General features: G+C 66.5%; 77 protein-coding genes and 1 pseudogene (1 of these 78 cut by a window edge). 25 read left to right on the plus strand and 53 right to left on the minus strand.

What is annotated here, in order from left to right:
• On the plus strand, positions 1 to 817 hold the 3' end of the coding sequence (locus tag AC1DN0_RS20430; protein ID WP_441627018.1) for a dynamin family protein. 1,127 nt of this gene lie to the left of the window's left edge; the window shows 817 of its 1,944 coding nt (coding positions 1,128-1,944); its start codon lies beyond the left edge, outside the window; the stop codon is at positions 815 to 817.
• Between the two features lie 91 nt (positions 818 to 908).
• Complete coding sequence (mutY, locus tag AC1DN0_RS20435; RefSeq protein ID WP_441627020.1) at positions 909 to 2,099, plus strand: A/G-specific adenine glycosylase; 1,191 nt, start codon at positions 909 to 911, stop codon at positions 2,097 to 2,099.
• A 28-nt stretch (positions 2,100 to 2,127) separates the two neighbouring features.
• Here mutY and AC1DN0_RS20440 read toward each other — a convergent pair whose 3' ends face one another.
• The 11 genes from AC1DN0_RS20440 to AC1DN0_RS20490 form a co-directional block, all read right to left on the minus strand.
• Positions 2,128 to 2,808 carry an LON peptidase substrate-binding domain-containing protein gene (locus AC1DN0_RS20440; RefSeq protein WP_477145952.1) on the minus strand — a complete coding sequence of 227 codons (681 nt, stop codon included), beginning with the start codon at positions 2,806 to 2,808 and terminating at the stop codon, positions 2,128 to 2,130.
• Positions 2,809 to 2,873: 65 nt separating this feature from the next.
• The gene (gene rapZ, locus AC1DN0_RS20445) at positions 2,874 to 3,791 is read right to left on the minus strand and encodes an RNase adapter RapZ (protein WP_477102597.1); all 918 of its coding nucleotides are present in this window, start codon (positions 3,789 to 3,791) and stop codon (positions 2,874 to 2,876) included.
• Between the two features lie 117 nt (positions 3,792 to 3,908).
• Complete coding sequence (locus tag AC1DN0_RS20450; RefSeq protein WP_477145953.1) at positions 3,909 to 4,286, minus strand: PsiF family protein; 378 nt, start codon at positions 4,284 to 4,286, stop codon at positions 3,909 to 3,911.
• Between the two features lie 173 nt (positions 4,287 to 4,459).
• A complete protein-coding gene (gene hprK, locus AC1DN0_RS20455; RefSeq protein ID WP_006159437.1) occupies positions 4,460 to 5,431 on the minus strand; it encodes an HPr(Ser) kinase/phosphatase in 972 nt (323 codons plus the stop codon).
• A 78-nt stretch (positions 5,432 to 5,509) separates the two neighbouring features.
• Positions 5,510 to 5,965, minus strand: coding sequence for a PTS IIA-like nitrogen regulatory protein PtsN (ptsN, locus tag AC1DN0_RS20460; RefSeq protein ID WP_006159436.1), 456 nt, complete (start codon positions 5,963 to 5,965; stop codon positions 5,510 to 5,512).
• A gap of 381 nt (positions 5,966 to 6,346) precedes the next feature.
• Positions 6,347 to 6,697: a ribosome hibernation-promoting factor, HPF/YfiA family gene (gene hpf / locus AC1DN0_RS20465; protein WP_006159435.1), complete on the minus strand. Its 351-nt coding sequence runs from the start codon at positions 6,695 to 6,697 to the stop codon at positions 6,347 to 6,349.
• A 49-nt stretch (positions 6,698 to 6,746) separates the two neighbouring features.
• Positions 6,747 to 8,222 carry an RNA polymerase factor sigma-54 gene (locus AC1DN0_RS20470; RefSeq protein ID WP_441627029.1) on the minus strand — a complete coding sequence of 492 codons (1,476 nt, stop codon included), beginning with the start codon at positions 8,220 to 8,222 and terminating at the stop codon, positions 6,747 to 6,749.
• Positions 8,223 to 8,369: 147 nt separating this feature from the next.
• A complete protein-coding gene (locus AC1DN0_RS20475; protein WP_477145954.1) occupies positions 8,370 to 9,014 on the minus strand; it encodes an LPS export ABC transporter ATP-binding protein in 645 nt (214 codons plus the stop codon).
• 36 nt (positions 9,015 to 9,050) lie between these two features.
• Positions 9,051 to 9,695: a lipopolysaccharide transport periplasmic protein LptA gene (gene lptA / locus AC1DN0_RS20480; RefSeq protein ID WP_035868341.1), complete on the minus strand. Its 645-nt coding sequence runs from the start codon at positions 9,693 to 9,695 to the stop codon at positions 9,051 to 9,053.
• A 189-nt stretch (positions 9,696 to 9,884) separates the two neighbouring features.
• A complete protein-coding gene (lptC, locus tag AC1DN0_RS20485) occupies positions 9,885 to 10,508 on the minus strand; it encodes an LPS export ABC transporter periplasmic protein LptC (RefSeq protein WP_441627032.1) in 624 nt (207 codons plus the stop codon).
• 15 nt (positions 10,509 to 10,523) lie between these two features.
• Positions 10,524 to 11,507, minus strand: coding sequence for a KpsF/GutQ family sugar-phosphate isomerase (locus tag AC1DN0_RS20490; RefSeq protein ID WP_035868380.1), 984 nt, complete (start codon positions 11,505 to 11,507; stop codon positions 10,524 to 10,526).
• Between the two features lie 150 nt (positions 11,508 to 11,657).
• On the opposite strand from AC1DN0_RS20490, the gene AC1DN0_RS20495 reads away from it, so the two are divergent.
• Complete coding sequence (locus AC1DN0_RS20495; protein ID WP_428180116.1) at positions 11,658 to 13,637, plus strand: monovalent cation:proton antiporter family protein; 1,980 nt, start codon at positions 11,658 to 11,660, stop codon at positions 13,635 to 13,637.
• A 27-nt stretch (positions 13,638 to 13,664) separates the two neighbouring features.
• Here AC1DN0_RS20495 and AC1DN0_RS20500 read toward each other — a convergent pair whose 3' ends face one another.
• Positions 13,665 to 14,048, minus strand: a complete 384-nt coding sequence (locus AC1DN0_RS20500) for a ribbon-helix-helix domain-containing protein (protein WP_035868349.1) — start codon at positions 14,046 to 14,048, stop codon at positions 13,665 to 13,667.
• A 61-nt stretch (positions 14,049 to 14,109) separates the two neighbouring features.
• Positions 14,110 to 14,688 carry a DJ-1/PfpI family protein gene (locus tag AC1DN0_RS20505; protein ID WP_428180117.1) on the minus strand — a complete coding sequence of 193 codons (579 nt, stop codon included), beginning with the start codon at positions 14,686 to 14,688 and terminating at the stop codon, positions 14,110 to 14,112.
• Positions 14,689 to 14,854: 166 nt separating this feature from the next.
• Between AC1DN0_RS20505 and AC1DN0_RS20510 the strand changes: the two genes are divergently transcribed.
• The gene (locus AC1DN0_RS20510) at positions 14,855 to 15,427 is read left to right on the plus strand and encodes an adenine phosphoribosyltransferase (RefSeq protein WP_441627035.1); all 573 of its coding nucleotides are present in this window, start codon (positions 14,855 to 14,857) and stop codon (positions 15,425 to 15,427) included.
• A 220-nt stretch (positions 15,428 to 15,647) separates the two neighbouring features.
• Positions 15,648 to 17,333 carry a Na/Pi cotransporter family protein gene (locus AC1DN0_RS20515; protein ID WP_441627037.1) on the plus strand — a complete coding sequence of 562 codons (1,686 nt, stop codon included), beginning with the start codon at positions 15,648 to 15,650 and terminating at the stop codon, positions 17,331 to 17,333.
• Positions 17,334 to 17,354: 21 nt separating this feature from the next.
• Here AC1DN0_RS20515 and AC1DN0_RS20520 read toward each other — a convergent pair whose 3' ends face one another.
• From AC1DN0_RS20520 to uvrA (AC1DN0_RS20530), 3 genes are all read right to left on the minus strand, one after another.
• Positions 17,355 to 17,840: an adenosine-specific kinase gene (locus AC1DN0_RS20520; RefSeq protein WP_035868363.1), complete on the minus strand. Its 486-nt coding sequence runs from the start codon at positions 17,838 to 17,840 to the stop codon at positions 17,355 to 17,357.
• A gap of 106 nt (positions 17,841 to 17,946) precedes the next feature.
• On the minus strand, positions 17,947 to 18,303 hold the full coding sequence (locus AC1DN0_RS20525; protein ID WP_441627039.1) for a hypothetical protein: 357 nt from the start codon (positions 18,301 to 18,303) through the stop codon (positions 17,947 to 17,949).
• Positions 18,304 to 18,312: 9 nt separating this feature from the next.
• The gene (gene uvrA / locus AC1DN0_RS20530) at positions 18,313 to 21,177 is read right to left on the minus strand and encodes an excinuclease ABC subunit UvrA (RefSeq protein WP_477145955.1); all 2,865 of its coding nucleotides are present in this window, start codon (positions 21,175 to 21,177) and stop codon (positions 18,313 to 18,315) included.
• Between the two features lie 466 nt (positions 21,178 to 21,643).
• Here uvrA (AC1DN0_RS20530) and AC1DN0_RS20535 point away from each other — a divergent pair, with 466 nt between their 5' ends.
• The gene (locus tag AC1DN0_RS20535; RefSeq protein WP_441627043.1) at positions 21,644 to 22,900 is read left to right on the plus strand and encodes an MFS transporter; all 1,257 of its coding nucleotides are present in this window, start codon (positions 21,644 to 21,646) and stop codon (positions 22,898 to 22,900) included.
• A 192-nt stretch (positions 22,901 to 23,092) separates the two neighbouring features.
• Positions 23,093 to 23,644, plus strand: coding sequence for a single-stranded DNA-binding protein (locus tag AC1DN0_RS20540; RefSeq protein ID WP_441627045.1), 552 nt, complete (start codon positions 23,093 to 23,095; stop codon positions 23,642 to 23,644).
• Positions 23,645 to 23,719: 75 nt separating this feature from the next.
• Here the strand turns inward: AC1DN0_RS20540 and AC1DN0_RS20545 are convergent.
• The 7 genes and pseudogenes from AC1DN0_RS20545 to AC1DN0_RS20575 form a co-directional block, all read right to left on the minus strand.
• Positions 23,720 to 23,845 (minus strand): annotated as a pseudogene (locus AC1DN0_RS20545) (MFS transporter); the annotation flags it as partial.
• A gap of 18 nt (positions 23,846 to 23,863) precedes the next feature.
• Positions 23,864 to 24,628: an arsenical resistance protein ArsH gene (gene arsH, locus AC1DN0_RS20550; protein ID WP_441627047.1), complete on the minus strand. Its 765-nt coding sequence runs from the start codon at positions 24,626 to 24,628 to the stop codon at positions 23,864 to 23,866.
• On the minus strand, positions 24,625 to 25,047 hold the full coding sequence (arsC, locus tag AC1DN0_RS20555) for an arsenate reductase (glutaredoxin) (protein ID WP_441627049.1): 423 nt from the start codon (positions 25,045 to 25,047) through the stop codon (positions 24,625 to 24,627). Before arsC ends, arsH begins: the two co-directional genes overlap by 4 nt.
• Positions 25,048 to 25,056: 9 nt before the next feature.
• A complete protein-coding gene (arsB, locus tag AC1DN0_RS20560) occupies positions 25,057 to 26,121 on the minus strand; it encodes an ACR3 family arsenite efflux transporter (protein ID WP_477102598.1) in 1,065 nt (354 codons plus the stop codon).
• The gene (locus tag AC1DN0_RS20565; protein ID WP_441627053.1) at positions 26,118 to 26,630 is read right to left on the minus strand and encodes an arsenate reductase ArsC; all 513 of its coding nucleotides are present in this window, start codon (positions 26,628 to 26,630) and stop codon (positions 26,118 to 26,120) included. Before AC1DN0_RS20565 ends, arsB begins: the two co-directional genes overlap by 4 nt.
• A 69-nt stretch (positions 26,631 to 26,699) precedes the next feature.
• The gene (locus tag AC1DN0_RS20570) at positions 26,700 to 27,188 is read right to left on the minus strand and encodes an ArsI/CadI family heavy metal resistance metalloenzyme (RefSeq protein WP_441627055.1); all 489 of its coding nucleotides are present in this window, start codon (positions 27,186 to 27,188) and stop codon (positions 26,700 to 26,702) included.
• Positions 27,189 to 27,190: 2 nt separating this feature from the next.
• The gene (locus AC1DN0_RS20575) at positions 27,191 to 27,520 is read right to left on the minus strand and encodes an ArsR/SmtB family transcription factor (protein WP_441627057.1); all 330 of its coding nucleotides are present in this window, start codon (positions 27,518 to 27,520) and stop codon (positions 27,191 to 27,193) included.
• A 245-nt stretch (positions 27,521 to 27,765) separates the two neighbouring features.
• On the opposite strand from AC1DN0_RS20575, the gene AC1DN0_RS20580 reads away from it, so the two are divergent.
• Positions 27,766 to 28,536 carry a sulfite exporter TauE/SafE family protein gene (locus tag AC1DN0_RS20580; RefSeq protein ID WP_441627059.1) on the plus strand — a complete coding sequence of 257 codons (771 nt, stop codon included), beginning with the start codon at positions 27,766 to 27,768 and terminating at the stop codon, positions 28,534 to 28,536.
• 21 nt (positions 28,537 to 28,557) lie between these two features.
• Here the strand turns inward: AC1DN0_RS20580 and AC1DN0_RS20585 are convergent, their stop codons facing one another.
• From AC1DN0_RS20585 to AC1DN0_RS20625, 9 genes are all read right to left on the minus strand, one after another.
• The gene (locus AC1DN0_RS20585) at positions 28,558 to 30,183 is read right to left on the minus strand and encodes a thiamine pyrophosphate-binding protein (RefSeq protein WP_441627061.1); all 1,626 of its coding nucleotides are present in this window, start codon (positions 30,181 to 30,183) and stop codon (positions 28,558 to 28,560) included.
• 8 nt (positions 30,184 to 30,191) lie between these two features.
• Positions 30,192 to 31,178, minus strand: a complete 987-nt coding sequence (locus tag AC1DN0_RS20590; protein WP_441627063.1) for a Bug family tripartite tricarboxylate transporter substrate binding protein — start codon at positions 31,176 to 31,178, stop codon at positions 30,192 to 30,194.
• Positions 31,179 to 31,204: 26 nt separating this feature from the next.
• Positions 31,205 to 32,932 carry an L-aspartate oxidase gene (locus AC1DN0_RS20595; protein WP_477145956.1) on the minus strand — a complete coding sequence of 576 codons (1,728 nt, stop codon included), beginning with the start codon at positions 32,930 to 32,932 and terminating at the stop codon, positions 31,205 to 31,207.
• Positions 32,929 to 33,543 carry a fumarate hydratase C-terminal domain-containing protein gene (locus tag AC1DN0_RS20600; RefSeq protein WP_428180691.1) on the minus strand — a complete coding sequence of 205 codons (615 nt, stop codon included), beginning with the start codon at positions 33,541 to 33,543 and terminating at the stop codon, positions 32,929 to 32,931. The genes AC1DN0_RS20595 and AC1DN0_RS20600 overlap by 4 nt, the downstream gene beginning before the upstream one ends.
• 2 nt (positions 33,544 to 33,545) lie before the next feature.
• The gene (locus AC1DN0_RS20605) at positions 33,546 to 34,421 is read right to left on the minus strand and encodes a fumarate hydratase (protein ID WP_441627067.1); all 876 of its coding nucleotides are present in this window, start codon (positions 34,419 to 34,421) and stop codon (positions 33,546 to 33,548) included.
• A gap of 55 nt (positions 34,422 to 34,476) precedes the next feature.
• A complete protein-coding gene (locus AC1DN0_RS20610) occupies positions 34,477 to 35,472 on the minus strand; it encodes a Bug family tripartite tricarboxylate transporter substrate binding protein (RefSeq protein WP_441627069.1) in 996 nt (331 codons plus the stop codon).
• Positions 35,473 to 35,536: 64 nt separating this feature from the next.
• Positions 35,537 to 35,890, minus strand: coding sequence for a succinate dehydrogenase, cytochrome b556 subunit (gene sdhC / locus AC1DN0_RS20615; protein ID WP_156177325.1), 354 nt, complete (start codon positions 35,888 to 35,890; stop codon positions 35,537 to 35,539).
• Entirely contained in the window at positions 35,887 to 36,240 is a 354-nt protein-coding gene (locus AC1DN0_RS20620) for a succinate dehydrogenase (RefSeq protein WP_441627071.1), read from the minus strand. Before AC1DN0_RS20620 ends, sdhC begins: the two co-directional genes overlap by 4 nt.
• Positions 36,237 to 36,779 carry a succinate dehydrogenase/fumarate reductase iron-sulfur subunit gene (locus tag AC1DN0_RS20625; protein ID WP_477145957.1) on the minus strand — a complete coding sequence of 181 codons (543 nt, stop codon included), beginning with the start codon at positions 36,777 to 36,779 and terminating at the stop codon, positions 36,237 to 36,239. The genes AC1DN0_RS20620 and AC1DN0_RS20625 overlap by 4 nt, the downstream gene beginning before the upstream one ends.
• A 217-nt stretch (positions 36,780 to 36,996) precedes the next feature.
• Here AC1DN0_RS20625 and AC1DN0_RS20630 point away from each other — a divergent pair, with 217 nt between their 5' ends.
• Positions 36,997 to 37,929, plus strand: coding sequence for a LysR family transcriptional regulator (locus AC1DN0_RS20630; RefSeq protein ID WP_441627075.1), 933 nt, complete (start codon positions 36,997 to 36,999; stop codon positions 37,927 to 37,929).
• Positions 37,930 to 37,963: 34 nt separating this feature from the next.
• On the opposite strand, the gene AC1DN0_RS20635 is transcribed toward AC1DN0_RS20630, so the two are convergent.
• The 5 genes from AC1DN0_RS20635 to AC1DN0_RS20655 are packed head-to-tail and all read right to left on the minus strand — an operon-like array spanning position 37,964 to position 42,443.
• Entirely contained in the window at positions 37,964 to 38,947 is a 984-nt protein-coding gene (locus tag AC1DN0_RS20635; protein ID WP_441627077.1) for a Bug family tripartite tricarboxylate transporter substrate binding protein, read from the minus strand.
• 56 nt (positions 38,948 to 39,003) lie between these two features.
• Positions 39,004 to 40,008: an Ldh family oxidoreductase gene (locus AC1DN0_RS20640; RefSeq protein ID WP_441627079.1), complete on the minus strand. Its 1,005-nt coding sequence runs from the start codon at positions 40,006 to 40,008 to the stop codon at positions 39,004 to 39,006.
• Positions 40,005 to 40,940, minus strand: coding sequence for a hydroxyacid dehydrogenase (locus AC1DN0_RS20645; RefSeq protein ID WP_477145958.1), 936 nt, complete (start codon positions 40,938 to 40,940; stop codon positions 40,005 to 40,007). The genes AC1DN0_RS20640 and AC1DN0_RS20645 overlap by 4 nt, the downstream gene beginning before the upstream one ends.
• The gene (locus tag AC1DN0_RS20650; RefSeq protein ID WP_428180698.1) at positions 40,940 to 42,115 is read right to left on the minus strand and encodes a UxaA family hydrolase; all 1,176 of its coding nucleotides are present in this window, start codon (positions 42,113 to 42,115) and stop codon (positions 40,940 to 40,942) included. The genes AC1DN0_RS20645 and AC1DN0_RS20650 overlap by 1 nt, the downstream gene beginning before the upstream one ends.
• Before the next feature lie 46 nt (positions 42,116 to 42,161).
• Positions 42,162 to 42,443 carry a UxaA family hydrolase gene (locus tag AC1DN0_RS20655; protein ID WP_276286527.1) on the minus strand — a complete coding sequence of 94 codons (282 nt, stop codon included), beginning with the start codon at positions 42,441 to 42,443 and terminating at the stop codon, positions 42,162 to 42,164.
• 163 nt (positions 42,444 to 42,606) lie between these two features.
• Here AC1DN0_RS20655 and AC1DN0_RS20660 point away from each other — a divergent pair, with 163 nt between their 5' ends.
• The gene (locus tag AC1DN0_RS20660; protein WP_276286526.1) at positions 42,607 to 43,359 is read left to right on the plus strand and encodes a GntR family transcriptional regulator; all 753 of its coding nucleotides are present in this window, start codon (positions 42,607 to 42,609) and stop codon (positions 43,357 to 43,359) included.
• Positions 43,360 to 43,532: 173 nt separating this feature from the next.
• On the opposite strand, the gene acpA is transcribed toward AC1DN0_RS20660, so the two are convergent.
• On the minus strand, positions 43,533 to 45,479 hold the full coding sequence (gene acpA, locus AC1DN0_RS20665; RefSeq protein ID WP_477145959.1) for an acid phosphatase: 1,947 nt from the start codon (positions 45,477 to 45,479) through the stop codon (positions 43,533 to 43,535).
• A gap of 245 nt (positions 45,480 to 45,724) precedes the next feature.
• On the opposite strand from acpA, the gene AC1DN0_RS20670 reads away from it, so the two are divergent.
• From AC1DN0_RS20670 to AC1DN0_RS20685, 4 genes are all read left to right on the plus strand, one after another.
• Positions 45,725 to 47,059 carry a cytochrome-c peroxidase gene (locus tag AC1DN0_RS20670; protein ID WP_477145960.1) on the plus strand — a complete coding sequence of 445 codons (1,335 nt, stop codon included), beginning with the start codon at positions 45,725 to 45,727 and terminating at the stop codon, positions 47,057 to 47,059.
• A gap of 436 nt (positions 47,060 to 47,495) precedes the next feature.
• Complete coding sequence (gene uvrA, locus AC1DN0_RS20675) at positions 47,496 to 53,354, plus strand: excinuclease ABC subunit UvrA (protein ID WP_477145961.1); 5,859 nt, start codon at positions 47,496 to 47,498, stop codon at positions 53,352 to 53,354.
• 195 nt (positions 53,355 to 53,549) lie between these two features.
• Positions 53,550 to 53,846 carry a hypothetical protein gene (locus tag AC1DN0_RS20680; protein ID WP_477102601.1) on the plus strand — a complete coding sequence of 99 codons (297 nt, stop codon included), beginning with the start codon at positions 53,550 to 53,552 and terminating at the stop codon, positions 53,844 to 53,846.
• 287 nt (positions 53,847 to 54,133) lie between these two features.
• On the plus strand, positions 54,134 to 55,327 hold the full coding sequence (locus AC1DN0_RS20685) for a pyridoxal phosphate-dependent aminotransferase (RefSeq protein WP_441636256.1): 1,194 nt from the start codon (positions 54,134 to 54,136) through the stop codon (positions 55,325 to 55,327).
• A 99-nt stretch (positions 55,328 to 55,426) separates the two neighbouring features.
• Here AC1DN0_RS20685 and AC1DN0_RS20690 read toward each other — a convergent pair whose 3' ends face one another.
• Genes AC1DN0_RS20690 through AC1DN0_RS20710 form a run of 5 tightly spaced genes read right to left on the minus strand, consistent with a single transcriptional unit; the run spans position 55,427 to position 60,850 of the window.
• A complete protein-coding gene (locus AC1DN0_RS20690) occupies positions 55,427 to 56,923 on the minus strand; it encodes an efflux transporter outer membrane subunit (protein WP_441636254.1) in 1,497 nt (498 codons plus the stop codon).
• 11 nt (positions 56,924 to 56,934) lie between these two features.
• On the minus strand, positions 56,935 to 58,113 hold the full coding sequence (locus tag AC1DN0_RS20695) for an ABC transporter permease (RefSeq protein ID WP_477145962.1): 1,179 nt from the start codon (positions 58,111 to 58,113) through the stop codon (positions 56,935 to 56,937).
• Positions 58,110 to 59,117, minus strand: coding sequence for an ABC transporter ATP-binding protein (locus AC1DN0_RS20700; RefSeq protein ID WP_441636250.1), 1,008 nt, complete (start codon positions 59,115 to 59,117; stop codon positions 58,110 to 58,112). The genes AC1DN0_RS20695 and AC1DN0_RS20700 overlap by 4 nt, the downstream gene beginning before the upstream one ends.
• On the minus strand, positions 59,114 to 60,124 hold the full coding sequence (locus AC1DN0_RS20705; RefSeq protein ID WP_441636248.1) for an HlyD family secretion protein: 1,011 nt from the start codon (positions 60,122 to 60,124) through the stop codon (positions 59,114 to 59,116). The genes AC1DN0_RS20700 and AC1DN0_RS20705 overlap by 4 nt, the downstream gene beginning before the upstream one ends.
• Positions 60,125 to 60,151: 27 nt before the next feature.
• Positions 60,152 to 60,850, minus strand: a complete 699-nt coding sequence (locus AC1DN0_RS20710) for a TetR/AcrR family transcriptional regulator (RefSeq protein ID WP_441636246.1) — start codon at positions 60,848 to 60,850, stop codon at positions 60,152 to 60,154.
• Positions 60,851 to 61,060: 210 nt separating this feature from the next.
• On the opposite strand from AC1DN0_RS20710, the gene AC1DN0_RS20715 reads away from it, so the two are divergent.
• Positions 61,061 to 62,470, plus strand: coding sequence for a carbohydrate porin (locus AC1DN0_RS20715; protein WP_441636244.1), 1,410 nt, complete (start codon positions 61,061 to 61,063; stop codon positions 62,468 to 62,470).
• Positions 62,471 to 62,565: 95 nt separating this feature from the next.
• On the opposite strand, the gene queF is transcribed toward AC1DN0_RS20715, so the two are convergent.
• Both queF and ilvA read right to left on the minus strand, forming a co-directional pair.
• Entirely contained in the window at positions 62,566 to 63,399 is an 834-nt protein-coding gene (gene queF / locus AC1DN0_RS20720) for an NADPH-dependent 7-cyano-7-deazaguanine reductase QueF (RefSeq protein ID WP_045240848.1), read from the minus strand.
• Between the two features lie 64 nt (positions 63,400 to 63,463).
• On the minus strand, positions 63,464 to 64,990 hold the full coding sequence (gene ilvA / locus AC1DN0_RS20725) for a threonine ammonia-lyase, biosynthetic (protein ID WP_441636242.1): 1,527 nt from the start codon (positions 64,988 to 64,990) through the stop codon (positions 63,464 to 63,466).
• Between the two features lie 241 nt (positions 64,991 to 65,231).
• Between ilvA and otsB the strand changes: the two genes are divergently transcribed.
• Genes otsB through otsA form a run of 3 tightly spaced genes read left to right on the plus strand, consistent with a single transcriptional unit; the run spans position 65,232 to position 69,306 of the window.
• Positions 65,232 to 66,017, plus strand: a complete 786-nt coding sequence (otsB, locus tag AC1DN0_RS20730; protein WP_441636240.1) for a trehalose-phosphatase — start codon at positions 65,232 to 65,234, stop codon at positions 66,015 to 66,017.
• A gap of 12 nt (positions 66,018 to 66,029) precedes the next feature.
• Positions 66,030 to 67,868 carry a glycoside hydrolase family 15 protein gene (locus AC1DN0_RS20735; protein ID WP_477102602.1) on the plus strand — a complete coding sequence of 613 codons (1,839 nt, stop codon included), beginning with the start codon at positions 66,030 to 66,032 and terminating at the stop codon, positions 67,866 to 67,868.
• Positions 67,869 to 67,914: 46 nt separating this feature from the next.
• A complete protein-coding gene (gene otsA / locus AC1DN0_RS20740; RefSeq protein ID WP_276288714.1) occupies positions 67,915 to 69,306 on the plus strand; it encodes an alpha,alpha-trehalose-phosphate synthase (UDP-forming) in 1,392 nt (463 codons plus the stop codon).
• A 56-nt stretch (positions 69,307 to 69,362) separates the two neighbouring features.
• On the opposite strand, the gene AC1DN0_RS20745 is transcribed toward otsA, so the two are convergent.
• The 8 genes from AC1DN0_RS20745 to AC1DN0_RS20780 form a co-directional block, all read right to left on the minus strand.
• Entirely contained in the window at positions 69,363 to 69,944 is a 582-nt protein-coding gene (locus tag AC1DN0_RS20745; RefSeq protein ID WP_477102604.1) for a nucleotidyltransferase family protein, read from the minus strand.
• 44 nt (positions 69,945 to 69,988) lie between these two features.
• Positions 69,989 to 71,017, minus strand: a complete 1,029-nt coding sequence (locus AC1DN0_RS20750; protein ID WP_441637669.1) for an XdhC family protein — start codon at positions 71,015 to 71,017, stop codon at positions 69,989 to 69,991.
• Positions 70,990 to 71,571 (minus strand): SRPBCC family protein, encoded by a 582-nt coding sequence (locus AC1DN0_RS20755; RefSeq protein ID WP_441637671.1) that lies wholly within the window; start codon positions 71,569 to 71,571, stop codon positions 70,990 to 70,992. The genes AC1DN0_RS20750 and AC1DN0_RS20755 overlap by 28 nt, the downstream gene beginning before the upstream one ends.
• Positions 71,562 to 72,857, minus strand: coding sequence for a vWA domain-containing protein (locus tag AC1DN0_RS20760; RefSeq protein WP_477102603.1), 1,296 nt, complete (start codon positions 72,855 to 72,857; stop codon positions 71,562 to 71,564). The genes AC1DN0_RS20755 and AC1DN0_RS20760 overlap by 10 nt, the downstream gene beginning before the upstream one ends.
• A 3-nt stretch (positions 72,858 to 72,860) precedes the next feature.
• Positions 72,861 to 73,757, minus strand: coding sequence for an AAA family ATPase (locus AC1DN0_RS20765; RefSeq protein ID WP_441636274.1), 897 nt, complete (start codon positions 73,755 to 73,757; stop codon positions 72,861 to 72,863).
• A gap of 154 nt (positions 73,758 to 73,911) precedes the next feature.
• Positions 73,912 to 74,712, minus strand: coding sequence for an FAD binding domain-containing protein (locus tag AC1DN0_RS20770; RefSeq protein WP_045240836.1), 801 nt, complete (start codon positions 74,710 to 74,712; stop codon positions 73,912 to 73,914).
• Positions 74,713 to 74,727: 15 nt separating this feature from the next.
• Positions 74,728 to 77,109: a xanthine dehydrogenase family protein molybdopterin-binding subunit gene (locus tag AC1DN0_RS20775; protein ID WP_441636271.1), complete on the minus strand. Its 2,382-nt coding sequence runs from the start codon at positions 77,107 to 77,109 to the stop codon at positions 74,728 to 74,730.
• A 10-nt stretch (positions 77,110 to 77,119) separates the two neighbouring features.
• Positions 77,120 to 77,602: a (2Fe-2S)-binding protein gene (locus AC1DN0_RS20780; RefSeq protein WP_441636269.1), complete on the minus strand. Its 483-nt coding sequence runs from the start codon at positions 77,600 to 77,602 to the stop codon at positions 77,120 to 77,122.
• A 364-nt stretch (positions 77,603 to 77,966) separates the two neighbouring features.
• Between AC1DN0_RS20780 and AC1DN0_RS20785 the strand changes: the two genes are divergently transcribed.
• The 7 genes from AC1DN0_RS20785 to AC1DN0_RS20815 all read left to right on the plus strand — a co-directional run bounded on the left by AC1DN0_RS20785 (position 77,967) and on the right by AC1DN0_RS20815 (position 87,616).
• Positions 77,967 to 78,545: a YqaA family protein gene (locus AC1DN0_RS20785; protein WP_441636267.1), complete on the plus strand. Its 579-nt coding sequence runs from the start codon at positions 77,967 to 77,969 to the stop codon at positions 78,543 to 78,545.
• A 157-nt stretch (positions 78,546 to 78,702) separates the two neighbouring features.
• A complete protein-coding gene (locus AC1DN0_RS20790; RefSeq protein ID WP_441636266.1) occupies positions 78,703 to 82,677 on the plus strand; it encodes a DUF3683 domain-containing protein in 3,975 nt (1,324 codons plus the stop codon).
• A 196-nt stretch (positions 82,678 to 82,873) separates the two neighbouring features.
• A complete protein-coding gene (locus AC1DN0_RS20795) occupies positions 82,874 to 83,308 on the plus strand; it encodes an HIT family protein (RefSeq protein WP_441636264.1) in 435 nt (144 codons plus the stop codon).
• 138 nt (positions 83,309 to 83,446) lie between these two features.
• Positions 83,447 to 85,312, plus strand: a complete 1,866-nt coding sequence (locus AC1DN0_RS20800; RefSeq protein ID WP_441636262.1) for an ABC transporter ATP-binding protein/permease — start codon at positions 83,447 to 83,449, stop codon at positions 85,310 to 85,312.
• Between the two features lie 52 nt (positions 85,313 to 85,364).
• The gene (locus AC1DN0_RS20805) at positions 85,365 to 85,778 is read left to right on the plus strand and encodes a gamma-butyrobetaine hydroxylase family protein (protein ID WP_276291551.1); all 414 of its coding nucleotides are present in this window, start codon (positions 85,365 to 85,367) and stop codon (positions 85,776 to 85,778) included.
• A gap of 37 nt (positions 85,779 to 85,815) precedes the next feature.
• Positions 85,816 to 86,547 carry a bifunctional demethylmenaquinone methyltransferase/2-methoxy-6-polyprenyl-1,4-benzoquinol methylase UbiE gene (gene ubiE / locus AC1DN0_RS20810; RefSeq protein WP_045240829.1) on the plus strand — a complete coding sequence of 244 codons (732 nt, stop codon included), beginning with the start codon at positions 85,816 to 85,818 and terminating at the stop codon, positions 86,545 to 86,547.
• 52 nt (positions 86,548 to 86,599) lie between these two features.
• Positions 86,600 to 87,616, plus strand: a complete 1,017-nt coding sequence (locus AC1DN0_RS20815) for a Tim44 domain-containing protein (protein ID WP_441636260.1) — start codon at positions 86,600 to 86,602, stop codon at positions 87,614 to 87,616.
• The last annotated feature ends 683 nt before the right edge of the window (positions 87,617 to 88,299 follow it).

The raw sequence follows: 88,299 nt of genomic DNA on the forward strand, positions 1-88,299 counted from the left end.
CATCGTCGAGCAGTTGTTCGAGTTGCGCGGCCTGCGCGGCAAGAACCACGCGATGGTCAAGCACATGCTGATGCGTGTGCAGTCCGAAAAGGAAGAGTTCGAGCAGAGCATCGCCAAGTTCCAGGCGCTGCGTCTTGTGTTCGGACGTCACAGCGCCGATATCATCAAGAGCCTGCAACTGCGCGACGTGCGCCGCACCATGCGCGAGCGCCGCGAGCAGATGAAGGAGCGCTTCTTCTCGCGCGGCATGCGCGAGGACATGGACGGGCTGTTCGCCCGGCTAGGCGAACTGGTCAGCGAGGCTGACCAGAAGATCGTCCAGCTACACCAGCTCACCGACAGCATGTACCGCCGCTTCAATGCCGAGCACGGCTTCACGTTGCCGGCGCCGATCCAGTTTGTCACCGCGCGCTACGTGAGCGAACTGCAGCAGACGCTGGCACTGGCCCAGACGCACTTCGGCGCCATGAGCATGCTGACCCGCTCGCGTCCGCAACTGGTGCAAAGCGCGTTCTCCACTGTTGCAAGCCGCGTGCTGGAAACCTTTCGCGATCTCAACCGCGATATCGAGATCTGGCTCAAGTCAGTGATGACGCCGCTGGAGGCGCAGGTACGCGAGCATCAGAAGCAACTGCGTCGCCGGGTCGACTCGATCGAGCGCATCCACGAGGCGACCGACACGCTGGAAAGCCGCATCGCGCAGCTGGAGGAAGTGCTGAACGGGCTGGACGAGCGCAGCGGACGCATCGAATCCTTCTCCCGGCAGATCCTGCGGCCTGACGCCGAAGACGGCCAGCTCAGGGCCGTCGCCGCCTGAAGCACGGCTGGCGCGCGGTGCCGGAGGCGGCAAGGCGGTATCATGACGCGCCGCCGCTTCCGGCGCTGCCGCCTTTTCCGTCACGTTCCCGATGCCCCGCAAGCCAGCCGCTACTCCCGCCGTTTCTTCCACCGATCTTTCCCTGGCCGCCGTTCCCGCCGTTCCCGCCGTTCCCGCCGATTTCGCCACGCGCGTGGTGGATTGGCAGCGCCTGCACGGGCGCCATGACTTGCCGTGGCAGAACACCCGCGACCCTTACCGGATCTGGTTGTCGGAGATCATGCTGCAGCAGACCCAGGTCAGCGCGGTGATCGAGTATTTCCAGCGTTTCGTCGGCCGCCTGCCTACCGTTGCCGCTCTGGCGGAGGCTAGCGCGGACGAGGTGATGGCGCTCTGGGCAGGGCTTGGCTATTACTCGCGCGCGCGCAACCTGCACCGCTGCGCCAAGAGCGTGATGAGCGAGCACGGCGGCGTGTTTCCTACCGATCCCGAGGTGCTGGTGACGCTGCCCGGCATCGGCCGCTCGACCGCGGCGGCCGTGGCCGCCTTCAGTGTTGGCGTGCGATCCCCCATCCTGGACGGCAATGTCAAGCGCGTCTTCGCTAGGTTCTTCGGCATCCACGGCCATCCGGGCGTCAAGGCGGTGGAGAACCGCATGTGGCAAATCGCGGAGGAGGTGTTGCCCCCGAAGGGGCCTGGACAGGCCGAGGACATGGTGTCCTATACCCAGGGCGTAATGGATCTCGGCGCCACCGTCTGTTCGCGCGGCAAGCCGGCCTGCCTTGCTGCCGCGGCGTCGTGCCCGCTGGCCAGCGACTGCGTGGCGCGCCGGGACGGCCTGACCGCCGCGCTGCCCACGCCGAAACCGCGTGCCGCCATTCCCGAGCGCAGCACCGTCATGCTGCTGGTCCGGCGCGGCCGTGAAGTCCTGCTGGCGTTGCGACCCGACAGCGGCATCTGGGGCGGCCTCTGGAGCCTGCCTGAAATGCCGGTGGATACCGTGCCCTTCGATGCCGAACTGGCCGAAGACGCCGCCCGCGAACGCGCCCGCGATTTCGGCACGCCCGGCACCGCCAGCATGGTCGGCGAACTCACCCACGTCTTCACCCACTTCCGCCTGCTGATCCGCGCCATCCGCGTGGACGTCACCGGCCTGAGCGCCCACGACGCAGCCGATGGCACTCCGCTACGCTGGCTCTCGCTGGACGATCTCGATGCGGTGGGCACACCGGCACCGGTGCGCAAGCTGCTCGAAGCACAGGCGCTGGGGGGATTGTTCTAAAGCTAAAGCCCTTTGCCGCGTGGGAGGCTCAGAGAATATGGTGTTGACGCATGTACTTGTGCACGATCTCGATCCGCATCCCCGCGTCCGGCAGCGCCATCAGCATCTGCTTGGCCTTGAGCGGCACGGGCAGCAACTCGCATAGCCGATTGGCCACCCAGCTCGGGTCATCCCACAGGAACGGCTCTGCAAACGGAAGCTTGCCCGGATGCTCCGCGTGGAGCGAGGCGACGATACGGCGCAGCACAGCAAGGCATTCGCCCAGCAGTTCAAGCTTGCAGTCGWTGATGTCGGGCGGCAGCAATTCCGCCTGACCCACCAGCAAACCATCGGCGCGCACACTGTGGCCTATCAGCCGGAAGCGCTGGCGCCCGCGCGCACTGATCAGCAGCACGCCAAGCTGCTCCATATTGCAGTCGACGATATCCGCCAGGCAGCCGATGGTCTCGGGCATGGTGGGTTCATTGGGGCGGGCGACCTCGTTGCCGCTGGCGATCAGGCAGACGCCGAAAGGTGTGTGATCGCGCATGCAAGCGCGCACCATATCCACATAGCGTGCTTCAAAAACGCGCAGCGGCAGCAGGCCATCCGGAAAGAGTACGGTGTGCAGCGGAAACAGCGGCAGGCCATCCAGCGCAGGCGGTACCGACGATGTACCGGACGAAGCGGTGGTCGAAGCGGATGAGCCGGGCGTGGCGTGTGAGGACATGCTGAGCCAGCAGAGTTTCGGGCGGGAATTGCCGAGCCTGGCCGCGAAACCTGCAGCTGCGGCCTTCAGCCGCCGGGTGCGAGCTCGCGGTGTCTCACCAGCACATTACCATGGGCGCGAAAATAGTTGGCAAGTCTTTCAGCGATGTACACGGAGCGGTGCTGGCCGCCCGTGCAGCCAATGGCGACGGTCAGGTAGCTGCGATTGTCCGCGATGAAACTTGGCAGCCACTTTTCCACGTAGGCGCGGATGTCATCGGCCATGGCCAGCACCATCGGCTGGCTCTGCAGGAAGTCGATCACGGGCTCGTCGCGTCCGGTCAGCGGGCGCAGGGCCAGGTCGTAGTAGGGGTTGGGCAGCGAGCGGACATCGAACACCAGGTCGGCATCGCTGGGCACGCCGTGCTTGAAGCCAAACGATTCGAACAGCAAGGTGAGTTTCAGGTCATCGCCGCGCACGAATTCCTTGATCCACGCGCGCAGCGTATTGGTGCGCACGTTGCTGGTGTCGATACGGTGCGCGGCCTCCGCCAGCGGGCTGAGCAGCTCGCGCTCCATCTCGATGGCTTCGATCAGGGACGTGTCGTTGTATGGCGCATCGAGCGCATTGTCTGCAACGCCCGCAGGTTCGGCATTGGCCGAGAGGGTCGCCTTGTCGATACGCATCGACAGCGGGTGGCGCCGCCGCGTTTCCGAGTATCGCTGCACCAGCGCATCCGTATTGGCGGTCAGGAAAACCACCCGGACCTGGTGTTCGGAGGCGAGGTTGCGCAGCGTGCCGGGCAATTCGTCCAGCGATTCGCGGCTGCGGATGTCGGTAGCGACGCCAAGATGGGTGTAACCCTGGCTTGCGAGATACTGGGCCAGCGCCGGAATAAACTGAGCCGGCAGGTTGTCAACGCAGTAGTAACCTGCGTCTTCCAGTACGTTCAAGGCAACGGATTTGCCGGAGCCGGAGATTCCGGTGATAAGTATGATGCGCATAGCACGACAAGCATAACATCAGGTGATGACGCCGTCATGACGGCGAGGCGCCAACAAAAATGGCGAACCGAAGGGTTCGCCATTTTCGCATGTCCGCATGCTAAGTGACGCGGGGGCTTACTTGGAGAGGCACTCGCTCATGAAGGCTTTGCGCTCGTCGCCCTTCTTGCCGGTAGCGTCCTTGTTGCACGCCGTCATCTTTTCCTGCTGGCTGTTCTTGGCGGGAGCGGCGGCGGGTTTGTTGGAGAGGCAGTCGCTCATGAASKCCTTGCGCTCGTCGCCCTTCTTGCCGGYGGCCTGCGTRTTGCAGGCCTTCATCTTGTCCTGTTGGGAGTTTGTCGCCGCGGGCGCCGCCGGTGCTGCCGGTGCTGCCGGTTTTGCGGACGTTGCGGGTGCCGCGGGCGTTGCGGTTGCTGCGGCCGGTGCATTCTGGGCGAAGGCGCCGCTGGCGAAAAGCGGGGCTACCAGCACGCACATCGCGATCATTCTCTTCATGCTTGCTCTCCTGGCTGTGGAAAACTTCATGGCTGCTGGCCATGTCGGCGCGGCAACTCGGGCTGGGCTCAATGTCCATTACTGCACAAAACGGCCTGTGCCCCAAACGCGTTGACGACGGAAGCGCGGACGAATGCAATCAATTGAAACAGCCCAGGCACGGCGCTGGCTGCCTAGAGTAGCCGGCCCTGGCCCCGCGATGCCACATCGGCTTGCATCGCGGCGCGCTGGCGGTCCATGAAATCGCGCAGCGTGTCGATGCCGCGCAGGCGCAGGATGGTGTTGCGGACGGCGGCCTCGACCAGCACGGCGAGATTTCGGCCGGCCGCCACCTGGATCTTGACCATGTGGATGGGCAGGCCGAGCACATCCAGATACTGGGAATCCAGCGGCAGGCGTTCGAATTCGCCGTCGTTGCGGCGCACCAGCTGCACCACCAGTTTCAGCTTCATCTTCCGGCGCACCGCGGTCTCGCCAAAGATCGTCTTGATGTCGAGCAGGCCCAGGCCGCGCACTTCAAGCAGGTTTTGCAGCAGGGGCGGGCAGCGGCCTTCAATGAAATCGGGTCCGAGCCGGACAAAATCCACGGCATCGTCCGCCACCAGCCCATGTCCGCGTGAAATCAGCTCCAGGCCGAGCTCACTCTTGCCCAGGCCGGATTCACCCATCACCAGCACGCCCATGCCGAGGATGTCGAGGAATACGCCGTGCATGGTCACGCGTGGCGCGGAAATGCGCGACAGGTAGAGGCGCAGGTGATCGATCACCGCCGCCGAGGACACCGGCGTAGTGAACAAGGGCGTGGAGGAACGCGTGCAGCGCAGTTCCAGGTCGGGCGGTGGCTCCATGCCGTCGGCAATCACCAGGAAGGGCGGTTCCAGCAGGATCAGCTCACCCATCTGGCGCTTGCGCATCTCGTCGTCGAGACGCTGGTAATACGTGATCTCGGGCTTGCCCAGGACCTGGATCCGGTTCGGGTGGATCAGGTTCAAGTGGCCGACGAGATCGGCCGCGGAAGTGGCTTCACGTGCGAATTCGACATCGAACGCCCGGTCGGCGCCTTCCAGGCCGGCTACCCAGGAGAGTTTGATATCGGCTGCGTTGTCGTCGAAGATCGACTGCGAGGTGACGCCAGTGAGTTCCATGCGGGTGCTTTCAGGAGCGAGCTTTCAGACAGCGGGGACAATTGCCCCGCTCGCCTGCGTAAAGATCGCCGAGGCCGGTCAGGGGTGCCATTGCGTCAGCAACTGGTGCACGTCATCGGGGGTGGGCAGGGTAGCCAGTCCTTCGCGCATCTCGCGGTCGGACAGCAGCTGGGCGATCTCCGAGAGAATCTCCAGATGTTGCTGGGTGGCCTGTTCGGGCACCAGCAGGAAGATCAGCAGCGCTACCGGCTTGCCGTCGGGAGATTCGAAGGGGATCGGCTCGGCCAGGCGCATGAAGGCGGCAAGTGGCTGCTTCAGTCCCTTGATGCGGCCATGCGGAATGGCAACCCCGGCGCCAAGACCAGTGGACCCCAGCGATTCGCGGGCGAACAGGTTGTCGGTCACGGTAGCGCGCGCCACGCCATGGTTGTTCTCGAAGAGGAGCCCGGCCTGTTCGAACACGCGCTTCTTGCTGGTGACGCTGACGTCGAGGTTGATGTTGCCGGGTGGCAGCAATTTAGCCAAACGATTCATGTGGAATGCGCAGGGTTTTCTAGTAAGCAGGCCCGGGGCCGGGAGGCATCGCGCCGGGCAAAAAAGAAGAAAAAACCAAGGTCCGAAGTTTCACCGGGTGTCCCCCTGCCGGTGTCGGGCGTCTGGCCATTATAGAGCAGGCCCGCCCCCGCCTTGTGCATTGCAATACCCGATGCGCGGAAGCGGTGCCGCGTGCACGGAAAAATCGTTGAGCTTGAGAACTATGTATTGCACAGCATACACCGGTCCATATGCGTTGCGGAATCCCCCGCGTGGTCCCGGATGAGCGCCAGGAACGAAAAAGCCGCGCTATGGGCGCGGCTTGATTCCGGTTTCAAGGGAGTGACACCGGCGGCCCGGTCTGTGGGCCACCAGGCACGGTCATTGCTGCATCTGCGATGCGGCCATCTGATACTTGACCGCTTCGCGGTCGTGGCTTTGCACGCGATCCTTATGGCGAATCACCTGCCGGTCGAGCTTGTCGACGAGCGCGTCGATAGCGGCATACAGGTCTTCATGATGCGCTTCGACAAAGATGTCCTTGCCCTTGAGATGTAGATTGATTTCCGCGTACTGCCGCCGGTCCTTTTCTTTTGTATTGTCGACAGAGAGCAGCACACTTACGCCAATGACTTGATCAAAATGCCTGACGATACGCTCCAGTTTCGTTTCCACGTACTCACGCAGCGGGGGCGTGATGTCCAAGTGGTGTCCACTGATCTTGAAGTTCATAGCGTTTCTCCTTCTGAAAGAGTTGCACCAGGCAGGCGATGCAACTCGGCTACAAAGTCTTGCGGAGAGTAACTGCCGGAATCTTGAGCGCCTCGCGGTATTTGGCAACGGTGCGTCGTGCCACTACGAAGCCTTGCTCGCCGAGCAATTCGGCAATCCGGCTGTCGGACAAGGGATTCCTGGCGTCTTCGGCTCCTATCAGTTGCTTGATCAACGCACGAATTGCCGTTGACGAGGCCGCGCCGCCGGTTTCTGTGGATACGTGACTGCCGAAGAAATACTTCAGCTCGAAAGTCCCCATCGGCGTTGCCATGTATTTATTGGTAGTCACCCGAGAGATGGTGGACTCGTGTAAACCCAGTGTATCGGCAATCTCCCGCAAAACCAAGGGGCGCATCGCAATTTCACCGTGGGTGAAGAAGTTCTTTTGACGTTCGACAATAGCTTGTGCAACGCGCAATATCGTGTCGAACCTTTGCTGGATATTCTTGATCAACCAGCGTGCCTCCTGCAGTTTTTGCTGCAGTCCCGCAGCACCCGCATCGCCTTTTGCACCGCGCAATATCTGCGCGTACATGTCGTTGATACGTAGCCGCGGCATCACATCCGGATTGAGCTGCGCGATCCAGCCGCCATTCAGTTTACGGACAAAAACATCGGGCACGACGAAGTCGGCTTCGGGGCGGCTGTACGCATGGCCCGGATAAGGCGCCAGAGAGCGGATCAGTTCATGCGCCGACTTCAATTCCGGCTCGTCCACCTGCAGCGCTTTTTTCAGGCGCGTGTAGTCGCGCACCGCGAGCAGTTCCAGGTGATTGGTGACAATGGTCAGCGCCAGGTCGCGCTGCGGGTGCTTGATGCGGCGCAATTGCAGCGCCAGGCATTCGGCCGCATTGCGTGCGCCGACACCAGGCGGATCGAAGCTCTGCAGCAGGGTAAGGACGGCGTGGATCTCGTCGACCTCGAATTCAAGTTCATCCGGCAGTTCGCTGCAGATTTCCTCGAGCGAGGCGCTCAGGTAGCCGTCGTCGTCCAGCGACTCGACCAGGAAGATGGCCAGCCCCTTGTCGCGCAACGAAATTTTCAGCGGCGCGAGCTGTTCCATCAGATGTTCGCGCAGCGTGGGTTCGGCGTCGCGCAACTGCATCGGGGTCTTTTCGTCGTCGTCGCCTTGCGGGCGGCGGGCGAAGTCGTCGAGGCTCCAGTCGTTGCCGTAGTCCTCGTTGCTGTCGGAATAGCTGTCTTCGGCCTCGGGCGCGCCGTCGGGGCGGTTCTCGCTGGTGCCCTGGCCGTCGGCGGGCGCCGGCGCGGGAGCGCTCTGCATGTTGACCGAGCCGTCGGCGGCAACGCGCAACGGGCTGTCGAGCCAGTCGTTCTCGCGTTCGAGCAAAGGGTTCTCGGTCAGCGCCTGTTCCACTTCCTGCTGCAGTTCGAGCGTGGACAGTTGCAGCAGCCGGATCGACTGCTGGAGTTGCGGCGTGAGCGCGAGATGCTGCGAGAGGCGGAGCTGTAGCGACGGTTTCATGCGACCTATTTTATGCCCAACTTCCGTGCCGGTGGAACGGAAATTGCTATCGCTGATGACGCCGTGATCGTTGCAGGGTAAAAGGCGACACCGGAGCCACCTTGGGCACAAGGTCGCCGCAGCTGCCGCTTGCTGTGGCGCGCCGCGTTACATGCGGAAATTCTCGCCCAGGTAGACCTTGCGCACCGACTCGTTGGCGATGATGTCTTCAGGCCGGCCCGAGGCCAGCACGGCGCCTTCGCTGATGATGTAGGCGATGAAGCGGGGCGCCGAGGCCAGGGCGCGGGCGATTTCCACGCGGCGGCGTTCGCCGCCTGACAGCGAAAGCGCCGGATTGTCGCGCAGGTGGGCAATCTGGAGGTCATCGAGCAGCGTGTCCAGCCGGCGCTCGAGTTCGGCCTTGCCAAGTGGCTTGCCGTCCTGGATCTGCAATTCCAGTACCGCGCGGATGTTCTCCTGCACATTCAGCTTGCGGAACACCGAAGCTTCCTGCGGCAGATAGGACAGGCCCATGCGTGCCCGTTCGTGAATGGCCAGGCCGCTGATGTGCTTGTCGTCGAGCACGATGTCGCCCTCGTCCAGCGCCACCAGTCCCACGATCATGTAGAAGGAGGTGGTCTTGCCCGCGCCGTTGGGCCCCAGGAGTCCGACCACCTCGCCGCTCTTTACGTCGAGGGACACATCCTTGACCACCGTGCGCGAGCCGTAGCGCTTTTTCAGGTGGCGCACGACCAGCGTGCTGCTGTCCTTCAGGGTGGCGGGCTGGGAGGGTGCGGTTTGGGTAACGGTCATGAAGGCTGAATCCGTGGATCGGGCGACGCGGCGGCGTCAGGGATTGACGGGGGCGGGCGCAGGCTTGAGCGGCAGCGGGGCGCCGGCGGCGCCGCTGGCGGGTTGCTCCTGGCGCGGCGACAACACGGCGCGCACGCGACCGGACGGGCTGCCCGCCGTCGCGTTCTCCGTACCGCCGCTGGCGGTGTAGAACTCGTTGCGGCTGTCGTAGGTGATCACTGCGCCGCGGATCTCGTCGACCAGCTTGGCGCCGGCCAGCCGCGCCATGCGTGCGCGGCCGATCAGCTTGGACAGCTCCTGCTTGCCGTCATACTCGATGCGGTCGCCCCAGCCGTCGATGTATTCGTCGACGTTGTCGCGCTTCTGGCGGATATAAGCCTGCTTGCCGCCCTTGGACGTAGCCACGGCGTACTGGTAGCCCTCGGGATCGGTGCGCACTTCGGCCGCGTCGGATTTCAACACCATGGTGCCCTTGGTCAGCACCACGTTGCCAGTCAGCACATAAACCTGCTTGACGTCGTCATAGCTGGCGTTGTCGGCTTCCAGTACCAGCGGTTTCTCGCGGTCGGCTTTCTCCGCGCTGGCGGGCGCGGCCAGCGTGAGGCCGAGGACGGCTGCCAGCGTCAGCAAAGCGGCCGTGCTGCGGCGGCGACAGGACGATGTCGTCAGGAGTGAATTCATGTTGGCGTGATGGCGGTTGGCGCGGACGGCTGTGGCCCGCGGGCGGCTTCGTTTCCTGGCGGCTGTTTCCGGGCAAGGCGGGCGGGGCTGCGCGGGCGGCACCCGCCTGGGTACCGTTTGCGCCCGCTCGCCTGGCCAGCACTGCTTCGCTTCATCTGGCAACAGCCTCTCGGGTCTTTGTTATCTGGGCTACTTCGCGGGACTCGCCGGCGGCCCCGTAATAATGGTGCCGCGTACGTTACCCAGCAATTGTACTTCGCGGGTGACATTGTTGAAGATCAGCCCGTTTGCCGTCATCACCGACGGGCCGCGGGTCAGCTTGACGGCTTTGTCGGTCTTCACGATGTCATCGTTGATCAGCACCTGGAAATACTCCGAGGCGGCTGTCATCTGCGGATCCTTGGCCGGGTCCGGCCCTTGGGCACGCACGATAAAGGCATTGCCGAACAGGTCGATCACCGAGCCTGCCGCGTTCATCGTGCCGCGATCGGAGTGGCCCGTGACAGGCGGGCGGTCGATTTCGTAGGCGCGCATGGCCGGACGCGTCACTTCGTAGGTCTGGTCGTCCTCGAAGTGGATCATCTTGTCGCCGGTGAACCGCATCTTGGTGTTGCCGTCCTCGGCCAGTTCGGTGGCGGAGAAGCGGACCATGTAGTAATCGGGCTCATGCTTCTTGCCCACCGGCCCGGTGGCGGCTTCTTTCGGGGAATTGACCTGCACCAGCCAGAAAGTGCTGCCCGCCACTAGCGCCATCAACAGCAGCGGCAAGGCGCGCATTCCTAGCCGGCTCAGGGAGGACAGGATATCCCGCATAGTTTGTGGGTGCTCTCAGATGACCTTGGCGCGGGTCAGGTCGTGGATGTGCAGGGCACCGACCAGGCGCTGGTCGGCATCGACCACCAGCATCTGGTTGATGCGGTTCGCCTCCATGACCTGCACGGCTTCCACCGCCAGCTGGTCCGGCCCCACCGTATGCGGCGAGCGGTGCATCACCTCGCTGATGGGCACGGTCTTCCAGTCGCGCGGCGTTTCCAGCAGGCGGCGCAGGTCGCCGTCGGTGAAGACGCCGATCAGGTGGTCGTCCGGATCCACCACCGCGGTCATGGCCATGCCCTTGCGGGTGATTTCCATCAGGGCCTGCGCCAGCGGCGTGCTTTCGCGTACCTTGGGCACTGCGTTGCCGCTGCGCATGACGTCGCGCACATGGGTCAGCAGCTTGCGCCCGAGCGCGCCGCCCGGATGCGAGCGGGCAAAGTCTTCCTCGCCGAAGCCGCGCGCGTCCAGCACCGCCACCGCTAGCGCATCGCCCATCGCCAGCGCGGCGGTGGTGCTGGCGGTGGGGGCCAGGTTAAGCGGGCAAGCCTCTTTCTCCACACCGGCGTTGAGGTGGGCGTCGGCCAGCTTGGCCAGCGTGGAGGCGGGGTTGCCGGTCACGGAGATCAGCTTGGCGCCGATGCGCTTGACGATCGGCACGATCGACAGCAGTTCGGCGGTCTCTCCGGAATTGGAAAAGGCAATCAGCACATCGTCGCGCGTGACCATGCCCAGGTCGCCATGGCTGGCCTCGGCCGGGTGCACGAAAAAGGCCGGCGTGCCGGTCGATGCCAGCGTGGCCGCGACCTTGCGGCCGATGTGTCCCGACTTGCCGATGCCCGACACGACGACGCGTCCGCTGCAATTCAGAGTGAGTTGCACGGCCTGCGCAAATTCGCCGTCCAGGCGGCCCGCGAGGGCGGCGACGGCATCGGCTTCGATCTGGAGGGTCTCGCGAGCGAGCCGAAGTGCTCGATCCGCATTGAAATTAGCTATCATGGCGACGAAGTATACCAACGAATGCGATGGCGCTTGGGCTGTTCCTGGGATCGGGCGGCCGGGGCGGCTGCCGTGCTTGCCGCAATCCGCCGGCAGGGCCGCCCGAGCCGGGTTGTCCTGGCCCGGTGGTGGCGTACCCTGATCCTTCCGATGCACTCTCCGCTGGACCTGACCCTTGTGCTGCTGGCCGCCGCCGTGTTCGGCGTGGTCGCCTTTCGCATGCTGCAATTACCGCCGATGCTGGGGTACCTGGTGGTCGGCATCCTGATCGGGCCGCACGCGCTCGGGCTGGCCAGCGATACCGCGCAGACCAAATACCTGGCCGAGTTCGGCGTGGTCTTTTTGATGTTCTCGATCGGGCTGGAGTTCAGCCTGGGCAAGCTCAAAGCCATGAAACGGCAGGTATTCGGCCTGGGCGGCTCGCAGGTGGTGCTGTCGCTGCTGGTGGTGATACCGGCGAGCTGGGCCTTCAACTGGCTGTTTCCGCTGTCCTGGCAGGCTTCGGTGGCGCTGGGCGGCGCGCTGGCCATGTCGTCCACCGCGATCGTCTCCAAGATGCTGTCGGAGCGGCTGGAGCTGGAAAGCGAGCACGGGCGCAATATCATCAGCATCCTGCTGTTCCAGGACTTGGCGGTGGTGCCGCTGCTGATCGTGATTCCGGCGCTGTCGCGCGATCCCGGCGACATGGCGATGGCGCTCGGCCTGGCCACGGTCAAGATCGTGGTGGCGCTGAGCCTGATCTTTTTTGTCGGCAAGCGGGTCATGAGCCGCTGGTTCCATGTGGTGGCGGCGCGCCGCTCGCAGGAGCTGTTCATGCTCAACCTGCTGCTGGTCACGCTGGGCATGGCGGCGCTGACCGAGCGGCTGGGCCTGTCGATGGCGCTGGGGGCCTTCATCGCCGGCATGCTGATCTCCGAGACGCCGTACCGCCATCAGGTGGAGGAGGACATCAAGCCCTTCCGCGATGTGCTGCTGGGGCTGTTCTTCGTCACCATCGGCATGTTGCTCAATATTCACGTGGTGCTCGATCACCTGTGGCTGGTGCTGGTGTTGCTGATCGTGCCGATCATCTTCAAGCTGCTGCTGATCGCCGGCCTGGCGCGCCTGTTCGGCTCGCGCCAGGGGGTAGCGATCCGCACCGGCCTGGGGCTGGCGCAGGCTGGCGAGTTCGGTTTCGTGCTGCTTAACCAGATCGATGGCCTGAACCTGGTCGATCCGGTGCTGATCCAGGTCATCCTGGCCTCGATGCTGCTGTCGATGCTGGCGGCGCCGTTCCTGATCCAGTACAGCGACGCCATCGTGCTGCGCTTTGCCGCCAACGAATGGCTGATGCAGTCGCTCAATATGACGCGCATCGCGGCGCAGAGCCTGCAGACCGAAAAACACGCCATCATCTGCGGCTTCGGCCGCAGCGGCCAGAACCTGGCGCATATGCTGGAGCGGGAGGGCATCACCTACGTGGCGCTCGACCTTGACCCGGATCGGGTGCGGGAGGCCGCCGCCGCGGGCGACACGGTGGTGTACGGCGACGCGGGCCGGCGCGAGGCGCTGATCGCGGCGGGCCTGCACCGGGCGGCTGCCTTGATCATCACTTATAACAACACGCCCTCCGCCCTCAAGGTGCTGCACCACGTGCAGGAGCTGGAACCGGCGCTTCCCGTCATCGTGCGTACCATGGACGACTCGGAGCTCGACATCCTGCAGAAGGCGGGCGCCACCGAGGTGGTACCGGAAAGCATCGAGGGCAGCCTGATGCTGGCCTCGCACGCCCTGGTGCTGCTGGGTGTGCCGATGCGGCGGGTGGTGCGCGGCGTGCAACAGGCGCGTGATGCGCGCTACAGCCTGCTGCGCGGCTACTTCCACGGACGCGACGACGAGGAGGATATGGTCGAGCGCGAGTCGGTGCGGCTGCAGTCGGTCTCGCTCGGCCCCGAGGCCACGGCGGTGGGGCGGCGGCTGGGCGCGCTAGGGCTGGACCGCATCGGGGTGGAGGTGACGGCGGTGCGCCGGCGCGGCATCCGCGCGTTCGATCCGCAGCCGGAAACCGTGCTGGAGCCGGGCGATATCGTGGTGCTGCGCGGGCAGCCCGAGGCGCTGGAGGCAGCCGAGCAGCGCATGCTTGCCGGTTGACTCTGACGCCGCGCAGGGAATGCGGCCTTATGCCGCCGCGCGGCTGGCGGGGCGCGCCGGTTCCGCCCAGGATGGCGGCAGGCCTTCCAGCACGGCCCGTGCATCGAGCGAGCCGACCGGCACGCTCTGATCGGCGGGGATGCGGCCTTCGCCTTGTAGCAGCAGGTAGCGCAGGCAGCACACGCGCAGGAATGACGTGAAGTTCGCCGCCTCGCCCCGGTACGCCGTCAGTTCGTCGTGCAGCCGGGTGATGAGCTGGCCCACGCTCATGCCGTCGCGCCGCGCCAGCGTTTCGAGCACTTCCCAGAACAGGCTTTCCAGCCGGATGCTGGTGGCCACCCCGTGCAGCCGCAGGGAGCGCGACTGGCCCTCGTACGACTGCGGGTTGGCCCGGATGAAGATTTCACACATAGAACAACTCCCGTGCGTGGCGGCCCGCGAGGGTATGCTCGCGGGCCGCGTTCGGAAGTCTCTAATGTACGATCCGGGTGCCCAGGACCGCAAGGAACTGCGCCAGCCAGGCCGGATGCGCTGGCCATGCCGGGGCGGTCACGAGGTTGCCATCGGTGTGTGCCTGGTCGACCGGGATGTCGGCGTACTTGCCGCCGGCCAGGCGTACTTCGGGCGCGCAGGCCGGATAGGCCGAGCAGGTCCGGCCTTCCAGCACGCCGGCCGCGGCCAGCAGTTGGGCGCCGTGGCACACCGCGGCGATCGGCTTGTTGGCGCTGGCGAAGTGACGCACGATCTCCAGCACCCGTTCGTTCAGGCGCAGGTATTCGGGGGCACGGCCGCCTGGGATGACCAGCCCGTCGTAGGCTGCCGGATCGATATCTGCAAAGCTCGCGTTCAGCGTGAAGTTGTGCCCGCGCTTCTCGCTGTAGGTCTGGTCGCCCTCGAAATCGTGGATGGCGGTGGGGCAGCTGGCGCCGGCGGCCTTGTCCGGACACACCGCGTGGACCGTGTGGCCCACCATCTGCAAGGCCTGGAACGGCACCATGGTTTCATAGTCTTCGGCATAGTCGCCGACCAGCATCAAGATCTTTTTTGCCATCACGGTCTCCTGTATGGTTACGGCTGTCAGGCCGGGTGCCGCACCGGAATGCCCGTGCGGCCCGCCTGAGCCTTGGGCCCATTGTGTTGCCGTTTGCGGCAGCCCGGGTAGTAACCCATTACCGCATGCAGCCTGCCGCCGCGGCTGGCTGTCCGACCGAGTCCCCATGCCCAATACCACCATCCAGTCGTCCGCCCTTGGCGACGTCACCCACTACCTGCGCGAACGCATCCGTACCGTGCCGGACTGGCCGCAGCCCGGTGTCATGTTCCGCGACATCACGCCGCTGCTGCAGGACCCCAAGTCGCTGCGCGTACTGATCGATGTCTTCGTGCACCGCTATATGGACGCCCGGCTTGACATGGTGGCAGGCATCGACGCACGCGGCTTTATCCTCGGCGCCATCCTGGCCTACGAACTCAACCTTGGCTTCGTGCCCATCCGCAAGAAGGGCAAGCTCCCCTTCCAGACCGTGGCGGAGGAGTACGAGCTCGAATATGGCAGCGCCACGGTCGAAATCCACGCCGATGCCTGCAAGCCCGGTGACCGCGTGCTGCTGGTGGACGACCTGATCGCCACCGGCGGCACCATGATGGCCGGCCGCAAGCTGCTGGAACGCCTGGGCGCCACGGTGGTGGAGGGCGCCGCCATCGTCGACCTGCCCGAGCTGGGAGGCTCGCGCCACCTGCTCGACAGCGGCCTGCCGCTGTTCACGGTTTGCCGCTTCGACGGACACTGACGCCTGCCCAGGGATCATCAGCGCTCCGCCCATCCCAGGCGGGGCGCGGTGTTGCGGCCCTTCCAAGCCATACGTCCATGGCGTTGCCCGCACATGCACGCGGGAGCATAATGCCCCATTGACAACGATACGATGGCCGGGCGGAATCGTGCGATCTGCATTTGCTTATCTGCATTTGCGTCCGCAAGCGATGGAGGCACCGGTCACATTAGGGCGGACCATGGGCGTACTACTTCATTTGCTTTCCGGCGTGGCGCTGCTGGTGTGGGGCACCAACATTGTCAAGGTCGGCATCCTGCGCGTGTATGGCGCCAACTTGCGCCACGTGCTCTCCTCCAGCATTTCCAACCGCTTCACGGCGTTTGCCGCCGGCCTCGGCGTGACCGGGCTGGTCCAGAGCAGCAACGCAACCGCGGTCATCGTCAGTTCCTTCGTGGGCCAGGGCCTGATCGCCGTGGCCCCGGCGCTGGCCATCATGCTGGGCGCCAACGTCGGCACCGCGCTCATGGTGCAGGTGTTTTCGCTGGACCTCTCGTGGCTGTCGCCGCTGCTGATTTTCGTCGGCGTGATCCTGCATTTGTCCTGGAAGGGCAACAAGCCCGGCCACGTGGGCCGCGTACTGATCGGCCTCGGGCTGATCACGCTGGCACTCGAGCTGATTTCCATCGCCACCCGGCCCGTGGTGCAGGCCGCCGGAGTCAAGGTGCTGTTCGGTACGCTCACCGGCGATCCCACGCTGGATATGCTGATCGGCGCCTTCCTCACCATCCTGTGCTATTCCAGCCTGGCAGTAGTGCTGTTCTGCGGGGCGCTGGCCTCGGCCGGGGTGGTGTCGCTGCATGTGGCGATGGCGCTGGTGCTGGGCGCCAACCTGGGCTCCGGCATCTCCGCGCTGCTGACCACCTCCGGCAATAACCAGCCCGGCAAGCGCGTCACCCTGGGGAACCTGCTGTCGCGGCTGCTCGGCTGCGTGATCGCGCTGCCTTTGCTGGGGCAGGCCGAGCACCTGCTGGCGCTGGTCGATGCCGATCCGCAGCGGCTGGTGGTCAATTTCCACCTGCTGTTCAACGTGGCGCTGGCGGTGCTGCTGCTGGGCGCCACCGGTCCGCTGGCACGCCTGTGCGAAAAGGTGCTGCCGGGCCGCAACACCGGCGACAGCCAGGTCACTCCGCGCCACCTTGATCCGGCCGCGCTGCCCACGCCCGCGCTGGCGCTGTCCAATGCCGCGCGCGAAGTGCTGCGCATCGGCGACCGCATCGAGCAGATGCTGGACAATATGCTGCGCGTGCTGCGCACCAACGATGCCAAGCTGGCCACCGCCACCTGCCGCATCGACGACGAGGTGGACGATCTCTATACCGCGATCAAGCTCTACCTGACCCAGATCAGCCTCGAAGCGCTGGACGAGCGCGATGGCCGGCGCTGGACTGAAATCATCTCGCTCACCATCAACCTCGAACACGCCGGGGACATCATCGAACGTATCCTGCAGGACGCGCGCGACAAGAAGATCGCCCATAACCTGGCGTTCTCGGAAGCGGGCATGCAGGAGATCTCGCAGATGCACGCGCGCGTCGTGGCCAACCTGCGCCTGGGGCTGTCGGTGTTCCTCTCCGGTGACCTGAAAAGCGCGCAGCAACTGATGGCCGAGAAGGCCACCTTCCGCGATCTGGAGCGCAAGTTCGCCCGCAGCCATCTGCAGCGCATCGCCGTGCAGACCGCCGAGAGCATCGAGACCAGCTCGCTTCACCTTGATGTGATCAGCGACCTGAAGCGCCTGAATTCGCTCTTCTGCGCCACTGCCTATCCGGTGCTGGAAGAGGCAGGCGTGCTTAACCGCAGCCGCATGAAGGAAGACGACAGCGAACCGCCGACGCGCGCAATGCCGTCCGCGCAGGCGCACTGAAGGGCCCGCATGGAGGATCGGCTACAGTTTGTAGCCGATCTCCCGAAGCAGGTCCCGCCGCCACGCAATGTCGAGCTCGGTTTCCAGCCCGAGCGGCGAAGCGCCATCGACCACGCCAAGCACCGCGCGCCCCTGCGCGGTCTGCGCCACCACCACTTCGGTCGGGTTGGCCGTGGCGCAGTAGATCCTGCATACTTCCGGCACCGCGCGCACCGCGGTCAGCACATTGACGGGATAAAAGCCATCGCCAAGAAACAGCAGGAAGCTGTGGCCGGCGCCGATCGCCATCGCGTTCTCGCAGGCCAGGTCGATCATGGCATCGTCGGTGCCGGACCAGCGCACCAGGCGCTTGCCCGAGGCCTCGCAGAACGCCAGGCCGAACCGGATGCCCGGCACCGCGCCGACGAGCGCCTCGTGGATATCGTCCACGGTCTTGATGAAATGCGACTGTCCAAAGATGAAATTGGTCGCCTCGGGCTTGGTGACCGGCACTACGATGAACTCCATGGCCGTGCTCCTGCGTTGGCCTGCGTCAGTCGTCAGATCGGCTTCGAATGGCCCTTCGCAGTCTATGGTAGGCCGGGCAGGGTCGAATGCAAGGTGCCGCGCGGGACTACTTGCCCGGCGGGGACGTGCCGTTGCGGCGCCGGCTTCGCATGTGCCGGAGCATGATTGCGATAGCCGCGAGCAGGAGCGCGCCGCCTGTCGTCAAGGACACGGTGGCAAACATCCCGCCGCCGGTATTGCTTGCGGCTTGGGCCGCGCTGGCGGGCTCCGCTGGCCGGGCGGCTTGCGTGGAAGGGGCGGATGCCGCTGGCGCGGCTGGCTCTTCGAGCGCGCGCGCCTGCGGCGCGGCCAGGTCGATCGGTGTGACGGTCGCCTGCGCCGCGGCCGGGCTGGCGGCAATGGCGCCGCCGAGCAGCAGCGCGCATTGCCAGGCGCAAAGGATCAGGCGGGAACCCAGGCGCACGGCACCCACTCAGCGGCGCTCGAGCAGCGGCGCCAGGTACTTGCCGGTAAAGCTGGCCTTGCTCGCGGCCACGGCTTCCGGCGTGCCCTTGGCGATCACCTGGCCGCCGCCGGCGCCGCCTTCGGGGCCCATGTCGAGCAGCCAGTCGGCGGTCTTGATCACGTCGAGGTTGTGCTCGATGATCACCACCGTRTTGCCCTGGTCGCGCAGCTTGTGGATGACCTTGAGCAACAGCTCGATATCGTGGAAGTGCAGGCCCGTGGTGGGCTCGTCCAGGATGTAGAGCGTGCGGCCGGTGTCGCGCTTCGACAGTTCCAGCGACAGCTTGACGCGCTGCGCCTCGCCGCCCGACAACGTGGTCGCGGACTGGCCCAGGCGGATGTAGCCGAGGCCGACATCGAGCAGCGTTTTCAGCTTGCGCCGGACCACCGGCACCGCCAGGAAGAACTCGTGCGCCTGCTCCACCGTCATGTCGAGCACTTCGTGGATGTTCTTGCCCTTGTASAGSAYCTCCAGCGTTTCGCGGTTGTAGCGCTTGCCGTGGCAGACRTCGCARGGCACGTACACGTCSGGSAGGAAGTGCATCTCSACCTTGATCASGCCATCGCCCTGGCASGCTTCGCAGCGGCCGCCCTTGACGTTGAACGAGAAGCGGCCCGGATCGTAGCCGCGCTCCTTGGCCGACGGCACGCCGGCGAACAGCTCGCGGATCGGCGTGAACAGGCCGGTGTAGGTGGCGGGGTTTGAGCGCGGGGTACGGCCGATCGGGCTCTGGTCGACGTTGATGACCTTGTCGAAGTGCTCCAGCCCATCGATGCGGTCGTGCGCCGCGGGCTCGGCGGTGGAGCCGTACAGGTGGCGCGCCACCGCGTGGTAGAGCGTGTCGTTGATCAGCGTCGACTTGCCCGAGCCGGAGACGCCGGTCACGCAGGTGAGCAGGCCCACCGGGATATCGGCGCTGACATTGCGCAGGTTGTTGCCGGTGGCATTGATGATGCGCAGCAGCTTTTCCTCATCGGGCGCGGCGCGCTCCTTGGGCACCTCGATGCGGCGCGCGCCGGACATGTACTGGCCGGTGAGCGAGTTGGCCGATTGCTCGATCTGCAGAGGCGTGCCTTCGGCGACGATCATGCCGCCATGCACGCCCGCGCCCGGGCCGATGTCGACCACGTAGTCGCAGGCGCGGATCATGTCTTCATCGTGCTCGACCACCAGCACGGAGTTGCCGATATCGCGCAGGTGCTTGAGGGTGCCGATCAGCCGGTCGTTGTCGCGCTGGTGCAGGCCGATCGATGGTTCGTCCAGCACATACATCACGCCGGTCAGTCCCGAGCCGATCTGCGAAGCCAGCCGGATGCGCTGCGCCTCGCCGCCCGACAGCGTGTCGGCGCTGCGTTCCAGCGACAGGTAATCCAGTCCCACGTTATTGAGGAAGTTCAGGCGCGCGCTGATTTCCTTGACGATCTTGTCGGCAATCTCGCGCTTGGCGCCGTGCATGTCCAGCGTAAGGAAATACGTGAGCGCGTCGCGCAGCGGCCAGCCATTGATCTCGTAGATGGCGCGCGCCTGGTCGTTTTCGCCCAGCTTGACATGGCGCGCCTCGGTGCGCAGGCGGGTGCCATGGCAGGCGGGGCAGGCCTGGTTGTTCTGGTACTTGGCCAGTTCCTCGCGCACCGCGATCGAGTCGGTCTCGCGGTAACGCCGCTCCAGGTTGGGGATGATGCCCTCGAAGGCATGCTCGCGCACCGTGGTGCGGCCGCGCTCGTTCATATAGGTGAACGGGATCTCCACTTCGCCGGAGCCATGCAGCACGACTTCCTGCACCTCGGCCGGCAGGTCCTCGAAGGCCGTATCGAGTTCGAACTCGTAGTAGGCCGCCAGGCTCTGCAGCATCTGGAAGTAGAACTGGTTGCGGCGGTCCCAGCCCTTGATGGCGCCCGAGGCCAGCGACAGGTTGGGGAAGGCCACCACCCGCTTGGGGTCGAAAAAGGTGATCTGGCCCAGGCCGTCGCAGGTCGGGCAGGCGCCCATCGGATTGTTGAACGAGAACAGGCGCGGCTCGAGTTCCTGGAGCGAGTACGAGCAGATCGGGCAGGCGAACTTGGAGCTGAACACGTGCTCCTGGCTGGTATCGATCTCCAGCGCGACGGCGCGGCCGTCGGCCAGGCGCAGGGCGGTCTCGAACGATTCCGCCAGCCGCTGCTTGATGTCGGGGCGCACCTTGACGCGGTCCACCACCACCTCGATGGAGTGTTTCTCGGTCTTCTTCAGCTTGGGCAGCGCGTCCACCTCGTAGACCACGGCCGGCGCCTCATGCGTGGTGCCGCCGCCCGAACGCACGCGAAAGCGCACGAAGCCCTGCGCCTGCATGGTGTCGAACAGGTCGGAATGCTCGCCCTTGYGGTTGGCCACCACCGGCGCAAGGATCATCAGTTTGGTGTCTTCCGGCAGCGCCAGCGCGGCGTCCACCATCTGCGACACGCTTTGCGCCTGCAAGGGCAGATTGTGATCGGGGCAGTAAGGCGTACCGGCGCGGGCGTACAGCAGGCGCAGGTAGTCGTGGATCTCGGTGACCGTTCCCACGGTTGAGCGCGGGTTGTGGCTGGTGGCCTTCTGTTCGATGGCGATCGCCGGCGAAAGCCCTTCGATCAGGTCGACGTCCGGCTTTTCCATCAGTTGCAGGAACTGGCGCGCGTAGGCCGACAGCGACTCCACATAGCGGCGCTGGCCCTCCGCGTACAGGGTGTCGAAAGCGAGGGAGGACTTGCCCGATCCGGACAGCCCGGTAATCACGATCAGCTTGTTGCGCGGCAGATCGAGATTGATGTTCTTCAGGTTGTGGGTACGGGCACCACGGATTCTAATTTCTTCCATATACCGATTGTCTTCGCCAGGCGGGGCCRCCGGTCAGGTCGACAGGCCGGGTCTCACGGAATTTCAAGAAAAAAGCATGCCAGCAGGGCTGCAGCCGGCTTCAGGCCAGCCCCAGGCCGGGCTTTGCCAGCCTGCGCCGGGGCTTGCGGCGTCCGATCCGGACCCTAAAGCGCAGCGGAGCAAACCTGTTAATATACCGAACTTCGGTTTCCGGGGGTTGCATGGGCCATCAGACGTGTCCTGCAATGCCCACATCCGGCATGCTGCTGAGGGTTGTCAGGCAAGGATGCTTCCGTCCTGCCGGGCGCCCGGCGCAACGGTGACAGAAGGGGCCGCAATTTCCGGGGCCGCAACTTCCGCTCCGGCCATGGATCGAAGTTGTCGCCGCCCCGTCAGCATCGGGGTGATGCGGTACGTGCGCGGTGCACGAGCCGGCAATCCGTCAGAGAAACTCCCCACGATCGCAATGTCGTCGATCCATAGCTCCTCCCAAGATGCGGCCAAGGCCGACGATTCCAAGGTTCAGCCCGCCGCCGGGCGCGACCGCATGACCCGTATGGAACTGCGGGCCAGCATTTCGCTGGCCAGCATCTTCGCGCTGCGCATGCTGGGCCTGTTCCTGATCCTGCCCGTCTTCACCGAATACGCCAGCGGCCTGCCCGACGGACACGACGCCCAGCGTGTGGGCCTGGCCATGGGCATCTACGGCCTGATGCAAGCTTTCCTGCACATTCCGCTGGGCTGGCTGTCCGACCGCGTCGGCCGCAAGCCGGTGATGGTGGCGGGCCTGCTGCTGTTCATCGCCGGTGGCCTGGTGGCGGCCGGTTCGGACACGCTCACCGGCATCATCCTCGGCCGTGCGCTGCAGGGCATGGGCGCGATCTCCGCCGCCATTACCGCCTGCATCGCAGATCTCACCCGCGAGCAGCACCGCACCAAGGCCATGGCAATGGTGGGAGGCAGCATCGGCCTGACCTTCGCGCTGTCGCTGGTGATTGCCTCGCCGCTGCTGCACAGCATCGGCATGCCGGGCATCTTCACGCTGATGTCGGTGCTGGGCGTGATCGCGATCCTGGTGACGCTGTTCCTGGTGCCCACGCCGCCGCCGCCGCATCCCGTGCGGCTGCCGTTCCGCGCCGTGCTGCTCAATGCGGACCTGATCCGCCTGAATGTCGGCGTGCTGGCCTTGCACGCGTCCCAGGTGGCCATGTTCATGGTCGTGCCGGCCATGCTCAGCGACGCCGGCATGCCGCTGGATCAGCACTGGAAGGTCTACCTGCCGGTGGTGCTGGTCTCGTTCGTGCTGATGCTCGGGCCAATGATGGCCGCCGAGCGCTACGGCAAGGTGCGCCCGGTGCTGCTCGGCGCGGTTGGATTGATGACCGCGGTGCAGTTGATGTTCGCCGCCGTGCACGGTTTGTGGGGAATCGTAGGTGTGCTGCTGCTGTTCTTCGTGGCATTCAACGTGCTGGAGGCGATGCAGCCCTCGCTGGTGTCGCGCTATGCCGCCGCCGCGCGCGGGGCGGCGCTTGGCGTTTACAACACCACGCAGGCGATGGGCCTGTTCCTGGGCGGTGTGGTCGGTGGCTGGCTGCTCAAGCACGAAGGTCGCGGCGCGGTCTTCCTCGGCTGTGCCGTGGTACTGCTGCTCTGGCTTATAATCGCCTGGAACATGAAGTCGCCGCCGGCCCGGAAGAGCAGTTCCCCGGCCGTCGCCGCCTGAAGTGGGCGGCCAGCGTGGCGGCCGGCCTGAAAGGGCCGGCCGCATCACTTCGTAAAGCTTTTTGCCGCAAATAGGCACTAGCATGACCGCGCGTCCGACTTCTTGGCCGGGGGCGCGTTATTCGTTTACGCATCAGTCAAGGCATTGCCACGCCGCTTGCAGCAGAGGGCGTGGCCCTGGGAGAACATTCACATGGCATCGATCAACAAAGTCATCCTCGTCGGCAACCTGGGCGCGGACCCCGAAACCCGCTACCTGCCCAGCGGCGACGCAGTGAGCAACATCCGCCTGGCGACCACCGACCGCTACAAGGACAAGACCAGTGGCGAAATGAAGGAAGCCACCGAGTGGCACCGCATCGCCTTCTTCGGCAAGCTGGCCGAAATCGCTGGCCAATACCTGCGCAAGGGCTCGCAGGTCTATATCGAAGGCCGCATCCGCACCCGCAAGTGGACCGACCAATCCGGCGCGGAAAAGTACAGCACCGAGATCGTCGCCGAGCAGATGCAGATGCTGGGCTCGCGCCAGGGCATGGGCGGCGGTGACCGCGGTGGTGACGACATGGGCGGCGGCGGTTACGGCGGTGGCCGTGAATCGTCGGGCGGTGGCGGTGGCGGCTACGGTGGTGGTGCACGCAGCGGTGGTGGCCAGGCGGCCGGTGGCCAGCAGGGTGGCGCTGCGCGCCGTCAGCAGCAGGCGCCGTCGAACGGGTTTGAGGATATGGACGACGATATTCCGTTTTAACCTTGCGTAATCAGAACCTGTAAAGATCAACCCCGCCTACAAGCGGGGTTTTTTCTTTTGGATCCGTATCTTCTGGGGCGGTGATACGCCGAGATCCCGGGCCATGGGCGTGGCCAGCATGGCTGGCAGATGGTAGGTTGAACCCCATGCCAGTGTCTGGGCAATGCCCAGCCTGGCGACCACACTACTTGTTGGCTCCATGGCCATCCCGTTCGTTGATTACTCGACTTCGCCGCTATCGGTATCGCTGACCTGAGCGTCCTTCTCATGACTCATTGCTGCCGCCGCGAGCGTGGCGGCAATAGCCGGCGCTGCTTCCTTGCGCTCGCTGTACCGGTCCGTCAGGTAGTCGCTGCGATCGCGAACCAGCAGCGTGAACTTGTAGAGTTCCTCCATGACATCGACCAGGCGGTCGTAGTAGGAGGAGGGTTTCATGCGGCCGTTGGCGTCGAATTCCTGGTACGCCTTGGCGACAGATGACTGGTTCGGGATCGTCACCATTCGCATCCAGCGCCCCAGCACGCGTAGCGCGTTGACGGCGTTGAACGACTGCGAGCCGCCGCAGACCTGCATCACCGCCAGCGTACGCCCCTGTGTGGGCCGAATCCCGCCCATCTCCAGCGGCAGCCAGTCAATCTGGTTCTTGAAGACGGCAGTCAGCGTGCCGTGGCGTTCGGGACTGCACCACACCTGACCCTCCGACCACTCCGAGAGCTTGCGCAGTTCGACCACCTTCGGATGGTCCGCCGGCACGCTGTCGGCCATGGGCAGGCCATGTGGGTTGAACACGCGGGTCTCCGCGCCAAAATGCTGCAGAATCCGTTCGGCTTCCTGCACGAGCAGGCGGCTGTACGACGTCTCGCGCAGCGAACCGTATAGCAGCAGGATCCGGGGCGGATGGGTGCTGATGCGTGCGGGCTCCAGCTTGTGCAGGTCAGGCGTGCCGAGTACAGCGGACACGATGTTGGGCAAGTTCGTGCTCATTGGACCTTCCGTCCTTGTGCATCGATCACGACCTCACCGTCCTCCTTGGAGAACGCGCCTTGCTGAGGCGAGGACAAGATGTCGATCACGACTTCCGACGGCCGGCACAGCCGCACGCCAAGCTTCGTGACGACGAAGGGCCGGTTAATCAGGATAGGATGGGTCAGCATGGCATCGAGCAACTGGTCATCGGTCAGCGCCGGATCGGAGAGACCCAGTTCGGCGTAGGGCGTGCCCTTCTCGCGGATAGCTTCGCGCACGGTAAGGCCAGCATCGCGGATCATCGCCTGCAACGTCTGCCGGTCCGGTGGCGTGTTCAGGTATTCGATGACGATCGGCTCGATGCCAGCATTGCGGATCATGGCCAGAGTGTTGCGCGACGTGCCGCACGCAGGGTTGTGATAGATGGTGACGGACATGTTGGTTCCTCAATGCGATTCGTACCAGCGCTGCGAGCGGTTGACCACGCCCACAACGAAGAGCATCACCGGCACTTCGATCAGCACGCCCACGACGGTGGCGAGCGCCGCGCCGGATTGAAAGCCGAAGATGCCGATGGCGGTAGCCACGGCCAGTTCGAAGAAGTTGCTTGCGCCGATCAGTGCCGATGGGCCAGCCACGCAGTGGGCTACGCCGAGCTTGCGGTTCAGCAGGTAGGCCAGGCCGGAGTTCAGCAGTACCTGGATCAGGATTGGCACGGCCAGCAAGAGAATGATCAAGGGCTGTTCGACGATTGCATTGCCCTGGAAGCCGAAGAGCAGCACGAGCGTGGCGAGCAGTGCTGTGATCGAATAGGGGCCCAATGCGTTGACAACGCGCTTGTATGTGGCTTCGCCGCGGGCCAGCAGCGCCTTGCGGATGACCTGCGCGATCAGCACCGGAATGACGATGTAGAGCCCGACCGAGGCGATGAGCGTATCCCACGGGACGGTGATCGAAGAAAGGCCCAGCAGCAGGCCGACGACAGGCGCGAAGGCCACGACCATGATCGCGTCGTTGAGCGCCACCTGCGACAGCGTGAAATACGGATCGCCCTTGCAGAGCTGCGACCAGACGAAAACCATCGCGGTACAAGGCGCCGCGGCCAGCAGAATCAGGCCGGCTATGTAGCTGTCGAGCTGGTCGGCCGGCAGCCATGCCGCGAAAAGGTGGCGAACGAAGATCCACCCCAGCAATGCCATCGAGAATGGCTTCACGAGCCAGTTCACGAAGAGCGTCACGCCGATACCGCGCCAGTGGCCCGCGACCTGGCCCATCGCGCCGAAGTCGATCTTGATCAGCATGGGAACRATCATGATCCAGATCAGCGCGCCCACCGGCAGGTTCACCTGCGCCACTTGCATGGCGCCGATCGCATGGAACACCGCTGGCAACCATTGGCCGAGCAGGATGCCGGCGACGATACAGAGCGCAACCCAGACGGTCAGGTAGCGCTCAAAGAAGCCGATGGCACTGGGTTGCCTTGCCCCGGCCGTCCGTTGTGCCGTGCTCATTCCCCTGACTCCACGAGTTGTTCGCCGATGGCGCGCATGCCCCTCTGGATGGCGTTGCGGTCCAGCACGTGCAATGGCAGGTTCACGAACTGGCGCACGCGATTCAGGATCTGGCGGAACACCTGGTCGAACACCTTGCGCTTCTCTTCGTCGGAGCCCTGAATGGCTGCGGGATCCAGGAAGCCCCAATGCGCCGTGATGGGCGTGCCAGGCCAGACCGGGCAGACCTCGCCGGCGGCCTGGTCGCAGACGGTAATGACGAAGTCCATCTTGGGCGCACCGGGTACGGCAAACTCGTCCCAGCTCTTGCTGCGCAGGCCCGAAATGTCGTAGCCGATCGACAGGCAACGCTCGATGGCAAAGGGATTCACCGTGCCCGACGGATGGCTGCCTGCGCTGTAGGCGTGGAAGCGGCCTTTGCCGAGCACATTGAACAGTGCTTCGGCCATGACGCTGCGGGCGGAGTTGCCGGTGCATAGCACCAGGACATTGAAGATCTTGTCGGACATAGTGGTCGTCGGGGCGAGCAGGGGCCTCCTCGTCCGAGGATCGGTAGCGGAGGCGTTGTTAGCGAAAGCTCAGCAGCAGCCGGATTCCGGCGCGCAGCGGGCGGTCTTTGCAGGTTGCTTCGGAGCGGTGTTCAATTGGGTCGGCGCGCAACAGGCGGCGGCTTCAGCGCTGCGATTGCGCGATTCGCCATACGTCGGCGCACTACCGAGCGTGTGGAAGGACTCCCACGCAATGCCTTGCGGGTCGACAGACCAATGCTTGTCCGAGGTCGCGTAGCAGCAGTTCGTCGCGGCCTGCGATTGCATTGGCAGGTCGGCATTGGCCAGCCGCGTCTGCATCTCCGCGAGTTCCGCGTCCGTCTCCACCTGGATACCCAGGTGGTCAATGCCGAGCATCCCGGTGCGATTGGAGATGGCGAAGTTCACGCGAGGGTCTTCCAGCGCCCACTTCGCATAGTCGTCCCTGACGATGGTCGGTTCCGCGTCGAACAGCGCGGTGTAGTAGCGGATGCTTGCGGGCAGATCGGCCACGCTGACGTGGACGTGAAAGCGCTTCATGGTCAGGACTCCGTGGCAACGGAACAGGAAGGTACCGGCGAACACGGCGTGCCGCCGCAGCAGTTCTCGGTGAGGTAGCCAAGCAAGGCATTCATGGTCTCGAACTGAGCCATGTAGATGATCGACCGGCCTTCCTGACGGCTTGCCAGCAGGCCGGCCCGGTGCAATTCCTTGAGGTGGAACGACAGCGACGAGGCTGGCATCTCCATCAATTCAGCAATGCGGCCCGCCGGCAGGCCTTCAGGCCCCGCCTGCACGAGCAGGCGGAACACGGCCAGACGGATGGCGTGAGCAAGTGCGGCGAGCGCTTCGAGCGCGTTATTGGTTTCCATGATTCGACTATAGTCGAATCATGGAATTGGTGCAATCGCCAGTTAGTGACACGGAAAGATCGTAGACATTGCCTAGGTGATTCGGACGCATCGGCCGAGGGAAAACCCAAGTGCAACCTTGCGGCCACAGGCATCTCATGACTGCCGTCTGATTCCATAAATCATATATATGAGTTAGTTGACTAGAAGCGACGTTGCCTACTATGATGGGACCGCCCAGCATCGCTCAAGCCCCCCCTCACATTTTGCTGATCGAATCCGTCCTTTCGCAGACGCAACTCACGCCCCTCGAACTCGCCTGCCTGGCGCCCATCGTGCTGTGGGCCTATACGATCTTCGGGCTGACGGGGTTCGGCTCTTCCATCATGGCGATGCCGCTGCTCACGCAGATCGTCCCGCTGCGCACCGCGGTGCCGATGATCCTGTTCTTCGATCTTGTCGCGGGAACCCTGCTGGGCGTGCGCAGCCGCAGCCATGTGCATGTGGGTGAGTTGCGGCGGCTGCTGCCGAGCGTCGTGATTGGCATGGTTGCAGGCCTGGCGCTGCTGATGTTCGCGCCGGAGCGTCCGCTGCTGCTGTTGCTCGGCTTGTTCGTGTTGCTGTATTCCGCGTGGAACCTGCTGTTCAAACGCGGCTTCAGCGAGCTGGATACGCGGCTGTCGGTGCCGTTCGGCGTAGTGGGCGGCATGCTGACCGCGATGTTCGGCACTGGCGGCCCGCTCTACACGATCTACCTGGCAGGGCGCTTGCGAGACGCCGCGCAGTTGCGGGCCACCACCAGCACGCTGATCGTGCTGACGGCGTTCGGGCGGTTGATACTGTTTGCGCTAGCGGGGCTGTACGCCAATGCCGCCATCTTCACGCTGGCGGCGCTGCTGATGCCGTGCGCCATTGCCGGCTACTTCGCGGGCGGCTGGCTGCACCGGCGCATCGCGCCGGCGAAAGTGATCCGCGTGGTATGGACGATCCTGATCGCTGCGGGGCTCGGCCTGGTTTATCGCAGCGCGCTGGGATAGGGCACCGGCGCGCTGCGTCTCTCACTTGCGTGCCACCACCGGCGCGGGCACGCCTTCCATCTGCACATTGACGCAGGCCGGCAGGCCCGACGCGATGGCGCGCTGCACCGCTGGCAACAGCTGCTCCGGCGTTTGCACGAATTCACCATATCCGCCAAACGCCGCGCAGACCTGATCGTATCGCGAGGGAAGCAGTTCGCATCCCACCAGCCTGTCCTTGCCGTAGCTGTTGAGCTGGATTTGGTACTCCGCATTCCAGCGCGCGTCATTGCCAACCACGGCGACGAAGGGCAGCCCGTAGCGTACCGCCGTGTCGAACTCGGCGATATGAAAGCCCGTGGTGCCGTCTCCCATCATGGCGATGACCGGCGCGTCCGGCTTGGCCAGCCGCGCCGCCAGCGCCATCGGCAGGGCGCTGCCGATGGCGCCCGCCGGACCGTTGATGACGCGGTGCGGCGCTTGCAGGCAGGCTTGCGCCCATTGCCCGAATTCGCCGCCGTCGGAGACCAGCACCGCCTCCGGATGGCTGTCCAGGATCGGCTGCAGGGGACTGCACACCTGGACCGGGTGCAGCGCGTGCGTCGACGACGCGGTCTTCCATGATTCGGGACGATGGCGGATTGCAGCCTTCACGTCCTCCAGCCATGCATGATGCTGCTCCCGCCCGGCCGCGCAGGCGATCAGTTGCGCGAAGGCGCTGCCGATATCCGCGCGCCGTGCGAGCAGCAAGCGGGCACCGGCCGCACGGCGGCTTCGCTCCAACTCGGCATCGTCCGCATCGATCTGCAGGAAGTTGCAGCCGGCCGCGAAGGCGGGAGACTGGCCGAACTTCAGCGTGAAGTCGAGGCGCTTGCCCAGCAGCAATATGCAGTCGGCCTGCGCCAGCATCTGCGCGAAGGCGCCGAGGCTCGGATCGTTGTTGCCACGGGGGCTTTCCATGCCGACGACGGGAATGCCGGTGCGCGCTTCCAGTTCCGCCATGCGGCTGCGCCCGCGAGCCGTGAGCCACGCGGGACCGGCGAGGATCAACGGGCGCTTTGCCGCCGCCAGTGAAGCCAGTACGTCGGAGGTCGTCTGCGCATCGAGCGCGGGCGCTTCCTGCGGCGTGGCGATCGAGGCCGGCACGCCGGCATGCGTCACGGCATTTTCCAACGCATCGGTGGGCAGGCTGAGGTGCACCGGGCCGGGCCGTCCGGATGCCGCGATGCGCATGGCCAGCGCGATATCGGCAGCAACGGTGTCCGGGCTGGCGCAGGCCCACGACGCCTTGGTGACGGGTGCGGCCATCTCGACTTGCTGCATTTCCTGAAAGGCGCCAAAACCGCGCTGGCTGTTCGGCGCATGGCCAGACAGCAGGACCAGCGGCGACTCCGACATCTGCGCGGTATAGAGCGCGGATACCGCGTTGGCGTGGCCGGGTCCGCCGGTGACCATTGCCACGCCGACTTCGCCCGTGATGCGCGACCACGCATCGGCCATGTGCACGGTGGCGGCTTCATGGCGCGCGTGGATCAACGCGATTTCCGCGTCGAGGCAGGCGTCGAACACCGGCATGATGTGATTGCCCGACAGGGTGAATATGCGCCTGGCACCGGCCTTGGCCAGCGTGCTGGCCAGCGCATCGGCGCCGCGATGGGACTTCGCCATGGGAATTCCTATTTGAGCTGAATGTTGAGGGACTTGCCCAATTGTTCGTACATTGCCACCTGGGCTTCGACAAACCTGTGCGTCTCGGACGGCGACAGGATCATGGGGATCGAGGCAATGGTGAGGACCCCGGTTTTCCATTGCGGATCGCTCGCGACTTTCGGTAGCACCGCAGCCCATTTTTCGACCAGGGCGGGGTCCATGCCCGGCGGGCCGTACAGCGCGCTCCAACCATTGAGCGCTTCCAGCCGGGGATGGCCGGTCTCGCTCGCGGTCGGTACGTCGGGCAGCTCCGGCAGGCGCTGCGGCGAGGTGGTCACCAGCGCGCGCAGTTTTCCGCCCTTGATATTTCCGATCAATGCGGTCAGGTTGTTGCAGGTGAAATCGACTTCGCCGGAGAGTACCGCCGCGGTAGCCTCGCCGCCRCCCTTGTAGGCAACCTGCACCACCGCCTGTTTGTCGAGCCGCGCCGATTGCAGCAAGGCCTGGGTTGTCAGGTTCAGCACCGTGCCAGGGCCGGAGGTGCTGTAGTTCAGCTTGCCGGGCTGGCTGCGGATGACGGCGATCAGGTCGTCCAGCGTCTTGTAGGCGGCTGCCGTCCTGACCACGCAGACCACCGGGTTCAGTTCCAGCAGCCCGAGCAGCGTGAAGTCATTCCACTTGTAGCCCAGGTCGGGCTGCAGCGCCGGCAGGATCGCCTGCGCACCGACGCGGCCGAGCAGCAGCGTCTGTCCGTTCGGCTTCGCGTCGCGCACGAACTGCGAGCCGATGGCGCCGCCGGCGCCGGCCTTGTTGACGACCACCAGGGTTTCGCCGGTCACGTTCCTTACCCCGGCGGAGAGGTTGCGCGCCGAGAGGTCCGCATCTCCGCCCGCGCTGTAAGGCACCACAACGGTAATCGGCCGCGCAGGGGCGCTTTCGGCCGATGCAAGACCGCCAACGCAGAGCAGCATGGCGGCGAGCGCCGCCGCGCGCAGTGTCTTCTTCTTGTTCATTGAGTCTCCTCCACCTAGGCACTACATCAGGCCGCCTCCTCCAGGATCGTCTGCCCCGGAGCGACGCGGGTAAATTGCACGGGAGAGCGGGTCAGCTGCAGCATGCCGTCGCGCTGGCGCACCACGGTGAAGCTGGACCCGGGCAGGTCCCCGGTCGCAGGGAAATCCTCGCGAAAATGCGCGCCGCGCGAATCCTCGCGGGACAGAGCGGCTTCCACGATGACCTGGCTTACGCCGATCAGGCTGCCGAGGTTCATCCAGTCGTGCCACGTGACGTTGAACGCGCGATGGCCGCCGGCGACGCCGGTTGCCTTCAGCGCCTGTTCCAGTTCCGCTAGGCGTTGACGAGCCCGCAGCAAGCCGTCGCGCGTGCGCATGATGCCGACGTGGTCCCACATGCAGTCGAACAGCGCCTCGCGGATCGGTTCCAGGCTGCCGGCGGGCTTGCCGAATGGCGCTTCCATGGCGGCGATGGCGGCTGCGATCGCGGCTTCGTCGGGCGCGCGCAGCGTGTTGTTGCGCCGCGTCCAGGCGGCCATGGTGTCGCCGGCGATGCCGCCGAACACGGTCGAGTTGGCGACGCCGTTGCCACCCAGGCGGTTCGCGCCATGCACGCCGCCCGTGTCTTCGCCGGCGGCAAACAGGCCGTGCAGCTCGGTGCTGCAGTCGGGGCGGAACTGCACGCCGCCCATCATGTAGTGCGCGGTTGGCACCACCTCGACGAGATCGCCGGCAAGGTCGAAGCCGCAGTCCCCGCAGCGCTCGACCATGCCCTTGAACTGCTTGCGCACCTTGTCGGGACCGAGATGGCTCATCTGGATATACGCGCCGCCATTGGGCGAAGTCCGTCCCGCGCGCATCTCCGCATAGATCCCGCGCGACACGATGTCGCGCGTGGCGCGTTCGCCGCGCGGATCGTAGTTGTGCATGAAGCGCTCTTTGTCGCCGTTGAGCAGGTAGCCGCCGGCGCCGCGCAGGCCTTCTTCCAGCAYGGTGCCCGTCATGCGCGTGTCCTTGCCCGCCAGCAGCCCGGTGGGGTGGAACTGCACCATCTCCATGTCGCGCAGGGGCAGGCCGGCGCGCAGCGCCATCGCCAGGCCGTCGCAGCTCTTGTCTCCCGAGGGCGTGTGGAACTTGTACATGGTCGGCCCGCCGCCCGTGGCCAGCAACACGGCCTTGGCCTGCACGAACACGAATTCGCCGTTGCGCATATCGATCATCAGCACGCCGGACAACGACTTGCCGTCCGGCGTCTTGATCAGCTCGACGGCACGGTGTTCTTCCAGCCGGTTGATGCCGCGGCTCCAGACCTGCTCGGCCAGCCGGTTGATGATCTCGATGCCGGTCAGGTCGCCCTTGTGCACGGTGCGGTCGAAGGTCTGCCCGGCGAAGGCCTTCTGGTGGACCGTGCCATCGGGGTTGCGGTCGAAGAAGCAGCCCAGCTCGTTCTCTAGTTCGTGGATGCGTTCGACCGCCTTGGTGACCAGCGTCCACGCCAGGTCCTGGTCTGACAGCCACTTGCTGCCTTCCACGGTGTCCATGAAATGGCGCTCGACCGAATCGCCCTGCGCCAGCGCCACGTTGTAGCCGCCCTGGACCATGCGGGTGCAGCCGCATTTGCCCAGCAGGCCTTTCACGGCCACGGTGATCGACAACTCCGGCGCTTGCTGGTGCGCGTGCAGCGCGGCGAACAGCCCGGCGCCGCCGGAGCCGAGGATCAGCACGTCGGTCTGCAGTCGCTTGATGGTCTTCATGGTTTTGCCACTCCCAGGCTGGCCAGCACGGCAGCGCGCTGGTCTGCGGTGTTTTGTTTGACGGCGGTGTAGAGACTGTTGCCGTGGCTGTCCATGGCCACCAGCAGCGGGCCGAAATCGCGGATGCGGAAGCGCCACAGTGATTCGGGGTTGAGGTCGTCGAGATCCACGTCCTCGATCTGTTCGATCCAGGTGGTTTCCAGCGCCGCCGTGCCGCCGATGATCGCCAGGTAGACGCCGCCCAGTTCCTGGAACGCCGCCTGCGAGCCTTCGCGCATGCCGCCCTTGCCGACGATCATGCGTACGCCGTTCTGCGTCATCAGCGGGCGGGTGAAGCGCTCCATGCGGTCGGAGGTGGTGGTGCCGATGCAGATCGGCTGGTAGCCGGCGGGATGCTCCGCGCTGGCCGGCACTTTGCGCACATTGGGCGCGGTATGGATGACCGCATGGCCGCCGAGATCGAAACGCGTTGCGCGGCCGCGGTCGAACATATGGATCTGCGTGGCGTCGCGGATGCCGAACAGGGTTTGCTGCAAGGTCACGGTGTCGTTGACGCGCAGCTGACGGATCTGTGCCTCCGTCACGGGCGTGGAGAGTTCGTAGTGCGCCATGGTCAGAATCCGTAGCTGATGCCGTCAGCGGTGAAGGTGGCGCATGCGCGCCGCGCGGAATGGCACTGCATGTTGACGGCAATGGGGTTCATCGTGATATGCGTCGAGGCAAGCTCGATATGCACTGCGAAGGCGGTCGCGTCGCCGCCCAGGCCTTGCGGGCCGACACCGAGCTGGTTCACGGCCCGCGACAGTTCCGCTTCCAGCGCCGCGCCGTCGGGATCGGCGCATTGCGTGCCGAGCGCGCGCGTGGCTGCCCGCTTGGCCAGCGCCACGCACAGGTCCGAGGTCCCGCCGAGGCCCACGCCGACGATGGTCGGCGGGCAGGTCTTGCCGCCCGCGGCGATCACGCTGTCGATGACGAAGGTCTTGATGGCATCCATGCCCTCGGCGGGAATCGCCATCTTGAGGAAGGAGTTGTTCTCCGAGCCGCTGCCCTTGGGCACCATCTCCAGCGTCATGCGCCCCGGCGTGTCGTCGAAGTCGATATGGATCACCGGCACCTCGATGCCGCAGGAAGTGTGGTTGTTCTTGCGGGTCAGCGGATGCACCACGGAAGAACGCAGCGGGTGCTCGCGCGTGGCGCGCTCGCAGCCGCGCCGGATGGCCTGCTTGAAGGCATGTCCGTCGACGGCGACGCCGGTGCCGATCGTCATGTTGTAGATCGGCACGCCGGTGTCCTGGCACAGCAGGTTGTCGGTGTCCTCCGCGATGCGGATGTTCTTGCTCATGGTGGCCAGCACGCTGCGCGCCGTGGCGGAGGTTTCGTGTTCCTGCAGCTGCGCGATGCCGTCCTTGACGTCGGGCGGCAGTATCTTCAGCGCGCGGATATACAGTTCCCTGGCCGCGTCTTCCAGGAGGGTGAGATCTATCTTCATGCTTGTCCTCGATGCTCGGCCCCGGCCTGGATGGGCCGGGGCGCTCAGTTGGCGCTCAGTTGGCCGTCAGGTTGCGGTTCTTGACGATCTTTTCCCATCGCTGCGATTCCGTGGCGATGGCTGTGCTCAGTTGCTGGGGCGTGTTGCCGACCGGCTTCATGCCCTGCGCGAGCAAACGCGCCTGGGTGTCCGGATCCGCCAGCACCTTGACCGTGTCCTGCTGCACCTTGCTGACGATCTCGGGTGGCGTGCCCGCCGGCATCACGAAGCCGAACCAGCCCGTCACGTTCTCCATGCCCGTGAGGCCGGCTTCCGCCACGGTCGGCACGTCGGGCAGCATGGGCGAGCGCTCGTTGCCGGTGACAGCGAGCGCGCGCAGCTTGCCGCCCTTCACGAACTGCGAGGCTGCGGCGATATTGCCGACCATCAGCTGGAGTTGCCCCGCCATCAGGTCGTTGTAGGCAAGCGATTCGCCCTTGTAGGGCACATGCGTGATGTTGATCCCGGCAGCGTCGGCGAAGGCCTCGCCCGCCATGTGCACCTGGCTGCCGGTGCCGGCGGAGCCGAAGTTGAGCTTGCCCGGCTGGGACTTCGCCAGGCTGATCAGTTCCTTCAGGTTCCTGGCCGGCACACCGGGATTGACGACGACCAGCATCGGGCCGCTGGCCACGTTGGTGATGAAGGTGAAGTCCTTGGCGCTGTAGGGCAGCCGCTGGTAGATAAACGGGTTGACCGTGAACATGCTGCCCGAGGCCAGCATCATCGTATAGCCGTCGGCCGCTGCCTTGGCCGTGACCTGCGCGCCGACGGCACCGCCCGCGCCCAGGCGGTTCTCGACCACCACGGTCTGCTTCCACATCTCGCTCAGCTTCTGGCCGATCACGCGGCCGAGCACATCGGTGCTGCCGCCCGCGGCGAACGGCACGACCATAGTGACCGGGCGGGTCGGCCATGCATCCGCCCGCGCATTGCCGGCTGCAACCACTGCGGCGGCGCCGAGGCAGAGCGCAAGGCAGCGCCGGCGGATCGTGGACTTCGGGGAAAGCGTCATGGTGGTCTCCTTTGGGGTTGTGGGCATGGCGACGCTTCAGCCGGCGGCGCTCATGGTTGTTGGCCTACGAAAACAGCGAGAGCATGAATGCCAGGCCCGCGCAAAGGCCCGCACCGAGACTGAACGCGACCCAGTCCTTGCGCAGGCCCGTCCACGGCCGGAACTCGATCAGCAAGAGCCGCACGCCGCCCATCATGTGCAGCGAGAGCAGGATCACCAGCCCCCACTCACCGGTCTTGAACAGCGGGTTGTCGGTGAGTTTCAGGAAGCCGTCGAGCGCCGCTTCGCCCTGGATGGCATGGCCCAGCGCCCAGAAATGCACCGGCAGGAACAGCGCCAGCGCGAGGCCGGAAAGTCGGTGGATCAGGAAGGCCCAGTAGGCGGCATGGTTGCGGGCGCGCATGTCGTTTCTCTTCATGGCATCACCACCGCGTAGACGGCGCGCAGCCCAGCCAGGCCCAGCACTGCGGCAAACAGCCATGCAGCCGTCACCACGCCGCGCGAACGCCATGCCAGCCATTCCTGGGCGATCCGCATCAGGCCGATCGGCACGTGCACGGTGCAGGCGAGCACGAAGCAGGCGTAGAAGGCGCCGAAGGCCCAGTTGCCACGCGTGCGCGCCAGCACTTCCGCGCCGGAGAGCCCGCCGCGCACGGCGACCATGATGACGATGAGGTGTCCCACCACGCACAGCGCCAGCACCATGGCGCTCAGGCGCTGCCAGTACCAGAGCCTGGCCTGGGTACCGACCGAAATCGCTTTGTTCATAGCTCCCCCTTGATGGCGGCCTTGGCGACAATGCGCTTGAGTCCGGCGATGCCCGCCGTCGGCGCCAGCTGCTTGGGGCAACGCTCGGTGCAGGAGCCCTGCGTATGGCAGCTGTGGCATCCGGCGTCGCCGGCAACGGCGCGCAGGCGTTCGGTGCCCACCACGTCGCGCACATCGTTGACCAGCGTCCACGCGCGGTTCATCGCGGCGGGGCCGAGGTAATCGGGGCGCCAGCCGACCACATCGCAAGAGGCGTAGCAGACGCCGCAGCCGATGCACTCGATGCCGGCATCGGCGGCCTTGCGCGCGGGGGAGGCGGGCTCGACGCTGGCGAATGCGTCGTGGCGCGTGGTGGCACCCTTGAACTGTCCTTTGGCCGCTGCCCACTTGTCGAAGAAGGCCGTCATGTCGGTGGCGAGGTCCTTGATGACAGGCAGGTTCGACAGCGGGGCAATTTCCAGCGAGTCGCCCTGCACGACCTTGGCGACGTGCGTGCGGCAGCTCCAGCGCGCCTTGCCGTTGACGGTCGCCGTCTTCATTGCCGCGCCATACACGAACGTTGAGAGTAGTCATGGGGTCGATTGGGGGAGGGTTTCGGTGCGCCGCCGAGTTGTCTGAGGCGCTTGTCGATGCGGGCTGTCCGCTCGTATTGTTCCGGATTGCATGGCGAGCAAAAAGCTAGTAATTCTCTTGTCCAGATAAAGGAATTCTTTCTCTGCACCGCCGCTTTCCCCGCACCGCCATCCCGGAGCCGCAATGTCTTCCATCCGCACCCTCAAGACCTTCCTGGCCGTGGCCCGGTGCGGGACGTTCGCGGCGGCGGGCAAGCAGATCGGCCTGACGCCCGCCGCGGTCGGATTACAGATCCGTGCGCTGGAGGAAGACCTGAACTGCCAGCTGTTCGACCGCAATGCGCGCGCGGCGATTCTCAATCCCGCCGGCCGCGCGCTGGTGCCGGAACTCGAGGCGCTGGTGCAGCGATATGAATCGCTGGCTTCCGGACAAGAGGATGGCCTCTCCGGAACGGTGGCGATCGGTGCTCTGGTGTCGGTGCTGATGGGCGCGTTCGCCGATGCCTTGTGGGCGATCAAGCAGGAGCATCCGCGCCTGGACGTGCGGCTCTTCGCCGGCCTCTCGGCCGATTTCGCGCTCAAGGTGGAACACGGCGAACTGGATGCCGCGGTGGTCACGCGCTCGCCGCGCCCGCTGCCGCGCAACCTGGTGTGGACCGAGCTATATACCGAGCCGATGGTGCTGATCGTGCCGCGCCATCCGCACTTCTTCCTGCCCGACGATGGCCGCGAGATGCTGGCCGAAGCGCCGTTCATCCGCTTCGAGCCGGGCACCTGGACCGGCAACCTGGTGCAGGAGGTGCTGGACCAGTGCGGCGTGACCGTGAACGAGAGCATGCAGCTGAATTCGAACGAGGCGATCATCGAACTGGTGCGGCAGGGGTTCGGCATATCGATCGTGCCGCGACTGGCCAACGTCACCTGGGAGGGCGACAGCCTGTTGCGCCTGGTACCGCTCGACGGCGTCGACGTGCGGCGCCGCGTCGGTCTGCTCGAACGCTCGACGCATGCGCGCCTGGCATTTACGGATGTCATCAAGGGATACTTCCGGCAAAGCGGTGCGATTCGCGGCGGCAGGCAGCCGGAGGCCGCACGCGATCAGCGTGCAGCCCCTTGACGACCGAGGGGCCAAGGCGGCAGCGCCGCCTCTCTCAGTCGGCGTGGATGTCCTGTTCCTTGATCAGCTTGGCCCAGCGCGCCACTTCGCCATTGAAGTAGGTGGCGAACGCGGCGCTTGCCATCGGTGCCGGCGTGAAGCCGCCGGCGATGATGCGCTCGCGCACGCTCTTCACCTCCAGCATGCTGGTCACCGAGCTGCCGACTTTGTCGATCACGGCCTGCGGCGTGCCGGCGGGCATCATCAGGCCGGTCCAGTTCTCCACGATGAGATCGGGGAAACCGGCCTCGGCCACCGTCGGCACATCCGGCATCAGCGGATGGCGCTCGCGCGTCGTCACCGCCAGGGCGCGCAGCTTGCCGCCTTTGACGTTTTGCAGCGATTCCGGAAAGTTGGAAAACACCACGTCGATCTGGCCGCCGATCAGGTCGGTCATGGACGGCGTGCCGCCCTTGTAGGGCACGTGGGTGATGGTGGTCTTGGTGATCCGCTCGAACAGTGCAAGCGCCAGGTGCGGCGGCGTGCCGTTGCCGCTGGAACCAGCGCTCAGGCGCCCCTTGCGCGCCGCTTCAGCCAGATCCTTCAGCGACTTGATCGGCGAGCTGGCCGGCACTACCACCATCATCGGCGACGAGGCGATGCGCGCCACCGGCACCAGGTCCTTCTGCATATTGAATGGCAGGCGGGGAAACAGCGTCACGTTGGACGAATGCGCCAGCGTCACCGCCAGCCAGGTGTAGCCGTCCGCGCTGGCGCGGGCCACCTGCTCCGCGCCGATATTCGCATTGCCGCCGGGCTTGTTCTCCACCACTACCGGCTGCTTCCATTCCCCGGCCAGGTACTGGCCAACCTGCCGTGCCGAGATATCGGTGAGACCTCCGGCGGCAAACGGAACGACATAGCGGACCGGCTTGGCCGGGAAGGCTGCAGGTGTGCTGCTGGCTGCGGCCGGTCCGGCGAGCAGCGTGAGCAACAGCAGCGACGGGCCGGCGATGCGCCGGAGGAAGGTGCAGTGCATGGTGTCTCCTTTGGTGGGACCGGCGCCTTCTGGCGGGCGCCGTGGATGCGGTGCGGTCAGGCTTGAGCTAGCGTGCGCAACTCCTTTTCCAGTGCTTCGGGGATCTCGATACCGTGCTCCCGGGCCTTGGCTTGCGCGTCGATGCGCCGTGCGCCGGGCAGGCGGGTGCCGCTGTCCGAAAGCATGGCGGCGATCAGGGCCTCGAGGCGGGCGTGGTACGCGGCATCGCCTGCGAAGCCGCGCGGATTGAAGGCCAGGAACAGCTGGCCGATACGTGGCTGGTTGCCGGCGTCCTCGAAGAAGGAATCGGCTTCCGCGCCAAAGTGGGCGCCGGCCAGCGACACGATCAGCGTCTCCACCAGCAACGCGAGCATCGCGCCCTTGACGCCGCCCGCGGGCAGCATCGAGCCGTGCAGCGCGGCCTGCGCATCGGTGGTGGGCTTGCCGTCGGCATCCAGCGCCCATCCCGGCGGGATCGGCTTGCCTTGCCTGGCGGCGACCATGATCTTGCCGCGCGCCACTTCCGAGAGCGACAGGTCGATGACCAGCGGGTCGGCATCCTTGCGAGGAAACACGGCGGCGATCGGATTAGTGCCGAACAGCGGCGTGCGGCCGCCCCAGGCCGGCATGGCCGCCGGCGAATTACCCATGGCGATGCCGATCATGCCGGCTTGCGCCACAGGGTCCAGATGCAGCGCCGCTGCCCCGAAGTGATGGCTGTTGGTCACCACGCCGGCGCCAATGCCGCATTCGCGCGCGCTGTCGATGGCGGCCGAGACCGCCTGCGCGCAGGCGGGAAAGGCGAAGCCGGATTGCGCGTCGATCAGCGTGGTGCCCGGCGTCTGTCGCGCAACCGTGGGCTGGGCGTTCCCGTTCACGCGCTGGTGGCGCAGGTGCGCCACATACATGGGCACGCGCGAGACGCCGTGCGACGGCAGCCCGGCGAGGTCGGCCTGCACCAGCGCGCGGGCGGTGGGGCCTGCCTGCGCCGCACTAGCGCCCGCGCTGCGCAGGGCGCTCGCGGCGAGTCGTTCCAGTTCTTCTGCCCGGTAGGCGGTCATGCATGCACTCCCAATGCGTTTTTGACTGCGTCTGCAATCATCATGGAAACGCGCGCGTTGGCCTCGAAACTGACGCCGGCGATATGCGGCGTCAGCACCAGGTTCGGCGCGTCCGCCAGGATACCGCCGGCCCCCAGCGGCTCCGCTTCGAAGACATCGAGCGCCGCGYCCGCCAGCGATCCCCCGCGCAGCGCAGCCGCCAGCGCAGCCTCGTCGACCACGCCGCCACGCGCGGTGTTGACGAGGACCGCGCCGCGCTTCATGCCGCGCAGGCGCTCCGCGTTGATGAGATGGCGCGTAGCCGGCACCAGCGGCACATGCAGGCTCACGGCATCCGCGCTGGCCAGCAGTGCCTCCAGCGTCATCGGTGTCACGGCGGTTTCGCGCCACACCGGATGATCGTCAGGCAGTGCCGGATCGTGCGCTGCTACCTGCATGCCCAGCGCCTGCGCAAGCCGCGCGGTCAGCCGCCCGATATCGCCAAAGCCGATCAGGCCGAGCGTCTTGCCTAGTGCCTCATGCCCCTCCGACAGGCGCGCGCGCGGCCACTTTCCGGCCACCATGCCGGCATGGCTCAGATAGGCGCCGCGCAACAGCATCAGCGCCATCGTGACCACGTATTCGGCCACCGAGCGCGCGTTGGCCCCGGTGGCCGGAATCACGCGGATGCCGCGCGCCTCGCAGGACTTGACGTCGATATTGTCCAGTCCCACCCCAAGCCGGCCGACCACCCGCAGCGCGGGCGCTGCGTCGAGCAGTTCGGCATCGACCCGGGTGCGGTTGCGCACGATCAGCGCATCGGTTTGCGCCAGCGCGCCAAGCAGGGCGTCGCGCTGGTCGACCCAGGCCGGTTCGTAGCGCAGCCGCACGCAAGCGTCCAGCGCGGCCACGGCATCGGCGTCCATGAACTCGCTGATGCAGACCTGTTTCATCAGGCGGACTCGTGGATGCGCGTGAGCACGAACTCGCGGTGGCCCAGCGCTTCCGCGGCGGTCCAGCGGCCGTTGATGGTGGCCATCATGCATTCGAGCAGCTTGTCGCCGGTCTGGTCCAGGGTCTGTTCGCGCTGCAGCAGGCCCGAGCAGTCCACGTCCATATGCTCGCTCATCAGGCGCACGGTGCGCGGATTGGCGCACAGCTTGATTACCGGCACGATCGGGTTGCCGATGACGTTGCCCTGGCCGGTCGGGAAGAAGTGCACGACATAGCCGGAAGCGGCGCACAGCGTAACCATTTCCGCGGCAGCCGAGGACGAGTCCATGAACCACAGGCCGGGGTGGGTCGGCTCTTCGGCCTTGTCCAGCACGCCGTCGACGGTGCATTTCTTGCCGATCTTCTGGATATTGCCGAGCGCTTTTTCTTCGATCGTGGTCAGGCCGCCGGCGATATTGCCCTTGGTCGGCTGCGATTCGGACAGGTCGGTGGTCTTCCAGCGGTCGATCATGCCCTGGTAGCGGTTGAACATCTTCATGAAGTCCTGGCGCACCTTGTCGTTGGCGCAGCGCGCGGCCACGATATGTTCGCCGCCGGTGAGCTCCGAGGTCTCGCCGAATACCAGCGTGGTGCCCAGCGGATGCAGCTTGTCGAAGGCGTTGCCCACGGTCGGGTTGGCGCCGCAGCCGGAGGTGGTGTCGGATTCGCCGCACTTGGTCGAGATCCACAGGTCGCTGATCGGACATTCCACGCGGTGCAGGCCGGTGGCGTACTGCACGAACTCCTTGGCGGCCTTGGAGGCGCGCATGATGGTGTCGTGGTCGCCATGGCCTTCGATGCCAAAGCCTACCACCGGCTTGCCGGTCTTGGCGATGCCGTCCACCACCTTCTTGGTCCAGCCATCCTCGATGCCGATCACCACCACGGCCGCCACATTGGGGTTGCTGCCGGCGCCGATCAGGGTGCGGAAGTGCAGGTCGAGGTCGGGACCGAACTGCAGGCGGCCGTACGGGTGCGGAATCGCCATGGTGCCCTTGATGGCGGTGGCAACGGCTTCGGCAGCGGCGTTGGAGAGGTCGTCCAGCGGCAGGATGATGACGTGGTTGCGCACGCCGACGCGGCCGTTGTCGCGGCGATAGCCCCGGAAGGTGGTCTGGTTGTCGATGACGGACATGGATGTTCTCTCGGTATGTTGTAGGGGTGCGAGGGCGGGGCGCGGCTTACCAGCGCTTGGTCTTGATGTTGTGGACGTGGGCGTGGTCGCCGGCCTTGATGGGCGCGACCACCTTGCCGATGTCGATGCCGTACTTGAAGACGGTCTGGCCCACTTCCATGTCGCGCAGCGCCACCTTGTGGCCGATCGGGATGGGCTGCTTGGCAACCACCGTGATGATCTTGTCCTCGTCCATGATCCAGGCGTTCAGCTCGGTTCCGGCCTCGATCCCCTCGACCACCGCTACGGCGACCGTGTCTTTTGCATCGTGCAGCACTACGTGAATCATTGCTCCTCCTTTGGGGGGTTTTGTTACGGTGCAGCAAGCGGTGAGCGGCAACCGATGGAACAAAGAATAGTTTCCAAATTCCTTCATGTCAACTATGTCATATGTATGAGTTGTATGAGTTATTCTCTGGTACATTCCAGTCATCCAGAGAAAGCACCAAGCCATGAGCAACCTACGAGATATCCCTCCGCCGGGCGGCGTCCTCTACAAGGACGTCAAACGGCATGTATTGCAGGCGCTGGCCGATGGCGAATGGAAGCCCGGCGAGGCGATCCCGTCGGAGAAGAAGCTGACCGAACGCTTCGGCGTGTCGATCGGCACGCTGCGCAAGGCCATCGACGAACTGGTGGCGGAAAGCCTGCTGATCCGGCATCAGGGGCGAGGCACCTTCGTGGCCACGCACCGGCGCGACGATCATTTCTTCCGCTTCTTCAAGGTGGCCCACCAGGACGGCCATCGCGGCTATCCGACCGTGGAGCTGGAGTCGTTCCGCAAGATCAAGGCGGACAAGAGCGTGTGCGCGTTGCTGGGGCTGGAGGCAGGCGCGCGGGCGTTCCAGTTGACCAACGTGCTGTCGCTGGACGAACGGCCGATGATGATCGACGAGATCGTGCTGCCGGAGCGGTTGTTTGCCGGGCTGACCGAGGCGCAGTTACGTAGCCGGCCAACTACGCTGTACAACTTCTACCAGGAGTCCTTCGGCGTCAATGTGATCCAGACCGAGGAGCGCCTGCGTTCGGTGCTGGCTACCGAGCGGGAGCAGGCCCTGCTCGGCGTGGCGCCGGGCGCGCCGCTGATGCGCATCCACCGCGTGGCATTCACCTACCACCGGCAGCCAGTGGAGTGGCGGGTGTCGACGCTGAACACGGCTGAGCACGAGTTCATTGTGTCGCAGATGCCGAAGGAAGAGAGCTGATCGGCCGTACGCCGCGCGGTATGGCGGTAACGGCTTAACCTCAAGGTCAGCTTCGAAGGCCGGTTTGCTCCCTCTCCCACGAGTGGGAGAGGGGGCGACAGCCGTCGTCATTCCAGACGGCTTTGGCGTATCCGGTCGGCTTCGGCCAACACCTCAGGTTTTTTTCGGCACCATCAGTGCGGCATGGCCGTGAAGTCCAGCGCGTTGGTCAGGTCGCCCATCGCCTTGCCCTTGCTGGCAAGCAGCGCGGTGTCGCGTTGCTGCAGGCCGGGCAGGGTCGGCAGGACGAAGCGGCGGGTGATGAAGCGCAGGGCCGAGGCCGTGTCGTATTGCGTATGGTCGACGAAGCCTTTCTTCGCGTACGGCGACACCAGGATGGCCGGGATACGCGTGCCAGGGCCCCAGCGGTCGCCGGTGGGCACTTGCGCGTGGTCGTAGAAGCCGCCGTTTTCGTCGTAGGTGACCAGGATCAGCATGTTCTTCCACTGCGGGCTCTTCTGCAATTGCGCGATCACGCTGGCGATATGGGCGTCGCCGTCAGTCACGCTCGCGTAGCCGGGGTGCTGGTTCAGGTTGCCCTGCGGCTTGTAGAACGCGACTGCCGGCAGGGTGCCTGCCGCGGCGTCCTGCAGGAACTGGCTGTCGAAGTCCTTCAGGTGCGCGCCGCGGTTGGCGGCCTGGGTGACCGGATCGAAGTTCGCGTAGTAGTTGAACGGCTGGTGGTGCGCCTGGAAGTTGGGCACCGTGTTGTTGTAGATGGCGGTCGGGTCCTGCGTGGCCTTGGCCCAGGCGCCGGCATACCATGCCCAGCTGATGCCGCGCGCGCTCAGCAGGTCGCCGATGGTGGTCTGGGTCTGCGGCGGCAGCGTGGTCGCCTTGGCGGGGTCGGCGTAGAGGCCAGTGGTATCGGTGGCGGCGGGCTTGTTGCCGCTCGGCTGGTAGTCCGGCTGCATGGTGTTGACGGCATAGAACATGCCGCTGGCGTCCTTGGGCGTCAGCGTGCTGTCGTTCAGGTACACCGCCTTGCCGGCGAGGACTGAGGCGGGATTGCCGGTGCCGGGCGTCAGGCGCGTGAAGTTGCCCTTGGCGTCGACATCGATCGCCGAGATCGAGCCCTTGGCGGGCGAGCTGGCGGCGTCGGCGTTCGGGTACTGCGGGGCGCAGGCACAGATCAGGTATTGGTGGTTCAGGAACGAGCCGCCGAAGGCACCCATGTAGAAGTTGTCGGCGAGCACGTATTGCTTGGCGATCTGCCACATGGCCATCTTGCTGCCATCGTAGTAGCCCATGGACTGGACGGCTTGCCCTGCCGCGGTGAGCCCGCCCCAGGTCGGCGGCAGCACCGGCAGAATGGAGCCGTCGAAGTCCTTCTGCGGCTCGACGGTGCCGGTCGAAGCGGGGTTCACGCCGGGGATGCCGTTGGCGCCCGGGAACAGGCCGTAGAGATTGTCGAAGCCGCGGTTCTCGGCATAGATCACCACCACGGTCTTGATGTTGTCTAGGGCGACCCGCCTGGCGACGCCGTCGCGCAGCGCCTGGGCGATGTCGCCGCCGCCGGCGAGCGAGTCCGCGATCAGGTCGATGGTCTGGTCGATCTCCGCCTGCAGGGTCGCCTTGATGGTCTTGTCGGTTTCCTTGTTGTGGTCGGCGAGCAGCTTGTCCGCCGTCACCCCGATGCGTGCGGCCAGTCGTGCCTTGGCCGCGGTGAGGTCGCCGCCGTTGGTCTCCATGATGGAGACCAGCTCGGTCGTGATGGCGCTGATCACGCCGTTGGCGCCAGCCGGTGCGCGGAACACCAGCGGCCGGGTCACGGCGGCGTGGCCGCCGGCGTCGTCGTTGCGGAAGGCGTCACTGCCGATTTCCGCGGCGATCGCGCCCTGGCCGGCCAGATTGAAGGCGCCGTCCTTGCCGGTGTACGTGCTGGTTTCGCTGCTTTCGCACTTGCCATTATTGTTGGCATCGATGCAGACCTTGGCATGTTCGAAATAGCTGCCGGTCACGACGCCCGACGTAGTGATGGCCGCAGGCGTACTGGCGCTGCCGGAGTCGCTGCCACCGCAGGCAGCCATGGCCGCGGCAGCCACCGCCGCAAGGGGATAGAGTCTCAAAGTTCGGCGCATGGATTTTCCTGTTTGGTTTTTTGTGAGAAGGTTCTTGTCGGTCTTGTCGGTCTTGTCGGACTGCGGCGCGATTCTCGCGCTGCTCCATGTCAGATTGATGATGGCTGCCGGGCGGAAATCCGACGCAAGGCCGCGTCTGACACGCCAATGTCATGCGAGGGTGCTAGCTTGGCGGGCCATCCTTGAACACCTGTGCCTGGGCTGCCGCACCATCCACGCCCTCGCCGTGCCACCGTCCCGCAGAGATGCCACCGCGCTCCGGTTTGTCGCCAGTTCCTTCCCCGATCCTCCGATTCGCCGCAGGTGCCTTGCTGCTGGCGTTCGCGCTGACACTGCCGGCCTGTGGCAAGTCCGGGCAGGAAGCGGCGCCCGCGTCCGCGCCGCCCGTGGCCCGGGAGGCCCCCGCGCGGCCCGCCTATGCCGATGCGTTCTACACCCTGATGGCGACGCGCCGGCCCTCCGTGCCGGCGATGGCGGCGCTCGGCAAGGCGCTGTTCTTCGATCCCGCGCTATCCGCATCGGGCCGGCTCGCGTGCGCGAGTTGCCATAGCCCGGACCACGCCTACGGCCCCGGTAACGATCTTTCCGTGCAACTGGGCGGCACCGATATGCGGCGCACCGGCGCGCGCGCCGCGCCCTCGCTGCGCTATGTGCAGAACGTGCCATCGTTCTCAGAGCACTTCCACGAGAACGACGGCAACGACAGCGAAGACCAGGGCCCGACCGGCGGGCACAACTGGGACGGGCGGGCGGCTTCCACGCACGAGCAGGCGGGCATTCCGCTGCTGTCGCCCCATGAGATGGCGAACGCCGATGCCGCGGCGGTGGCGGCCAGGCTGCGCGGCGGCAAGCACRCGCAAACGTTCCGCGAGGTGTTCGGTGCCGATATCCTGGCGCGTGACGAGCTTGCCTTCAAGGCGGCGCTGATGGTGCTGGAGGTATTCCAGGAGACGCCGTCCGAGTTCTATCCCTACACCAGCAAATACGATGCGTTCCTGCGGCGGCAGGTCAGGCTGACCGAGCAGGAAGCGCGCGGCCTGCGCTTGTTCAACGATCCCGCCAAAGGCAACTGCGCGTCGTGCCATCCGAGCGCGATCAGCGCCGATGGCGTGTTTCCCGCCTTCAGCGACTTTGGCTTTATCGGGCTGGGCGTGCCGCGCAACCGCAAGCTGGCAGCCAACGCCGACCCTGCCTTCTTCGACCTGGGACTGTGCGGGCCGGATCGCACCGACCTGAAGGACCGGGCCGAGTACTGCGGCCTGTTCCGCACCCCGGGGCTGCGCAACGTGGCGCAGCGCAAGACCTTCTTCCACAACGGTGCTTTCCATTCGCTCGAAGACGTGCTGCGCTTCTATGTGGAACGGGACAGCCGGCCAGGCAAGTGGTACCCGCGCAAGGCCGACGGCAGCATCGACAAGTTCGACGACCTGCCCGCCCGATACCGCGAAAACGTCAATATGGAACCGCCGTTCGGCGGGGCGCCGGGCAGCAAGCCCGCCCTGTCGGAGGCCGAGATCCGCGATGTCATCGCGTTCCTGAAGACGCTCAGCGATGGCTACCGGATTCCTGCATCGCACTGAGGCATTTCGCCGCAACCGCCTGGCGCAGCGGAACAGCGATGCCCGCCGTCCACGACCGGCGGCATCATCCATCGCCGGTTGAACGCCGAAGACCGCGGCCGCGCGCTGGTTGCGCCCCGTGGCGTCCTCGCCAGCCGCTTCGGGACTTCTGTTTGCGTCATGTGTCCCCATTTCCTCCTGACACCGTGCTGTCAGGAGATGTCAGGGCCACACGTTGCCGCGCGGCACGCCGCCGCCCTTCGGGATACGATAGCGGCCTGACCGAACCAATGCCGCGCCTTTGAGGTGCGCGGTGCTGTGGGCAGTACCCGGCGCAGCGCCAGGCGGGCGCAACGGGATTGTCCGTCCGGCACCCGCGCCCGGCCCTCCGCCGCCCGCACGTCGCACCCCGCTCGCAAGCATTCCGCCAGCCACCCGCATCAAAAGGACGCAACCCATGTCATCCGGTGTCATCCGTATCCGCGGAGCCCGTCAGCACAATCTCAAGAATCTCGACCTCGACCTGCGCACCGGCGAAATGACCGTGGTGACCGGGCCGTCGGGCTCGGGCAAGTCGAGCCTGGTGTTCGATACGCTCTACGCCGAAGGGCAGCGGCGCTACGTCGAGACCTTCAGCGCCTACGCGCGCCAGTTCCTGGACCGGATGGACCGGCCGCAGGTGGACCGGGTCGACGGCGTGCCACCGGCCATCGCCATCGACCAGACCAACCCGGTGCGCAGCTCGCGCTCCACGGTCGGCACCATGACGGAGCTCAACGATCACCTGAAGCTGCTGTACGCGCGCGCCGCCGAGCTGTTCGACCGCCAGACCGCGCAGCCGGTGCGGCACGACTCGCCGGAGACCATCTACGCCGAGCTGCGGGCACGCGCCGCGCAGGCGCCGGACGGCGATCCCCGTCTGGTCGTGACCTTCCCGGTGGAACTGCCGGAAACCACTACGGACGCCGAGATCGAGCAGTGGCTGTCCGTCAGCGGCTATACGCGGGTGCAGGCGCAGCGCGTGGTGGCGTCGCCCACCGGGCCGCGCAAGGTGCTCGACGTGGTGGCCGACCGTTTCCGCCTCGGCAATACCGAGAAGGTACGGGCGCTGGAAGCCATCGAGGCCTCGCTCAAGCGCGGCAGCGGCCGGGTCAACGTCTATGTGCCCGACGCTGCCAATGAGGGCGCGGAGCCCCAGGTATGGCGCTTTTCCACCGGCCTGCATAGCCCGGAGAGCGATATCCGCTATGCCGATCCACAGCCGGCCTTGTTCTCCTTCAACTCCGCCTACGGCGCCTGCGAGACCTGCCGCGGCTTCGGCCGCGTGATCGGCGTGGATCTCGGGCTGGTGATTCCGGACGAGCGCAAGACGCTGCGCGGCGGCGCCATCAAGCCGATGCAGACGCCGGCCTGGAAGGAGTGCCAGGACGACTTGATGCGCTACGCCGCCAAGGCGGGCATCCCGCGCGACGTGGCCTGGTCCGGCCTGACCCCGGCCGAGCGGGCCTGGGTCATCGACGGCTCGCCGGACTGGAACGGCAAGTGGAATACGCACTGGTATGGCGTCAAGCGCTTCTTCGACTACCTGGAGTCGAAGGCGTACAAGATGCATATCCGCGTGCTGCTGTCCAAGTACCGCAGCTATACGCCGTGCGAGACTTGCGGCGGCGCGCGGCTCAAGACGGAGGCGCTGCTGTGGCGCCTGGGCAGCAAGCCGGGCGCCGACGCCGTGTGCGCGCCGGAAAAACGCTTCCTGCCGCGCGGCGTGGACTGGGACCGCACGCAGCTCGAAGCGCTGCCCGGCCTGACCGTGCATGACCTGATGCTGATGCCGATCGAGCGCATCCGCAGATTCTTCGACGAACTCACGCTGCCGAGCCTGATGCTCGACGACGCGCTCAAGCTGCTGCTGGCCGAGGTGCGCACGCGCCTGAAATACCTGTGCGACGTGGGCCTGGGCTACCTCACGCTGGACCGCCAGAGCCGCACGCTGTCTGGCGGCGAGGTGCAGCGCATCAACCTCACCACCGCGCTGGGCACTTCGCTGGTCAAGACGCTGTTCGTGCTCGACGAGCCGAGCATCGGCCTGCACCCGCGCGACCTGAACCGCATCGTCGAGGCCATGCATCGCCTGCGCGATGCCGGCAATACGCTGGTGGTGGTGGAGCATGATCCTTCGGTGATGCTCGCTGCCGACCGCCTGATCGACATGGGCCCCGGCCCGGGCGAGCGCGGGGGCAACATCATCTTCGACGGCACGCCGGCCGCTATCCGCGGTTCGGGCACGCTTACCGGCGAGTACCTTGCCGGGCACCGCCAGGTGACCGATCTCTCCCGCTGGGAACCGCGCGCGGTGGATGCCGCCACGCCGCGCATCGTGCTGGAAGGCGCGAGCGAGCACAACCTGCGCGACGTGACCGTGGAGATTCCGCTGCAGCGGCTGGTATGCGTGACCGGCGTGTCCGGTTCGGGCAAGTCCACGCTGCTGCAGGACGTGCTCTATCCCGCCATGGCGCGCCAGTTCGGCAAGTCCACGGATGCCCCCGGCGCCTTCCGCGGCCTGACCGGCGCGGAACAGGTGGCCGATGTGGTGTTCGTCGACCAGTCGCCCATCGGCAAGACCGCGCGCTCCAACCCGGCCAGCTATGTCGGCGCCTTCGACGAGATCCGCAAGCTGTTCGCCAAGGCGCCGATGGCGCTGCAGCGCAGCTATACCGCGGGCATGTTCAGCTTCAACTCCGGCGACGGGCGCTGCCCCACCTGCGGCGGCTCGGGCTTCGAGCACGTCGAGATGCAGTTCCTCTCCGACGTCTACCTGCGCTGCCCGGACTGCGATGGCCGGCGTTACCGCGCTGAAATCCTTGAAGTGAAGATCGAGCGCGCACTGCCGGGCGAAGCGCCGCGCGCGCTCAGCGTGGCCGATGTGCTTGAGCTGACCGTGAGCGAAGCCGTGGCGTATTTCGCCGGCGATGCGGCGGTGCTGCGTGTGCTGCAGCCGATCGTCGACGTGGGCCTGGAGTACGTCAAGCTGGGCCAGCCGGTGCCCACGCTGTCGGGCGGCGAGGCCCAGCGCCTGAAGCTGGCCGGCTACCTGGCCGAGACCGCGCAGGCAAGCAATACGCGCGTCAAGCCGATGCCGTACGAGTGCAAGCTGTTCATGTTCGACGAGCCCACCACCGGGCTGCACTTCGACGATATCGCCAAGCTGATGCGCGCCTTCGGCAAGCTGCTGGACGGTGGGCATTCGCTGATCGTGATCGAGCACAACCTCGACGTGGTGCGCGCCGCCGACTGGATCATCGACCTCGGTCCCGAGGGCGGCGACGCCGGCGGCGACGTGCTGTGCGTGGGCACGCCGGAAGATGTCAAGCGCTGCGCGGACTCGCATACCGGCAAGGCGCTGCTGCAGTACGACCGCGCCGTGGGCCATGCCTTCGTGGCCGAAGATGCCGGCGTGCCGTTGCAGGCTGCCTTGCGCGCGGCGCGCGCGCGCCGCGCCATCGAGGGCGAGGACGTGGTGCGCATCGTCAACGCGCATGAGCACAACCTGAAGGCGCTCAACGTCGATATCCCGCACGGCAAGTTCAACGTCATCACGGGGGTGTCCGGCTCGGGCAAGTCCACGCTCGCGTTCGACATCCTGTTCCATGAAGGGCAGCGCCGCTACCTTGAATCGCTCAATGCCTATGCGCGCTCCATCGTGCAGCCCGCCGGGCGGCCGGAGGTGGATGCGGTGTACGGCATCCCGCCCACGGTGGCCATCGAGCAGCGCCTGTCGCGCGGCGGCCGCAAGAGCACGGTGGCGACCACCTCCGAGGTCTGGCACTTCCTGCGGCTGATGTATGTGAAGCTGGGCATCCAGCATTGCATCCACGACGGCACGCCGGTCACCTCGCAAAGCCCCGAGTCCATCGCCGCGCAGCTGCTGCGCGACTACAAGGGCCAGCACGTTGGCCTGCTGGCGCCGCTGGTGGTCAACCGCAAGGGTGTCTATACCGACCTGGCCAAATGGGCCAAGGCGCGCGGCAATACGCACCTGCGTGTCGACGGCGAATTCCTGCCGGTGGACCCGTGGCCGCGCCTGGACCGTTTCCGCGAGCACACCATCGAGCTGCCGGTCGGCGACATCATCGTGTCCGCGGACAACGAAGCCGCGCTGCGCGCGATGCTGGGCCAGGCGCTGGAAGCCGGCAAGGGCGTGATGCACCTGCTGGCGCCGCTCGACGGCCTGCAGCACGCGATGGGCAACGGCGGCACCGCCCGCGTCGGCAGCACCACCGTGTTCTCGACCAAGCGCGCCTGCCCGGTGTGCAGCACCAGCTATCCCGAACTGGACCCGCGCCTGTTCTCCTACAACAGCAAGCACGGCTGGTGCACCAGCTGCGTCGGCACCGGCCTGACCCTCACGCGGGAGCAGCGCGCGGTCTACGACGATACCGTGATGGCCGACGACAATCGCGGGCGCGAGCAGACGCTGCCTTCCGAGCAGCAAGAGCCCGATGACGTGGCCGATACGCCGTGCGCGGATTGCGGCGGCACGCGGCTGAACCCGGTGGCGCGCGCGGTGACGTTCGACGCGCACCCCATCGTGGAAGTGGCGCAGTGGACGGTCTCCGATACGCACCGCTGGGTGCAGGGCCTGCGCCTCGCAGGCCGCGAAGGCGAGATCGCGCGCGACGTGGTGAGCGAGATCCGCAGCCGCCTGCAGTTCCTGGAAGAAGTCGGCCTGGGCTACCTCAGCCTGGACCGCGCCGCGCCCAGCCTCTCCGGCGGCGAGGCGCAGCGCATCCGGCTTGCGGCCCAGCTCGGCAGCAACCTGCAGGGTGTCTGCTACGTGCTCGACGAGCCCACCATCGGCCTGCATCCGCGCGACAACCAGATCCTGCTCGACGCGCTGCGCAAGCTCGGCGAGAAGGGCAATACGCTGGTGGTGGTGGAGCATGACGAGGACACCATCCGCCGCGCCGACCACATCATCGACATCGGCCCCGGCGCCGGCAAGCGCGGCGGCACGCTGGTGGCGGAGGGCGGCGTGGCCGCGCTGTCGGCCAGCCCGGACTCGCTGACCGGCCAGTTCCTGGCCCGGCCGATCCTGCATCCGCTGCAGCCGCGCCGCGCGGTGAAGCCGGAGGGCAAGGGCAGCGAGGCCGTGCCCGGGCGCTGGCTGACCGTGCATGGCGCCAAGCTGCACAACCTGCGCAACGTCACCGCCAGCATCCCGCTGGGGAGGCTGGTGGCCATCACCGGCGTCAGCGGTTCGGGCAAGTCCACGCTGGCGCGCGATGTGCTGATGGYCAACTTGCTCGACGCGGTGGGCCGTTCGGTCATGTCGTCGCCGGCCACGCGGCGCGCGCGCAAGGCGGCCGGCAGCGAGGCGCCCGCGCGCTCGCAGGCCACGGCACGCCCCGAGCCGCGCCGCAAGCTGGAGGTCACGCACGACTGGCAGGGCTGCGACAGCATCACCGGCTTTGAGAGCATCGACCGCGTGCTGGAAGTCGACCAGACCCCGATCGGCAAGACGCCGCGCTCTTGCCCGGCCACGTACATCGGCGTGTGGGACACCATCCGCAAGCTGTTCGCGCAGACGCTGGAAGCCAAGGCGCGCGGCTATTCCGCCTCGCGCTTTTCCTTCAACACCGGCGACGGCCGCTGCCCGGCCTGCGAAGGCCAGGGCGTGCGCACCATCGGCATGAGCTTCCTGCCCGATGTGAAGGTGCATTGCGACGTCTGCCACGGCCAGCGCTTCAACCCGGAAACGCTGGCGGTCACCTGGCGCGGCAAGAACATCGGCGACGTGCTGACGATGGAGATCGACGAGGCGGTGGCGTTCTTCTCCGCCATGTCCAATATCGCGCACCCGCTGCAGCTGATGAAGGATGTGGGCCTGGGCTACCTGACGCTGGGCCAGCCGTCGCCCACGCTGTCCGGCGGGGAGGCGCAGCGCATCAAGCTGGTGACCGAGCTGTCCAAGGTGCGCGACGACATCACGCGGCGCGGGCAGCAGGCGCCGCACACCCTGTACGTGCTGGACGAGCCGACTGTCGGACTGCATATGGCCGACGTGGCCAAGCTGATCCGCGTGCTGCACCGGCTGGCGGACGGTGGCCACAGCGTGGTGGTGATCGAGCACGACCTCGATGTGATCGCGGAAGCCGACTGGATCCTCGACCTGGGTCCCGAAGGCGGGGTGGCTGGCGGCGGCATCGTCGCGGCTACCGACCCGGAGGGGCTGGTGCGGGTGCGGGCCAGCCATACCGGCGCGGCGCTGGCGCCGGTGCTGGCGCGTGGCAAGCCGGCCGGCAAGGCGGCGGCCTGAGGCGTCCGGTGGCGCAAGATGGCCAGGCCGGCTCTCGCCGGCCTGCCGGAAAGCGAGGCCGCGGGCGGTTTTCACCCGGCGGCCCCGGTAGCTGAGACAATGACGGATTCAGCAACTGGTGGCCGCCGCCGGTCCTGCCGTTCGCCCATGAGTCGGGGCGGCCGGGCAGACCATGCGTCGCCGCCGTGTGACAGCGTGATCGAAAAGACTCTTTCTCCCATCCTGGCGGCGTTATGGCTCGGCCTGGCCAGTCCGGCCCTGCTGGCGGCACCCGCCGCCGCGTCGGACGCAAGCGGCGTGCGCGCGCCGGCCAAGGCCGGCACGCGCGCCGGCCGCACGCCGACATCGCAGGCCGCCCAGCAAGCCGCCAACGCGCCGTCAGTCAATCACGACCAATACGCACTGCGCCCCGAGCGCGACGTGCAGCCGCGCAGCAGCTTCGGCCTGCGCATGAAACCCGGCTGGCAGCAGCAGGACGATCCGGGCCGCTAGAGGGCGGCTCCCGGTCCGCTCCGGTGCTGCGATGCCGCGCATCGCATGCCACGCCAGCGCCGTGCTCAGCCCCTGGCAAGGATGCCATGGCGCACGGTCAGGTCGGGCGAACCTTCGATATGACGCAAATGTCCGGTGATCGGCGCGGTGGCGTCGGATGCAGGCGTGGTCAGTCGCGGCATTGACCCGCAAGGGTGCCTTTGCGGTACGCTTTCTCACCTGCCGCAAATCGGGCCGACTCTCACGGCATCCGGACCGGCATGACCCCCACACCACCAGGAGTCCAGATGTCCGTCAGCCCGACCGGCTTTGTGCCCGCCCCGGCCGCAGCCCGCGCCACCGTCCATGACCTGCGCGCTTCGCGCATCCGCGAGGTGGCTAACGCAGGCATCGGCCTGCCCGATGTGCTGCCCTTCTGGTTCGGCGAATCCGACCAGATCACGCCCGCCTTTATCCGCGATGCCGCTAGCCATGCGCTGGCCGGGGGCGCCACCTTCTACACGCACAATCTCGGCATCGCCCCGCTGCGCGGCGCGCTGGCCGAGTACGTCAGTGCGCTGCATGGTGCGACGGCGCCCGATAACGTGGTGGTCACCAGCGCGGGTGTCAACGCGCTGATGCTGGCGGCACAACTGGTGGCCGGGCCCGGCGACCGCGCCGTTGCGGTCACGCCGCTCTGGCCCAACCTGGTGGAGATTCCCAAGATTCTCGGCGCCGAGGTGGAAACCGTCTCGCTCGATTACGGCGCGCATGGCTGGACCCTGGACCTCGACAAGCTGCTGGCCGCGCTGACGCCCGAAACGCGCCTGTTGATGATCAACTCGCCCAACAATCCCACCGGCTGGGTGATGTCGCGCGCGGACCAGCAAGCGGTGCTGGCGCATTGCCGCCGCCACGGCATCTGGATCATTGCGGATGAAGTCTATGAGCGGCTGTACTACGGTACCGGCGATGGCGCCGTCGCGCCGTCCTTCCTGGATATCGCCAGCCGCGACGAGCGGGTGATCTGCGTGAACTCCTTCTCCAAGGCGTGGCTGATGACCGGCTGGCGCCTGGGCTGGATGGTGCTGCCGGCGGCGCTGACCGACGATCTCGGCAAGCTGGTCGAGTACAACACGTCGTGCGCGCCTTCCTTCGTGCAGGAAGCCGGCATCGTGGCGGTGCGCGAGGGCGAGGCTTTCACCCGCGAACTGGTCGGGCGGCTGCGCGCGGCGCGCGATCACCTGGTGGGTGCGCTGGCGGCCGTGCCGGGCGTGGATGTGCATGCGCCGGAAGGGGCGATGTATGTGTTCTTCCGGCTTGCGGGCGCGGGTGACAGTCTTGCGTTGTGCAAACAGCTGGTGCGCGAGGCTCGGCTGGGACTGGCGCCGGGGAGTGCGTTCGGCGAGGAGGGGGAGGGGTTTGTGCGCTGGTGCTATGCCTGCGATCCGGCGCGGCTGGACGAAGGCGTGCGGCGGTTGCGCGGGTTCCTGGGACGCTGAGCGGCTTCGCCGCGATATGGCGTGGTTGCGGGCACGATCCGCCAACCCGGCGCGAAGCGATCTGCCACGCTCCTTCTCGCGGGCGCCACCGGGCGTCGACTATCGCGCGGCTGACTCCTGCGGTTGCCACCAGCCGCCGCCCAGTGCCTGCAGCAGCGCCGCGGAATCGGTGAAACGGCTTGCGGTGGCCTGCGCCAGGGCGAGCGCAGCCTGCCGGTATTGCCGTTCGGCATCGAGCACGGCAAGCTGGCTGACTCCGCCAAGACGATACTGGCCCGACACCACGGCAAGCGTATCGGCCGCCTGCCTGGCGCTGTCGGCGCGTGCTTGCAGCGTGTTCGCATCCGCTTCCAGCGCGCGCAGTGCATCGGCCACTTCGCGCAGGCCCGTCAGCACCGTTTGCTGGTAGGCCGCCAGCGATTGCTCGTAGGCGGCCTCGGCGGCGCGCTTGCGCGCCACCAGCTCGCCGCCGCGGAACACCGGCTGCACCAGCCCCGCGGCCAGCGACCACACGTTGAGGCTGCCGAACAGGTCGCGCGCGGACAGGGACTGCGAACCGGCGTTGCCGGATAGCGTCAGCTGCGGATAGAGCTGCGCCGTGGCCACGCCGATGTTTGCCGATGCCTGGTGCAGCAGCGCTTCGGCCGCGCGGATGTCGGGGCGCCGTTGCGCCATCGTGGAGGGCAGGCTGAGCGGCAGCGTGGCGGGCAGCGTGAGATCGGCCAGGCGGAATTCGGGCAGGTCGGCACTGGCCGGCGCCTGTCCCAGGTACACCGCAAGCTGGTGGCGCGTGGCCGCGAGTTGTTGCGCGAGGCCTGGCAGCAGGGCCTGGCTCTGCGCCAGTTCGTTGCGCTGGCGCTGCACGTCGACCTCCGCCACGCCGCCGGCGCGCAGGCGCTGCCCCGCAATATCGAGCTGGCGCTGCTGGGCCCGCACGATGGCCTCGGTGTCGGCGATCTGCGCGCGCAAGCCGGCCTCGCGGATCGCGGCGGTGGCCACGTTGCCGGCCAGCGTCAGGCGCGCGGCTTCCAGTTCGAAACGCTGGTAGTCCACCGCCGCGCGCAAGCCCTCCAGCTCGCGCCGCTGGCCGCCGAACAGGTCGAGCGTGTAGGAGATTTCCACGCTGGCGCCATACAGCGTGAACGGCCCCGGACTGGGAAAGGCGGTAATGCCCAGCGAGTTGAAATTGACCTGCTCGCGGGTAGTGTTCAGCCTGGCGTCCACGCGCGGCAGCAAGCGCGCGCCGGTGGTGGCCGCCAGCTCCTGGCGCGCCTGCTCGATGCGGGCCTGTGCCTGCGCCAGCGTCGGGCTGGCGTCCAGCGCCGCGCGGATCGTGCGGTCCAGCGCCGGGCTGCGGAACAGCGCCCACCATTGCGCCGGCACGTCGCCGCCACTCTCCAGCACCTGCGCCTGGCCGTGCGGCACGTCGGCGGCGCTGGTGCGCTCCGGTTGCGTGCCGGCGGTGTAAGCCGGCACCGCGGGCGCGGCCGGCACGGTGAAATCGGGGCCGACCGCGCAGGCCGTCAGTGCGGCCGCCGCCAGCATGGCGAGGGCCGTGCGGTGCGAGGTGATCCGGCGTTGTGGCGAGGCTTGCATGGCAGGCTCCCTCAATCGAGCGTGCGGCGATAGAAACGCACCGCAATGGTCATGACGACTAGCGTGAACAGCGCCATCGGCCACACGTTCGGCCATAGCTCGGTCCAGCCGTTGCCCTTGAGCAGGATGCCGCGGACCAGGCGGTTGAAGTAGGTCATCGGCAATACGTTGCCGATGACCTGCGCCCAGCGCGGCATGCCCTGGAAGGGGAACATGAAGCCCGACAGCAGGATGTTCGGCAGGAAGTAGAAGAAGGTCAGCTGGACCGCCTGCAACTGGTTCTGCGCCAGCGAGGAGAGGGTGATGCCCACCGTCAGGTTGGCGGCGATAAAGAGCAGCGCCGACAGGTAGACCGCTACCACCGAGCCGACGAAGGGCACGCCAAATACCCAGCGCGCGGCCAGCAGGATGATGGTGGACTGGATCAGGCCGATGAAGATGTAGGGGATGATCTTGCCGGTGATCACCTCGAGCGGCCTGACCGGCGTGGCCAGCAGGTTCTCCATGGTGCCGCGCTCGCGCTCGCGGGTCATCGCCAGGCCCGTCATCATGACCATCGTCATGGTCAGGATCACCCCCATCAGGCCGGGGATGATGTTGTACTGCGTGAGGCCTTCCGGGTTGTAGAGCCGCTGCACCTGCACGTCGAAGGGCGGCTTGCCGCCTGCCAGGTGCGCCAGCGCGCCCTGCAGGTCCCTGTCCGCCACCGAGAGCGGCAGCTGCGACAGCGCGGAGATGGTCATGCCGGTGGCGGAAGGATCGGTGGCGTCCGCCTCGACCAGCAACGAGGGACGCTCGCCGCGCAGCAGCCGGCTGGTGAAATCGGCCGGGATGCTGAGCACGAACTGCACCTCGCCCTTCATCAGCGCCTCGCGCCCGGCGGCTTCGTCGGGCAGGGTGCGCACCACGTCGAAGTAGGTGGACGTCTGCATGGCGGCGACGAAGGTGCGGGTGAACTCGCTCTGGTCCGCGGCGATCACCGCGGTGGCCATGTGGCGCGGATCGCTGTTGATGGCGAAGCCGAACAACATCAGCTGGATGATCGGCAGCCCGACGATCATGCCGAAGGTCACGCGGTCGCGGCGCAGTTGCAGGAACTCCTTGAGCACGATGCTCCACCAGCGGTCCAGGGAGAACGAGAAGCGGTCGCCGTTGCCGGCGCGCACGTTGCTTGCATTGCCGCGCTTCATGTCCTGGCCTCCTTGCGGCTGCCCTGGCCGGCGACGCGCATGTTGTCCTCGGCCTGGCTCATCATGTGGATGAAGACATCTTCCAGGCTGGTTTCGATCGGCTCGATCCGGTGCTGCGGGCCGGCGATGCGGCGCAGCGTGGCTTCAAGCGCCGGCGCGTCGTGCCCGGTGACATGCAGCGCGCTGCCGAACACCACGGTTTGCTCCACGCCGGGCGCGCCCTGCAACTGTTCCGACAGCGCGGAGAGCTGTTCGCCCAGCACGCTCCAGGTGACCAGCTTCTGGCTGGCGACCACTTCATTGGCCGTGCCCTGCGCCAGCAGTTTGCCGTAGGCGATGTAGGCCAGCTTGTGGCAGCGCTCGGCCTCGTCCATGTAATGCGTGCTGACGAGGACCGAGATGCCGCGGGCTGCGAGCTGGTGCAGTTGCGCCCAGAAATCGCGGCGCGCCTTGGGGTCGACCCCGGCGGTGGGTTCGTCGAGCAGCAGCAGTTCGGGCTCGTGCAACAGGCAGGCGGCCAGCGCCAGGCGCTGCTTCCAGCCGCCCGAAAGCGAGCCGGCCAGTTGCTGCGCGCGGCTGGCGAGGCCGAGGTCTTCGAGTGCCCGGTCCACGACCTCGCGGCGCCCTGGCATGCCGTACACGCGCGCCACGAAATCCAGGTTCTCGCGGATGGAGAGATCGTCCCAGTAGGAGAACTTCTGCGTCATATAGCCCACGCGCCGCTTGATCTCGGCGGTCTCGCGCAGGATGTCGTACCCCAGGCAGGTGCCGGAGCCGGAGTCCGGCGTCAGCAGCCCGCACATCATGCGGATCGAGGTGGTCTTGCCGCTGCCGTTGGGGCCGAGGAAGCCGAAGATCTCGCCGCGCGCCACCTGCAGGCTGAGGTTGTTGACCACGTGCTTGTCGCCGTAGTGCTTGTTGATGTCGTGCACGTCAATGGCCAGGCCGGTTGTTTCACCGGGCTGGCCGTTGCGCGGTGCGGTGTCGGCAAGGGGCGCGCTCATGGCCTTGCCACCTCGACCGGCTGGCCCGGATGGAGCTTCGGCGCATCGGCCGGCGCGGGACGTGCTTCCACCAGGAACACCAGCTTGCGGCGTGTTTCGTTGCTGTAGATCACCGGCGGCGTGTATTCGGCCTGGTTGGCGATGTAGCTGATGGTGGCCGCGACGGGCGCGGCGCAGCCATCGCAGCGCACGCGCACCGTCTCGCCCTGCTTGAGGGCGCCGACCACCGTCTCCGGCACGTAGAAGCGCACCTTCACGTTGCCCGGCGGCAGCAGCCGCACCACCGGGCTGCCGGCGGGCACCCAGTCGCCCAGGCGGAAGGGCGTGTCGTAGACCAGCCCGGCCTGCGTCGCGCCCACGGTCTTGCGCGACAGCTTCCACTCGGCCTGCGCTAGCGCAGCGCGCGCGGCGGCCACCTGGGCTTGCTGCGCGGCCTGCTGGGCGGTACGTCCCGGCAGCAGGGCCACGTCGATATCGCGCTGCAGTTCGCGCACGCGGGCGGCATCGGTCGCGGCGGTGGCGCGGCTGTCTTCCAGTTGCGCCAGCGCGATCCCGCCGATGGCGTACTGCGCCTCGTCGCGCTTGCGCTGCGCGGCGCTGCGTGCCGCGGCGGCCTGAGCCTGCGCGAGCTGCGCGCGGCTCACGTCCACTTCGGGCACGCGCTTGCCGGTTTGCAGGTCGGCCAGCTGCGACTCTGCCGCGCGCATCTGCTCCTCGGCCTGCTGGCGCGCCGCGCGTTCGTCCTCGGCTTCCAGCGCGAACAACGGCGCGCCGCTGGCGACCTGCTGGCCGCGCTGGACCGAGAGCCGGTCCAGGCGCCCGGCGAAGGGCGAGGCCACGCTGACGAATTCGCCTTCCACATAGCCTTGCCATGAAGGCGGCGCCTTTTCGCTGCAGGCACTCAGCAACGCGGCGCCGATGACCGCAGCCGGCGCGGCTGCCCGCCACGAGCGCGCGGCCCGGCGCGTGGCGGAGGCGGAAGGATCTTGGGAATGGTGGCGTGGCATACGGGCTCCGTGGCTGGCGGGCTGGATTCAGGCAGAGGGCGGCGGCGCGATCTGCGCCTGCGGCGACACGGCCAGGCCATGCGCCAGGAGCGCGCTGACGTGGCGCACCAGTGCCTCGCTGTCGATGGCTTCGGCACCGGGCAGGCGGCGCCAGATATGGGTGGTGGCCAGCGGCAGCAGCGTCAGGCCGATCAGCGACACCATCAGCAGCGCAGGCTCCAGTCCGGGGTTGATCTCGCCGCGCGCGCGCGCGGCGGCCAGCGGGGCGATCACCAGCCCGGCGCGCTGCATCGCGATCTTCTGCAGCACGCGCTGGTGCAGTTGTCCGTCGGCACCGACGATCTCGCGGATCCACAGGCCCGGGAACCATGGGGTAGCGGCTGCGGTGCGGATCAGCCGGCCGGCGATGCCCACCAGCATGGCGGCGGGGTCGGCGCTGTCGGCCACGGCGGGCAGGAACACTTGTTCGACCAGGGGCTGCAGGCGCTCGTCGACCACCGCATCGAGCAACTGGTCGCGGTCGCGGAAGTAGTAGTGCACCAGCGCCGGCGTGACGCCGGCATGGGTGGCGATGGTCTTGATCGCCGTGGCGGCCACGCCGCGTTGCGCGAACAGTTCGGTGGCGGCATCGAGCAACTGCTCGCGCTGGCCGGCGTTCCCAGCTTTGGCGGCGGCGGGGCGGCCGGGACGGCGGCTGGCGGGCGGATTGTCTGCGGCAGGGGGCATGGCTGGCTCCGGGCTATGCAGACAATATTAATTTTCTAATTAATTAATTCAAGGGCGGTTACAAAGTCGACAGACGGCAACTTCGGGAGTGGATATGTTGCGTCGCAGCAATGCAAGGTAGACATGTCATATAGGCTTGGCTATGCTTCGTGCGCCAGTCGGCGGGGCACTTATCCTTCACCCGCCCGCCGCTGTTTCTCCGGATTTTTCATGTTGCTTCGTCGCTTCCCAGCCGCCCCGGCGCGGCCACGCCTGTCTTTTGCCTCTCGCCTGGCTGCGGCTGCCCTGTCGCTGGCAGGCCTGGGCGGCATGGCGTCGATACCGGCGCTGGCGCAGGAGCAGGGCGCGGCAAGCGGCGACGTGCCTGTGCAGGCGGATGCCCCGGAGAACTTCGCCTTCCACGGCCAGGCCACTTATATCTGGCAGCGCAAGCCGTCCTTCGGCGCGGCTTACTCGGGCACCAACAGCCTCGCCACGGAGCGTGCCAAGAGCTATTCCTTCAGCAGCACGCTCGATCTCGGCGTGCGCCTGTGGCGCGGCGCGGAGTTCCATTTCAACCCGGAAGTGACGCAGGGGGTGCCGTTCTCGGAGTTGCACGGACTGGGCGGCTTGTCGAATGCCGAACTGGCCAAGGTGTCGAGCACCAGCCCGGTGTTCTACCGGGCGCGCGCTTTTATCCGGCAGACCTGGGGCCTGGGCGGCGGCAGCGAGCAGCTGGATGCCGACTTCAACCAATTGGCCGGCAGCGTCGACAAGCGCCGCGTGGTGCTGACCGCCGGCAATTTCGGCGTGCTCGACGTCTTCGACCAGAACGAGTACGGTTCCGACCCGCGCACCCAGTTCATGAACTGGTCGTTCCTGACGCACGGCTCCTTCGACTATCCGGCGGATGCGCGCGGCTACAACTGGGGCGTGGCGCTCGAGTACATTGGCGACGCCTGGTCGGTGCGGCTTGGCCGTTTCCTGCAGCCGCTGGAGTCCAACGGGCTGGAGCTCGATACACGGATGTTCGAGCACTATGGCGACATCCTCGAATTCGAGAAACGCTACAGCCTGGCGGGCAAGCCTGGCGTGGCGCGCCTGCTGTTCTGGCGCAACAAGGCGCGCATGGGCAGGTTCAGCGATGCGCTGCAGCTTGGCGCCGCCACCGGCACCACGCCGGACCTGGCCGATGTGCGCGAGGAACATGCCAAACTTGGCGTGGGCTTGTCGGTGATGCAGCGCGTGAACGATTCGCTCGGCGTGTTCGCGCGCGCCAATATGTCCGACGACAAGACAGAGACCTATGCCTTCACCGAAATCGGCCGCCAGGTAGCCGCCGGCGGCGTGCTTAACGGCAATGCGTGGGGACGGCCGCGCGATGTGGTGGGCCTGGCCATGTCGGTGAACATGCTGGGCTCGCACCACCAGGCCTATCTGGCCGCGGGCGGTCTGGGCGCATTCCTGGGCGACGGTGCGCTCAGGTACGGGCCAGAGCAGATCGTGGAACTGTTCTACAGCTTCCAGCCGGTCAAATACCTGAGCATCAGCCCGGACTTCCAGTACATCCGCAATCCCGGCTATAACCGCGACCGCGGCCCGGCGAAGTTCTACGGCGTGCGCCTGCACGCGGAGTTCTGAACCGCCGGGGCTTGCTCAGTTGCCCCGACTTTGTCAGCAGTCTGAAAGCCCGGCGCATGTGCCGGGCTTTCTCCTTTGCTGCACGGCTTGCGGCATCACTGCCGTGCATTGCGCCGGTTGTCCGGCCACGGCGTGTTGAAGTTGGTGCGGAACGGATTGATATCCAGCCCGCCGCGCCGCGTGTAGCGGGCATAGACCGCCAGCTTCACGGGCTTGCACTGGCGCAGCACGTCGGTGAAGATCCGCTCCACGCATTGCTCGTGGAACTCGTTGTGGTTGCGGAACGAGATCAGGTACTTGAGCAGCGCTTCCTGGTTGATCGGCGCGCCCACGTAGCGGATCTGCACGCTGCCCCAGTCCGGCTGGCCGGTCACCAGGCAGTTGGACTTGAGCAGGTGCGAGACCAGCGTTTCTTCCACCGGCGATTCGTCCTGGCTCGCGTGCAGCAGGTGCGGCGCCGGTTCGTAGATATCGGTCTCGATGTCGAGCCGGTCCAGCAGCAGGCCATCCAGCTCACCCATCTTCTGGGTGCCCAACTCGGCTTCGGTCACCAGGCGAACCTGCACCGTGCCGCCGGTGGCTTCGGACAGGTCGTGGTGCAGCAGTTGCTGCAGCGCTTCGGGCGAGGCGATCTTGCTCTGGTTGAACGAATTCAGGTAGAGCTTGAACGACTTGGATTCGACGATATTGGGCGTGTCGGCGGGAATGATGAAGCTGGCCAGCGCCACCTGCGGCTTGCCCTTCATGTTCAGCCACGAGAGCTCGTACGCGTTCCAGATGTCCACGCCGAAGAACGGCAGCGCGCGGCCCTCGGCCAGCCCGATCTCGGTGCGCTTGGGCTGGCGCGGGATGGGGAACAGCAGGGTGGGGTCGTACTCGGTCTTGTAGGCCGAGGGTTTGCCTAGCGGTGATTGTTCGGGAAGGCTCATGGTTGCCTCGCGTGTGGCTCCGCGCATGCCTGTCGGCAGGGATGCGCGGGGACCACGGGATTGATCAGGACAGGAACAGCTTGTATACCGGGTTCTCGGTCTCTTCCCAGTGTACATAGCCCAGCGTGGCGAGGAAGGCGCGGAAGGCGCGTTTCTCGTTCCTGGGCACCTGGATGCCAACCAGGATATTGGAGGTGTCGCCGCCCTGGTTGCGGTAGTGGAACAGGCTGATATTCCAGTTCGGGCTCATGCTCGACAGGAAGCGCATCAGCGCGCCCGGACGCTCCGGGAACTCGAAGCGGTACAGCAGTTCGTCATGCGCCAGCGGCGAGCGTCCGCCCACCATGTAGCGGATATGCTGCTTGGCCAGCTCGTTGTTGGACAGGTCGAGCGTATCGAAGCCGTGGCGGCGGAAACCGGCGGCGATCTTCTCGTTCTCCGCGCGGCTCGCGATCTGCACGCCGACGAAGATGTGGGCCATGCTGTTGTCGGCGATGCGGTAGTTGAACTCGGTCACATTGCGCGTGCCGACCTGCTCGCAGAAGCGCTTGAAGCTGCCGCGTTCCTCGGGGATGCTGACCGCGAACACCGCCTCGCGCGCCTCGCCCACCTCGGCGCGCTCCGCGACGAAGCGCAGGCGGTCGAAGTTCATGTTGGCGCCGCACGCAATGGCCACCAGGTGCTGGCCCTTGAGTTTCTCTCGCTCGGCATACAGCTTCAGGCCGGCGATGGCCATCGCGCCCGCGGGCTCCAGGATGCTGCGCGTATCCTGGAACACGTCCTTGAGCCCCGCGCAGATGGCGTCGGTGTCCACCAGGATGATCTCGTCGACCAGTTCGCGCGTGATGCGGAAGGTTTCCTTGCCGACCAGCTTGACGGCGGTGCCGTCCGAGAACAGGCCCACTTCCTTGAGTTCCACACGCTTGCCCGCATCCACCGAGCGCTTCATCGCGTCCGAATCCACGGTCTGCACGCCGATCACCTTGATCTCCGGGCGCACGGCCTTGATGTAGGACGCGATGCCGGAGATCAGGCCGCCGCCGCCGATCGCCACGAACACCGCATGCAGCGGGCCCGGATGCTGGCGCAGGATTTCCATGGCGATGGTGCCCTGGCCGGCGATGACTTCGGGATCGTCGAAAGGGTGGATGAAGGTCAGCTTGTGCTTCTTCTCCAGCTCTGCCGCGTGGTTGTAGGCATCGCTGTACGAGTCGCCGTGCAGCACGATTTCCACCCACTCGCCGCCGCGCTCGCGCACCGCGTCGATCTTTACCTGCGGGGTCGTGACCGGCATCGCGATCAGCGCCTTGCATTTGAGCCGCGCCGCCGACAGCGCCACGCCTTGCGCATGATTGCCGGCGGAGGCGGCGATCACGCCGCGCTTGAGTTCCTCCGGCGACAGCGAGGCCATCTTGTTGTACGCGCCGCGCAGCTTGAACGAGAACACCGGCTGGGTGTCCTCGCGCTTGAACCACACCTTGTTGCCGGTGCGCGCGGAGAGCAGGTTTGCGTAGGTGAGATCGGTCTCCTGGGCCACGTCATACACCTTGGCGGTCAGGATCTTTCTCAGGTAATCGGGTTTGCGGGTCATCGTGGACAGCCGGGGCGGGGATTGGCGGAAACCGCTAATGATAAAGGATGGCGCGGTGCGGCGATGCCGGCACCCCGGATCCGGTGGCCGCCAAGGGCAGGCCGGCGCACCTGCAAGGCCGCTGCGAAACGGCGCACCGCGGCGGTGCGGGCGCCATTGCGGCGCGGTGCGTGCAGAGGCGCACCGTGTAGGACGTTGTCCGGTGGACGGTGCGGGAACACTCGTGCTACGGTGTAACGCGATGCCCAACCTACCTCTTATCGAACCAAACACGGCGCTGTTCCTGGATTTCGACGGTACGCTGGCCGACCTCGCGCCACGTCCGGACCTCGTGCGGGTCGAACCGGAACTGGTGGGGACGCTGCGCGCCCTGCATCGGCATCTGGGCGGTGCCGTGGCGCTGGTTTCGGGCCGGCCGATCGCCGAGCTGGATCATTTCCTGCAGCCCCTGCAACTGCCCGCGGCAGGCGTGCACGGCGCGGAATTGCGCGACGCGGTCGGCCGCTGGCTGCGCCAGCCGGACCCCGGCGTGCCCCTGTTGCTGCCACCTCTCGAAGCCCTGGTCAACGCGTATCCCGGCTTGCAGCTGGAGCGCAAGTCGGTCGCGGTCGCGGTGCACTACCGCGCCGTCCCCCATCTCGAAGGGCTGGTACGCAACTTCGCGGCGCAGGTCGCCAGTGGCGTGCCCGGCATCGAAGTCTTGCACGGCAAGATGGTGGTGGAACTCAAGCCGGCCGGCATCGACAAGGGCGGCGCCATCGATACCTTTATGCGCGGGCCGCCGTTTGCGCGGCGCACGCCGCTGTTTGCCGGCGACGACATTACCGATGAGGCTGGCTTTTCCGTGGTGCGGCGCCTGGGCGGTGTCGCCTTGCTGGTAGGACAGCGGCCCAGCGCCGCCACCGTCAGCGTGACCGGTCCGGCCGCGCTGCGCTGCTGGCTGCATCGCTCCGCCAGGGCGCTGGAAGTCATGGCCTCCGCGGATGGCACGCTGGCGGCGGGAGCCACAACCACAACGACGTCTTGAGGGGGATTCGCTGTGAGCAACCAATCTACCGAGGGTACCCAGGGGAGCGCTGAGGGGGCAGGCCGCTATGCCGATCCCTCGCTGTCGCTGGGCATGATCGGCAACTGCGCGATCTCCGCGCTGGTCGACGGCCGCGGGCGCATCGTCTGGTGCTGCCTGCCGCGCTTCGATGGCGACCCGGTCTTCAACGCCTTGCTTGATCCTGGCCCGAACGCGGGCCACTTCGCCATCGAGATCGAGGACTTCCACGAGTCGGCGCAATGGTACGAGCCCAATACGGCCGTGCTGCGCACGCGGCTGACCGACCAGCATGGCAACTGCCTGGAGATCACCGATTTCGCGCCGCGACTCTTCCGGCTGGGCCGCTACTTTCGCCCCACCACGCTGATCCGGCGCATTCGTCCCATCAGCGGCGCGCCGCGCGTGCGGGTGACAGTGGCGCCGCGCTTCGACTGGGGACGCATCAAGCCCGAGATCACGCGTGGCAGCAGCCATGTGCGCTATGTCGGCGATGGCACGACGCTGCGCATGACCACCGATGCGCCGCTGACCTATGTGCTGTCGCGGACACCTTTCCTGCTGACCCGCGATCTCAACTTCATCCTCGGACCCGATGAAACCCTGCAAGGCGGCGTGGAGGAAGTCGCGCGCGACTTCGAGCAGGAAACCACGGCCTACTGGAAGATGTGGAGCCGCCGCCTCGCGGTGCCGCGCGAATGGCAGGACGCGGTGATCCGTGCCGCCATCACGCTCAAGCTGTCGCTCTATGAAGAGACCGGCGCCATCGTCGCGGCCATGACCACCAGCATTCCCGAGGCGCCGGGCAGCGGGCGCAACTGGGACTACCGATTCTGCTGGCTGCGCGATGCCTTCTTCGTGATCCGCGCGCTCAACAGCTTGTCCGAGGTCGGCACCATGGAGGACTACCTGCGCTGGTTGTCCAACGTGGTGATGCAGTCCAGGAACGGCCATATCCAGCCGCTGTACGGCATCGGGCTGGAACTCGAATTGCCGGAGAGCGTGCTCGATCACTTGTCGGGCTACCGCGGGATGGGCCCGGTGCGCGTGGGCAACCAGGCGCAGGAGCACTTCCAGCACGACGTCTACGGCAACGTGGTGCTGGGCGCGGCCCAGGCCTTCCACGACCATCGCCTGCTGCACCGCGGCGGGGTGGCCGAGTATCAAGTGCTGGAGACCGTGGGCGAACAGGCGGTACGCGTGTTCGGCACGCCCGATGCGGGCATGTGGGAGCTGCGCACGCGGGCGCGGGTGCATACCTCCTCTGCGCTGATGAGCTGGGCCGCGTGCGACCGTCTTGCCAAGATCGGCGATGCGCTGCAACTGCCCGACCGCGCGGCTTACTGGCGCCAGCATGCCGACGGCATGAAGGAGCGCATCGTGAGCGAGTCCTGGAGCGAGGAACGCCAGGCATTCGCCGAGAGCTTCGGCGGGCGCGAGCTCGATGCCAGCGTGCTGCTGATGGCCGAGGTGGGCATTATCGCCCCGTGGGACGAGCGCTTCATGTCGACGCTCAAGGCCCTGGAAGCGTCGCTGTGCGACGGGCCGTACATGCGTCGCTACGAGGCGCCAGACGATTTCGGCAAGCCCGAGACCGCCTTCAATATCTGCACCTTCTGGCGTATCGACGCGCTGGCGCGCGTGGGGCGCCGCGAGGAAGCACGCGAGATTTTCGAGGCCATGCTGGCGGCGCGCAACCCGCTTGGCTTGCTGTCCGAGGACACCCATCCGGTGACCGGCGAGATGTGGGGCAATTTTCCGCAGACCTACTCGATGGTGGGCCTGATCAACGGCGCCGTGCGCCTGTCCGCGCCATGGGATTCGGTGATTTGAGCACGCGATTTCCAGCGCGCGGGGCAGGGTTCTGGCAAAGGAACATATGGGCAGACTAGTCGTGGTATCCAACCGCATCGCAGATCCGCGCAACGTTGCCGCGGGCGGTCTCGCGGTGGCGTTGGGCGAGGCGCTCAAGGCCACCGGCGGGGTCTGGTTCGGCTGGAGCGGCAGGATCGTGGATGCCGCCCAGGGTGGCACGCCCGGCGAGGGGGAGCTGCATATCCAGCAGGCCGGCAATGTCACGCTGGCAACCGTTGACCTGTGCCGCGAGGACCACGACGCGTACTACCAGGGCTACAGCAACGGCGTGCTGTGGCCGGTGTTCCACTACCGCATCGACCTGGCGGATTTCGATTCCGGCTATCTCAACATCTATCGCCGCGTGAACCAGCTGTTTGCGCGCAAGCTGGCGCCACTGCTGCGTCCGGACGATGTGATCTGGATCCACGACTACCACCTGATCCCGCTCGCCTCCGAACTGCGCGCCATGGGCTGCGGGCAGCGCATGGGGTTCTTCCTGCATATCCCCTTGCCCCCGCCGCTGATCCTGGCTGCGATCCCGCAACACGAGTGGCTGATGCGGGCGCTGTTCGCCTATGACCTGGTCGGCTTCCAGAGCCAGCTCGATCTGGAGCATTTCTCGCGCTATGTGCAAAGGGAGGCGCAGGCCGAGCCGATGGGCGAGTACCGCTTCCGGGCTTTCCACCGCACCGTGCGCGCGCAGGCGTTCCCGATCGGCATCGACGTCGACGAATTCGCCGAGCTTGGGAAATGTGATGAATCGCGCGAGACCTACGAGATGATGCGGGGCCAGTACGCGAGCCGCCGGCTGTTACTGGGCGTCGATCGTCTCGATTACTCCAAGGGGCTGCCGCAGCGGCTCAAGGCGGTGCGGGCGCTGATGGCGCAGTATCCGGAGAACCGCCGCAGCGCCACGCTGATCCAGATCGCCGCGCCGTCGCGGGAGACGGTGGATGCCTATGCGGATCTGCGGCGCGAACTGGAAGGGTTGTCGGGGGCGATCAATGGGGAGTACGGGGAGCTGGACTGGATGCCGGTGCGCTATATCCATCGCACGACCGCGCGGCGTCGGCTGCCGGGGTTGTACCGCGCTTGCCGCGTGGCACTGGTCACGCCGTTGCGGGACGGAATGAACCTGGTGGCCAAGGAGTTCGTGGCGGCGCAGGATCCGGATGATCCGGGGGTGCTGGTCCTATCGCGGTTCGCCGGGGCTGCCGAGCAGCTTCGGGAGGCCTTGCTCGTCAATCCCTACGATATCAATGCCACGGCGCAGGCGATCCAGCAGGCGTTGCATATGCCGCTGGCCGAGCGCCAGTCGCGGCACCAGAAGCTGTTGGAGCGCATCCGCGGGCAGGATGTGCATTGGTGGAGGGAGGAGTATCTGAGGACGCTGGCGGAGACGGATGGCGGGTAGGGGGAGACTGCCACGGCGTGACTTCAAAGACGCAATACGTTCCGCCAGGCAAACCGCTACGCCAAGTCCCCCGGCGTATCCACATCCCTGAACGCCCCTTCGTCATCGGTGAGGATTCGCATCACCGGCTGCGTTTTCAACAATTCCCGCGCCCCTTCATCCCCGTCAAGCTTGAGGAGCGCTTCCCGCCAGGCGGCGCCAAATCCGACCGGATGCCCGCGCTGCCCGCCCCGCCAGGGCGCGGCGATGGCGTCGCGCGTGGTGATCGTCAATGCCACCGCGCGGACCAGTTCGGCCGGCAGCCACGGCATGTCGGCCAGCGCCACCACCCAGCCACGGGCGTCCGGCGTGGCGGCCACCGCTGCGGCCAGCGCGGCCCCCATGCCGGCCTCCGCGGCGGCGGTCTCCAGCACGCGGCAGCCTGCCCGCCGCAATTCGGCCGCCAGCGCGGCGTTGCCCGGGCGGATCACGGCGAGCGCGCCGGGCAGGACGCCGGCGAGGGTCCGCGCGCTGCGGCCGGCCACCGTGTGCCCGTCGGGCAGCGTGGCGAGCAGCTTGTTGCGCTGCCCGGCGGCATCGAAGCGGCGCCCGTAGCCGGCGGCCAGCAGGATGCCGGTGGGCAGCTCGGCGGCGTTGATGGCGCCGTTGAGGGGGCCATTGGCGGGGCCGTTCAGCGCGCCGGTCACGGGGCGGGGCTGCAGGTGCTGCCTTCGCTGGCCGCCATTTCGCGGGCGGCCTTGGCGCCTTCCACCTGCAGGATGTCGGGCAGCGAGACGTGGTTCTTGGCGGCCACGACTTCGGCCAGGATCGAGATCGCGATCTCCGGTGGCGTGCGGCTGCCGATGTAGATGCCCACCGGCCCGTGCAGCCGCGCCAGCTGCATGTCGTCGAGGTCGAATTCCTTGAGCCGTTCGCGGCGCGCCTGGTTGTTGCGGCGCGAACCGAGCGCGCCAACGTAGAAGGCGCGCGTGCGCAGCGCTTCCATCAGGGCCAGGTCGTCGAGCTTGGGATCGTGCGTGACGGCGATCACCGCGCTGCGCTCGTCGAGCTGCATCTCGGTCACGGTGTCATCCGGCATGGTGCGCACCATAGTGACGCCGGGGATGTCCCAGGTCTCGGTGTATTCCTCGCGCGGATCGCACACGGTGACCTGGAAGCCCAGGCCGACGGCGATCTGGCACAGGTATTTCGATAACTGCCCGGCGCCGATGACCAGCATGCGGTAGCGCGGCCCGTGGATGGTGAGCAGGGTGTTGCCGTCGAAGGCCAAGCCGTCCGTCGCTTGCGCCGGGCCGAGCGTGGCGCGGCCGCTTGCCATGTCGAGCGTGCGCGCCACCAGCCTGCCGCGTTCCACGGCTTCCAGCAGTTCGTCCAGATGGCTGTCGGCGCTGAGCGGCTCGGTCACCAGTTCGATGGTGCCGCCGCAGGGCAGGCCGAAGCGGTGCGCTTCCTCGGCGCTGATGCCGTACTTGACGGCTTCGGGGCGCCCGCTGGCAATGCCTTCGCGCCGTACCCGGTCGATGATGTCGTCCTCGATGCAGCCGCCCGAGACCGATCCCACCACCAGGCCGTCGTCGCGCACGGCCAGCATGGCGCCTTCCGGCCGGGGCGAGGAGCCCCAGGTTCTGACTACCGTTACCAATAGCGTGCGGTGGCCTTCGGCCAGCCAGCGTACGCTGCTTTTCAGGACTTCGAGATCCACGCTGTCCATGATCTTTTCCGCTTCGTTTCACCGGTTTGTTCATCGGGCGTGCTGCCATCGCCGGCCGCCGCTCCATCCTTGGCGACATCCTCGCCCGTGCCCGCTTCGTCACCTTGCTCGCCGGGCCCGCCCAGCGCCGCCGTGAAGCGGTCGAAGAAGGTATCGGCCATCTTGCGCGCGGCGGCATCGACCAGCCGCGAGCCGATCTGCGCGAGTTTGCCGCCAACCTGGGCGTTGACCGTATAGGTCAGCACCGTCTGCTCGCCCTCGGGGGCCAGCGTGACGTGCGCGGTGCCCTTGCCGAAGCCCGCGACGCCACCTTGGCCGTCGAACTGGATGGTGTAGCTGTCGGGCGCCTGGATGTCCTGCAAGGCCATGCGCCCCTTGAAGCGCGCCTTGACCGGGCCCACCGCGGCGGTCAGCGCCACCAGGTAGGCGTTGTCGCCGTCAGGCTCGATGCTCTCACATCCGGGGATGCATTGCTTGAGCAGCCCCGTGTCGTTCAGGGCTTCCCAGGCGTTTTGCTGCACTACCGGCAGTTGCCGCGTCTGTGTCATTTCCATGGCGGGGGCGTCTCCTTGGTGTCTTTCATGTTTCTAATGTCTCTGGGCATCGGCGCCGCAGGGAAAACGGGCATGGCCAGCGGTTCGCGCGCGGCCAGCAGCGATTCCAGCGCGAACAGGCTGTCCAGGTTGTGCGCCGAGCGCAGCGCATCCACGTGCGGCAGGATGGCTTGTACGCCACGCGCCTGCGGCGCGAAGCCGGCATAGCGCAGCAGTGGGTTGAGCCAGACGATGCGATGCGCGAAGCGGCGCAGGCGAGTCATTTCCGTGCCCAGCAAATCGATGTCTTCATGGTCCAGCCCGTCGGTGACCAGCAGCACGGTGGCGCGGCCGGACAGCGTGCGGCGGGCCCACTGGCGGTTGAAGGTGGCCAGCGCGGCGCCGATGCGGGTGCCGCCGGCCCAGTCGCGCACCTGTCCGGTGATGGCGCCGACCGCCTCGTCGGGGTCGCGCTCGCGCAGCGAGCGGGTGATGTTGGTCAGCCGGGTGCCGAACAGGAATACGGACAGCCGCTCGCGCGATTGCATCAGCGCATGGCAGAAATACAGCACCGCGCGCGAGTACTGGCTCATCGAGCCGGAGATGTCGAGCAGCAGCACCAGCGGCGGGCGCCGCTCGGCATGGCGGCGGAATTTCCAGCGTAGCCATTCGCCTTGCTGGCGCACCGCCAGCCTAGCGCTCGCGCGCAGGTCGGCGCGCGGCCCGCTGGCGGCGGCGCGCAGGCGGCGCGTGCGCTCGGTGGCCAGGCGCGCGTGGCGGGCGCGGATCATGTGCTGCAGCGCACGCCATTCTTCCGCGCTCAGGGTTTCAAAATCGCGCTGGGCCAGGCGCTCCTGGGCCGAGAAGGTGAGCGGGGCGGTAAAGCGTTCGGCGCTGTCCTCGGAGCGCCGGCCGGATTCGGGCGGGCGCTGGGCGGCGAGCGCATCGGCCAGCCGGTTGTTGCGCGGGGGCGGCGGAGCGCCGGCGTCGACGCGCGGCAGCAGCAGGGCGCGCAGCTTGCCCTCCCAGTCGGGGTCGCGCCAGAACAGGTCGAAGGCGGCGTCGAACAGCGGGCGCTGGTCGGGCCCGCTCACCATCAGGGCCGCCATCGCCGCGCGCACCTCGTCGCGCCGGCCGATGTCCACGTATTGCAGCGCCAGCAGCGCGTCCACGGCCTGCGCGGGCGAGAGCCCGAAGCCGGCATCGCGCAGCAGGCGCACGAAGTGCGTGACATTGCGCGCGAGCATGGGCAGCGTGCCGGCGGGTTGCGCGGCGGCAAGGGGGGCATCCGGATGCAGCCTGGGCATGCCTCAGCCTCCCGGCGCCCGGCTGGCCAGCAATTCCGCCACGGTCGGGCCGTCCACGCGGGCCAGGTCGTCCTGGTACTTGAGCAGCACGCCCAGCGTGTCGCGCACCGATTGCGGATCGAGCTCGCTGACGCCGAGCGCGGCCAGGGCGCGGCACCAGTCGATCGCCTCGGCAATGCCAGGCGACTTGAACAGGTCGATGCCGCGCAGCCGGTGAATGAAATCGATGGCCTGGTGCTGCAGCGCGGCAGCCGCTTCAGAGGCGCGCGCGGCCACGATCTGCAGTTCGCGCTCGCGTTGCGGATAGCCCATCCACTGGTACAGGCAGCGGCGCTTGAGCGCGTCATGCACCTCGCGCGTGCGGTTGGAGGTGACGATGATCAGCGGTGGCTGTTCGGCCCGCACCACGCCGATTTCGGGAATCGACACCTGGTATTCCGACAGTACCTCCAGCAGGAAGGCCTCGAAGGGCTCGTCGGCGCGGTCGATCTCGTCGATCAGCAGCACGCGCGGGATGCCCGGCGCGGCGGGATCGGGCAGCAGCGATTCCAGCAAGGGCCGCTTGAGGAGGAAATCGTCGTGGTAAAGCGATTGCGCGTCGGGCCGCTCGCCGCGGGCTTCCGCCAGGCGCAGCGCCATGATCTGGCGCGGGTAGTCCCATTCGTACAGCGCACTGGAAGCATCGAGCCCCTCGTAGCATTGCAGCCGCAGCAGGCGCGTGCCGAGCGCGTCGGCGATGGCCCGCGCCAGCGCGGTCTTGCCCACGCCGGGCTCGCCCTCCAGAAAAAGCGGCCGCTGCATGCGCAGCGCCAGGTAGAGCACGGTGGCGGTCTCGCGGTCTGCGAAATACTGCTGCGCCTCCAGCAGGGCGGCGGTTTGATCGATGGACTGGGGAAGCATGAAAATAGCCGGATGATGCTATGTGCACAGAGGGTCGGCGCAGGATGGACGCCTYCCTGTTTGCGCCCTCCCTCTTCCCGGCCCCTCTCTCGCAAGCGGGAGAGGGTGGCAAGCCGGTGGCCGGGGAAGCGGGTTCGGGCTGGATGGCTCGGCCCTATCCCTTGAGCGCTTGCTCCACCGCTCGTGCCGCCAGCACCGGGATCAGGTGCGCGCGGTACTCGGCCGAGGCATGCAGGTCGGCATTCAGCTGGCCTGCATCGACCACCACCGCGCGTGCCGCCGCCGGTGTGAAGCTGGCCGTCAGCGCCTGTTCCAGCGGCGCGCTGCGGAAGACGCTATCCGCCGCGCCCGTTATCGCCACCCGCACGACCTTGCCGAACTGCGCCACCATCACACCCACCAGCGCGAAACGCGACGCCGGGTTGCGAAACTTGATGTAGGCGGCCTTATCCGGCGTGGGGAAGCGTACGGCGGTAATCAGTTCATCGGCTTCCAGCGCGGTTTCGTAGAGGCTCTTGAAAAAATTGTCGGCGGCGATATTGCGGCGGTCCGTCACCACGGTGGCGTTGAGGCCGAGTACGGCCGCCGGGTAGCAGGCGGCCGGATCGTTGTTGGCGAGCGAGCCGCCCAGCGTGCCCATCGCGCGTACCTGCCGGTCGCCGATGCCGTTGGCGAGCGCGGCCAGCGCCGGGATGCGCTTGAGCACGTCGGCATTGGCCGCCACGTCGGCGTGGCGTGCCGCCGCGCCGATCACCAGCTCGTCGTTCTCGACACGGATATCCGCCATGCCGGGGATGCGCGCCACATCGATCAGCGCCGACGGCGCTGCCAGCCGCAGCTTCATCGCGGCCAGCAGACTCTGGCCGCCGCCGAGGAACTTGGCGTCGCTGTCCGCCTTGAGCCTGGCCACCGCCGACGTGGCATCGGCGGCGCGTTCGTAATTGAATGCGTACATGGTGTGCCTCCGACGTCAGTTGGCGGTCTGCGCGTGGCGAATCGCCTGCCATACGCGGTGCGGTGTGGCGGGCATCTGGATGTCGCTCACGCCCAGCGGCGAGAGCGCGTCCACCAGCGCATTGATGAATGCCGGCGGCGAGCCGATCGCCCCTGCCTCGCCGCAGCCCTTCACGCCCAGCGGGTTGTGCGTGCAGGGTGTGCCCTTGGCGGTCTCCACCGTGAAGTCGGGCAGGTCGCCGGCGCGCGGCATGGCGTAGTCCATGTAGGAGCCGGTCAGCAACTGGCCGCTGTCGTCGTCGTAGATGCACTGCTCCAGCATGGCCTGGCCGAGGCCCTGGCCGATGCCGCCATGCACCTGGCCTTCGACGATCATCGGGTTGATGATGTTGCCGAAATCGTCCACCGCGGTGAACTTGATCACCTTGCTTTCGCCCGTATCGGGGTCCACCTCCACTTCGCAGATGTAGGCGCCGGACGGGTAAGTGAAGTTGGTCGGGTCGTAGAAGGCGTTTTCGTTCAGGCCGGGTTCGAGCTTGTCGAGCGGATAGTTGTGCGGCACGTAGGCGGTCAGCGCAACCTCGCCGAAGGTCTTGCTGCGGTCAGTGCCGGCCACGCTGAACACGCCGTTCTTGAACTCGATGTCCGCGTCCGAGGCTTCCAGCAGGTGGGCCGCGATCTTCTTGGCCTTGGCCTCGATCTTTTCGAGCGCCTTCATGATGGCCGAGCCGCCCACCGACAGCGAGCGCGAACCATAGGTGCCCATGCCGAAGGGCACCCGGCCGGTATCGCCATGCACGATTTCCACCGCTTCGAGCGCAATGCCGAGGCGCTCGGCCACGATCTGCGCGAAGGTGGTCTCATGTCCCTGGCCGTGGCTGTGCGAGCCGGTGAAGACGGTCACGGTGCCGGTGGGGTGCACGCGGACCTCGCCAACCTCGAACAGGCCCGCGCGCGCGCCCAGGGCGCCGGCGATATTCGACGGCGCCAGACCGCACGCCTCGATGTAGCACGAGTAGCCCAGGCCACGCAGCTTGCCGCGCTGCTTCGCTTCGTCGCGCCGCGCGGGGAAGCCCTTGACGTCGGCCAGTTCCTGCGCGCGCGCGAGGCACGGCTCGTAGTCGCCGGTGTCGTAGGTCAGGCCGACGGGGGTGGCGTAGGGGAAGTCGTGGATGAAGTTCTTGCGGCGCAGTTCGGCCGGGTCCATCTTCAGTTCGCGCGCCGCGGTTTCCACCAGCCTTTCCACCACATAAGTGGCTTCCGGGCGGCCCGCGCCGCGGTAGGCATCCACCGGCGAGGTGTTGGTGAACACCGCGCGCACCTCGGCGTAGATCGCCGGGGTGGTGTACTGCCCGGCCAGCAGCGTGGCGTACAGGATGGTCGGCACGCTGGAGGCGAAGGTCGACAGGTAGGCACCCATGTTGGCGGTGGTGTGCACCCGCATTGCCAGGAACCTGCCATCGGCATCGAGCGCCAGCTCGGCCTTGGTGACGTGGTCGCGCCCGTGGGCATCGGTCAGGAAGGATTCGGAGCGCTCGGCGGTCCACTTGATCGGGCGCTTGACCTTCTTCGAGGCCCAGGTCAGCGCCACGTCCTCCGCGTACAGGAAGATCTTGGAGCCGAAGCCGCCACCCACGTCCGGCGCAATGATGCGCAGCCGAGATTCCGGCAGGCCCAGCACGAAGGCGCCCATCAGCAGGCGCTCCACGTGCGGGTTCTGGTTCGAGACGTAGACGGTGTAGCTGTCGTCCTGCCGGGTGTAGCTGGCATTGACGGCGCGCGGCTCGATCGCGTTGGGGATCAGGCGGTTGTTGACGATCTCGAGCGTGGTCACGTGGGCGGCCTTGGCAAAGGCGGCGTCGGTGGCGGCGCGGTCGCCGTGGCCCCAGACATAGCTGGTGTTCTCCGGCACGTCGTCGTGCACCAGCGTGCTGGCCGAGGCTGCCTGCGCGGTGTTCACCACGGCGGGCAGTTCCTCGTATGCCACGTCGATCCTCTCGGCGGCGTCCTTGGCCTGCTGCAGCGTCTCGGCTACCACCAGCGCGACCTGGTCGCCCACGTGGCGTGCCTTGCCCTGCGCCAGCACCGGGTGCGGCGGCTCCTTCATCGGGCTGCCGTCGATGCTGTGGATCAGCCAGCCGCAAGGCAGGCCGCCGACCTTGTCGGCGGCGACGTCGTCACCGGTGAAGATGGCGATCACGCCGGGCGAGGCCAGTGCCTCGGTCTTGTCGATGGAAGCGATGCGCGCGTGGGCGTGCGGCGAGCGCAGGAAGTAGCCGTAGCTTTGCTGCGGCAGCACGATGTCGTCGGTGTACTGGCCGTTGCCGGTGAGGAAGCGGTAGTCTTCCTTGCGCTTGACCGAGGCGCCGATCAGGTGCTGGTCGTCAGGTGCGTTCATGGCGGTCCCCTTATTCGGCGCTGACGCCATGCATCGCGGCCTGGCCTTCCTGCACCGCGCGCACGATGTTGTGGTAGCCGGTACAGCGGCACAGGTTGCCCTCGAGCTGCTCGCGGATGGCGGCGGCGTCGGCATTCGGCTCGGCCTGGACCAGCGCGGTGGCGCTCATGACCATGCCGGGCGTGCAGAAGCCGCATTGCAGCCCGTGGCAATTGCGAAAGGCCTCCTGCATGGGATGGAGCTGGCCTTCGGGGGCCAGACCTTCAATGGTGGTGATCCTCGCACCATCCGCCTGCAGCGCCAGCATATTGCACGACTTGACCGCGCGGCCGTCCATATGGACGGTGCAAGACCCGCACTGGGCGGTGTCGCAGCCGACATGGGTGCCGGTGAGGCGGAGTTGTTCGCGCAGGAACTGGACGAGAAGGGTGTTGGGTTCTACCTGGGCATCCACGGCGCGGCCGTTGACGGTCAGGCGGATAGGAATCGCCATGCTTGTCTCCATGTGGGTGGACACGTGCATGACCAATCCGTGAATCCCGAAAATGCGCGGGACTGGCCACGACGCGTTACTGCCGTTTGCTGGTGACGGCTATTTCGTGATGTTGGTACTGCGGTGCTGCGGGCAGTGCGAATTGCTGCAGGTGCTGCATGTGCTGCGGGTGAAACCGGTAGGGCCAAGACGGCCGGGCCGCGAACGATTGGGCGCAGCAGGCTCTAACAGTTAATCACAAATCGCCGGCGCGTGCCATGCGGGTTGCCCCGCCGGCACCTCGCGCCGCCAGGACGCTGGCGGCGCGCTGCTAGAATGGCCCGCCGCCCGACCGCCAACCTGCACCGGCACCAATTCTCTCTATATGGAAGGCTTCATCGACTGGTTGTTCGAAACCGCCGCCCTGCCCAAAGTCGGGCTGCCGGCCATCTTCCTGGTCAGCCTGGTGTCCGCCACCTTGCTGCCCCTGGGCTCCGAGCCCGCGGTGTTCGGCTATATCAAGCTCAATCCGCATATGTTCTGGCCCGCCATCGTCGTGGCGACGCTGGGCAATACCGCGGGCGGAGCCATTGACTGGTGGCTGGGCTACGCGGCCAAGCTGGCGCTGGTGCGCTACCGCAAGCGGCGCCAGCAGCGCCAGCATGAGGAAGAGCACGCCGAGCACCGGAAGCACCCGCGCAAGCCGCGCAAGCCGGCCCTGGACGCGCGCTATTTCCGCTGGATGCGCAGGCTCGGTCCGCCAACCCTGCTCGCATCGTGGTTACCCGGGATTGGTGATCCTTTGTGCACTTTGGCGGGCTGGCTCCGGCTGCCGTTCTGGCCAAGCCTGGTTTACATGGCGATTGGCAAATTTCTGCGCTACCTTGCCATGACCATGGCCCTGCTATGGATCCCCAACAGTTTCTGGCATGGCATCGCCGCCGGCCTCAAAAGCCTGTTCTAGCGCGGCTTGCAGGCAGGTCCGGCGATGTGATGCAACCCTTGCCCAAGCAAGGTTCTGCCATGTTGCGGTGCGGCGAAAGCAGGCCTTGAAGTACAATTGCCCTTTAAAGACGATCCGGCGCACCGTCCCCGTGCGCTACAGGAAGCGGTCCCTCCCCATGAACGCCCCACTCGTGCTCGATGCCAAACTCGCCTCGCAGGATGCGCCCCCGCGCCTGCGTGAGATCCCTTATAACTACACGTCATTCTCGGATCGCGAGATTGTCATCCGGCTGCTAGGCGAAGAAGCCTGGCGCATCCTGCACGAGTTGCGCGCAGAGCGCCGCACCGGCCGGTCCGCCCGCATGCTGTACGAAGTGCTGGGCGATATCTGGGTGGTGCGCCGCAATCCCTACCTGCAGGACGACCTGCTGGAGAATCCCAAGCGCCGCCAGATGCTGGTGACCGCACTGCACCATCGGCTGTCCGAGGTGGAAAAGCGCCGCGCCGCCGACCGTGCCGAGCATGCCGAACCGGCGGCCGAGGACCGCTCCCACCGCGTCGAGCAGCTGGTCAGCTTTGCCAAGCAGGCGATCGAGGACTTCAAGCAGGAGTTCGCCGACGCCTACGACCTGCGCAAGCGCACCCTGCGCGTGCTGGGCCGCATCACGCAGAAGGACAACATCAAGTTCGACGGCTTGTCGCGCGTCTCGCATGTGACCGACGCGACTGACTGGCGGGTGGAATATCCCTTCGTGGTCCTCACGCCGGACACCGAAGAAGAGATCGCCGGCATGGTCAAGGGCTGTTTTGAGCTGGGCCTGACCATCATCCCGCGCGGAGGCGGCACCGGCTATACCGGCGGTGCCGTGCCGCTGACGCCGATGAGCGCGGTCATCAATACGGAAAAGCTCGAGCAGCTCGGGCCGGTGGAGCAGACCGACCTGCCTGGCGTATCGCACAAGGTCGCGACCATCTTCTCCGGCGCCGGCGTGGTGACGCGCCGCGTGGCGGATGCCGCCGACAAGGCGGGGCTGGTGTTCGCGGTCGACCCGACCTCGATCGACGCCTCCTGCATCGGCGGCAACGTGGCCATGAATGCCGGCGGCAAGAAGGCCGTGCTGTGGGGCACCGCGCTGGACAACCTGGCCTGGTGGCGCATGGTGGACCCGGAAGGCAACTGGCTGGAAGTCACGCGCCAGGACCACAACCTGGGCAAGATCCATGACGTGCCGGTCGCCACATTCGAGTTGAAATGGTCGGATGGCAACCGTGCGCCCGGCGAGAAGCCACTGCGCACGGAAACGCTGGTCATCGAAGGGCGCAAGTTCCGCAAGGAAGGCCTGGGCAAGGACGTGACCGACAAGTTCCTGGCCGGCCTGCCCGGTATCCAGAAGGAAGGCTGCGACGGCATCATCACCAGCGCCCGCTGGATCCTGCACCGCATGCCGGCGCATGTGCGCACGGTCTGCCTGGAGTTCTTCGGCCAGGCACGCGACGCCATTCCGAGCATCGTCGAGATCAAGGACTACCTCGACGCCGAGACGCGCACCCCCGGCGGCGCCATCCTGGCCGGCCTGGAGCATCTGGACGAGCGCTACCTGCGCGCGGTGGGCTATGCCACCAAGAGCAAGCGCAACGCCTTCCCCAAGATGGTGTTGATCGGCGATATCGTCGGCGACGACCAGGACGCGGTGGCCCGCGCCACCTCGGAAGTCATCCGCATGGCCAACGGCAAGAGCGGCGAAGGCTTCGTCGCGGTCAGCCCGGAGGCACGCAAGAAATTCTGGCTGGACCGCTCCCGTACCGCCGCCATCGCCAAGCACACCAACGCCTTCAAGATCAATGAAGACGTGGTGATCCCGCTGCCGCGCATGGGCGAGTACACCGATGGCATCGAGCGCATCAATATCGAGCTGTCGATCAAGAACAAGCTCCAGCTGACCGACGCGCTGGAAGCTTTCTTCGCGCGCGGCAACCTGCCGCTGGGCCGCAGCGACGACGCCAACGAGATCCCCAGCGCCGAACTGCTGGAAGACCGCGTGCAGCACGCCTTGCAGCTGCTGCGCGAGATCCGCTCGCGCTGGACCTATCTGCAGAACCATCTCGACACGCCGCTGGCCACCGCGCGCGCCGCGCTGATCGGCCACGGGCTGGGCCTGCTCGGCCAGGCCTTCGAGGCACGCCTGGCGCAGCAGCCGGACGCCACCGTGTTCCACTTGCTGCAGGACCGCACCATCCGCGTGTCCTGGAAGAGCGAGGTGCGCGCCGAGCTGCGCAATATCTTCAACGGCGGCGAGTTCAAGCCCATCCTCGACGAAGCGCAGAAGATCCACAAGCAGGTGCTGCGCGGCCGGGTTTTCGTGGCGCTGCACATGCACGCCGGCGACGGCAACGTGCACACCAACATCCCGGTCAATTCCGACGACTACGACATGCTGCAGGATGCCCACCGCGCGGTGGCCCGCATCATGGCGCTGGCGCGCTCGCTCGACGGCGTGATCTCCGGCGAGCACGGCATCGGCATCACCAAGCTGGAGTTCCTGACCGAAGACGAGATCGGCGAGTTCCGCGAGTACAAGCAGCGCGTGGACCCGCAGGGCCGCTTCAACAAGGGCAAGCTGTTGCCGGGCGCCGACCTGCGCAATGCCTATACGCCGTCGTTCGGGCTGATGGGACATGAGTCCATCATCATGCAGCAGAGCGATATCGGCGCTATCGCCGACAGCGTCAAGGACTGCCTGCGCTGCGGCAAGTGCAAGCCGGTGTGCGCCACCCACGTGCCGCGCGCCAACCTGCTGTACAGCCCGCGCAACAAGATCCTGGCGACTTCGCTGCTGGTGGAAGCCTTCCTGTACGAGGAGCAGACCCGCCGCGGCATCTCGATCAAGCACTGGGACGAGTTCTCCGACGTGGCCGACCACTGCACGGTCTGCCACAAGTGCGTGACGCCGTGCCCGGTCAAGATCGACTTCGGCGACGTGTCGATGAACATGCGCAACCTGCTGCGCAAGATGGGGCAGAAGAAGTTCAATCCCGGCACCGCCGCGTCGATGTTCTTCCTCAACGCCACCAATCCGCAGACCATCAACATGACCCGCAAGGTCATGATTGACTGGGGCTTCAAGGCGCAGCGCCTGGGCAACGACGTGCTCAAGAAGTTCGCCAGGAAGCAGGCCGCGCACCCGCCCGCCACGGTGGGCCGCGCGCCGGTGCAAGAGCAGGTGATCCACTTCATCAACAAGAAGATGCCGGGCAACCTGCCCAAGAAGACCGCGCGTGCGCTGCTGGATATCGAAGACAACGAGATCGTGCCGATCATCCGCGACCCGAAGCGGACCTCGCCCGAGACCGAGGCGGTGTTCTACTTCCCGGGTTGCGGCTCGGAGCGGCTGTTCTCGCAGGTCGGCCTCGCCACGCAGGCCATGCTGTGGCATGTCGGCGTGCAGACCGTGTTGCCGCCGGGCTACCTGTGCTGCGGCTATCCGCAGCGCGGCAACGGCCAGTACGACAAGGCCGAGAAGATGGTCACCGACAACCGGGTGCTGTTCCACCGGGTCGCCAACACGCTGAATTACCTCGATATCAAGACCGTGGTGGTGAGCTGCGGCACCTGCTACGACCAGCTTGCCGGGTATGAATTCGACAAGATCTTCCCGGGCTGCCGCATCATCGACATCCACGAATACCTGCTGGAGAAGGGCGTCAAGCTGGAGGGCGTGACCGGTACGCGCTACATGTACCACGACCCCTGCCACACCCCGATCAAGACCATGGACCCGACCAAGCTCGTCAACGAGCTGATGGGCGGCAACGAGGGCGGCGGCAAGATCGAGAAGAACGAACGTTGCTGCGGCGAGTCTGGCACCCTGGCGGTGTCGCGTCCGGACGTTTCCACCCAGATCCGCTTCCGCAAGGAAGAGGAAATGACCAAGGGCGCGGACAAGCTGCGCACCGACGGCTTCGTCGGCGACGTCAAGATCCTGACCAGTTGCCCGTCCTGCCTGCAGGGTTTGTCGCGCTACAACGAAGACGCCACGGTAACGGCGGACTACATCGTGGTGGAAATGGCCAGGCACCTGCTGGGCGAGAACTGGATGCCGGACTACGTGGCCAAGGCCAATTCGGGCGGCATCGAGCGGGTGCTGGTGTGATGGAAGGGGCGAGGGCGGTGAGCACGATGCGCTTCGGCAAGCCTCTGGTTTGCGCCCCTCTCCCGCTTGCGGGAGAGCAGCCGGGGGAGAGGGCGGACGGGCGCCGGCCCGCAGGCTCTCACTCCGTGCAGGCTCCCGCCCTCTCCCCCAACCCAGGGCAGCGGACTGATGCCCCCGGCGTCCCGGGAGTGATCGCATGAACCTCATCCCCGACTGCCCCCTGTGCGAGACCGACGGCGGCGAACTGGCCTGGCGCGGCGAGCGCGCCCGCGTCATCCTGGTCGAGCACGAGCGCTTTCCAGGCTTTTGCCGGGTGGTCTGGAACGGCCACGTGGCCGAGCAGACCGACCTGCCCGAGGACGACCAGGCCTGGCTGATGCGCCTGGTGGCGCGCGTGGAGCGCGCGGTGCGCGAGACCATGTCGCCCGACAAGGTCAACCTTGCCGCTTTCGGCAATATGGTGCCGCACCTGCACTGGCATATCATTCCACGCTATCGCTGGGACACGCATTTCCCCGAAGCCGTCTGGGCGGCCCCGCAGCGCGAGCCCGATGCCGCGCGCCTGGCCGGCCTTGCGCAGCGCCTGCCGGCATTGCGTGCGGCCCTGGCGAAACTGGACGAAGTACGCTGACCCGAGGCGCGGATTGCTGCCGGTTTTTTGGAGTTTCCGGAACCAGCCGGGCAGCGCCGTCTTCTAACACCCGTTGTCTTCATTCACACAAGAGCGGGGCCGGTGGATCAGCCATGGCCCGCCCGCGCGAAAGGTGCCATGTCCACACCGACTTCCGTTACCGTTCCAGGCCCGGCCGTGCCGGCCCGTGCCCTCAAAGTCCAGAGCCGCCTGCGGATGGGCGAGACCTGGGACCTGATCAAGCCTTACTGGATATCCGAGGACCGCAAGGCCGGGCTGGGGCTACTGGCCTTCGTCGTCGCGCTCAATCTCGGCATCGTCTATATCAATGTGCTGCTCAATGACTGGACCCGCGTGTTCTACAACGCGCTGGAGCAGCACGACTACGCCTCCTTCAAGGCGCTGCTGATCCGCTTTTCGTGGATTGCCGGCTTCTTCATCGTGGCGGCCATCTCGCGCCAGTACTACACCATGATGCTGCAAATGCGCTGGCGTACGTGGATGACGGGGCGCTTCATGGACCACTGGCTCAGTCATCAGGCGTACTACCGCATCGAGCAGACCCATACCACTGACAACCCTGACCAGCGGCTGGCCGACGACCTGCGCTCGTTTACCGATGGTGCCCTGACGCTCTCGCTCGGGCTGCTCAATTCGGTGGTAACGCTGCTGTCCTTCGTTGGCATCCTGTGGGCGGTGTCAGGGCCGATCAGCTTCATGCTCGGCGGCAACGAGATCATCATTCCCGGCTATATGGTGTGGTTCGCCATCGGCTACGCGGTGATCGGGTCGCTGATCGCCCACCTCGTGGGCCGGCCGCTGATCGGGCTGAGCTACCAGCAGGAGCGGTACGAGGCGGATTTTCGCTTCACGCTGGTGCGCCTGCGCGAGAACAGCGAGCCCGTGGCGCTGTACCGGGGGGAACCGACCGAACAGGCCGGCCTGCGCTCGCGCTTCGACCGCATTCGCGCCAACTGGAACCAGTTGATGCGTTATACGCGGCGCCTGACCTTCGTCAATTCCGGCTATGCCCAGTTCGCCATCATCTTCCCGCTGATCGTGGCCGCTCCGCGCTACTTCGCCGGCAAGATGACGCTCGGCGGGTTGATGCAGGTGAGTTCGGCATTCGGCCAGGTGCAGGGCGCCCTGTCCTGGTTCGTCGATAACTACGCGACGCTGGTCGGCTGGAAGGCCGCGGCCAACCGGCTGATCGATTTCCGCGACGCCATCCGGGTGGCCGAGCGGCAGGACCAGGAACACACCGGCGTGCGCGATATCGAGGTGGACCAGGCGGATGCCGACGGCATCCGCATCGACACCCTAGCACTGGCGCTGCCGGTGCGCACGGGCAATGGCGGCGAAATCCACCAGCGGCCGCTGGTGGCGCCGTTCTCGCTGGAGATCGGCGCCGGCGAGCGCTGGCTGGTCAGCGGTCCCTCCGGCTGCGGCAAGAGCGTGTTGTTCCGCGCGCTGGCCGGCATCTGGCCATATGGCAGCGGCACGGTAGCCATGCCGCGCGCGGCCAGCTTGCTGTTCCTGCCGCAACGCAGCTACCTGCCGATCGGGTCGCTGGCCGATGCGCTGGCTTATCCCGACGCCGGCACCGCCCACAGCCGCGAGGCTCTGCAGGAGGTGCTGCGCCAGGCCCAGCTCGGCGCCCTGACCGAGCAGCTTGATGTGTTCGACAACTGGTCGCTGCGTTTGTCGCCGGGCGAACAGCAGCGGCTCGCCTTCGCGCGGGCGCTGCTGCAAAAGCCCGACTACCTCTTCCTCGACGAAGCCACCAGCGCGCTCGACGAGGAGACCGAGAGCGCGATGTACCGCCTGATGGTGGAATCGCTGCCCGGCGCGGCGATCATCAGCATCGCCCACCGCAGCACGGTAGCCGCCTTTCATGATCGCCGCCTGCGCTACGTTGCCGCGGACGGCGCGCACTGGAAGACGGAGCAAGATGGGCAAGGCGAGGCGGCTGCGGTAAGCTATCGGGTCGTACACGAAGCGTGAAGGCGGGTGTGGCCGCGATTTGCGGCGCGCCGAAAGCCGCGCGCCACCCATCATGGCAGGCCTCGAAAAAGATACTCCCCACCCCACCGCCCTCACCGTGCACACCCAGTCGCGCGTGCTGGAGGTGGGCTTCGACAACGGTGCCAGCTTCCGGCTGCCCTTCGAGTACCTGAGGGTGAACTCGCCCTCGGCCGAAGTGCAGGGCCACGGCCCGGGCCAGGAAGTGCTGCAGACCGGCAAGCGCGATGTCACCATCGCCGCGGTCGAGCCGGTTGGCAACTACGCCATCCTGATCCGTTTTTCCGACGGTCACGATACCGGCATCTATTCCTGGGAGCTGCTTTACCGCCTGGGCGCAGAGCAGGATGCCATCTGGCAGGCCTACCTGCAGCGCCTGGAAGCGGCCGGGGTCGACCGCGACACCCCGATGGTGGCCGGCGGCGGCCATGCCTGCGGCCATCACTGAGCGCCCCGCGGGCCATTACTGAATTCTGGAGCGAGTCATGAGCGAAACCCACTTCGGGTTCGAGAAGGTCAAGGAAGAAGAGAAGGCCGGCAAGGTGGCCGAAGTCTTCCATTCGGTGGCCAACAAGTACGATGTCATGAACGACCTGATGTCCGGCGGCATGCACCGGCTGTGGAAGATGTTCACCATCGCCCAGGCCGGCGTGCGGCCCGGTTTCAAGGTGCTCGACATCGCCGGCGGCACCGGCGACCTGGCCAAGGCCTTCGCGCGCCAGGCCGGACCTGCCGGCGAGGTCTGGCTGACCGATATCAACGAATCCATGCTGCGGGTGGGCCGCGATCGCCTATTGAACAAGGGCATCGTCATCCCCACCTGCCTGTGTGACGCGGAGCGGATTCCCTTCCCCGACAATTACTTCGATGTGGTCACCGTATCCTTCGGGTTGCGCAACATGACCCACAAGGACGTGGCGCTGGCCGAGATGCGCCGCGTGATCAAGCCGGGCGGCAAGGTCATGGTGCTGGAGTTCTCCAAGGTGTGGAAGCCGCTGGAAAAGGCCTACGATCTCTATTCGCTGAAGTTCCTGCCGTGGCTGGGGCAGCGCGTGGTACAGGATTCCGATAGCTATCGCTATCTGGCGGAATCCATCAGAATGCATCCAGACCAGGTTTCACTTGTACGTCTTATGGAACATGCGGGCCTGGACAATGTCGAATACTTCAACCTGACGGCAGGAGTGGTAGCACTCCACGTCGGGCGAAAGTACTAGACTGATATAGGCTCACGGAAAAATGAGCGAACTTAACAGGGGAAGCACTGATATGTCGCTATTTCGCGCAAGATTCATGGCGGGTGTGCTGATTGGCACGCTTGCCCTCGGCATGGCGCTGGACGCGAACGCCAAACGCCTCGGCGGGTCTCGCAGCGTTGGCAAGCAATCGTCCGGCGTGACGCAGCGCCAGCAGGCGCCGGCACAGCAATCGCCGAACCAGACGCCCGCGCAGCAGCAACCGGCCCAGCAAGCCGCGCCGGCCGGTGCCGCTGCTGGCGCTGGCGCGGCAGCCGCTGCCGCACCCAAGCGCAACTGGGGAGGCATGCTCGGCGGCATCGCCGCCGGCCTGGGCATTGGCTGGCTGTTGTCGCACTTCGGCCTGGGCGGTGCCGCCATGGGCTTCTTGTCCAACCTGATCCTGATCGCCCTGGTGGCGTTCGTTGCGATCTGGCTGATCCGCAAGTTCCGCGGCGGCGCGAGCCGTCCGCAGCAACCGGCCTATGCCGGAGCGGGTGCTGGTAACGGCCCGGGTGGCATGGGCGGAAGCAACGAGCCGGTGCTGCGCCAGCAAGTGCCTGCCGGCGCACCGAATCCCGTGATGTCCGGATCTGGCGCCGCCTCGCCGCTGCAGTCCGCCGCGCCGGTGATGGCCGGTGCCGCCGCTGCTGCAGCCGTGGCCCAGCCTTGGGGCGTGCCGGCCGACTTCGACACTGAAGCCTTCCTGCGTAACGCCAAGGTTTACTACGTGCGCCTGCAGGCTGCCTGGGATGCCGGCAATCTCGAGGACATCCGTGAGTTCACCACGCCGGAAATGTTTGCCGAGATCAAGATGGACTTGTCCGAGCGGGGCGCCGAGGTCAACAAGACCGACGTGGTCACGCTGGAAGCCGAGCTGCTCGGCATCGAGGACAGCCCGGCCCAGCATCTGGCCAGCGTGCGCTTCTCCGGCATGATCCGTGAAAAGGCCGGCGATCCGGCACAGCCTTTCGCTGAAGTCTGGAACCTGGCGAAGCCGGTGACGGGTAGCGGTGGCTGGCTGCTGGCTGGTATTCAGCAGGTTTCCTGAGTGCTGGGAGTGCTCTGCTGGCCGCTGCACGGCCGGCAGGTGGCATAGAATGGAGGCCCACGTGAAAACGTGGGCTTTTCTTGTTTGTGGGGTGGGGAGATTCTGTTGCTTGGCTTCAAGGGCTTAACTTCAACGTCAAAGGCTTAAAGTCAAAGGCGGTTTCACCACCCCTGCGGGGCGGCGACCTACTTTCTTGTCTTGCCAAGAAAGTAGGCAAAGAAGGCGCGCCGGATGGGGCGAAAGACTCCTCGTCGGCAGRCAAAAAGAGCGGCCGGGAGCCAAACTCGCATCGCCTTAAGGCGATACTCAAACATGGSYCCCTCTTTTCCGCTCTTTTCGTCGGATCCCGAGGCGCCCCATACGGCCTGGTACACCTTGACGGCTCGCTTCGCATCGCGGGACGGTGTGGCCCGCCCCTGGGGGCGCTCCACACGGCTACCAATCGTTACTTGACGGACCCGCCCTTGCAAACGCCCTCCCTCTCCCCCGGCCCCTCTCCCGCAAGCGGGAGAGGGGAGCAAACCCATGGCCGACTCAAACCTTCAGGTTGTAGCCGTGTTTACCAACCGAGGGGCGGCAAACACAGTCCCGCGATGCGAAGCGAGCCGTCAAGGTGTACCAGGCCGTATGGGGCGCCTCGTCGGCAGGCAAAAAGAGCGGAAAAGAGGGGGCCATGTTTGAGT

It is taken from the genome of Cupriavidus sp. 05N39 (genome assembly GCF_056397325.1).

Excerpts from the sequence above, each read along its gene's own strand:
- mutY (WP_441627020.1), top strand. The coding sequence starts at position 909 with ATGCCCCGCAAGCCAGCCGCTACTCCCGCCGTTTCTTCCACCGATCTT.
- rapZ (WP_477102597.1), bottom strand. The coding sequence starts at position 3,791 with ATGCGCATCATACTTATCACCGGAATCTCCGGCTCCGGCAAATCCGTT.
- hprK (WP_006159437.1), bottom strand. The coding sequence starts at position 5,431 with ATGGAACTCACTGGCGTCACCTCGCAGTCGATCTTCGACGACAACGCA.
- ptsN (WP_006159436.1), bottom strand. The coding sequence starts at position 5,965 with ATGAATCGTTTGGCTAAATTGCTGCCACCCGGCAACATCAACCTCGAC.
- hpf (WP_006159435.1), bottom strand. The coding sequence starts at position 6,697 with ATGAACTTCAAGATCAGTGGACACCACTTGGACATCACGCCCCCGCTG.
- AC1DN0_RS20470 (WP_441627029.1), bottom strand. The coding sequence starts at position 8,222 with ATGAAACCGTCGCTACAGCTCCGCCTCTCGCAGCATCTCGCGCTCACG.
- AC1DN0_RS20475 (WP_477145954.1), bottom strand. The coding sequence starts at position 9,014 with ATGACCGTTACCCAAACCGCACCCTCCCAGCCCGCCACCCTGAAGGAC.
- lptA (WP_035868341.1), bottom strand. The coding sequence starts at position 9,695 with ATGAATTCACTCCTGACGACATCGTCCTGTCGCCGCCGCAGCACGGCC.
- lptC (WP_441627032.1), bottom strand. The coding sequence starts at position 10,508 with ATGCGGGATATCCTGTCCTCCCTGAGCCGGCTAGGAATGCGCGCCTTG.
- AC1DN0_RS20490 (WP_035868380.1), bottom strand. The coding sequence starts at position 11,507 with ATGATAGCTAATTTCAATGCGGATCGAGCACTTCGGCTCGCTCGCGAG.
- AC1DN0_RS20495 (WP_428180116.1), top strand. The coding sequence starts at position 11,658 with ATGCACTCTCCGCTGGACCTGACCCTTGTGCTGCTGGCCGCCGCCGTG.
- AC1DN0_RS20500 (WP_035868349.1), bottom strand. The coding sequence starts at position 14,048 with ATGTGTGAAATCTTCATCCGGGCCAACCCGCAGTCGTACGAGGGCCAG.
- AC1DN0_RS20505 (WP_428180117.1), bottom strand. The coding sequence starts at position 14,688 with ATGGCAAAAAAGATCTTGATGCTGGTCGGCGACTATGCCGAAGACTAT.
- AC1DN0_RS20510 (WP_441627035.1), top strand. The coding sequence starts at position 14,855 with ATGCCCAATACCACCATCCAGTCGTCCGCCCTTGGCGACGTCACCCAC.
- AC1DN0_RS20515 (WP_441627037.1), top strand. The coding sequence starts at position 15,648 with ATGGGCGTACTACTTCATTTGCTTTCCGGCGTGGCGCTGCTGGTGTGG.
- AC1DN0_RS20520 (WP_035868363.1), bottom strand. The coding sequence starts at position 17,840 with ATGGAGTTCATCGTAGTGCCGGTCACCAAGCCCGAGGCGACCAATTTC.
- AC1DN0_RS20535 (WP_441627043.1), top strand. The coding sequence starts at position 21,644 with ATGTCGTCGATCCATAGCTCCTCCCAAGATGCGGCCAAGGCCGACGAT.
- AC1DN0_RS20540 (WP_441627045.1), top strand. The coding sequence starts at position 23,093 with ATGGCATCGATCAACAAAGTCATCCTCGTCGGCAACCTGGGCGCGGAC.
- arsH (WP_441627047.1), bottom strand. The coding sequence starts at position 24,628 with ATGAGCACGAACTTGCCCAACATCGTGTCCGCTGTACTCGGCACGCCT.
- arsC (WP_441627049.1), bottom strand. The coding sequence starts at position 25,047 with ATGTCCGTCACCATCTATCACAACCCTGCGTGCGGCACGTCGCGCAAC.
- AC1DN0_RS20565 (WP_441627053.1), bottom strand. The coding sequence starts at position 26,630 with ATGTCCGACAAGATCTTCAATGTCCTGGTGCTATGCACCGGCAACTCC.
- AC1DN0_RS20570 (WP_441627055.1), bottom strand. The coding sequence starts at position 27,188 with ATGAAGCGCTTTCACGTCCACGTCAGCGTGGCCGATCTGCCCGCAAGC.
- AC1DN0_RS20575 (WP_441627057.1), bottom strand. The coding sequence starts at position 27,520 with ATGGAAACCAATAACGCGCTCGAAGCGCTCGCCGCACTTGCTCACGCC.
- AC1DN0_RS20585 (WP_441627061.1), bottom strand. The coding sequence starts at position 30,183 with ATGGCGAAGTCCCATCGCGGCGCCGATGCGCTGGCCAGCACGCTGGCC.
- AC1DN0_RS20600 (WP_428180691.1), bottom strand. The coding sequence starts at position 33,543 with ATGGCGCACTACGAACTCTCCACGCCCGTGACGGAGGCACAGATCCGT.
- AC1DN0_RS20605 (WP_441627067.1), bottom strand. The coding sequence starts at position 34,421 with ATGAAGATAGATCTCACCCTCCTGGAAGACGCGGCCAGGGAACTGTAT.
- AC1DN0_RS20610 (WP_441627069.1), bottom strand. The coding sequence starts at position 35,472 with ATGACGCTTTCCCCGAAGTCCACGATCCGCCGGCGCTGCCTTGCGCTC.
- sdhC (WP_156177325.1), bottom strand. The coding sequence starts at position 35,890 with ATGAAGAGAAACGACATGCGCGCCCGCAACCATGCCGCCTACTGGGCC.
- AC1DN0_RS20620 (WP_441627071.1), bottom strand. The coding sequence starts at position 36,240 with ATGAACAAAGCGATTTCGGTCGGTACCCAGGCCAGGCTCTGGTACTGG.
- AC1DN0_RS20625 (WP_477145957.1), bottom strand. The coding sequence starts at position 36,779 with ATGAAGACGGCGACCGTCAACGGCAAGGCGCGCTGGAGCTGCCGCACG.
- AC1DN0_RS20630 (WP_441627075.1), top strand. The coding sequence starts at position 36,997 with ATGTCTTCCATCCGCACCCTCAAGACCTTCCTGGCCGTGGCCCGGTGC.
- AC1DN0_RS20635 (WP_441627077.1), bottom strand. The coding sequence starts at position 38,947 with ATGCACTGCACCTTCCTCCGGCGCATCGCCGGCCCGTCGCTGCTGTTG.
- AC1DN0_RS20640 (WP_441627079.1), bottom strand. The coding sequence starts at position 40,008 with ATGACCGCCTACCGGGCAGAAGAACTGGAACGACTCGCCGCGAGCGCC.
- AC1DN0_RS20650 (WP_428180698.1), bottom strand. The coding sequence starts at position 42,115 with ATGTCCGTCATCGACAACCAGACCACCTTCCGGGGCTATCGCCGCGAC.
- AC1DN0_RS20655 (WP_276286527.1), bottom strand. The coding sequence starts at position 42,443 with ATGATTCACGTAGTGCTGCACGATGCAAAAGACACGGTCGCCGTAGCG.
- AC1DN0_RS20660 (WP_276286526.1), top strand. The coding sequence starts at position 42,607 with ATGAGCAACCTACGAGATATCCCTCCGCCGGGCGGCGTCCTCTACAAG.
- acpA (WP_477145959.1), bottom strand. The coding sequence starts at position 45,479 with ATGCGCCGAACTTTGAGACTCTATCCCCTTGCGGCGGTGGCTGCCGCG.
- AC1DN0_RS20685 (WP_441636256.1), top strand. The coding sequence starts at position 54,134 with ATGTCCGTCAGCCCGACCGGCTTTGTGCCCGCCCCGGCCGCAGCCCGC.
- AC1DN0_RS20690 (WP_441636254.1), bottom strand. The coding sequence starts at position 56,923 with ATGCAAGCCTCGCCACAACGCCGGATCACCTCGCACCGCACGGCCCTC.
- AC1DN0_RS20695 (WP_477145962.1), bottom strand. The coding sequence starts at position 58,113 with ATGAAGCGCGGCAATGCAAGCAACGTGCGCGCCGGCAACGGCGACCGC.
- AC1DN0_RS20700 (WP_441636250.1), bottom strand. The coding sequence starts at position 59,117 with ATGAGCGCGCCCCTTGCCGACACCGCACCGCGCAACGGCCAGCCCGGT.
- AC1DN0_RS20705 (WP_441636248.1), bottom strand. The coding sequence starts at position 60,124 with ATGCCACGCCACCATTCCCAAGATCCTTCCGCCTCCGCCACGCGCCGG.
- AC1DN0_RS20710 (WP_441636246.1), bottom strand. The coding sequence starts at position 60,850 with ATGCCCCCTGCCGCAGACAATCCGCCCGCCAGCCGCCGTCCCGGCCGC.
- AC1DN0_RS20715 (WP_441636244.1), top strand. The coding sequence starts at position 61,061 with ATGTTGCTTCGTCGCTTCCCAGCCGCCCCGGCGCGGCCACGCCTGTCT.
- queF (WP_045240848.1), bottom strand. The coding sequence starts at position 63,399 with ATGAGCCTTCCCGAACAATCACCGCTAGGCAAACCCTCGGCCTACAAG.
- ilvA (WP_441636242.1), bottom strand. The coding sequence starts at position 64,990 with ATGACCCGCAAACCCGATTACCTGAGAAAGATCCTGACCGCCAAGGTG.
- otsB (WP_441636240.1), top strand. The coding sequence starts at position 65,232 with ATGCCCAACCTACCTCTTATCGAACCAAACACGGCGCTGTTCCTGGAT.
- otsA (WP_276288714.1), top strand. The coding sequence starts at position 67,915 with ATGGGCAGACTAGTCGTGGTATCCAACCGCATCGCAGATCCGCGCAAC.
- AC1DN0_RS20750 (WP_441637669.1), bottom strand. The coding sequence starts at position 71,017 with ATGGACAGCGTGGATCTCGAAGTCCTGAAAAGCAGCGTACGCTGGCTG.
- AC1DN0_RS20755 (WP_441637671.1), bottom strand. The coding sequence starts at position 71,571 with ATGGAAATGACACAGACGCGGCAACTGCCGGTAGTGCAGCAAAACGCC.
- AC1DN0_RS20760 (WP_477102603.1), bottom strand. The coding sequence starts at position 72,857 with ATGCCCAGGCTGCATCCGGATGCCCCCCTTGCCGCCGCGCAACCCGCC.
- AC1DN0_RS20765 (WP_441636274.1), bottom strand. The coding sequence starts at position 73,757 with ATGCTTCCCCAGTCCATCGATCAAACCGCCGCCCTGCTGGAGGCGCAG.
- AC1DN0_RS20770 (WP_045240836.1), bottom strand. The coding sequence starts at position 74,712 with ATGTACGCATTCAATTACGAACGCGCCGCCGATGCCACGTCGGCGGTG.
- AC1DN0_RS20775 (WP_441636271.1), bottom strand. The coding sequence starts at position 77,109 with ATGAACGCACCTGACGACCAGCACCTGATCGGCGCCTCGGTCAAGCGC.
- AC1DN0_RS20780 (WP_441636269.1), bottom strand. The coding sequence starts at position 77,602 with ATGGCGATTCCTATCCGCCTGACCGTCAACGGCCGCGCCGTGGATGCC.
- AC1DN0_RS20785 (WP_441636267.1), top strand. The coding sequence starts at position 77,967 with ATGGAAGGCTTCATCGACTGGTTGTTCGAAACCGCCGCCCTGCCCAAA.
- AC1DN0_RS20790 (WP_441636266.1), top strand. The coding sequence starts at position 78,703 with ATGAACGCCCCACTCGTGCTCGATGCCAAACTCGCCTCGCAGGATGCG.
- AC1DN0_RS20795 (WP_441636264.1), top strand. The coding sequence starts at position 82,874 with ATGAACCTCATCCCCGACTGCCCCCTGTGCGAGACCGACGGCGGCGAA.
- AC1DN0_RS20800 (WP_441636262.1), top strand. The coding sequence starts at position 83,447 with ATGTCCACACCGACTTCCGTTACCGTTCCAGGCCCGGCCGTGCCGGCC.
- AC1DN0_RS20805 (WP_276291551.1), top strand. The coding sequence starts at position 85,365 with ATGGCAGGCCTCGAAAAAGATACTCCCCACCCCACCGCCCTCACCGTG.
- ubiE (WP_045240829.1), top strand. The coding sequence starts at position 85,816 with ATGAGCGAAACCCACTTCGGGTTCGAGAAGGTCAAGGAAGAAGAGAAG.
- AC1DN0_RS20815 (WP_441636260.1), top strand. The coding sequence starts at position 86,600 with ATGTCGCTATTTCGCGCAAGATTCATGGCGGGTGTGCTGATTGGCACG.